Raw genomic sequence first — 115,343 nt, 5'->3', positions numbered from 1 at the left:
ATCGCGGCGATCGAGGCACATTGCGTCGTGCACGAGATGGTCTCGCCGCGCGACTGGCGCCTGCGCGCGCTCAGCCAGGCCTCGGTGTACCTGGTGCCCCCGGGCGTCGAGGCCGAGCTTTCCCAGGCGCGGATCTTTTCCACGCAGGCGCAGGGCGACACGGTGGAAGGGGGCGACATCACCATCAACGGGCGCGACATTCCCGTGCGCAAGCGCGCCGACACCATCGTCTGGTTCGATTTTGCCGCCCTGTGCGAGGGCCCGCGCGCCGTCGCCGATTACATCGAACTGGCGAAGACGTATCCCACGGTCATCCTGTCCGGCGTGCCGCAGTTCACCGTGTTCACCGAGAACGAGGCCAAGCGTTTCGTGCTGCTGGTCGACGAGTTCTACGACCGCCACGTCAAGCTGGTGATCTCGGCCGCTGCGCCGATCACCGAGATCTACGATGGCGCGAAGCTGCGTGCGGAATTCGGGCGTACCGAGTCACGGCTGATCGAGATGCAGAGCGAGGACTACCTTGGGCGTGACCATAAGCCCTGATACGCCGTGGACAGCGACGGCTGGAAGGCCGCATGCTTGCAGCTTCATGCTTTACGGGCGGGCATCCCGCGCCACCTGACGAGGAACGCCATGGACCATTGCGAACTGATTCCGGGTCGCGGCATTCGCCGCGGCGACACCGATATTTTCTTCGGCATGCCACGCAAGAAGCTCCGCGAGGCCCTCGGCTGGAAGGCCGGCGGCGAGTCCCTCTGGGACGACGAGGACGAATACACCGATACCGGCGGCACGGAATGGGTCCGCCTGCGTTTCCTCGACGACAAGCTGTGCGACATCGAGGTCATCGGCGGCACGCTCACCCATGAGGGCATCACGCTTTTCCCCTCCGACATGCCTACGCTGCGCGCCGCCCTGAAGGACGCACACATGGACCTGGAGAAGACCGAATGGCTTTCCGAGGGCCACGATTGCGTCGACCTGCACATCGTCGTCGCCTCGAAGAACGACGTGGGCGACGTGGGCGACGAAATCGAGTGGGTCATCACCAGCAGCGATTTCCGCACCGAATGATCCACCGCACCCGTCTCGCCAGGCACGCCCGCACCGTAGCGGGCGTTTTGCTTGCCGTGCTGCTCACGGCCTGCGCCGGGGCACCGACCGTCGCACCGCAACGCAGTGCGCTCGCGCACTGGACGCCTTCGCCGAACTTCAACGCGCGCAAGGCGCAGCTCATCGTCCTGCACCACACGTCCATCGGCGATGCCGGTGCGGCGTTGCGTGTGCTGCGCACCCGCAACAGCGAGGGTCCGGTCAGCGCCCACTACCTGGTGGAGATGGACGGGCGCATCGACCAGCTCGTCGACGAGAGCCAGCGTGCCTGGCATGCCGGCGCGGCCCACTGGGCCGACATGACGGACATCAACTCGTCATCCATCGGCATCGAGATCGACAACGATGGCGTGTCGGCTTTCACGCCCGCCCAGATCCAGGCGTTGATCGCCCTGCTGGGCGACGTCACGTCGCGGCTGGGTATCCCGCGGCAGGCCGTGGTCGGTCACGGCGATATCGCGCCGGGCCGCAAGAACGATCCCAGCGCCCTCTTCCCATGGGCGACGCTGGCGCGCTACGGCTTCGGCCTGTGGCCCGATGCCACGCTCGTGCCCGCACCCACCGGCTTCGACAGCCTCGCCGCCATCCGGCTCGTGGGCTACGACGTGTCCAATCCCCGCAACGCCATCATCGCCTTCCACCGCCACTACCGCGGCATGGAATCGCCCACGCTGGATGCCACCGACGCGGCCATCCTCTACTCGTTGCAACGCAAGCTGATGGCGCCGCGTCAGTAGGCGAAGTCTGCAAACGCGGCGATGGTCCGCTCGACGCCTTCGTCGTCGATGTCCCGATGGGTCACCAGCCGGACCGACGGCAGGTAGCCAATGCTCAGGCGTATACCCGCCTGGGCCATGTGCGCGGCGAGATCCTTCAGCCGATCCGCCGGAACGTCGACGAACACCATGTTGGTATGGCAACCCGTGACGACAAGACCGTCGACGGCGCGCAGCCCGGCGGCCAGACGACCGGCACGCGCGTGATCCTCCGCCAGGCGCTCCACATGGTGATCCAGCGCATACATGGCCGCCGCAGCCAGCATGCCGGCCTGGCGCCAGCCGCCGCCTGCCACCTTGCGCCAGCGCCTGGCGCGTTCGATCAACGCCGTGTCGCCGAGCAGCACGGAGCCCACCGGCGCCCCCAGCCCCTTGGACAGGCAGACGGACACGCTGTCGAAGCCCGCCGTGACCTCACGGGCGGGCCGGCCGTAGGCAATGGCAGCGTTGTAGAGGCGTGCACCGTCGAGGTGCAGGCCGAGATGTCGGCGAGTCGCCAGCTCACGCGCCTGCGCCAGGTAATCGAAGGGGAGCACGCGGCCATGCCAGGTGTTTTCCAGTGCAAGCAGCCGCGAGCGGGCGAAGTGCGGATCGACCGGCTTGATCGCGGCCTCGACCCGGTCCAATGGCAGCGTGCCGTCGGCGGCCTGGGGAATGGGCTGGGGCTGGATCGATCCCAGCACCGCCGCGCCGCCGCCTTCGAAGCGATACGTATGGGCGTCCGCGCCGACGATGTATTCATCGCCGCGCTCGCAGTGGCTCATCAGCGCGAGCAGGTTGCTCTGCGTGCCGGTCGGCACGAACAGCGCGGCGGCAAACCCCAGTTCGCCGGCGAGGCGTTCCTGCAGCGCATTCACCGTCGGGTCCTCGCCATAGACGTCGTCACCGACCGGTGCGCGCCACATGGCCTCACGCATGGCCTCGGAGGGCTGGGTGACGGTATCGCTACGCAGGTCGACGGTTTTCATGAGCGCGGCACGCAAGGACATATCGGGTGACCGATGGTACGCGAGCCGTTCACGAATCCGTAGCCGGCACCGCGGCATCATGGCCGCATGATCACCATCGTCATGGGCGTCTCCGGCAGCGGCAAGAGCACGATCGGCGAGGGCCTGGCCATGCGGCTGGGCCAGCCGTTCGTCGATGCCGACGCGCTTCACCCGCAGGCCAATCGCGACAAGATGGCGCGCGGCATTCCCCTCGACGATGCCGACCGCAAGCCGTGGCTGGAAGCGATCGTCGCCACGATGGACCAGCACCGGGCCAGCGGCGAGTCGATGGTGCTGGCGTGCTCGGCCCTGAAGCATCGCTATCGCGACGTCCTTCGCGGGACGCATGGCGATGTGCGCTTCGTCTACCTGCACGCATCCCGCGCCCTGCTGGCCGAGCGCCTCGGCCACCGCAGTGGCCACTTCTTCGATCCGACCCTGCTGGACAGCCAGCTGGCGACGTTGGAAGAACCATCGCGGGAAGAAGCCCTGTGGGTCGACGTGGGCCTGCCGCCCGCCGAAGCCATCGAAGGCGTGATCCGGCCGGGATGCGACAGCGGCGCGGGCGCCATCGGCCGATGAGCCGGCCCGGCCTTCAGGCGCGGTAGAAGGTCGGCGGCCTGCCGAGCGCACGGCGGAACATCGTCGAGAAACTCGCCGGACTTTCGTAGCCCAGGTCCAGCGCCACGGCGGTCACGGCCTCGCCTGCGCCGAGCCGGGGCAGCGCGGCCAGCAGGCACGCCTGCTGTCGCCACTGCGCGAAACTCATCCCCGTCTCGCGACGGAACAGCCGGGTGAAGCTGCGCCGATGCATGCCGAGCCCGGCGGCCCAGTGGTCGATGCTCTCCGTCATGCGCGGCTGCTCCAGGAAGTGCGCGCAACGTGCGGCGAGTCGCCGGTCGGTCGGCAAGGGCAGCGCCAGCGGGATGGTCGCGGCGCGCGCCACCTCGGCCACCAGCAGTGCCATCAGCATGCCATCCCGACCGTCGAAGTCGTACGCCGGGGGAACGTCCACCGCGGCGACCAGCAGCGCGCGCAACAACGGCGATACAGCAATCACGCGGCACGTATCACCCAGCGGCTCGGCGACCACGCGGTCGACATACACGCTGCGCGTGCTGACCGTACCGATCATCCGGACGGCATGGGGCGTAGTCGCCGGAATCCACACGGCACGCTCCGAGGGGGCCAGCCACGAGCCCTGCGGCGTGGTGACAGCCAGCGTGCCCGTGGAGGCATAGAGCAGCTGGCCGCGCCGATGGCGATGCGCCTGCAGCTCATACGACGACGGGTAGTCGTGGCCCCGGGACAGGACGGGGCGCGATGCCTCGTCGTGGAAGTCCCGATAGGGAATGTGCGGATTGTCCCGATCTCCACTATCCATGACCCATATCCTAGCGCGGGCCACAGGGATGGCGTGTTCTCATGGCGTTTCCCCGTTCCCAGGACCGCCCATGCAAGCGCCTGCCCGTGCCGCGTCGACCTCGCCGCGCACCGATCCGACCGTCTACGGCGTCATCTTCGCCATCAGCTTCTGCCACCTGCTCAACGACATGATGCAGTCGCTGCTGCCCGCCATCTATCCGGGCCTGAAGGCCGGTTTCCACCTGGACTTCGGCCAGATCGGCCTGATCACCCTCACCTACCAGATCACCGCCTCGATCCTGCAGCCGCTGGTGGGCCTCTATGCCGACCGCCGGCCGACACCCATGGCACTGCCGGGTGGCACGCTGTTCTCCCTCGCCGGGCTGCTGGTGTTGTCCGCGGCGCACACGTACCCGATGCTGCTCGTCGGTGCCGGGTTGCTCGGCATGGGTTCATCGGTGTTCCACCCGGAGTCGTCGCGGGTGGCCCGGATGGCCTCGGGCGGACGCCATGGGCTGGCGCAGTCGCTGTTCCAGGTGGGCGGCAACGCGGGACAGGCGCTGGGGCCCCTGGCAGCGGCGATCGTCGTGGTGCGCTGGGGTCAGTCGAGCCTGGCCTTCTTCGCGCTGCTGGCCCTGCTTTCAGGTGTCGTATTGTGGAATGTCGGGCAGTGGTACCGGCACCACGGACTGTCGCGCCTGACGGCCGGCGGGCGCACGCCCACATCGATCGCCGCGAGTAGCGCGGATGCGCGGCGGGGTATCGCCGTGCTGCTGGCACTCATCTTTTCCAAGTACGTTTACCTGGCCAGCCTGACCAGCTACTTCACCTTCTACCTGATCCACCGTTTCAACGTGTCCGTGCAGAACGCGCAGCTGCACCTCTTCGTGTTCCTGGCTGCAGTGGCGGCGGGCACGTTGCTGGGCGGCCCGTTGGGCGATCGCTTCGGGCGCAAGCGGGTCATCTGGTTCTCCATCCTGGGCACCCTGCCCTTCACGCTGCTGCTGCCACACGCCAGCCTGTTCTGGACCGCGCCGCTCACCGTGGCGATCGGGCTGATCCTGGCGTCGGCGTTTCCGGCGATCGTGGTGTTCGCGCAGGAACTGGTACCGGGCAAGGTCGGCATGATCTCCGGCCTGTTCTTCGGCTTTTCGTTCGGGATGGGTGGCCTCGGCGCGGCCGGGCTGGGCGAACTGGCCGACCATGTCGGCATCGAGGCGGTCTACCGGATCTGCGCGTTCCTGCCGCTGATCGGCCTGCTGGCGGCCTTCCTGCCGGACCCGCGGAAAGCGAGCGCCACCACGGCGTGAGGCGATGCATCGGTCGCTATCGAACAGATAGCGGCCGATGCATCGACACGGGGTTACTTGGGCAGCGCGTAGGCGATGACCCAATCGCCCTGCTTCGTACCGAGCGAACCGTGACCGCCGGCGACCACCAGCAGGTACTGGCGACCGCTGCTGTCGGCATAGGTCATCGGCGTGGCCTGGCCACCGGCGGGCAGGCGCGACTCCCACAGCTTCTTGCCGGTGCGCACGTCGTAGCCGCGCACGTAGTAATCCAGCGTGCCGCTGAGGAAGGTGACGCCACCGGCGGTGGTCACCATGCCGCCCAGGCTGGGCACGCCCAGCGGCATGGGGATCGGCAGCGGCGCGCTGTCGACGATGGTGCCGTTCTTGTGCCGCCACATCATCTTGCCGCTACGCAGGTCCACGCCCGCGACATAGCCCCACGGCGGCGCCTGGCAGGGGATGCCCAGCGGCGAGAGGAACGGCGACAGTTCGATGCCATACGGAATGCCCTTCGCCTGCTTGACGCCCTCGGTCTCGCTCTTGGCGGGACCTACTTCCATCTTGGCCAGTTCTTCCTTGGGAATCAGCTTGGACTGGAACGCCATGTAGCTGGGATTGATCAACATCAGCTGTCGCGTCGGGTCGACGGACACGCCACCCCAGTCGAACACGCCGAAGTTGCCCGGGAACACCAGCGAGCCCTGCAACGACGGCGGCGTGAACATGCCCTCGTAGCGCAGCGAGCGGAAGCGCACGCGGCACCAGAGCTGGTCCAGCGGGGTGGTACCCCACATGTCCTGCTCGCGCACCTGCGGTGGGGCGAAGTTGAGGTCGGACAGCGGCTGGGTCGGCGCGGTGTGGTCGCCCGGCACCGCACCCTGCGGACGCGGCACTTCCTGGATCGGCACGATCGGCGTGCCGTCGCGGCGGTCGAGCACGTAGATGCTGCCCTGCTTGGTCGAGGCGACCACGGCCGGCTTCATGCCATCGGCCGTCTGCAGGTCGACGAGGGTCGGCTGGCCGCCGACGTCCATGTCCCAGAGGTCGTGGTGAGTGAACTGGTAGTTCCACTTCACCTTGCCCGTGGCGACATCGAGGGCGACAAGCCCCGCACCGTATTTTTCCGACGTAGGCGTACGACCGCCACCGAACTGGTCGGGCGTCTGGTTGCCCATCGGCAGGTACACGATGCCCAGGGCTTCATCGACGCTGAAGAGCGACCAGACGTTGGGCGAGTTACGTGTGTAGACGCCATCCGGACCGATCGGCGTGGTGTCGTCCGGCTTGCCCGGGTCCCAGTTCCAGACCAGGTGGCCATCATGCACGTCGAAGGCACGGATCACCCCGGACGGCTCGTTGGTCGATTCGTTATCGGTGACATGGCCACCGATGATGACCAGGTCCTTCGTGACCGCCGGCGGCGACGTGGAGTAATAGCCACCCGGGGTGAACGGGCCAACGTTGGCGCGCAGGTTGACCGTGCCACCCTGGCCGAAGTCGCCGCAGGGCTGGCCGTTGTCCGCATTCAGCGCGATAAGGCGGGCATCGGCGGTGGGCAGGAACAGGCGGCGGGGGCAGGTGGCGGTGGCGATGGCCGACGGGGGCAGCGGCGCCGTCGACGCAACCGCCGGGACGCCGGCCGCCGTGGTGGCCGGGGCCGGGATCACGGCCGCCGCATAGCGGGCGTCGTCGTGGTAGGACACGCCACGGCAGGTCATGTGTTCCCAGTGCTTGAAGCCGACCGGGCTCTGGATCTTCGGATCGAATTCCCAGCGTTTTTCACCGGTGGCGGCGTTCACCGCGATCACCTTGCTGTGCGGCGTGCACAGGTACACGGTGTCGCCGATCTTCAGCGGGGTGTTCTCGGAGGTCGTCTCGGTCGGATCGTCCGGGCCCGGACGATCGCCGGTCTGGATTTTCCAGGCGACCTGCAGCTGGCCGACATTGTCGGGGGTGATCTGGGTCAGCGGCGAATAGCGCTGGCCGTAGGGCGAGCCGCCGTAATCGGTCCAGTCGCCGTCCGGCCGCGCGGCACGGTCGCCCTGCGGTCCGGACACATCGGCCATGGGCAGTTCGCCCGGCATGTCGTTCGATACATGCACCGCGCCGACGATGCCGACGACGGTCGCGATAAGCAGCGATACGAAGAGGAAGCCGCCGCCGGTGCCGCGCGAACGGCCGTCGAAGCGCTCACGGCCCAGCCCGCGACGCGGCCAGGGCAGCAGCAGCCAGAGGCCGAGCGCGAACCAGACATCCAGGCGGGGCAGCAGCTGCCAGAAGTCCCAGCGCACTTCCCACACGGCCCAGCCCGTGGTCGCGATCAGCACCAGCGCGTAGATCGGCACGGCGAGGCGCACGCGGAAAAGTAGCAGGGCCGCCACGAGCAGAGTGACCGCACCGGATGCGAGGTAATAGACAGAGCCGCCCTCACCGAAGAGTCGGATGCCGCCCAACAGCATGACGGTGCCCCAGAGGGCAAAGACCAGCGCGCTGAACAGCGTCGCCGGGTGGTATCTCCTGACTCGATTCATCCGAACTCACTCAATTGGCGTGGGTCCTCCCCCAACCCCTAGGGTCGTGCAGCGGCCGTGAATCCAAGGTGGAGGCAGGACGGGCTGCGGGCCGCCCGAACTAGGTGCTCGCCGCCAGTTCGGCGATCATGGCCTCTCGCATGAGGTATTTCTGAACCTTGCCGGTCACCGTCATGGGGAAGGCATCGACGAAGCGCACGTGGTGCGGCACCTTGAAGTACGCCAGGTGCTTGCGGCAGAAATCCTGCACCGAGGCGGCCGTGGCCGGCGAGCCGTCGCGCAGGCGAATCCAGGCGCACACCTGTTCGCCCAGCCGCGCGTCGGGCACGCCGAACACCTGCACATCCTGGATGTCGGGGTGGCCGTAGAGGAATTCCTCGATCTCGCGCGGGTAGATGTTCTCCCCACCGCGGATGATCATGTCCTTCAGCCGCCCGACGATGGTGCAGTAGCCCTCCTCGTCCAGCATCGCCAGGTCGCCGGTGTGCATCCAGCGCGCGTCGTCGAGGGCCGCCCGGCTGGCGCCGTCGTCGCCCCAGTAGCCGCGCATCACCGAATAGCCGCGCGTCAGCAGCTCGCCGGTGGTGCCTCGGGGCACCACCCCGCCCTGTTCGTCGACGATCTTCACTTCCACATGCGGATGCACGCGACCCACGGTCGCCACGCGTACGTCCAGCGGGTCGTCGGGCGTCGTCTGGAAGCTGACCGGACTGGTCTCGGTCATGCCGTAGGCGATGGTCACCTCGCTCATGTGCATCTCGCGCACCACGCGGCGCATCACCTCGATGGGACACGGCGAACCGGCCATGATGCCGGTGCGCAGCGTGCCCAGGTCGAACTCGTGGAAACGCGGGTGTTCCAGTTCGGCGATGAACATCGTGGGCACGCCGTGCAGGCCGGTGCAGCGCTCCTCGGCCACCGTCTGCAAGGTGACCAGCGCATCGAAGCCCTCGCCCGGTATGACCATGCAGGCACCGTGGGTCACGCAGGCCAGGTTGCCCAGCACCATGCCGAAGCAGTGGTAGAAGGGCACCGGGATGCACAGGCGGTCCGCCTCGGTAAGGCGCATGGCCTCGCCGATGAAGAAGCCGTTGTTGACGATGTTGTGGTGGGTCAGCGTGGCGCCCTTGGGCGCCCCCGTGGTGCCCGAGGTGAACTGGATGTTCACCGGGTCGTCGAAACCGAGCACCGGCTCGATCGCCGCCAGCCGTGCGCGCGCCGCGTCGTCGGCGCACAGGTCCGCCCAGCGCAGCGCCCCAGGCGCGGCCTCGTCGTCCAGCAGGATCACGTGGCGCAGGTCGGGCAGTGCCGCGGCACGCAGCCCGCCGGGTATCGCCGTGGCCATCTCCGGCGCCAGCCCGGAAAGGATCTCCAGGTAATGCGAACTGCGGAACGCCCGGGGCAGGATCAGCGCGCGGCAACCCACCTTGTTGAGGGAATAGGCCAGTTCGTGCGAACGGTAGGCGGGGTTGATGTTCACCAGGACCAGGCCCGCCTTGGGCGCGGCGAACTGGGCGACCACCCACTCCGCGCGGTTGGGCGCCCAGATGCCGACGCGCTCGCCCGGCTCCAGGCCCAGCGCCAACAGGCCGGCGGCCACACGGGTCACCTCGTCATGGAACTCGCGGTAGCTCCAGCGCACGCCTTGCTGGCGGACCACCAGCGCGGGTCGCTCCGGCCAGCGTGCGGTGACGCGATCGAGCAACGCGCCCACCGTTTCGCCCAGCAGGGGCGTGGCGCTGGCACCGTGGACGTAGCTGGGGGTGGATGCCATAAGGGTCTCCCAATCGATACATGGGCAGCAGCATAAGCCACCCACACACCGACGCACCCCGACGGATCAGGCGAACGCCGTCCAGGCATCGCCGCGGGGCGCAGCCACCTCGCCGAACCGTGCATCGTAGGTGGCGCGTTCCCCGGTACGCGCGGACGCATCGCGGCGTTCGCCGGTATCGACGGTGAAAAATGCGACCTGGTCGCGCAGCGCCTGCGCCTGGTCCTGCATGGATTTGGCGGCGGCCGCGGCTTCCTCGACCAGGGCGGCATTTTCCTGCGTTACCTGGTCGATCTGGGCAATGGCTACGTTGACCTGGTCGACGCCCGACGATTGCTCGGCGCTGGCCGCTGCGATCTCGGCGACGATGTCGGTAACCTTCTTCACGCCGTCCACGATGTCACGCAGCGCCAGCGACGACTGCTCGACCAGCGCGGCGCCGGCGTCCACGCGCTCCCCGCTCTCCACGATCAGTCTTCTGATCTCGCGTGCGGCCGAGGCACTGGACTGCGCCAGGCGACGAACCTCCGCGGCGACCACGGCGAAGCCGCGTCCCTGCTCACCCGCACGCGCTGCTTCGACCGCCGCGTTGAGCGCCAGCAGGTTGGTCTGGAAGGCGATCTCGTCGATCAGGCCGACGATGTCACCGATGCGGCGGCTGGAATCGCCGATGCGTGACATCGCCTCCTTCGTCTGGGCGACCACGTCACCACCGCGTTCCGCTTCGCCGCGTGCCTGACGGGAAAGGCGATCGGCCGCCGCCGCATTCTCGGCGTTCTGCTTCACGGTCGCGGTCATCTGTTCCATGGACGCTGCCGTTTCCTCAAGGCTGGACGCCTGCTCCTGCGTGCGCTGCGACAGGTCGTCGTTGCCACGTGCTATCTCGCCCGAGGTGATGGAGACCACGTGCGCACCCTGCTGGACCTCGGTCACGATGGAGGCCAGGGTGCCGCGCATGCGCTCCAGCGCGCCCAGCAGGCTGGTGGGCGCGAAGGCGACGGCGTTCGCGCGCAGGTCGCCGCCGGCGATGCGCCCGGCGATCGTTACCGCGTCTCGCGGTTCCCCACCCACGGTGGTACGGATGCTGCTCATGGACAACCAGACGACCAGCAGGGCCAGCATCGCGATCACACCGGACGTCAACAGGCCGCGCTTCAGCTGCGCGGCGAAGGCCGCGTCGATATCGTCGAAATACGCGCCGGAAATGAAATGCAGGTCCCACGGTTTGTACCAGGACGAGAAGCTGATCTTGTCGCGGAGCGCACCGGTCTTCGGCATGACCTGCGTGTAGCGCGTCACCCCGTGGCCCGTCGCCGTATCCGCCTTGAGCATGGCTTCGTAATGGTGGAACCCTTTGCCGTCGACGTCGTCGCGGATGTTCTTGCCGACGTCGTCGGAGCGCAGCGGGTGCATACGCATCGCCAGTGTGGAGTCGAACGCGAAGATATATCCCTTGCCGTCGTCCCAGCGCATCGAGGCGACATCCTGCAATGCGGCGACCCGTGCCTCGAGATCGCTCATCTCGCCCTTCTCGGCACGCGCGTGGTACGCATCGACCAACGAGATCGCTGCGGCCACGTGCTGTTCCAGCGTCTGCTGGAGCTCGCGCATCTGTACCTGCCGACTTGCGACACACGCCATGATCGACTGGGCCAGCAACCCCAGCACCACGACGGCCATGACCATCCACACGCGCGTCGTCAGACGCGTACAGCTGAACCAGCTACTTACGACGGACATCCCCGACTACCTCCCCTGTTCCCCTTACGCTTTATCGGCAGGGATCGGGCAAGCCTTTACCACGCAGACGTGAAGACGCCTTGCCGCGCAGCTCGGTCAGGGCGCAACGACGCGATGCCGTCCCGAACCGAGCACCACGTCCGGACGCCCGGGCAAGGCCACCACGGCTTCGGCACCGACGGGCACGCGCACGTCCACGATCAGCGTGCCGCCTTCCTTGCGCCAGGCTACCGAAGCCTCGCCGTAGGGGGTCATGACCGACGCCGAGGCGTGCGGCAGCCACGCCGTGAGCGCCGGCCGCACACCGATGCGGCGCCAGCCGGGGGCCAGCGGGCGCAGGCCGGCCACGTCGCCGAATAGCCAGTCGTCTACGGTGCCCAGGAAATAGTGGCCGCGTGAGCGCGACGCCGGCTTCCAGTGTTCCCACAGGCTCGTGGCTCCGTTGGCGCGCCAGAAACCCCAGCTCGGGAAGGTGGTCTGGGTAGCGATCCGCCAGGCCTCGTCGGCGTGCCCGCTGGCCGTCAGCACGGGGAGGATCGCCTTGGTCGCCAATGCCCCGGTGTCGAGGTGGTCGCCGCGCGCTTTCGCGTCGCCCGCGATGCCCGCCGCGACGCGATCGCGCAGGTCGTCCGGGACCAGGTCGAACCACAGCGCAAGCAGGTTGTGGGCCTGGCGATAGCCACGATCGCCCTCGCCACGGTACCGGCCGGCAGCCCGATCGAGGAAGCGGGTGTTGAACGCTTCACGCACTCGCGTCGCCCTGGTCTCGAACGCCTCGGCCGCGACCGGCTCGTCCAGCAGGCGATACATCCGGGCCACGGTTCGCTCCATGCCGTACAGGTACGCGGTGGCGGCGATGCGCTTGTCCTCCGGCGCGTTTTCGCCGCCGGGGTCGGTGTCGGGGCTGACCCAGTCGCCCAGTTCCGTATCGGCTATGCCGCCGGGGGAGCGCGCGTCCTCCATGGCCACGTAGCGCGCCATACCGTCAAGGTGCTCGTCGATCGGGCGGCGATCGCCCGCATACATCCACAAAGACCAGGGCACGAACACATAGGCCGCGTGCCAGGTGGGCGCGCGCACATGGCCCCATCCCGGATTGGGCGCGATCAGCCACGGCGCGCCGTCCGCGCCGCGCGTGTCGGCGATGTCACGCACCCATTTGGCCAGCAGGCGGTCGATATCGAGGTTGCGTAGGAACATGTCCGCACCGAGCATGCCATCGCCGGTCCAGCCGTTCTTCTCGTACATCGGCGTATCGGTGGGAATGCCGTGCAGGTTGTTGAGCAGGGTGTCCACGACTGCGCGATGGATCCAGTCGAGCAGGGCATCGCTGCTGTCGAAACGACTCGTCTCGGCGACGTCGGTGTGAACGACCTGTGCCGTGACCGCATCGACCGATGGCCTGGCGTCCGGCCATCCATCCACCTGCACGTAGCGGAAGCCCTTGTATGAGAAGCGCGGATGCCAGCGGGTCCGCGTACCCGCCAGCACCAGCCGGTCGGTCTGGAACCCCCGTTGGAAATAGTGGTGCTCGTCGCGCGCGTCCACGGTGCCGTCGGGCATCAGCTTCTCGCCATAATGCGCGACTATCGTGGTGCCCGCGGGCCCACTGACATCGAACGTGGCCCACCCGGCGATGACGCGGGGAAAGGCGAACACGTACGTGCCCGGTCGCGGCTCGGTCACGGCGGTTGCCTTCAGCGTGGCAGCCGCACGGATCGGTTGCTCCGTCTGCGCGACCAGCCGGCCTTTCGGTGCAGGCAGTTCGCTTGCCGCTTGCCAAGTCGCCGGCGTCGCGGCACGCGCATCGAACGTCTCGCCGCCGTACAGGTCGTCGAGCCGCGTGGGCCCGTCCGCCAACCGCCAGCCACGATCGCTGACGATGTCCTGCCGCCGGCCGTCGGCATAGCGGATACGCAGCAGCGCGCGGAGACGAGGCTGGCCGTGCCAGGGCGCCTTTTCCCAATGCCACACGTTCGGGTTGGTCATGCCGTAGAAGCCCCGGCCAAGCTCGGCGCCCAGCACGTGGTCGCCCGGTGCCAGCGGCACATCGGTGGCCACCACTTCCACCCGCTTGTCGTAATCGGTGAAACCCGGCGACAGCACGGCGTCGCTCACGGGGCGGCCGTCGATGGAAAGATCGGCGTAACCGCCCGCGGCGACATACAGCGTGGCACGTGCCACCTCGGCGTCCACATGGAACGCGCGCCGCAACAGCGGCGCGGGCAGGCTGTCCGCATCGGCCTTGCCGATCCAACGGGCACCGTGCCATCCGCGTGCGTCCAGCGCCGTGTCGAAATGCGAGGCCACGCGACCGTCGCCGTCCGTGGTGTGGACCTCGGCATGCCACTCGTAGCGCTCGCCCGGCACCAGCGTCGGACCGGCGTAATCGATGTCGAACGAGACCGGCGAATGCACCAGGCCGCTGTCCCACACCACCCCGCTCGCGTGGCTCACCACGAGACGATAGCCTGTCTGCACGGTGCCCTGCCGGTCGCTGTCGATGATCCAGCCGAAGCGCGGCTTGGGCACGTCCACGTAAGCGGGTGTGTCGGCGCGCTCGACCCGTGGCGTGTGCACCGTGATCGCCGCCCTGACGATCGGCGCGACGCAGGACAGGGCGAGGGCGAGGACGAGCCGGCGAAGTGCGTGCAAGGGACAGGCCTCGGTGGCGACGACCGGTGAGCATATCGCGGAAAGGGAAAAGCGAACTGACACCCCGTGGACGGCACATGGACGTTTCGGTCCGTAAACCTCGTGGTCTCCCTACGCCCCACGAGGACACCACCATGGCCGATGCCGTGAACGATCCCTATGCCATGCGCGACCCGCGCACGCAGTACCCGCAGCCGGAATTTTCCCGGCAGCCGCAGCCGGCACCGGGCCTGGCCGCCGAGATGTCGCCCAAGCCGGACCATGGCGAAACCGGCTACCGCGGCAACGGCCGCCTGAAGGGCCGCAAGGCGCTGGTGACAGGCGGCGACTCGGGGATCGGCCGTGCCGCCGCCATCGCCTTCGCGCGCGAAGGCGCCAGCGTGGTCATCAACTACCTGCCGTCCGAGCAGAAGGATGCGGATGAAGTGGTCGCCCTGCTCACGGGCGAGGGCCACACGGTCGTCGCGATACCGGGCGACCTCGCCGACGAGGCGTTCTGCAAGGAACTGGTCCAGCGGAGCGTGAAGGAACTGGGCGGCCTGGATATCCTGGCCAATGTCGCGGGCCGCCAGCAGTTCAGCCCGTCCATCGACGAGCTGGATAGCGCATCGTTCGAAGCCACCTTCCGCACCAACGTGTTCGCCTTGTTCTGGCTGACCAAGGCCGCGGTGCCGCACATGCCGCCGGGTGCCGCGATCGTCAACACGGCCTCGATCCAGGCCTACCAGCCCTCCGACATCCTGCTCGACTATGCCTCCACCAAGGCCGCCATCGTCGCCTTCACCAAGGCCCTGGCGAAGCAGCTGGCCGAGAAGGGCATCCGTGTGAACTCGGTGGCGCCCGGCCCCGTGTGGACGCCGCTGCAACCCAGTGGCGGCCAGCCACAGGAGAAGGTGGTGGAATTCGGCAAGAGCGTCCCGCTGGGCCGCCCCGGCCAACCGGTGGAATGCGCGCCGCTGTACGTCCTGCTTGCCAGCCAGGAAGCCAGCTTCATCACCGGGGAAACCTACGGCGTTACCGGCGGCAACATGCTGCCCTGATGCCGAAAGCGCGTCCGACCGTCGACAAGCGTGTCGCGCGGGCTCCTGTCGACGGGATGAGGATCACGCGCGCGCGATGCGCCCCAGCGCGTCCATCAGGTCGGCCACGCCATACGGCTTGATGATGATCGTCGTGTGGTCGTCACGTGTGACGCCGTTGGCCATGTGGTCGCCCGTGGCATAGATGACGGGAAGGTTGGGCTGTGTCTCGCGCAAGCGCTCCGCCACGTCCACCCCACTCATCCCCGGCAGGCCGACATCGGCCAGCAGCACGTCGATGGCCTCGGCGCCGTGCAGGCGAATGGCTTCGTTGCCGTCGCCTGCCTCGAAGGCCGTGTGCCCACGGCTTTCCAGCATCTCGGTGATGGACATGCGGATGAGTGCGTCGTCTTCCAGTACCAGAACACGTAACGGTTCCGCCACGGGCGTGACCGGTGCCGGCGCCGACGGGGCCGTGGCCACTTCGGCGATGGTACGCGGCACGCGCGAGCCCAGCACCTGCCGGACACGACGGGCCAGTTGCTCGCGCGTGTACGGCTTGCTGAGCAGTTCGACCCCTTCGTCCAGGCGACCGCCATGCACGATGGCGTTTTCCGTGTAGCCGGAGGTGAACAGCACGGCGATGCCGGGCTGGCGCTCGGCCGCCTTGCGCGCCAGTTCGGGGCTGCGCAATGGGCCCGGCATCACCACATCGGTGAACAGCAGATCGATGGCGATGCCGCTTTCGACGATCGACAGCGCGCTTTCGGCGTCACGTGCCTTGAGCACGCGGTAGCCGAGTTCGGCGAGCATGCCCACCACCGTTTCGCGCACGGCTTCATCGTCCTCGGCCACGAGGATGGTCTCGTCACCGCCACGGATGGCTTCTTCTTCAATCGCCACGATGCGATCCTCGCTCTGCATCGACCGGGGCAGGTAGATCTTCACCGTGGTGCCCTCGCCCGGTTCGCTGTACATCTTGATATGACCACCGGACTGCTTGACGAAGCCGTAGACCATCGACAGTCCCAGTCCCGTGCCGCGACCTTCCGGCTTGGTGGTGAAGAAAGGATCGAACACCTTGTCGAGGATGTGGGCCGGCATGCCGCTGCCGGTATCGGTCACCGCAAGCATCACGTATTGCCCCGGACGAAGGTCGCCGTGGGTCTTGGCGTAGCTGTCGTCCAGCAACGCGTTGCCGGCCTCGACCGTGAGCTTGCCCTGGCCGTCCATCGCGTCGCGCGCATTGATCGCCAGGTTGAGCAGCGCGTTCTCGACGTTGGACGGATCGACCAGCGTGTTCCACAGGCCCCCGGCGATCACGGTCTCCACCTCGATCGCCTCGCCCAGCGCCCGGCGCAGCAGTTCGTCCATGTCGCGCACGAAGCGGCCGATGTTGACGACCTTGGGCGCCAGCGGCTGGCGACGACCGAAGGCGAGCAGCTGGGCGGCCAGCTTCGAGCCGCGGGTGACGCCCGCCATGGCATTGGCCACGCGTCGCTCGGCGCGTTCATTGCCCGACACGTCGGTGCCGAGCAATTGAAGGTTGCCGCTGATCACCTGCAGCAGGTTGTTGAAATCGTGGGCGACGCCACCGGTGAGGTTGCCGATCGCATCCATCTTCTGCGCCTGGCGCAGTTGCTCCTGGGCGGCATCCAGTTCCGCGTCGCGCGCGCGCTCGGTCGTGACGTCGCGGGCCACGGCGAAGATCATGCCGTCGCTGGGCACCGCCCGCCACGACAGCTGGCGAAAGCCGCCGTCGGCCGTGCGATAGCGATTCTCGAAGCGCAGCGTGGCCACGCCGTCGGCCAGTTGCCCGGTTTCCTCGCCCGTGCGTTCGGTATCCTCCGGATGCACGAAATCCAGGTACGAACGGCCCAGGGTCTCGCGCTCGCTCCAGCCGAGGATCGCGGTCCACGCCGGGTTGACCGACAGCAGGCGCGTGTCCGCATCGGCAACCAGCAGGATGTCGCTGGACAGGCGCCAGATACGGTCGCGCTCGGAAGTACGCTCCGCCACCTGCCGTTCCAGGCTCAGGGCCAGCTGCTGCAGCTCCCCCTCGGCACGGCGCCGCTCGACGGCGACGCGGGTGCGGTTGCCTACCTCGCGGACGAAGGCGATCTCTTCCTCCAGCCACTCACGCGGGTCGGCGTGGTTGAGGTACAGCAACGCCACCACCCCACCGCGCTCGGTCACCGGCATGTTGATGAAGGCGACGGCGCTGATGCCTGCCAGGGCATCCGCGGTATTCACGGTACGCGGGTCCTGGTAGGCATCGGTAACCAGGGCGGTGCGCCCGGCCTTGATGTCGTCGATGTACGAGCCGTAATCGCGGAAGTTCAGCACGCCGGCGATCGTCTGGATGCCCGGGGCGTTCCAGTCGCGTTCGACGGTGATGGTTTCCGCCACCGTATCGACCGTGCCGTAACCGGCACGGCTGACCCGTAGCGTGCGGCCGAGCACCTCGGCCACCCGATAGGCGATGTCCGTCGGGTCTTCCAGGTCGCGCAGCAGGTTGCTGACCTCGATCAGGGCCAGGCGGCGCTCTTCGGCACCGCCGGCATCCCCCGGCGTCTCCACGGTCGGGTAGACGCCGACCATGAACACGGGCTCGCCGTCCACCGGGCGCCGCCATGGCTCGACGGACACCCGCCACGCCGTGCCGTCCGCGGCCGTCAGCCCGATATCGCGGACCCCCTCGATACCGCCAGCCGCCAGCAGGGCGGTCAGGCGGGACCGGCTGTCGTCCGTCCACCAGTTCAGGAAGCCCTGCCCCGCCCCGTCACGAAGCCGTGCGGTCATCCAGGCATTGGCGTAAAGGAGTTCCCCTGTCGCCGACACGGCCGTGAAGCCGAACGGCAGTGCGTCGAACGCATGGGTGACCAGGGCGTGTTCCTGCAACGCGAACGTAGATGGCATCGAGCGAGCGGTCATGGGGCAGATCGCAGATGTTAAAGGTTCGAAGCCCTGCACTTTGTGTAGGCCATCTTCACGAAACGGTCATGTCGCGCTGCGGAAATCGGCACGCTGGGGGTTGCAAAAAAATGACTCCCGGCGGATCAAGCACATAGCGCATTTACCCTACATCTTGTGTTGACGGTACCGGGGACCAGCTATATGGTGTGTCCCGTTGGTGTCCGAAGAGGCGCGACTGCCCGTCGGACTTAATAGGGAATCCGGTGTAAATCCGGAACTGCCCCGCAGCGGTAAGTGGAAACGAACCCGTCACACGCACTGGTCCCCCTGGGATTGGGAAGCGACGGCTAGGCCGGACCCGAAAGGCGTCCCCGTCCACGAAGTCCGAAGACCTGCCAACAGCTGTCGCCCCGCCAGGCGTCGGTTTTTGTGGTGACGGCTTCCGCGGGGAGGCACGTCGCGGTCCGGAGCCCCCGATGGCGTGCTCCGACGCGACCCTTTTCCGCCGGCCCACCGCTTCGAGCCCCGTCCGAGGGAACGGGAGTTTGAACCGAGCCCTGGGGCACGCCTGACATGACCACGATGGAATCCGCCGCGCGCGAGCGCACCGAAGCAGCCGATACGGCCGTTACCTCCCCCGCCCCGGCGGACAAGGCACCCGCTGCCGGTTACCGCAACGAGCCGCCGCCGGCGTTCGCGCTGACGCCGCCGCACAGCCCCGGCCAGATGCGCGTCACCAAGCGCAACGGTGGCCAGGAAGCCGTCGACGTGAACAAGATCGTGCGCGCGGTGACCCGCAGCGCCGATGGCCTGTTCGCGGTCGACCCGATGCGCGTGGCGCTGAAGACCATCGGCGGCCTGTACGACGGCGCCACCACGCAGGAGCTGGACCAGCTGTCGATCCGCACCTCCGCGGCGCTCACCGCCGAGGAACCGGAATACGGCCAGCTGGCCGCGCGCCTCCTGGCCGCCTTCGTCGACAAGGAGGTGTCCGGCCAGGACATCCAGTCGTTCTCGCAGTCGATCAGCACCGGCTTCGAGCTGGGCATCCTCAACGAGCGCCTGCGTGACTTCGTGCTGGTCAACGCGCGCAAGCTCAACGATGCCATCGACACCGCCGGCTCGCGCCGCTTCGAATACTTCGGCCTGCGCACGGTCTACGACCGCTACCTGCTGCGCCACCCGACCCGCCGCTTCGTCATCGAGACGCCGCAGTACTTCTTCATGCGCATCGCCTGCGCCCTCGGCGGCAACGACGTGGCCGAGACGCTCGAGCTGTATCGCATGCTGTCGTCGCTGGAATACCTGGCCAGCTCGCCCACCCTGTTCAACGCCGGCACCGCGCACGAGCAGCTGTCGTCGTGCTTCCTGCTGGATTCGCCTCAGGACGCGCTGGAGTCCATCTACGCCAAGTACGGCGACGTGGCCCAGCTGTCGAAGTTCGCCGGCGGCATCGGCCTGGCCTATTCACGTATCCGCTCGCGCGGCTCGCTGATCAAGGGCACCAACGGTCATTCGAACGGCCTGGTACCGTGGCTGAAGACCCTCGATGCGTCGGTGGCCGCGGTGAACCAGGGCGGCAAGCGCAAGGGCGCCGCCTGCGTGTACCTGGAAAGCTGGCATGCGGATATCGAGGAATTCCTCGAGCTGCGTGAGAACACCGGCGACGACGCGCGCCGCACGCACAACCTCAACCTGGCCAACTGGGTGCCGGACCTGTTCATGCGCCGCGTCGAGACCGACGGCGACTGGTCGCTGTTCGACCCGAAGATCGTGCCGCACTTCGTCGACACCTGGGGCGCCACCTTCGAGGCCGCCTACGAGAAGGCCGAGGCCGAGGGCCTGGCCGTCAAGTCGATCAAGGCGCGAGAGCTGTACGCCCGCATGCTGCGCTCGCTCGCGCAGACCGGCAACGGCTGGATGACTTTCAAGGATCGTTCCAACGCCACCAGCAACCAGACCGCCCGTCCGGAAAACGTCATCCACCTGTCCAACCTGTGCACCGAGATCCTGGAAGTGACCTCGGAAGGCGAGACCGCCGTGTGCAACCTCGGCTCGGTGAACCTGGCCCGCCACGTGGTCGACGGCCAGTTCGATTACGACAAGCTCGCCACCACGGTGCGCACCGCCGTGCGCCAGCTGAACCGCGTGATCGACCTCAACTTCTACCCGATCGCCACGGCGAAGACGGCAAACATGAAGTGGCGTCCGGTCGGGCTTGGCGTCATGGGCCTGCAGGACGTCTTCTTCAAGCTCCGCCTGCCCTTCGACTCCGCGGAAGCGCTGAAGCTGTCCTCGCGCATCCAGGAAGAGATCTACTTCCACGCGCTGTCGATGTCCAACGAGATCGCCGAGCGTGACGGCGCCCATCCCGGCTTCGAGGAAACCCGCGCGGCCAACGGCGAGCTGCAGTTCGACTACTGGCCGGCCGCCACGCCGACCGACGTCGACGGTCGCTGGGCCGAGCTGCGCGAGAAGATCAAGGCGAAGGGCCTGCGCAACTCGCTGGTCATCGCCATCGCGCCGACCGCCACCATCGCCTCGATCGCCGGCTGCTACGAGTGCATCGAGCCGCAGGTGTCCAACCTGTTCAAGCGCGAGACGCTGTCGGGCGACTTCCTGGTGGTGAACCGTTACCTGGTGGACGAGCTGAAGACGCTGGGCCTGTGGACCGCCGAAGTGCGCGACCAGATCAAGCTCGCCGAAGGCTCCGTCCAGGGCATCACGTCCATCCCGGCCGCACTGCGCGAGGTGTATCGCACCACGTGGGAACTGCCGCAGAAGGCCCTGATCGACCTGGCCGCCTCCCGCGGCGCCTACATCGACCAGAGCCAGTCGCTGAACCTGTTCATGGAAAACCCGAACATCGGCCAGCTGTCGTCCATGTACATGTACGCCTGGAAGTCCGGCATCAAGACGACGTACTACCTGCGTTCGCGTCCCGCCACCCGCATCACCAAGACCACGGTCAGCTCGTCGTCGGCCGCGCTGCCCACGGCCGGTGCGCCGGCGGTAGCCGATGCGCAGGAACAGGCCGAAGCCGCGGTGTTCTGCTCGCTCGAGAACCCCGAATACTGCGAAGCCTGCCAGTAACCGACCACGCACGACGACCCATGTAGGAGCGCACGCTGTGCGCGAAAACCAACAACGCGACGACGCGGCAACGCTGCGGATCGCGCTGCATCTCCGCTTCGTTGGCTTTTCGCGCACAGCGTGCGCTCCTACACGTGCCACGCTACACGCGCCACGGTGCCGCCGTGCCTGGCGCCATCCTTTCTGAGGTAGCCCCGATGTCCGCTTTGCCCGTCGCCCGCGACACCCATATCCTCGATCCCGGTTTCGAGCTCACCCTGCGGCCGATGAAGTACCCGCAGTTCTATGAGATGTACCGCTCGGCCATCCGCAACACGTGGACGGTGGAGGAAGTGGACTTCTCGCTCGATACCAGCGACCTGAAGTCGAAGATGTCAGACGCCGACCGGCACCTGATCCATCGCCTGGTGGCGTTCTTCGCCACCGGCGACACCATCGTGTCGAACAACCTGGTGCTCAACCTGTACCAGCACGTGAACTCGCCCGAGGCGCGCATGTACCTCTCGCGCCAGCTGTACGAGGAAGCGCTGCACGTGCAGTTCTACCTTACGCTGCTGGACACGTACATTCCGGAGCCGAGCGAGCGCAACAAGGCCTTCGACGCGATCGAGAGCATTCCCTCGATCCGCCAGAAGGGTGAGTTCTGCTTCAAGTGGATCGACTCGATCCAGAACCTCAACCGCCTGGAAACGCGCGAGCACCGCCGCCAGTTCCTGCTCAACCTGATCTGCTTCGCGGCCTGCATCGAGGGCCTGTTCTTCTTCGCCGCCTTCGCCTACGTCTACTACCTGCGTTCGCGCGGCCTGCTGCACGGCCTGGCCTCGGGTACCAACTGGGTGTTCCGCGACGAGTCGGGCCACATGGCCTTCGCCTTCGAGGTGGTGCGCACCGTGCGCGAGCAGGAGCCGGACCTCTTCGACGACCAGATGCGCCAGGAAGTGGAAGCCATGCTGGAAGACGCCATCGCTTGCGAGACCCAATTCGCGGCGGACGTGCTCTCCGGCGGCGTGGCCGGCCTTTCGGTCACCGACATGCGCCAGTACCTCGAATACTGCGCCGACCAGCGCCTGGTCCAGCTGGACATGCCGAAGAAATACGGCGCGAAGAACCCGTTCGACTTCATGGACCTGCAGGACGTCCAGGAACTGACCAACTTCTTCGAGCGCCGCGTCTCCTCGTACCAGGTGGGCGTGCAGGGCGAGGTCGCCTTCGACCAGTCGTTCTGAAACAAGAACCCTCGTTCTAAAAACGAGGGTGTAGGAGCGCACGCACGTGCGCGAACCCTCTCCACGGCAAGGGCGACCGATGCCATACCGCTCCAGGCGAGCGAGCGTTTCCGTGAGCCTGGTACGCGATACCGGATGCACGGAAACGCTCGCTGGTTTAGACGGTCGGCTTCTTTCGCCTCAGTTAGAGGCTGAGGGTTCGCGCACGTGCGTGCGCTCCTACCCCCCGCCCAAACGATCCGGTAAGTGCGGCACCCGCGTCCCGTACGTGCGGACGTCCTGTAAGATGCATGCTGCATTGCAACAGGAAGCGTCCCCATGACCGAGATCGACCGTCCCATCGAGGCCCGCGTCCTCGAAATCGTCTTCCCCGACCATACCAATCACCTCGGCACGCTGTTCGGCGGGCAGGCGCTGGCGTGGATGGACAAGGCGGCCTTCCTTGCCGCTTCGCGTTACTCCCGACAGATCGTCGTCACCGCCCGCTCCGAGCAGGTGGATTTCCACGTGCCGGTGCGCAAGGGCCAGATGGTGGAACTGATCGCCACCGTGGTGTCGGTCGGCCGCACCTCGATGAAGATCGACGTGGCGATGTACACCGAGGACCTGATCACGGGCGCCCGTGAGCTGTGCACCCGCGGCACCTTCACCATGATCGCGCTGGACGCGGAGCATAAGCCGACACCGGTCGCGCCACTGCCGGTCGCCACCGCCGACCACTGACACCACGGACACCGCACGCGCCGCTGGCGGTTTCCCGAGTAGATGAAAGCAGGCCGGCGCAGCCTGCAGCATCGTTCGCAAGCTGGCCGGCGCAGCTTGCTGTGTCGCTTGCGAGCAGGCCGGCGTGGCTCGCGTCGTCGCTCACCCGCCGCCCCTACCCAACGGACCGCAGCTCAGTCGAGCTTGTAATCGAAGGTCAGGAACACTTCCCGTCCGTTGTACTCGGAGGCCGTCTGCCCCGTGGTGACGAACTCGAAGCCGCCGGCGTAGTAGGGAATCGCGCCGACCTTGTTGAAGATGTTCGATACCGTGAGCTTCAGGCGCGTGTCGGGATTGATCTGCACGGCGGCGGAGCCGTTCCAGGTGATCCAGACGGGGGTGTGGCCCTTGTAGGTCGTATCGGCCACGGTGACCTGGTTGCCGTCCTGGGTGACCTGGCACACGCCGGTGGCCAGCTGCTGCCCGCCGTTGGGCACCGTGACCATGCCCGGCTGGATGCCGTTCGGCAGCGTGTCGCAACCGTCGTAGTTCGGCGCGCGCATGCTGCCGGCGCGCGTGCCGGAGATCGACACGTTCCATGCGCCCCTGTTCCATTCGCCGATCCACGTGACCCGGCTGGCGACGTTCTGGTAACGGGTGTTCTGCAACTCGTCGGAGGCCAGCACGCGCTGCTTGTACGACAGGTTATCGGTGTAATTGATGCCCGCGCGGAAGTCGCCGTAGCCGTCCGTATGGAACTTGTAATCCAGCGACGCGTCGATGCCGCCGACATACAGCGAGGCCTCGTTGATCGGGCCGGACTGCACGGTAAGGATCTGCCCGGTGGCATCGCGCTTCACCATCTGCGTGACCATCTGGCAGTAGGCCGAACCCGCTACGTGCGCCGTATAGGGCGACAGACCGGACGTGCCGTTGGGCTTGGTGCCGGTCAGGCAGCCGGCTTCGTCGTTGAGCACGGTGCCCTGGTCGAGGTACTGGATGGCGTTGTCCACGCCCATGTGCCAGTAGTCCGCCGACACGGACAAGCCCTGCACGCCCGGCACCTGCCACACGAAACCGTAGGTCCACGAGTGGCCGGTCTGCGGCAGCAGCAGGCGGCTGCCGTTGGTGAACAGCGTGTAGTACTGCGAGGTGGGCCGCTGGACCTGGTTGCACCATGTGCTGTTGTTCTGGCCCGCCTTGATCGCATTCACGCACTGCAGCGGGTCGATGTAGTCGCCCACCGGCGAGGTGGAGCCGGTCAGGTAGATGGCCTGCATGTCCGGCGCCTTGAAATTGGTGCCGTAACTGCCACGCAGCAGGAGCCCGTCGTACGGGCGCCATTCGATACCCGAACCCCAGGTGCGGGCGACGTCGGCACTGCTGGCGTCGTTGTACTTGTCCAGGCGGCCGGAGAGCGTCCAGGTCACCGAATCCAGCAGCGGCACGCGGAACTCCGTGCCCAGCGAATACCGCTGACGCGTGCCGCCACCGGTGAGGTAGGCCCCGAACGGGTTCTGGAACGTGGCCGGGTCCTGGGCACGCGCATCGGGCGAGAGCTTGAAGGTGTTGTGCGCCGCTTCCAGCACCGCCGCCCAGCCCACCGCCTCGTCTACCCACGGAAACTTGAACAGGTCGCCGTTGAGGCGCAGTTGCGCCTGGTCGAGCGACGACGACGAGGTGTTCTCGCCGTTCACCGCGAACTGGCTGTACTGCTGCGGCGTGATGGGATTCCAGAACTGCTGCCAGTTCATCGCGTAGATGGGCAACCCGTCGGCCGTGGTGCCCTGCTGCTGGCCGAGGAAGAAGCGGCTCATGGCCTGTGCGTTGTAGCCGGTGAAGTCTTCGCGCACGATGTACTTCTGGCTATTGAGGTTCAGGTCCCAGTTGAACCTGCCGTCGAAGACGGTGCCCCGCACGCCGGTCTGCAGGTTCCAGTTCTGCTCGCGGTCGTGCGTGTTGGCCGAGGTGCCGATTTCCTGCGCGGTCAGCTGGCGGATGGCCTGGTGGATGACCTGTCCGGTCGTCTGGTCGTAGAACGGCCCGGAGCCGAACACGTTCAACTGGGTGTTGGAGATACCGACGGTGCGGTACAGGGCCGCCGAGCCGTACAGCTGCATGCCGTTGCTGAAATCGTATTCGCCCGACACGTAGCCGTTGTTGCTGCGGCTGCCCGGCGTCAGTACCCAGTTCTGGAACAGCGCCGGCTGCGCGCAGTACGAACCGTTGTCCGTCACGCCGGTGATCTGCGTGCCGTTCGTGGACACGGTATGCGACTGGGCCAGGCGCGAGTTGGTGAACTTCTCGCACGTGCCCGCAGGCGGCGCGATGTACTGGCCGCCGCCGTTCATGACGGACAGGGCGATGGACCCGGCGGCGTCGTACTGGTAGCCGAACATGCGCGACGCCGGGCTCCATGAGCCGTAGCCCGCATCGGCGACGGAATCCTGGTAAGGCCGGTCCATGCCCCACAGGGCCGTGCGGTTCGACTTCTCCAGGTTGTAGACGACGCGCCAGTTTTCGCCCGACCGGCCGCCGAAGAAATTGATGTCGCCGTAGGCGCGTCCGCCCCGCGTGGCGCCACCGCCGGTCACCTGAAGCTCGTCACCCTTGTAGTTCTTCTTCAGGATCACGTTGACCACGCCCGCCACCGCGTCCGAGCCGTAGATGGACGAGGCGCCGGAGGCGAGTACCTCGACATGGTCGATCATGCCGGTGGGCAGGTTGTTGTAGTTCTGGAAGTTGCTCTGCTTGTTCAGCGGCTGCGGGTAGTCGACGATACGGTGGCCGTCGATCAGCAGCAGGCTGAAGCCCGGGCCGAGGCCACGAAGATTCACCGAGCGCGCATTCACCGAGCTGGAACCCCAGGCTGCGGAGTCGGATATCTGCTGGCCGACCTGCGGCAACGAGTCGAGGAATTCCCACAGCGTGGTGTAGCCCTGCTGCTTGATCTGCTCGCCCGTGATGGTGACCACCGGCGCCGGCCCTTCCACCTCCACGCGGGGAATCATCGAGCCGGTCACCGTCACGGCCTTCAGTTCGACGGCCTTGTCGGGCTTATCGGTGGTGCCGGTCGGCGGCGTGGCCGACTGCGCAAAAATGGCTGGCGCCCAAAGCGCGAGCGCGATGGAACTGGCGACGATGCTGCGCCGCAAACCGACTGTGTTCATCCCTTGTTTTCCCCGTGCGAGCGTTTGGTCAGGTGGATACCGACCGGCGCCAACCCCCATTGGCGCACGACGGTTTATATACGCATCAACGATTCATATATGCCCGAATAGCCTTATAAGCTGAAATTCCCTCGATGCAAGTTGCGGCGCAGCAAGCCAGCGCTTCGGCTTTTGTCTTGGCTGCCCGAACGCTTGACCTCGAGTGCACTCGAAGGCGTAGGCTTTCGGCATGACCACGACCCTGACCATCGCCGAGGCAGCCCTCGCCACCGGCCTGACCGTGCACACGCTGCGCTACTACGAGCAGATCGGCCTGATCGATCCCGTACCCCGACGCAGCGGCCAGCGGATCTACGGTGAGAACGAACTCGCCATGCTGCGTTTCGTCGTCCACATGCGCGCCACCGGCATGTCGATGCGGACGCTGCAGGAGTATTCCGAACTGCGCCGCGAAGGCGAGACCCCGGAAAGCATCCGCCGCCGCGGCGACCTGCTGGCCCGCCACGCCGCGTTCCTGCGCGGTGAACTGGTGACCCTGACCGAGACGATCGCGCGGCTGGACACGAAGATCGCCATGTATCGCTTGGCCTATGGTGAGTCCGGCGCCGCGTTCCCCGACGACATCCCCTCCCCCTCCGCAAGGAAACACGCATGAAGACACGCAAGCTTGGCAAACACGGTCCCGACGTTTCGGCCCAGGGCCTGGGCTGCATGGGCATGAGCGAGTTCTACGGCCAGGGCGACGAGAAGGAATCCGTGGCCACCCTGGAGCGTGCGCTGGACCTGGGCATCACCTTCTGGGATACCTCCGACGCCTATGGCCCGCACACCAACGAGGAACTGATCGGCCGCGTGCTCACGGGGCGCCGCGATGCCGTATTCCTGGCGACCAAGTTCGGCATCGTGCGCGACCCGAACGATCCCGCCAAGCGGGGCATCAGCGGCCGGCCGGACTACGTGCGCGAGTCGGTGGAAGGCAGCCTGCGCCGCCTGAACACCGATCACATCGACCTCTACTACCAGCACCGCGTGGACACGAGCGTCCCCATCGAGGAGACGGTCGGCGCCATGGCGCGGCTGGTCGAGGAAGGCAAGGTGCGTTACCTGGGCCTGTCGGAGGCCTCGGCCGAGTCGATCCGCAAGGCCGCCGCCGTGCACCCGATCGCCGCGCTGCAGAGCGAATACTCGCTGTGGACGCGTGACCCGGAAACCACCGGCACCCTGGCCGCCTGCCGTGAGCACGGCATCGCACTGGTCGCCTACAGCCCGCTGGGCCGGGGCTTCCTCACCGGAGCGATTACCCGCCCCGACGACTTCGCCCAGGACGACTACCGGCGCCAGAGTCCGCGGTTCATGGGCGAGAACTTCGACAAGAACCTCGCCATCGTCGAGAAGGTGCGCCGTTTCGCCGCTGACAAGGGCTGCACGCCCGGCCAGCTGGCCCTGGCGTGGGTGCTGGCCAAGGGCGAGGACATCGTGCCGATCCCCGGAACCAAGCGCGTGAAGTACCTCGAGGAAAACGCCGCCGCCGACGCGGTGGCCCTGTCCGCGGCCGAGGTGACCGAGATCGATGCGGTGTTCCCGGCCGACGCGGCGGTCGGCGACCGCTACCAGACCAGCATGATGGCGTTCGTCAACGCCTGAATGGCGGGACAGCCGCGCCGCGGGCCGGCACGGGCCGGGCGCGGCTGTCCTTTATAATGGCGACCTGTTTCCTGCCGTGGTCGCCATGTCGTCCCCCGAACACTCGCCCCTGGGCAAGTCCACCGTGTACGCAGACCGCTACGACGCGGGCCTGCTCTTTCCCATTCCCCGCCAGGGCAAGCGCGACGAGATCGGCATCGCCGCTGGCGCGTTGCCATTCCACGGGGTGGATGTATGGAACGGCTACGAGCTGTCCTGGCTGGATACGCGGGGCAAGCCGGTCGTGGCCGTCGCGGAATTCCGCTTCCCGGCAAGCACGCCCCACATCGTCGAGTCCAAGTCGTTCAAGCTGTACCTCAACAGCTTCGCCCAGGAACGCCTGGCTGACGCAGGCGCCGTACAGGCCATCCTGCAGCGCGACCTGTCGGCGGCGTCCGGTGGCGTGGCCGACGTGATCCTGCGCGCGCCCGGCGACCTGGACGGCACCGCGCTGTCCGAGCCGGAAGGCACCCTGCTGGATAGCCTGGACATCGCCATCGACTGCTACGGCCCGCCGCGCGCGGATTTCCTCGCCACCACCGGCGAGGGCACCGTGGACGAGGTGCTCGTCTCCCACCTGCTGCGTTCCAATTGCCCGGTCACGGGTCAGCCGGACTGGGGCAGCGTGCAGATCGCCTACCGCGGCCCTCGCATCGACCAGGCCGGCCTGCTGCGCTACCTCGTGTCGTTCCGCAATCACACGGAATTCCACGAGCAATGCGTCGAGCGCATCTTCATGGACATGACGGCGCGTTGCGCCCCGGAAGCCTTGTCCGTCTACGCGCGATACACCCGCCGCGGCGGCCTGGACATCAACCCCTTCCGCAGCACCGATCGAAACGCCGTGCCCGGCAATCCGCGCGGCGCGCGACAATAATGAATGCAGCATTCATGCATTCTTCATTGGTCTTGCCTTTAGTTGTGTAGCCTGTACTCTGCGGCGGCCATGGGGATCGGCCCCGACGCCGCCCCCGTTCGAACCTGACTCGTCATTCTCGGAACCCAGACATGAAGCTTTCCTTCCGTTCGTCCGCCCTCTGCACGGCTACCGTCGCCGGCCTGCTGATCCTCACCGCCTGCGGCAAGAAGGAAGACCAGCAGAACGCACCTGCCGCTGCCGCCACCGCCCCGGCTCCGGCTGCCACCGCGCCGGCAACGGCTCCGGCCGCCTCGGGCACCGCCGCTGCCGCTCCGGCCGCCGCACCCGCCGCCCAGCCGGCCGCCACCCCGGCCGCTCCCGTCGCCGCCAGCGAATCGCTGAAGGTCGGCACGGTCACCCTGGGTAGCGCCGTCGGCGCCGACAAGAAGGTCGCCAAGGCGAAGACGGCCTTCGCGCCGAACGACAAGACCATCTACGCCTCGGTCGCCACCGAAGGCACCACCTCCGGTGCCACGCTGAACGCCAAGTGGACCTTCCAGGACGGCGAGACCGCCACCACGGTGAGCGACATCAGCCAGTCGATCAGCACCGATGGTCCGGCCGTCACCACGTTCAAGATCCAGAATCCGAACGAGTGGCCGGAAGGCAAGTACAAGGTCACCATCGCGCTCAACGGCCAGACCGTGGGCAACGAGGCGTTCGAGGTCAAGAAGAAGTAATTCTTCCCCTCCCGGCACCCGTCGAAAAAAGAGAGCCGCGCAAGCGGCTCTCTTTTTTTGCGTGTACGCCATGCATAGACGCGGTGAGCCGCTGACTCACCTGTCGAAGACATCGGTTTCAGGAACGCGGTGGTCGAATACACCCCGACTCGACGCGGCGATGGACGCCCGGCGGGGCGCCTTATCGAAACCCGCATCCAGGAGAATCATCATGCTGCATTGGGCCGTCATCTTCTTCGTCGTCGCGATCATCGCCGCGATCTTCGGTTTCACCGGCATCGCCGCGGGTGCCGCCAGCATCGCGAAGATCCTGTTCGTGGTATTCCTGATCCTGTTCATCCTGTCGCTGCTGTTCGGCGGCCTGCGTCGCGGGCCGCGCATATAAGCCGCGACATATCCAGGTAAGAGGAACGACGCCCCGGCCCCAAACCGGGGCGTCGTTCTTTGTGTCGTCGACCGAAGCATCCGTCTTCCCCTCAGAGGCAACCCGCTCATGACCCGAATCCTTACGGCACTGCTGTCGCTGGTCCTCGCGGGTACGGCCGCGGCACAGGCGGTCAAGACCACGACCGCGGACACCGATTTCGTGCGACGCGCCAGCAGCGCCAGCCTGACGCAGATCGCGCTCGGCAAGCTGGCGGCGGAGCAGGCGTCGTCCAAGGACGTGAAAACCTATGCGGCGAGCATGGTCGCCGACCACACCCAGGCCAACGACGCGCTGGCCAGGCTGGCCGGGAGCAAGGGCGTGCAGATCGCCGTCGCCCCGGAGCCGGCCCAGCAGCAGGAGATCGACCGGATCAAGGCGCTGGACGGCGCCGCGTTCGACCGTGCGTACTCGGATGCGGTGGTGCGCGACCACAAGCAGACCACCGGCCTCTACCAACTGGAAGCCGAAAAGGGCGATGACGTGGAGGTTCGCGACTATGCGCGCTCACAACTGCCGCTGCTGAAGGAACATGAAAAATCAGCGGGAAGCTTGCCGCCGTTCTGACGGGAGATGGTGCGCCTGGAGGGATTCGAACCCCCGACCAATGGCTTCGGAAGCCACTACTCTATCCGGCTGAGCTACAGGCGCTGATGCTGCGGTCGGGCATTGTAGCGGGAATCGCCGGAGTGGCCTAGCCTTGCGATACGGCCCGCGCCGCCAGCGGTTCGGTGCCGCCGGCGGCGGCCCGCACACCTTCCCGGTAACGACGGCTGCACGGCAGCACGGTGCCGTCGGCCATGTGCAGCCGGGCCTCACCGGCCTCCAGCGGCTCGATCGAGGTCACCTGCCCCAGTTGCACGACGTAACTGCGGTGCACGCGTATGAACACGGTCGGATCCAGCTTTGCCTCCAGGGCCGCCAGCGTGGAACGCAGCGGGTAGTCGCGACCGCGCACGCGCAGGTTGACGTAGTTGCCCGAAGCCTGCGCCCATTCGATATCCGCCGTGGCAACCAGGAAGTCGCGGCCCAGCTTGCGGACGAGGAAACGCTCCGGCCGGTCGACCGGCTCGACTGCCGCCCCTTCGTCGGGGGCATCCAGCAGGCTGGCCTCGCCCTTGAGGTGCCGGCCGAACCACTCCACGAGGTGACATACCGCCACGATCAGGAAGAACGTGCGGACATCCTTGAGGTATTCGTAGATCGCCTCTTGCCACAACGCGCCCGGGCTGTAGTCCGCCCCGCCCATGGCGTACCCGAGCCAGCGCAGCAGATCCATGCCGGTGATGTGCCCGGCGCACCACACGAAGCTACCCGCGACATACAGCGGCAGGTAGCGGCGCCAGGTGTCGGCGTGCAGAGGCCAGCGATCGCAAGCGCGCAACAGCAGGGGCAGCATGGCCAGCGAGACGAGCATGCTGCTGAACTCGTTGACCGCGATCTGCCAGGTCGCGACAGGGACGCCATAGCGCTCCGCGTCGATCCGGCCGGTCAGGAGATTGCCAACGGCGCCGCTGCCGAACGCCAGCAACCAGAAGGCGGTCATGAAGACGCGCCGGCGGCGGTGGGCGAGGTCGAGTGCCTGGCCGGGCGGTGTGGGGCGTGTATCCATCGGACGGATGATAGCGTCCGCGCAGGCCCGAGGAGCTCGAGAGGGACGGTCGTTCGTCCCACAGGGCCCACCGTTCGTCCCTCATCGCCCCTGCTACGACCCATCATGCTGGCCCCGCGGTGCCCCCGCGACCCAATCTGGCTGTACATCGCCACGGACGCCATGCCATGACAACCCGCCGCCACGACATCGACGCCCTGCGCGTCATCGCCTTCGGGCTCCTGATCCTCTACCACACCGGCATGGCCTACGTGGCCGACTGGGGTTTCCACATCAAGAGCGCTCACACCGCCGAGTGGCTGCAGTGGCCCATGCTTTTCATGAACCGCTGGCGGATGTGCCTGCTCTTCATGATCTCGGGCATCGCGATCGCCCTGGCCGCACCCGAGGGTCGGCTGTTGCGCTTCGCGGGTCAGCGAACCTGGCGGCTGATGCTGCCGCTGGTCTTCGGCATGTTCGTGGTCGTGCCGATCCAGCCGTACTGCGAAGGCGTGGCCAGCGGGCACGTCGTGCCGGGGTTCGGCGAATTCCTGCTTCGGTACTGGCAGGTGCGCCCGTGGCCGCCGCACAGCTTCACCGGCTGGGAGCATGGCATCACGTGGAATCATCTCTGGTACCTGCCCTATCTGTGGGCATATACGCTGATCCTTGCCGCATCGATGCCGCTGCTGTCGCTGCCGTGGGTGCGCAGTGCGTTGGCGGCCTTCTGCCGGGCGCCAGCCGTCCTGTTCATCGGCGCGCCCACGGCCGTCCTTACCGGCTTCCTGTTGTGCCTGCATCCGCTCTACCCGGACAGCGGTGCGTTCTTTGGGGACTTGTACCAGCATGCCAAGTACGGCTTCGTCTTCCTCGCCGGCTACCTGCTGGCCCGTGAGGGCGCCTTCTGGGATCGCGTGGTGTCGATGCGGAAAGGCATGTTGGCCACGGCGATGATCGCCGTAACCGTGTGGCTAGGCTTGCGCCTCGCAGGTCAGTTGTTGCCGCCGGACGCCATCGCGTATCGCATTCCGGACAGCTTCTGGCACCCCTTCGCCGCTTCCATGGAGACGCTCTACCTGTGGACCATGCTGCTGGCGATCCTGGGCTGGGGCAAGGTGTTGCTCGACCGTCCGTTCCGCTGGCTGCCCTACGCCACCGAGGCGGTGTACCCGTGGTACATGCTGCACCAGAGCCTGATCGTGCTGCTGGTGTTCGTGCTCAAGCCGATGGGCCTGGGTGCCTGGCTGGAACCCACGTTGGTGATCGGCGGCACGGTGGTGGGGTGCGCGCTGTTGCACGAGCTGGTGATTCGGCGCGTGGCGTTCATCCGGCCGCTGTTCGGGCTGAAGGCAAGGCCGGGGGAGGTTTCGAGGGGCAGCTTTGGCACAGGAGTGGCAACGCGTTGAAAACCCGGAAGATGTAATCATCGACGAGGGTCTGTCCGCCTGGGTAGAAACGAGCGGCTCGCTCTATGCTGGGGATGCGCTATCCGGTGCTGATGATTACGACATGGAGATGCAGGCATGAGCGGCGAAAAGACCCCCATCGACCCGAATGATGAGAACTACGCAAAGCTTGTGAAATGCGTTGTCGATAAAGTTTCTTCTGAAAGCGACGGTTCACGGAAAGTGGTCTCGGCGAAGCTGATCTCCGGGACGTCGCAAGTGATCACGGGCATTGCGTACGACCTGAAACTGGAAATCACTTTTGACGATGGAGCGGTATATGAATATATCGCTAGATTGCACGACATTCCCTGGCTCGGAAGCATCACAGTAGACAGGCTTTACGTTGACAATATGGCGTGAGACGACCACGCGGCCTTTAGTTTCGTGGCGGGCCTGGCAAGCGATTTCGCGCACATCGTGCGCTCCTACCCCGAAGGGGCGGGAGTCATAAGCGTCGAAGGAGATGGTTGCTGCGAGCACCAAAGGAGAAGGGCCCCTTGCGGGGCCCTTCGGTGGTTCACTTGGTCTTGTAGAGTTCGCTCAGCCAGTCGGGCTTGCTCTTGTCGCGCTCCAGGTGGGGATACATCAGGCCACCGTGGTAGTCGATCTTGATCGTCTTGTAGGTGTCGAAGTTCTTCACCAGCAGCTCGATCGGGGCGGACGTACCCTTGGCGGCGGTGACGGCATCCTTCAGCGCATCGCCGTCGAATTCCTTGCCGTTGACCGCAACGATATGCATGCCCGGCGAGAGGCCGGCATTGAACGCGGGACCGTCCCAGCGCACGTCGGAGATATCGCCCTTGGACGACACGGCGAAGCCGGCCGAATAGGTCATGTCGGTAAAGTGGCGACGTGACTCGTACGCCTTGACCGCTTCGGAGGGCTTGTCGTTGTAGACCAGCTTCCAGCCGCCCCGCTCGATGCCTTCCAGGTCGTTGCGGTTGCCGTCGATGCGCTCGTGCAGGTAGCTGGCCCAGTCCATCGGCGCGATGCCGTTGAGGGTGGAGACCACATCCTCGAAGGTGTACGGGTTGACCTTCCAGTCGCCGTCCTTCATGCCGAAGAACGCCTTGGCGAAATCATCCAGGTTGCGCTTGTTCTTGGTCAGCTCACGCAGCTTGGTGTCCACGTCCAGCCACACCATCTGGCCACCCGAGTAATAGTCTTCGCTCATCTGGTAGTTGCGGTACGAGAGCGGACGACGCTGGGCGATGGTCGGATCGTTGGTGGTGTCGCCGATGCTGCGCCAGGACAGGCCCGGACGGTTCTTGTCGTAGGTGGCCGCGACCATGGCGAGCAGGTCGCGCGCCTGGTCCTGCGAGACCAGGCCGGAACGGGCGGCCACGACATTGCCCCAGAACTGGGTCTGGCCTTCATAGACCCACAGCAGGCTGTCGCCCATGGGCACGTTGAAGCTGGCGGTGGACAGATCGGCACCGCGACGGTACTTGCCGTCCCACGAGTGGTTGTACTCGTGCGAAAGCAGGTCGCGGCCAAGCCAGCTCTTGTCCCACTCGGTGAAGTAGTTGGGATCGGCGCTGTTCTCGGAGGAGCGGTGATGTTCCAGGCCGATGCCGCCCAGCTTGTCGCTCAGCGCCAGAAGGAAGTCGTAGTGGTTGTAGTGGCGCGCGCCGTACAGCTTGTCCATCTGCTGGACGAGCTTGCGGTGCGCCTCGAGCCCCTGGGGCGTGATTTCCAGCGCCTTGGCGCTGTCGGCCACGATGTTCAGGTGCACCGGCGAGCGACCGTTGGGATCCAGGTCCACGCGCTTGAAGTAGCGGCCCGCGAACACCGGCGAATCGACCAGGTCGTCGTAGTCGATCGTCTTGAAGGTGACCGTGTCGCCGCTCTTGCTCGCCTGCTCCAGTGCGGAACCGTACTGGAAGCCGGCGGGGAGCTTCACCGAGGCATCGACCGGGATGCGATCCGCGCGATAGCCCGCCGGATACAGCGACACCTGGTTCCACTGCACGTTGACGATGTCGGGGGTCATGACGATCCGACCCTGGCGCGTGTCCTGCGGGGTGAGCGTCTGGAACTCGACATCCACCGACGACGCACCGGCCGGCACATCCACGCGGAACGCGTAGACGTTGAATTCGTCGCGCTTCCACGCCAGGCGCTTGCCGCCGGCGGTGACGACGAGACCGGCGAACTGGTCGATCGGGCCCGTGGGCGAGTGATGGCCCGGGATCCACTCGGGGAACAGCAGGGTCAGCGGACCGGCCTTGGCCGGAATCGATTCTTTGACCCGGAAGATACGGTGGTCGGTGTCGGTGGCGTCGACGACAAGCTTGAGCGTGCCGTCGAACGCAACGTCGGCCGGCGGCGGCACATCGTCTGCGCGGACGGCGGTGGCGCCGACGCTGGCCAGGGCGGCCAGCAGCGCGGAGGCGAGGATCGTGGATTTCAATGCATTCTCCCGTGGAGCGTGTGGGTCGCCCTGCCATCCCTGCGAGCGGGTCGGCGCGGTCCCCTGGGGTCCGCGCAAGCCCTCGATGCTAAACGGCATCCCCGGGAGCGCCCTATGCCAGAGGTCACGGTTGCCGGGCGGGGATCTTCAAACCGCGCTCCACCCCGGGGCGCGACATGCCGCGTTCCAGCCAGGCGATAACGTGCTGGAAATCGTCGAAACCGACCAGTTCGCGCGCGCCGTAGAAGGTCACCAGGTTGTTGACCCAGCCGAGCGTCGCGATATCGGCGATGGTGTATTCGTCACCGACGATCCATGCCTTGCCGTCGAGCTGGCGATCGAGCACGCCGAGCAGGCGCTTCGCTTCGGCGACGTAGCGCTCCAGCGGGCGCTTGTCCTCGTACTCGCGGCCGGCGAACTTATGGAAGAAGCCCACCTGGCCGAACATCGGGCCGATGCCGCCCATCTGGAAGAACAACCACTGGATCGTCTCCCAGCGCTTCGCAGGATCCTGCGGCAGGAAGCGGCCGGTCTTCTCGGCCAGGTAAAGCAGCATGGCACCGGATTCGGACAGGGCCAGCGGAATGCCGCCGGGGCCGTCCGGGTCGATCATGGCCGGGATCTTGCCGTTCGGGTTGAGCGACTCGAACTCGGGCAGCTTGCTCTCGTTCTTCATGATGTCGACGAGATGCACTTCGTACGGCAGGCCCAGCTCCTCCAGCATGATCGACACCTTGACGCCGTTGGGCGTGGGCAGCGAATACAGCTGGATGCGATCGGGATGCTGCGCCGGCCAACGGGTGGTGATCGGAAACGCGGACAGATCGGACATGGGGCTTCCTTCAGGCGGGATGCCCTGAAGGTAGGGGGTGGCAACGGCCGATTTCAATGCCGGCCGCGCCACCCCCTGTGGATCAGAACGTGTAACGGGCCGTCAGCTGCAGCGACCAGCGCGACTGCGCGCGATCGTCCTCGCGGACGAAGGCGCCGGGGTTGTAATTACCCCTGGCATCGACCGGCAGCGCGTAGACGTACTTGCCGCTCACCGGATCGACACCCGCGAAGTTGGCCAGGCTGCGGTTGTACGGGTAGGCGATGTCACGCACCTGGCCCCACCGCTTGTTGATCATGTTGGTGAGGTTGAACACGTCCAGCCGCAGCTCGCCCTTGTTGCCCTTGAACAGGCCCGGGATCTCCTGCCGGATGGCAAGGTCCACCTCGTTGACCCACGGCGAATGCGCGCCGTTGCGCTCGGCCACGCTGCCCTCGCGCCCCTTCAGGTAGTTGTTGTTGCCCATGTACGCGTAGAACTGGTCGATCGTGGCCTGGCGGGTGCCGGCCTGGAACAGCACGTCGCCGGGCTTGGGAATGTAGGCCAGGCCCAGCGGCGCCGACGTGCCCGTGGCGGCGATACCGCTGACATCGTTGCCGAACACCCAGCTGTACGGCTGGCCGGTGTGTCCGTCGTAGAACGCCGAGACCGAGGTGGTGTAATCGCCGAAGAAGCGATGCTGCCAGCTCAGCGACGCGATGATGCGGCGGCTGACCTCGAAGTTGCTGTGGCCCGTGGCGTCGGCATTGGGGTTGAACACGGCGTCGTTGGCCCAGGTGCTGGCCGCCACCTTCTCGTTACCCGAGCTGACGTCCTTCGAGCTGCCGAAGACGAAGCCCACCGAACCCGACCAGTCGGAGTCGGCGGTGAACGGCTTGGACAACTGCAGTGTGCCGTAGCTCGCCTGGCCCTTGCTGGTGTTGCTGAGGTAGATGACGTTGCCGAAGCGCGGATCGCGGTTGGCGCGCGGCGCCGCACACACGCCGTTGGCGGTGGCACAGATGTTCTGGCCGCTCGCCGTCTTGCCGACGCTGCGGAACGCACGCGGGTCGGTGGTGGTCCAGTAGCTGGCGCGCCCATCCGGAAGCTGGCCGGTCACGGCACCGAGGTTCAGGTCCTGGAAGCGCACCGCATCCTTGGTTTCCAGGTGCTCGACCTCAGCCGTCAACACCAGGTTGGACCAGGGCAACTGGTGGTCGAAGCCCAGGCTGGCCTTCCACACCGTGGGCATCCTGAAGCCGCCATCGGTGACATCCACCTCCGGTGAGCCGCCACGGCGCGCACCAGCGGGAATCAGCGGGTTGTTGGGGTCGGCGGTGAAGCCCGTACCGTTGGACGCCGAGTAACTGGTCAGCGAGCGGCCGTTGTTGGTGTACGGATTGGACAGCCACACGCCCGGGGGTGCGCCTTCCGAGAGGCCGATACCGCCGCGCAGCTGCGTGGCCCGCTCGGTATCGAAGGCGTAGTTGAACGACGCGCGCGGCTCGAGCACGCCATTGCCGTCGATGGTCGCGTTGTTGGGATAGCCCGGATACGCCGCGTTGAACGTGGGGTTGGCCAGCGGCGCGCTGCTGACCTTGGGCAGGTCGTAGCGCAGGCCGTACTGCAGCGACAGGTTGCCGAGCTGCCAGGTGTCCTGGGCGAAGAAACCCCACTGGGTGAGATCCCATTTCGCGGCGATGCTGTCGAGGTTGCCGTCGGTGGGACGATAGACCGAGTAGCTGAAGTAGTTGCGGTTGGCGAACGCGTCGATGCTGGGGAACACGTACGCACCGAACTCGGTACGACCGAACAGGTTGTAGAACTCGTCGCGCTGGTAATCCACGCCGGCCTTCACCGAATGATCGCCGACGTTCCACGTGCCGGCGAAGAAGCCGTTGTACGAGCGGATACCGAGGATGTTGTAGTGGCGGAATTCCTCTTCGCCCAGGTTGACGAAAGGTCCGGTGATCGTGCTACCGGTAACCACGCCGTTGGTGTACACCTTCACCTGCGGCTGCTGCGTCTGCACCGAAGGCGTGGCGTCGTACTTCGAATACGAGAACGATGCCTCGGTGGAGAACGTGTCGGTCCAGTCGTCGTACCCGTTGAGCACCCACTGCGAGTTCTCGCGGTGCTTGTCGAACCAGTAGCTCGACAGGCTGAGGCTGGGCGAGGTGGACGACGTGCTGTAGCCGTTGAGGTTGGGCTGTTCGCTCGTGGTCTTGTCGTAGCGCAGGCTGACGCGATGGCCATCGGCGATGTTCCAGTCCAGCTTGAACAGGCCGCGCTTCTCCTGCTGGTCCGCGCCGGCGGCGGTGGTGCTGCCGGGCGTCATGCCCAGGCCCGAGGCGATATTAGTGATGCGATCCAGGTCGGTCTGGCTGATCGGGATGATGTTGCCCTTGCCCGAGCCGATGGCACCGAAATCCGGCGCCGGCGCTACGGTCTTGGATTTTTCCAGGCTGACGAAGAAGAACAGCTTGTCCTTGACGATCGGGCCGCTGAAGGTCGCGCCGCCCGTCCACTGGCGCGTGTAGCCCTTGAAGGCGTTGCCCGCGCGATCGTCGCCCACCATGTCGGAGGCGTTGCGATAGACGTAGTACGTTGAACCGTGGAAGTCGTTGGTGCCGCTCTTGGTCACGATGTTGATGTTGGCGCCGACCGCACGCTTGTTGGCCACATCGTAGTTGGCCGTCGAGATGTTGTACGCCTCGATGGCGTCCAGCGACACCGGCTGGTTCAGCGCGGGCAGGCCGTTGTCCTCCAGCCCGAACGAATCGTTGGTGGGCACCGAATCGATCGTGATGTTGTTGTAGCGGCTGTTCTGGCCAAGCGCCGAGATTTCACCCTTGCTTTTGTTGGTGATGGTGATCGCGGGATTGAGGCGAGCGATGTCCTGGATCGAGCGGTTCGGCACCGGCAGCACCTTCAACTGCTGCTGCGACACCTGCGTTCCCATGCCCTTGTTGTCCGGCTGGAAGATCTGCGCCATGGCCACGTCGGAAGCGTTGGCGTGCACCTGCACGCCCTCCATCTGCGTGGCGGCGGCACCGGACGATGCGGCCACGGCCAGGTCCAGGCTGGTGTCCTGCGCCAGTTGCAGGAACACGCCATCGCGCTCCGCCGTGCCGACGGCCGTGGTGGCGGTGACGTCGAACGGACCGCCGACGCGCAGGCCCTGCGCCTTGTAACGGCCGTCCGCATCGGTGGTAACCACGCGCGTGGTACCCGAGGGCACGTGCACGATCTGCACCGTGACGCCCGCGGCGGGTGCGCCGTCGGCAGTCAACACCCTGCCGCTCATGGACGACGACGTGTTCTGCGCATAGGCCGTGCTGGCCGCGAGCAGCGAAGCGATGGCGACGCACAGCCAGCGCCGTGCGATAGGTCCCTGCATGTCATTCCCCTTGATCTGGCATCAATGCCGTGTTCCGGTCCCGGAACGGACTGCGCACCTTAGCTAGCGAGGATGACGAAAAAACGACAAGGGAACTGTGCGCTGGCGAGCAGTCCGGGCCGCCCGTACAGCGTTCGCTGATGCCGCCACCCGACGACCTCGGCGACGCCGGGTTCCGCAGACGCCCGGGAACGAGGCGCGATTCCTAGGAATCGGCCTCGCAAATAAATAGCAATGCGGACGTCTAAACCTCTATACATCGCTTTTCGTTTTCCGTATAACCGATAGCAAGTGCTGCGCCGCAGCACCCTGTTCGACAGAACGGAAGCACCGCGCCCGCGCGTGTAACAAGCGGAGCGCCATGTCCCCCGGCACCTGCAGATGCCGGCCGGCAGGGCGTTATCCAGGGGTTTTGCCTTCATCACCGAATCCAGGTTTCGCCACCGCGAAGCCCGTGCATGCCTGTGGCGCGAACCACGGCCAAGGAGACGTTCCATCATGCCCAGCACCAAGCCGTTGACCCGAACCGCCCTTGCGCTTGCCCTCGGCCTTGCCGTGTGCCCCGCCGCGTTCGCCCAGTCGACCACCGGCGGCGTCTTCGGCCAGGCACCGGCCACGCCCGGCCAGTCCGTGGTGATCACCAGCGACACCGGTCTCAGCCGCGAGGTACCCGTGGACGAGCGGGGTCGTTACTCCGCCGGGCAGCTGCCGCTGGGCACCTACACGGTGACGCTCAAGGCCAACGGACAGGCCGTGGACACCCGCCAGAACGTCGTGCTCAAGGTGGGCGCAGGCACCGAGGTGTCATTCGCAGCGGCGGCGGGCACGGCCACGGCCGCCCAGGACATGAGCGGGGTGTCCGTCTCCGCGTCGGCGCTGGCAAAGATCGACGTATCCACCATCGACTCCCGCACGGTGGTGACCTCCGAGCAACTGGCCCGCCTTCCGCTGGGCCGCAACGCCGAGGCCATCGCGCTGCTGGCCCCCGGCGTGGTGAACAACGGCGGCAGCTTCAAGGGCCCCACCGGCAAATCGTTGGTGAGCTTCGGCGGTTCGGCGGCCAGCGAGAATGCCTACTACGTCAACGGATTCTCCACCACGGATGCCCTGCTCGGCTTCGGCGGGCTGTCGCTGCCCTACGGCGCGATCGAACAGCAGGAGGTCTATACCGGCGGCTACAGCGCGCAATACGGCCGCTCCGACGGCGGCGTCATCAACGTCGTGGGCAAGCGCGGCACCAACGAATGGCACTTCGGCACGCAGGTGCTGTGGGAGCCGGCGTTCGCCCGGGCCAACCAGCGCAACCGTTACTACGAGAGCGGCCTGCCGTCGTCGCCGCGTGCCGGCAACCTCTACGCGCCGGACGGGCAGAACGGCACCGACAGCACCACGGTCAGCGCGTATGCCGGCGGCCCGCTGATCAAGGACAAGCTGTTCATCTTCATCGCCGGTGAATACCAGCGGCAGCAGGGCAACACGGTCAACCCGGTCAGCGGCTACACCAGCACCAAGCCTTACGTGGATTACACCTATAACTCGCCGCGCTGGTACGGCAAGGTGGACTGGAACATCACCGATAACCACATCCTCGAGCTGACCGGTGCCTCGGACAAGTACGAGACATCGGGCAGCATCTACAACTACGACTACGTGGGACGCACACGCCAGGCGCGCATCGGCCAGGACGACGACATCAAGACCGGCGGCGACCTCTGGTCGGCCAAGTACACCGGCTATATCACCGACAACCTGACCATCAGCGCCCTGTACGGCAAGCAGCACACCACGGCCTACGACGCACCGGGCGGCTACGATCCGACGCTGACCTACGTCAACAACCAGGTGAACCAGAACCCCGCCCTCAACGGCGGCACCGCACGCGGCAACAGCCAGACCGTGGCCAGCCTGACACCCGCCGGCCGCGGCGGTCGCACCACGAATACGCGTTTCGACATCACCTACAAGATCGGCGACCACACGATCACCGCCGGCATCGACAACCAGACCGGCACGGCGATCGATCAGGGCAACGTCACCTCCGGGCCGGGCTATTCGTGGGAATACGGCGTGGCCGACCCGAACACACCGATCTCCACCGGCCTGGGCGTGCCCGCCACGGCGGGTTTCCCCAATGGCGCCGGCGGCTACTACGTGATCCGCAACATCAACAGCAGCCTGGCCACCGTGCGCTCCGCGCAGCGCGCTCAGTACATCGAGGACAAATGGCAGATCAACGACCAGTGGCTGCTGTCGGCGGGTATCCGCAACGACCAGTTCCAGAATTTCAATGCCAACGGCGATGCCTTCATCACCCAGCACAAGCCGCAGTGGGCCCCTCGGCTGGGTGCCAGCTGGGACGTATTCGGAGACGCGACGTTCAAGGTCTACGCGAACGCGGGACGCTACTACCTCGGCCTGCCGCTGAACCCCGCGCTGAACGCGGCCGGCGGGGCGCTGACCACATCGCAATACTTCACCTACGGCGGCATTGCGGCTGACGGCACGCCCACGGCGCTCACCGCCATCTCGCCTCCCGTGGCCGCCAACAACACCTTTGGCCAGTTGCCCGATCCGAAGACGGTGACCACCCAGGGCCTCAAGTCCGAATACCAGGACGAGTTCATCCTCGGCTTCACCAAGACGCTGGGCACGGACTGGGTCTATGGCGCCAAGGCCACCCAACGCGTCCTGCGCAACGCGATCGACGATTACTGCGACATCGACGTGGTCCTGGCCAAGGCGACATCGCTGGGCTACGACGTCACCGACCAGAGCAACCCGGTCAGCTGCTGGTTGTTCAACCCCGGCAAGGCCAACACGTTCAACCTGGTGGACACCAGCGGCAACTACGTGAAGGTACCGCTCTCCAACGCGGAATTCGGCTTCGATCGCCTAAAGCGGCGCTACTACGCCCTGGAAACCTTCCTGGAGCATCCGTTCGCCGATGGCTGGTACGGCAAGGTCAGCTACACGTTCTCACGCAGCTACGGCAACACCGAAGGCCAGCTGCGTTCCGATCTCTACCGCGAGTCCCGCGGTACCGGCCAGACCGCGGTATCGACCACGCAGGACTGGGACAACTCCTACATCATGGTCAACACCAACGGCGTACAGAACAACGACCACAAGCACCAGCTGAAGCTGTTCGGGTATTACCAGCTCAACCCCGAGTGGCTGGTCAGCGGCAACCTCAGCATGATCTCCGGCGCACCGAAGCCTTGCCTCGGCTACTTTGGCGCAGATCGTACCGACCCGGCGGGTTACGGCAACAGCTACCACTTCTGCAACGGCCTGCCCTCGCCTCCGGGCAGCCACGGCCGCCTGCCGTGGGTGCGCCAGGTGGACCTGGGCGTGACCTACCGCCCGGCCTTCGCCGATGCGAAGCTGGCGTTCAACGCCAACGTGTTCAACGTGCTGAACGAACAGCGCACGATCGGCATCTTCCCGAACTCGGAACAGAGCCCGAACCTGGCCAACCCGCTGTACGGCACGCCGACGTCGGTGCAGCAGCCGCGTTACGTGCGGCTGAGCGTCAATTACGACTACTGACCGGAAGTGGGGGCGTTGTTCGTCGCCCACTGCGCCGCGAAGGCTCGCTGGTACGCGGGCCTGGCCTCGCCCCGTGCCACATAGGCGGCCAGGTTCGGGAACTCGTCCAGCAGGCCCGAAGCACGCAGCCTCAGCAGCACCGATACCAGCATGAGATCGCCGGCGCTGAACGCGCCGTCGATCCATTCGACATCGGCAAGTCGCGTCGAGAGTGCTTGCAAGCGATGACGGATACGATCCTGTACGAGGGGCAGCCGCTCGGCGGCCCAGGGTTTGTCGCCCTCCACCAGCCGGACGGTGACCAACTCGAGGATCACCGGCTCCACTGTGTTGACCGCCGCAAACATCCAGGCGATGGCCCGTGCACGCGCATCGACGTCATCCGGCAGCAGGCCCGGACCCTTGCCGGCCACATGCAGGACGATGGCGCCGGTCTCGAAGAGGCAGAGACTCCCTTCTTCATAGGTGGGAATCTGGCCGAACGGATGAATCGCGACATGCGCCGGCTCCTTCATCGCCTGGAACGACACGGTGCGCACGCTGTACGGCAACCCCGCTTCCTCCAGCGCCCAGCGGACGCGGGTATCCCGCGCCAGGCCCTTGCCTCCGTCGGGAGAACGCTCGAACGCGGTGATGACGATGCTCATGCGAACGCACTCCTGACGGACGAGGGAATGGCGAGGATGCTCAATCGCGATTGAGCTTGCTGTGCTTTATGCCATAGGTGAAGTAGACGATCAGGCCCAGGGCCATCCAGATGGCGAAGCGCTCGAAGGTGATGGCCGGCAGGCCCCAGATCAGCGCGAGCGAGAACAGGATGCCCAGCGGCGCGACGAACCACACCGCCGGGGTGCGGAACTTGCGCTCCAGGTCCGGCTTGCGCACGCGCAGCACCAGCACCGATGCGCAGATGAGGATGAAGGCGCTGAGCGTGCCGATATTGACCAGCTCGGCGACCTCGCCGATGGGCAGCAGGCCGGCGACCACGGCGGTGAAGATGCCCAGGATCATGGTCGGCCGGGCCGGCGTGCCGTAGCGCGGGTGCACGCGGGCGAACCAGGCCGGTAGCAGGCCGTCGCGTGCCAGCGCGAACCAGATGCGTGCCGCGCCCAGCATGAAGGCGAACAGCACGCTGATCACGCCGATGACGGCGGCCACGGCGATGACGTTGCTGAGCCACGGCAGGCCGATGGCGTTGAACGCATCGGACACGGAGGCCTCGCCGTCGAGCGTGCCGTAGGGCACGATGCCGGTGAGCACCAGCGATACCGCGATATACAGCACCATGGCCACGGCAAGCGACAACAGCACCGCGCGCGGCAGGTCGCGCTGCGGATCACGCGCTTCCTCGGCCGCGGTGGTCAGGGTGTCGTAGCCGAACACGGCGAAGAACACCACGCTGGCACCGGTGAGCACGCCCTGCCAGCCGAAGTGGCCGATGCCCTTGGCGTCGACGATGCGCTCGGGGATGAAAGGGTGCCAGTTCGCCGTGTTGATGAAAAATGCGCCCACGCCGATGACCAGCGCCACGCCGATCACCTTGATGCCGACGATGAACGTGTTCAGGCGCGCACCCCACTCGGTCTTGACCGAGAGCAGGACGGCGACAAACAGCGAGATGCCAGCGGCGATGATGTTGAAGCGATGCCCGTCCGTCGGACCCGGCAGGGGCTGGCTGACCGACAGGCCCATGCCCAGCTTCGCCTGCTGCCAGTAGTAGGCCATGGTGTCGGCGCTCATGCTCTTCTGCGCCCACTCCGGCAGGTGTACGCCGGCCGAGGCCAGCAATACCTGCACGTACCCGGACCAGCCGATGGCGACCACCGCCACCACCAGGGCATATTCCAGCAGCAGGTCCCAGCCGATGATCCAGGCCGCGCCCTCGCCGAGCACGGCGTAGCCATAGGTATAGGCGCTGCCGGTGACCGGGATCAGGCCGGCGAATTCCGCGTAGCACAGCGCGGCGCACGCGCTGCCAAAGCCCGCGATGATGAAGCTCAGGGCCACGGCCGGGCCCGCGTTGAGCGCCGCTTGCTGGCCGGCCAGTACGAAAATGCCCACGCCGATGATGCCGCCGATACCGATGGCGGTGAGCTGCCACAACCCCAGCACGCGCCTGAAGTCCTTGCGCAGGCCCACTTCGGCCTGCAATTGCTCGACGGACTTATGCCGGAGAAACCTGGCTAATGACATCGGATAATCCCTTATGACTGGCTGAGCCGGGATCATAGCGGGGCAATCCACCGATGTCTGTCAGGCAAACGGCCTCAGTGAGCGTCCAGTGCCTTGCGTCCCAGCGCCGGATCGTCGGTGAAGAACGCATCGATGCCGGTGGCCAGGTAGGCGCGGATTTCCGCCACCGACCCGGCTTCGTTGCGCGCCGCGTCGTCGCCAGCGTCGCGGAAATCGGCCGCCAGGAAGTGGTTTTCCGGCCGGAAGGTGTACGGGTGCACTTCCAGTCCGGCCGCGTGCGCGTCGTGGACCAGCGGTGCGACCGGTGCCAGCCGGCCGTCCTTCGTCAGCGGGATGATGCTGCGGGTGGACGGCCCGATGGCATCCGCATACGCGGCCACCGTCTTGAGCCCCGCCGGCGTCATCATGGCGCCGTAGGTCAGCGAGGCATCGTCGGCGGGGTGCTTGTCCGGCGCGTCCATCAGCTGCAGCAGGCGGATGTTCGGATGGGTCTTGCCCAGCTTGCCGCGCAGGTAGCGGAGGTTGCCCACCTCGAACGACTGGATCTCCACGGGCGCCGTGCGCGTGTAGGCATGGGCGGCCAGCATCGCCAGCAGCTTGTCCTCCATCGGCAGGCCGATGCCGTGGAAATAGGTGGCGTGCTTGATCTCCGGGATCAGGCCGATCACGCGGTGCCGGGCCGAGGCTTCGGCGGCGACGAACTCGATCATCTCCTCGAAGGTGGGCACGGTGAACTGGCCGTCGTACACCGTGTTCGCCTTGCGGATGTCCGTCAGGCGCTCACGCGCCCGCAGCGTCTTCAGCTCGGCCAGGGTGAAATCCTCCGTGAACCAGCCGGTGATCGTCTCGCCGTCGACCACCTTGGTGGTGCGGCGCGCCGCGAATTCCGGATGGGACGCCACGTCGGTGGTGCCGCCGATCTCGTTCTCGTGCCGCACCACCAGCACGCCATCCTTCGTGGACACCAGGTCGGGCTCGACGAAGTCGGCCCCGTCCGCGATGGCCACGGCATAGGAGGCCAGCGTGTGCTCGGGGCGCAGCGCGCTGGCCCCGCGATGGCCGATGACGAGCACCTTGGCGGCGATCGGCGCGGTCGGGGCGACGGCAGGGACCGGGGCGGCGGGCGTGGACATCGGCAGCGCTCCAAGCAACAGGACCAGGGCGCACGAGGATAGAACAAGCGCCTTCATCAGAAATCCGCCGAGAGGGTGACGAAGGTCTGCCGCGGTGCACTGGCGTGGAAGGCGAGCGAGCGGCCTTGCGCGTCGGTCGCCCCGAACGCGGACAGGTTGCTGGCGTAGCGATGGTCGGTGAGGTTGGTGACATTGAGCGCCAGGGTCAGCGCCTTCAGGCTGCCCATCGCGCCGAACGCGTAGGCCGCGCCGAAGTCGAACGCCGTGGCGCCGGCCACGCTCTGGTCGTTGGTGTACGTGTAGTAGCGCTTGCCGGTGTACTTGCCACGCAGGCTGGCCGACCACGGGCCATAGGTGTAGCTGACTTCGCTGGCGAACATGCGCTTGGGCGTATCCACCGTGGTCTTGTCCTTCACTGGCACGACCACGCCATTGGCTACGTAGTTGTCGTCGTATTTCGAGGTGTTGAACGAGGCTGAGTTGTACCACTCGAAACCGCGGATCGGTTTCCAGATGAAGGTGAACTCCGCGCCGCGGCTGGACACCGAACCCACGTTGACGAACGCGGTATTGCAGCCCGGCCGCGTGCCCTGCTCGATGCTTGAGCACGGGTTGAGCGACAGCAGGCGGTTGTCGAACTTCACGTCGTACAGCGCCACGGACGCCTCGTACGCCTGGCCGACACTGCGGAAGCCGCCGTCGATCGAGCGCGACTGCTCGGGCTTGAGGTCGGACTTCGAGCCGTCGAACGCGGTCTGCCCCACCGCCAGCGGACCACCGGCACCGCCGCCCTGGAACGCGGCGATGTTCTTCGCGTACGACAGGAACAGCTCCTGGCCCGGCGCCAGCTGGAAGGCCAGGCCCGCCTGCGGCAGCAGCGCCTTGTCCGCCTTCAGGGTGCCGTTGGCATAGGGACTTTCCACGCCCGGGCCTTCCACCGCCTTCATCGTGGTGTGCGGGCTCTTGACGCCGAAGTCGACGGTCAGCCGATCGTCCATCGCCTTGAAGCTGTCCTGCAGGTAGGCCTGCCGGGTGGTGATCGTATAGTCCTGGGAGAACAGGCGGCGATCCGGGTCCGACAGGTAGTAGTTGTCGCTGACCGGCCCGTCGATGTAATAGAAATTACGCTCGACATGGTGGTCGTTCTTCTCGTACCACACGCCGCCTTCCACATGGTGGCCGCCCAGGTCCCACGCCAGCGAGGCGATGGCGCCGTTGCGGTTGATCGTGTAGTTGGTGCTGCGGATGGAGATCGGCAGTTCCTCGGCCGTGCCGGGGTTGGAGCGCTGGCCCGGCGACCACCAGTGGCCCTGGCCGGCGTTCTCGTGATGGTATACCTGCGTGTGCAGCGTGGCGCCGTCCGCCACGGCGAAATCGCCGGCCAGGTAGTAAAGATCATCACGGCGCAGGGCACGGCTCTGGTAGTACGCGTCGTCGATGTTGTCCACACCGCCGGAGAAACCGCAGCGCGGGTCCTTCACGCCGCCCTTGGTGTAGATCGGCGCGCAGTACGCCGCAGCCAGAGCGCGGTTCCAGTCCGGCGCATACAGGTTCCAGTCCCAGCCCAGGCCACGCTGCAACCCGCTCTTGGACAGGTAGGCGTAATCGGCCTGCGAGGTGCGCGAGGTGTCGGCGAAGCCGGTGATGCGATTGCCGTCGCCGAACTCGTACACGGCCTTGCCGTTGAACTGCTTGGTGTCCGTCTTCGAGCCGGGCTGCGCCCACATGTCCGCATCGGCCCTGGCGCCGGACAGGTACATGGAGAAACCCTTGTAGTCACCGGAATCCAGGCGGACATACGTGCGGCGGTTGTGGTCGCTGCCGAAGGTCTGTGCCACCTTGCCGCCGAAGGTTTTCGACGGGTCGGCCGAGAAATACTGGATGGCGCCGCCCAGGTTGCTGGTGGACGCGGTGCCCAGCGCGCCGATGCCCTCGGACAATTCCACCGTGGCCATGTTCTCGGCGATCAGGGCGCGCGAGATGTTCAGGCCGTTGTAGTTGCCATAGGCGTTGTCGCCCAAGGGCAGGCCGTCCAGCGTGTAGCCCAGGCGCGTGGCGTTGAAACCGCGCAGGGTGATCGTCTGCGACTCCTCGTTGGCACCGAACGCGTCGTTGGACTGCACGGACACGCCGGGGAGGCGATTGAGGATCTTCTGCGGGCTGGTACCGGGCGGCAGCACCTTCTGGTCGTCGGGCACGATGCGCTGCACCTGGCGCGTCTCGCCCTGGCCGATCACGGATACCGCGTCCAGGTCCTGGGTTTTCGGCGGCGGCGTATCGTCCGCGTGGGCCTGCATGGCAAAGGCGGAAGCGAGGGCGAGGAACAGGGCGCTGCGGCAGGGCTTCATCGATGGTGGCTCGTCGAACGGAGGAAGCCGCCAAGCGTGACCGCGCACTGTGTACATTTTCTTACGAAACCAAGACGGTGCCGTACACGGTGACGATCGTCACGCGGTGGCGCGGTACCGATATTGCAACACGCACGCCTCACCATGGCCCGTTTTACCCTCACGCGGAACCGATCCATGCATCCTCTCGCCCGACTCGTCGCCCTTCCCCTGGCCGTACTGGCCATGCAGGCCCACGCGGCGCATCGTGTCATCGTGTTCGTCTGGGACGGCATGCGGCCGGATGCCATCAGCGAGGACGACACGCCGCACCTCGCGGCACTCGCGAAGCAGGGCACGTTCTTCGCGGACAACCACGCCACGTACCCGACCTTCACCATGGTCAACGCGTCCAGCTTCGCCACCGGCTCCTTCCCCGGGACCATCGGCTTCTTCGGCAACCGCTTCTGGGCGCCCGGCGCGAACGGTGCCGATGCCAAGGGCGCGCCGGTAGACTTCAGCGTGCCGATCTTCACCGAGGACTACGCGATCCTGCGCGACCTGGACGACCACTGGCACCACGACCTCCTGCAGGCACCGACCCTGCTGGAACGGGCGCGCAAGGCCGGGCTGAAAACGGCTGTGGTCGGCAAGTCGGGCCCGGCCTTCCTCCAGGACATCCACGAGGGCGGCCTGATCCTCGACGAGAACGTGGCACTGCCGCTCGCCTTCGCGCAGAAGCTGCAGCGCGCCGGGTTCGCGTTGCCCGCCAACACGGTGCATGCGTACGATCCCGACCACTTCCACCTGGAGCCGGACAACGGCACGCCCACCGCGCAGTTGCCGCTGGTCACGCTGAAGGACGGCGTCACCTCGGATGCCTCCGACGGAGCCGGCGCGCCGCCGACGCCCTCCAACGCGTTCCTGATGAAGGCCTTCCTGGACTACGTGCTGCCGGTCGAAAAACCCGATGTGAGCTTCGTCTGGCTACGCAACCCGGATGCGACGCAGCATGCCTACGGCGTGGGCTCGCCGAACTTCCACCTGGCGCTGCGTGCGCAGGACGAACTGCTGGGGCAGTTGCAGGACCGGCTAAAAGCGCTCGGCATGGCCGCCGACACCGACCTGGTGATCGTCTCCGATCACGCCCACAGCAACGTCGCCGGCCCGGCGGATCTTTTCCCGCTGCGGCAGATCGCCGACGGACGGGTCGGACGCATCGATCCGGAATGGGGTTTCTCCAGCGCAGGCGGGATTCGTCTGGCTGACGAAATGACGCGTGCCGGGCTGCCCGCCTTCGACGGCATGGGCTGCATCTACGCACCGGTGATGGCCGGCGTGAAGGCCGACGGCACGCCGCTTAGACCCACCCGCTTCGACGACGACGGTCGTGTCTGCGGCAAGCCGGGCCCCTACACCACCCCGTCATACAAGCTGCCCGCCGACGGCGCGGGGAAGGCGTTCGTCCTCGCACCCAACGGCGGCAGCGAATACCTCTACCTGCCCTCGCACGATCGCAACCGCATCGTGGACGCCGTGCGTTTCCTGCAGGGCCACGAGATGTTCGGTGCGATCTTCGTCGACGCGCGTTACGGGAAGATTCCCGGCACGCTGCCGCTGGCCACCGTACACCTGGAAAACACCCGCTCGCCCGACATCGTGGTCAGCTACGACTTCGATACGGAAGCGACGGTGCAGGGATTCAAGGGCACCGAGTACACCAGCATGTCCAACGAGCGCGGCATGCACGGCAGCTTCAGCCCCATCGACGTGCACAACCTGCTGTTGGCCAGCGGGCCGGATTTCCACAAGGGCCTGCGCAGCGAACTGCCCAGCGGCAACGTCGACCTCGCACCCACGCTGGCCGCCGTGCTGGGCGTGAAGCTGGGCAGTCCGGACGGGCGCGTCCTGCGCGAGGCGCTCGAAGGGCATGAGGCCAGTCAGCTGAGTGTGCGCCCGGTGGATGTCACCACCGACACCGCGCATGGCCTGGACGTACGCCGCGTGGACGGTAGCGCGATGCAGCGCTCGGCCTATCGCTTCGTGCTGAAGACCAAGCAGCTGGACGACAATGGCAAGGTCTACACGTATTTCGACCAGGCCAAGGCCGAGCACCTGCCCTGACCGCCCGGGTTTCTGCTAGCGTGCCGACCGCACTCCCGATTCCACACGGACCTTTCCGATGCTCAAGTCCCTCGCACTGGCCACGCTCTCGGCCGCCCTGCTCGCCGGCTGCACCACGGCGCAGAAAGCCGATACCGTCACGCCCCGTTCCGGCAGCGTCGCGAACGGTTCGACGCTGGATCTGGCGATCCTCGAAACCACCGACATCCATTCGAACATCCTTTCGTACGACTACTACAAGCAGAAGAACGACCCCAGCTTCGGCTACGAGCGCCTGGCCACGTTGATCCGGCAGGCGCGCAAGGAGTTCCCGAACACCGTGCTGTTCGACAGCGGCGATACCATCCAGGGCTCGGTGCTGGCCGACTACCAGGCGATGGTCAAGCCGGTGGGCTGCGACACGGAGCTGGGCATCTACGCGGCCATGGACGCGATCGGCTACGACGGCGGAACGGCCGGCAACCACGAATTCAACTACGGCCTGCCCTTCCTCGCGCAGGTGACCAACACGCCGATGAACGTGGATGGGGTGAAGCCCGCGGCGTGCGCCGGCCCGAAATTTCCGCTGGTGCTGTCCAACGTCTACAGCGCTCGCGACAAGCAGCCGATCTTCAAGCCGTGGACGATCGTGAGCAAGACGGTCGAGGTGAAAACCGCCGACGGCAAGACCGTGCCAACCACGTTGCGCATCGGCATCATCGGTTTCACCCCGCCGCCCATCCTCGACTGGGACAAGCGCAACCTGCAGGGCAAGGTCACCGTCGACGGCGTGGTGGAAGCCGCGCAGCGGTACATGCCAGAGGTGCTCGCACAGAAGCCCGACCTGGTCGTCGCCATCCTGCATGGCGGCCTCAACACCGCGCCGTACACGCCGCAGATGGAGAACGGCGGCTGGTACCTCGCCGGCGTTCCCGGTATCGACGCGTTGCTGCTCGGCCATTCGCATACCGAATTCCCGGGGCCGCGCTACATGGGCATGAAGGACGTGGACGCGAAGCGCGGCATCGTGCGCGGTGTGCCCGCCGTCATGGGTGGCTTCTTCGGCAAGGACCTGGGCATCATCAACATGACGCTCACACGCGAGAACGGCCGCTGGGTGGTGCAGAAGGACAAGAGTCACAGCCAGGTCCGGCCGATCTGCCCGAAGAAGAACGAGTGCGTGCCCGTCGATCCCACCATCGCACCCATCGTGACGCCGGCTCACTTGGCCGCGGTGGCTTACGTCAACACGCCGATCGGCGCCACCGACCACGACCTGACCAGCTACTTCGCCGACGAAGGCAACATGAGCGCGCTGGCGGTGGTCAACGCCGCGCAGGCCGACTACGCCCGTGACGAGATCGCCCGCGCGCATCCGGAACTGAAGGACATACCGGTGATCTCGGCGGCCTCCGCCTTCCGCACCGGCTTCGGTGGCCCCGACGACTACACGGACGTGCCTAAGGGCCCGATGACGATCCGCAACGCGGCCGATCTGTACTTCTATCCGAACACGCTGGCGGCGGTGAAGATCGACGGCGCGGCGGTGAAGGCGTGGCTGGAAAAATCGGCCACGCGTTTCAACCGCATCGATCCGACGAAGGAAGACGAGCAGACGCTCACGGGCAAGCTGGTGCCGTACAACTTCGACCAGATGCAGGGTGGCATCACTTACACCATCGACATCACCCAGCCGGAAGGGCAACGCATCGGCGACCTGCGCTACAAGGGCAAGCCGATCCGCGCCGACCAGTCCTTCATCGTCGTGACCAACAGCTATCGCGCCAACGGTGGCGGCGAGTTCCCGGGCATGAACGGCGAGTCCGTGGTGCTGAACGCGCCCGACGGCAACCGCGAGGTGGTGATCCGCTGGATCCAGGCGAAGAAGACGATCACCGGCAAGGAAGTCGACCCGCGCTCGTGGCACTTCGTGCGCGTCAAGACGAAGGGTCCGGTGACCTTCACCGCCGCGTCCGGCAAGCAGGACATCGCGGCGGCACAGGGCCTGGCGATCACGCAGGTGCACGACAACGGCGACGGCACGGCCGTGTACGCGCTGGACCTGTCGAAGCGCTGAAGGTGCGTGCCTCGGTTTCCACCCGCCATCATGGCGGGTGGAAACCCGATTCAAACCGCTTGACAGCCGCTATCACGCGGGCATAACGTCGGGCTCATGTCTTCCCTTGCGCCCGCGCTGCGTTTCCTTACGGCCTCCACGGCCGGCACGCGTGCGTCCGTGACCACCACCGCGACTACCATCACTACGACCATTACCATGGTCGGAGGATCGGAGTTCGCGCGCGCCTAGTTCTTGTCGCTGCCGGCCCCGACCTCCCGCAGGACGGGACCGGCGCCGGAACTTCCAGCCGACACCCTCCCTCCTGATGTGACCAAGGGCCTCTTACCGGAGGCTTCGATCGTGTCCATCGCTGTCGCGTTACCCCGCTCACCTTTACGTGCCGCGCCCGTACGCGCCGCCGTCCAGCCCCTCGTCGTGCATGTGGGCGTCGTCGGACCCGGCAAGGTCGGCAGCGCACTGCTGAACCAGCTGCGCGGCGCCGCACCGCGCCTGCGTCGCGACTTCAACCTGGAGCTCAGCCTGCGCGGCGTCAGCGACAGCCGCCACATGTGGCTGGATTGCGACGACGACGCCCTCAACGCGCGGCAGCACGGCGCCCAGACCTGGCGCCCGGTGGAACTGGACGAATTCGCGGCCTATGTCGCCGGCGACGGCAGCCATGTGGCCATCCTGGCGGACTGTAGTGCCAGCGACCGGGTGGCGGATCACTACGCCGGCTGGCTGGGTGCCGGCATCCATGTGGTCACGCCCAACAAGCGCGCGGCCAGTGGCCCGCTGGAACGCTGGCGACAGATCGGCGCCGCGGCCGAGGCCAGTGGCGCCCACCTGTATTACGAGGGCACGGTGGGTGCCGGCCTGCCGGTGGTGCAGACGCTGCGCGACATGATCGACACGGGCGACGAGCTGACCGCCGTAGAGGGCATGCTATCCGGCACGCTGGCCTGGCTGTTCAACCGGTTCGACGGCTCCGTGCCGTTCTCGGCGCTGGTGCGCGAGGCGCATGCCATGGGCTATACGGAGCCCGATCCGCGCGACGACCTGTCCGGCATGGACGTGGCACGCAAGGTCGTCATCCTCGCTCGCGAGGCCGGCCTGGCGCTGTCGCTGGAGGATGTGGCCGTGCGAAGCCTGATTCCCGCGGAGCTGGCCGAGGCCTCCCGCGAGGCCTTCATGGACCAACTGGCCCTGATGGATGCCCCGATGGCCACGCTGCTGGCCGATGCGCGGTCGGCAGGCGGCGTGCTGCGCCATGTCGCCCGGCTGGACGGCGGTCGCGCCAGCGTCGGCGTGCAGGTGGTCGAGGCCGACCACGCCTTCGCCCATTCGAAGCTGACCGACAACGTGCTGCGTTTCGCCACGCGCCGTTACTGCGACAATGCGCTGGTCGTCCAGGGACCGGGTGCCGGTCCCGAAGTCACGGCCGCCGCGGTATTCACGGACCTGCTGCGCGTGGCCGGCGCCATGGGAGTAAAACGGTGCGCATGTTGAACGAAGATTCCTTGCCCCTGGCCCGCGCGGATGTCGCGGTGGCGGAGGCCTATGCCAGTGTCGGCAATGTCGGCATCGGCTTCGATATCCTGGGCCACAGCGTAGCCGGCGCGGGCGATCGCGCCGAGGTGCGCCGCATCGCCGAGCGCGAGGTGCGCATCGCCGCCATCCATGGCGTGGTCACCGACCTGCCGCTGGCCGCCGCGGACAACACCGCCGGCGCCGCGTTGCTGTCCATGATGCACGCCCTTTCCCTGCCCTTCGGTTTCGAGCTCACGCTGCACAAGGGCATTGCGCTGGGCTCGGGTATGGGCGGATCGGCCGCATCGTGTGTCGCCGCGTTGGTCGCCGCGAACGCCCTGCTGGACGAGCCGCTGCCGCGCGAGGCGCTCTATCCGTTCGCGCTGGACGGCGAGGTGGTGGCCAGCGGCAGCCGACACGGCGACAACCTGGGGCCGATGCTACTGGGCGGCCTGGTGCTGTCCACCGACACACGCCTGGTGCGCATTCCCGTGCCGGCGGCATGGCACTGCGCGCTGGTGCATCCACACGTGGTACTGGAAACGCGCCGGGCGCGCGCCGCGCTGGCCGGGCACTACGCCCTGGGCGAGTTCGTCGCGCAGAGCGCCCACCTGGCCCTGGTATTGGCAGGCTGCTATCGCGGCGATGCCGCCCTCGTCCGCGAAGGGCTGTCCGATGTGCTGGTCGAGCCGCGCCGCGCGCCCCTGATTCCTGGTTTTGCGCAGGTCAAGCAGGCTGCCCTGGACCACGGCGCCCTCGGCGCCAGCATCTCCGGCGCCGGCCCCAGCGTGTTCGGCTGGTTCGAGGATCGCGCCTCGGCGCAGGCCGCGGCGCAGTCCATGCACGCGGCTTTCGCCGCCGCCGGCCACGACAGCGATCTGCTGGTGGCGCCGGTGGACGGCCCCGCGGCGAGGGTGCTGTGACCATGCGCTACGTCAGCACGCGCGGCGGTGCCGCGCCCGTCAGCCTAAGCGATGCGATCGCGGCAGGCATCGCACCGGATGGCGGACTGTACGTCCCGGAAGCCATGCCCACGGTGTCGCCGCCACCTCGCGGGGGCACGCTGGCCGATACCGCGTCGTGGATGCTGCGACCGTTCTTCGCGGGCGATCCGCTGGAAGCAGCGCTACCCGCCATTTGCGCCGATGCCTTCGCCTCTCCTGCGCCACGCCGGGCGTTGCCGATCGACGGCGCACACGTGCTGGAGCTGTTCCATGGACCGACTGCCGCCTTCAAGGATTTCGGCGCACGGTTCCTTGCCGCCTGCCTCAGTCGCCTGCGTCGCGAGGGCGACCGCCCCCTGACCATCCTGGTCGCCACGTCGGGCGATACCGGCGCGGCCGTGGGTGCCGCATTCCACAACCTGCCGGGCGTGCGCGTCGCCATCCTCTATCCGGACAACCGCGTCTCGCCGCGCCAGGCCCATCAGCTGGGCAGCTTCGGCGGCAACGTGCGCGCGCTGCGTGTCGAAGGCAGTTTCGACGATTGCCAGCGACTGGTGAAAGCCGCGCTGGGCGATCCCACCCTGCAGGCGGACGTGCCGATGTCCTCCGCCAACAGCATCAGCCTGGGCCGGTTACTGCCGCAGATGGCGTACTTCGGCCATGCGGCCATCCACGCGGACGGGCCGATGAACACCATCGTGCCCACGGGCAACCTCGGCAACGCCGTGGCCGCGTTGTGGGCTCGCCGGATCGGGCTGCCCCTGGGCGATGTGGTGTTCGCCTGCAACGCCAACGACACCCTGCCGGCCTTCTTCGGCGGCCAGCCGTATCGTCCGCGCGATGCCGTGCCGACCATCGCCAATGCCATGGACGTGGGCGCGCCCAGCAACTTCGAGCGCCTGGTCCACCTGTTCGGCGGCGAAGACGCGGCGCGGGTCCAGGGCCATGCCGAGGGCGTCGACGATGCCCAGATCCGCGACGTGATCCGCCGGCATGCCGCCAACGACGGCGAGGTGTTCTGTCCGCACACGGCCACCGCCATGCGCGTGTTCGAACGCCTGCGCCTGGCGGGCGATGGTCGCGCATGGACCCTGGCCGCCACCGCGCACCCCGCCAAATTCGAGAGCGTGGTCGAACCCCTGATCGGTCGTCTCGTCGCCGTGCCCGAGGCCCTGGACGCCATGCTGGCGCGGGAAGCCCACGCCGACCCGCTGGTTGCAGACAGCCGCCTGTTCGCCGACTGGCTGCGCCAATGGGCGCACGGGTAACGCAGGGCACACCCGTAACCCAGGCGCGGCGAGGCACCGCGGCACCGAGGGTAGGAGCGCACGCACGTGCGCGAACCCTCAGCCTTACACTGAGGCGAATGAAGCCACCCGCCAGACCATGCGAGCGCTTCCGTGTATCCGGTATTCGCTTTTCGGACGCACGGAAACGCTCGCATGGTTGTGGGCGGCATCGATCGCCTTTGCCGTGGTGAGGGTTCGCGCACGTGCGTGCGCTCCTACGCCCTTACCGTGCGGATCCGTCACCCCTACGGATCCGCACCGTAGATATCCGCCCACCCGTACCTGTCAGGGTGCGGGGTTGTCCAGCAGCGCCCTGATCGATTCGCCGGCACGGGTCACGGCGCCCAGTGCGCCGGTGGACGACGACGCCGGCAGGGTCTGGGTCGCGCGACGAAGAAGCGAATCCAGTCGCCCCTCGGGGTCGTAACGGCCCTGGCGATCGATCGAGGTGCCATCGGCTCCACGCGCCGCCTGGAGCGTGCCGTCCGCGGCGTAGACCAGCGTCACCGCATCGTCGAGTATGACCACCCGGTCGTCGCTGACCACGAAACTGGACGTACCGAGGGTGGACATCGCCCGCACATGCCGGCCGTCCGCTTCCGGGGTGACGGTCCAACGGACCGTTTGCTCGCCCTCGGTCACCTCGCGCACGGCCAGTTCGCCCTTGTCGAAGGTGTCGACGATGGCCAGCCGGGGAGCGCGGGCGGACGGATACCCGCCCGCCTGGCAATACACGGGAAATGGACCACCCAGATCGATGCTGCGGTTGGCGTAAGGGCCCAGCGGCATGCCGAACGCGATCTGGTAGAGGGAAAAGCCCGCAGGGCAGGAGTACACGCCGGGGCCACCGTCTTCGAAGCGCATCCACTCGGCGTCGCCCCCAGGACGATCGTGCAGGTACTGGTAGATGTAGTCGTAGCCCGAGTCGGTGGTACGAACCACCAGCAACTGGCATTGCAGGTAGCCGCTGTTGTCGCAGTCCTGCCACATGGCGCGCATCGAGGCTTCGGCCGGGTCGCGGTAATACTGGCCTGCGGCGCGGTACTCGGCGAAAGGCGGCGGCGCGTCGTCCGCCTGGGCCAGGGGAGAGATCGCGAGGAAAGTGCATGCCGTGAGCCGCGCCATGCTGCGCGCTCCGACCGTCCGTTGCTTGGTCATGGAATCATCCTTTGGGGAGACATCGTAGGAACGTGGCCATTCTGGTAGGCGGAAATCCGCACGGTCAATGCGGCCCATGCGATGCCCGTCACACTCCGAAAAGTTGTCCGTTTTTCTCATTTTCGAGGGCATACCACTTCGTCTCAGGCCGCAGTCCCACGGGCCTGGACGCAACGGACCACAGCCACGGGCGTCTAGCCGTCCAAACATCCGCGCAAGAATGTTTCATCCGAAAGTGTTGACAGGGCGATCCGAACTGGCATACGTTCGATCGCATGACGCAGCGCACCACCCATGGCCGCTTTGACCTGTCCCGCCTCCCGGCGGTAGACGGCAAGCTGCGTCTCGGTGGCGGCCTCCTTCTCCTTAGCCTTGTACTTATTACCTGCGGAGGTGCGGGCTGAGGGCAAGTGTCCAGGTGAACTAAGCAAAACAACCTGAAGACTCCTGAAGAACCCCGCACCCGGCAACGGATGCGGGGTTTTTTATTGCCCCCGACCCGCCTCTTCCACGAGCGGAGCCAGACATGAATTCAGCAACCCAGGGCAGCAACGACACCGTCGAGAGCGACGTAGGCGACCGCGTGCGCATCTTCGACACCACCCTGCGCGACGGCGAGCAAGCCCCCGGCTTCTCGATGGATCGGCGCGCGAAGCTGCGCATGGCGCATGCCCTGGAAGAGCTTGGCGTGGACATCGTCGAGGCCGGTTTCCCCCAGGCCTCACCCGACGATTTCGCCGCCGTGGCCGAGATCGCCCGCGCACTGAAGGCAACCACCGTGGCCGCGCTGGCGCGATGCCAGGCGGGCGATATCGACAGCGCGGGCCGCGCCCTGGAAGGCGCGAACCATGGCCGCATCCACCTGTTCCTGTCGACCAGCCCGCTGCACCGCGAATACAAGCTGGGCAAGAGCAAGCAGGAGGTGATCGATATCGCCGCCGCGGCGATTCATCGGGCGAAGGCGATGGCCCACGAGGTGGAGTTCTCAGCCGAGGATGCCTTGCGCACCGAACCGGAATACCTGGCAGAGATCTTTTCGGTGGCTGCCGAGGCAGGCGCCACCATCCTCAACGCACCGGACACCGTGGGCTATGTGACGCCGGACGAGATCACCCGGATGTTCACCTACCTGCGCCAGAACGTGAGAAACGCAGACAAAGTGGTGTTTTCGACGCACTGCCACGACGACCTCGGCCTGGCCGTCGCCAACTCGCTGGCCGCCGTCGCCGCCGGTGCCCGGCAGGTGGAATGCACCATCAACGGCATCGGCGAGCGCGCAGGCAACGCGGCCATGGAAGAGATCGTCATGGCACTGCACACGCGCCGGCCGCTGTTCCAGGTCGACACCGGCATTGTCACCCGTCACTTCTATCCCACCTCGCGGCTGCTGGCCGAAGTCACCGGCCAGGCGGTTCCCCGCAACAAGGCCATCGTCGGCGACAACGCCTTCGCGCATGAATCGGGCATCCACCAGCACGGCATGATCCGGCACCGCGGCACCTACGAAATCATGCGGCCGCAGGATGTCGGCGCGAAGACGTCGCTGGTGCTGGGCAAGCACTCCGGCCGCCACGCGCTGCGCCAGCGCCTGGAAGAGCTGGATTACCGCATGGACGAAGCGACGCTCGATGCCGTCTTCGACAGGTTCAAGGTGCTGGCGGATCGCCAGCGCTCCGTGACCAACGACGACCTCACCACCCTGATGACCACTCCCCCCGCACCCACCCCCACCCAGGCCGCGTGTGTCGCGGTCGAGTCCTGAGGAGGACCCATGGAAGCCCCGAAACATCTCTGGCACAACGGCCGTATCGCATCCTGGCAGGACGCCACGGTGCACGTCGGTGCCCACGCACTGCACTACGGCTCCTCCGTGTTCGAAGGTATCCGTGTGTATGCCACGCCAGAGGGTCCACGCTACTTCCGCCTGGAAGAACACACCGAGCGCCTGTTCCACTCGGCACGCGTGTACGACCTGATCGTTCCCTACGATGCCGCCACCATCAATCAGGCCTGTCGCGAGGTCATTACCGCCAATGGGCTGGAATCGGCCTACGTGCGTCCCATCGTGTTCCGTAGCGGCTTCACCTTCAGCCTGGCGCCGTCGCTGGATACCAAGGTGGACGTCTCGATCATCGCGCTGCCCTGGGGTGCCTACCATGGCACCGACGCACTGGAAAAAGGCGTGGACGTCTGTGTTTCCTCGTGGAACCGGGCCGCGCCGAACACCTACCCCAGTGGCGCGAAAGCCGGTGGCAATTACCTCAACAGCCAGCTGATCGCGCGCGAGGCGATCAACGGCGGCTTCGCCGAAGGCATCGCCCTGGGCACGGACGGCTTGCTGAGCGAAGGCGCCGGGGAAAACCTGTTCATCGTGCGCAAGGGCGTGATCTACACGCCGCCGGCGGCGTCCTCCATCCTGTGCGGGATCACGCGCGATTCCGTCCTGACGCTGGCCCGCGAGCGTGGCTTCGACGTGGTCGAGCAGTCGCTGCCACGCGAGATGCTCTACTTCGCCGACGAAGTGTTCATGACCGGCACCGCCGCGGAAATCACCGCCGTGCGCTCCGTCGATCGCAAACCGGTCGGCAGCGGTCATCCCGGTCCGGTCACCCGCCAGTTGCAGGCCGATTTCTTCGGCCTGTTCGATGGCCGCACCGACGATCGCTGGGGATGGTTGTCGGCCGTGACCGAAACCGAGCACGGGAGGGTCGCCGCATGAGCGCCCGCACCCTGTTCGACAAGCTGTGGGACAGCCATCAGGTAAAAGCCGAGACGGCCAGCACGCCCGGCGTGCTCTACATCGACCTGCACCTGGTGCACGAGGTGACCTCGCCGCAGGCCTTCGACGAACTGCGCTCGCGCGGGCTGAAGGTGCGTCGCCCCGATCGCACGCTGGCCACGCTGGACCATTCCACGCCGACGCTGCCGGCCGATGCCGACGGCAAACGTCCTTACTACACCAAGGAGGCCGAAGCGCAGGTCGCGAAGCTGGAGTCCAACGTACGCGAGTTCGGTATCGACCTGATGGGCTGGGACAGTCCCCAGCGCGGCATCGTCCATGTGGCGGGGCCCGAGGTGGGGGCGACCCAGCCGGGCATGACCATCGTCTGCGGCGACAGCCACACCGCCACGCATGGTGCCTTCGGCGCGCTGGCCTTCGGCATCGGTACCACCGAGGTGGGCCATGTGCTGGCTACGCAGTGCTTGCTGCAGCGCAAGCCGAAGTCGTTCGCCATCCGTGTGGACGGCGCCCTGCAGCGCGGCGTCACCGCGAAGGACCTGATCCTGCACGTGATCGGCACGATCGGCATCGGCGGCGGCACCGGCTACGTGCTGGAGTACACCGGCGAGGCGATCCGCGCTCTGTCGATGGAAGAGCGCATGACGGTGTGCAACATGTCGATCGAGGCAGGCGCCCGCGCCGGCCTGATCGCCCCTGACGAGACCACGTTCGCCTGGCTGAAGGGCCGCGAGCGCGTGCCGAAGGGCGACGCCTGGGACCGCGCGGTTGCCGCGTGGCGCGACCTGCCCACCGACGAAGGCGCCACCTACGATCGCGAAGTGCGTATCGACGCCTCGGCCATCCAGCCGTCTGTCACCTACGGTACGCACCCGGGCATGGTGGTGCCGATCCACGGCAATGTTCCCGCTGCCGCGGATGCGATGGAACAGCGCGCGCTCGACTACATGCAGGTGATCGCCGGCAAGCCGATGTGGGGCGAGAAGGTCGACGTGGTGTTCGTAGGCAGCTGCACCAATGGCCGCCTGTCCGACCTGCGCGCGGCAGCGGGACTGCTGCGCGGTCGCAAGGTCGCGGAAGGCGTGCGCATGCTGGTCGTGCCCGGTTCCGAGCAGGTACGTCGGGATGCCGAGCGCGAGGGACTGGACGAGGTGTTCCGTGCCGCCGGCGCCGAGTGGCGCGAATCCGGTTGCTCGATGTGCATCGCCATGAACGGCGACCTCGCCCAGCCGGGCCAGCTCGTCGTCGCCACCAGCAACCGTAACTTCGAGGGACGCCAGGGCAAGGGCGCCCGCACTGTCCTCGCCAGCCCCCTGGTCGCGGCCGCCTCCGCCATCGCCGGCCATGTGGCCGATCCCCGCGATTACATGACCCAGGAAGTTGCCGCATGAGCCAGACCAGCCGACCGCTCGCCTACGTGCATTCGCGCACGGCGGTGTTGCGCAACGAAAACATCGATACGGACCGGATCATTCCGGCGCGCTTCCTCACCACGACCGAACGCACTGGACTGGGCAAGCACTGCTTCCAGGACTGGCGTTACGCCGCCGACGGCAGCGACGACCCGGCGTTCCCGCTGAACCAGCCCGAAGCACGCGGCTGCGCGATCCTGGTCGCCGGCCACAACTTCGGCTGCGGCTCGTCGCGCGAGCACGCCCCCTGGGCGCTGCTGGACTACGGCATCCAGGCGGTGATCTCCAGCGAGATCGCGGACATCTTCCGTGGCAACTCGCTGAAGAACGGCCTGCTGGCCATCGTCGTCGGTACCGCCGAGCACCGCTGGCTGCTGGACAACCCCGGGGTCGAACTGCGGATCGATATCGCCGAGGGCACCATCGCGCTGCCCGACGGCGGCATCACCCGTTTCGACCTGGACGCCTTCTCGCGTCACTGCCTGCTCAACGGCGTCGACCAGATGGGCTTCCTGCTGCAGCACGAGGCGGATATCGCCACCTTCGAAACCCACCGGGAGAAAGCCGCATGAAGGCGTCCATCGTCGTACTGCCGGGCGACGGCATCGGCCCGGAAGTGGCCGCCGCCGGTGTCGCCGTGCTGACCGCCATCGCCGATCGTTTCGGCCATGCATTCACCTTTGCCGAGCATGCCATCGGCGGCGATGCGATCGATCGCTTCGGCGATCCGTTGCCGCCCGCCACGCGCGAGGCGCTGCTGGCGGCCGATGCGATCCTGCTGGGCGCCGTGGGCGGCCCGAAGTGGTCGGACCCGAACGCGGCCGTGCGCCCGGAGCAGGGCCTGCTGGCCATGCGCAAGCTGCTGGGCGTGTTCGCCAACGTGCGTCCGCTGAAGCTGCATCCGCGCACCGCCGCGCTGTCGCCGCTGAAACCGGAGCGCACCAAGGGCGTGGACCTGGTGTTCATCCGCGAACTCACCGGCGGCATCTATTTCGGTGCGAAGACGCGCAGCGAGACGGACGCCACGGACGAATGCCGCTACAGCGTGGTGGAGATCGAACGCGTGGTGCGCCATGCATTCGAGCTGGCCCGCACCCGGCGTCGCAAGGTCACCTCGGTGGACAAGGCCAACGTGCTGGAAACCTCGCGGCTGTGGCGTTCGGTGACCACCCGCGTGGCCGCCGAGTACCCCGACGTGGCGCTGGAACACCAGCTGGTGGATTCGATGGCCATGCACCTGCTGACCCGGCCCGCCGACTACGACGTGATCGTGACCGAGAACATGTTCGGCGACATCCTGACCGACGAGGCCTCGGTGCTGGCCGGCTCGCTGGGCCTGTCGCCGTCGGCGTCGCTGGGTGGCCCGGGTGCCGGCGTCTACGAGCCGATCCACGGTTCCGCGCCCGACATCGCCGGGCAGTCGCTGGCCAATCCCCTGGGCACCATCCTCTCCACCGCGATGCTGTTGCGCCACTCGCTCGGCCTGCCTGCCGAGGCCGCCGTGGTGGAAGCCGCGGTGGACCACGTGCTCGAGCACGCCAACCTCACCCGCGACCTGGGCGGCAGCGCAAGCACGCACGACGTGACCCGCGCTGTCCTGGATGCCTGTCATACCGAAGCGGAGGCCCTGTGAACACCAAGAAGATCCCCATCCGCACGCTGCGCAGCGATGCGATAAAGACCGGTCCGGACCGGGCCCCGGCGCGTGCCATGCTGCGCGCCACCGGCCTGGACGACGAGGCCATCGCACGGCCGATGGTGGCCATCGTGCACAGCTGGTCCAACGTCTCTCCGTGCAACCTCAACCTGCGCGACCTCGCCGAGGCGGCTGCGGACGGCGTGCGCGCGGCGGGCGGCACGCCGGTGGAGTTCAACACCATCGCGGTCACGGACGGCATCGCCATGGGCACGAGCGGCATGCGCTCGTCGCTGGTCAGCCGCGAGATCATCACCGACTCCATCGAGCTGGCGGTGGACGGCCATTGCCTGGATGCCATGGTGGTGCTGTGCGGCTGCGACAAGACGATCCCCGCCGCGGCCATGGCCCTGGCGCGGCTCAACATACCCGGCGTGGCGCTGTACGGCGGCAGCATCGACCACGGCACGCACAACGGCTGCCCGATCACCGTGCAGCAGGTGTTCGAGGCGGTGGGCGCGCACGGCGCGGGCAAGATCGACGACGCGGAACTGGATGAGGTGGAACGCCACGCCTGTCCCGGTGCCGGTGCGTGCGGTGGCCAGTACACCGCCAACACGATGGCGATGGTGCTCACCACGCTCGGGCTGTCGCCGGTGGGCCTGAACGACATTCCGGCGACGCACCCGGCCAAGCGCGACGCCGCGTTCCGTTGCGGCGAACTGGCTATGGCCTGCCTGGAAGCCGACCGCAAGCCGCGCGACATCATGACCCGCGCCGCCTTCGATAACGCCGCGCGCATGGTTGCCGGCACGGCGGGCTCCACCAATGCCGTGCTGCACCTGCTGGCCATGGCCAACGAAGCGCGCGTGCCGCTGTCCATCGAGGACTTCGAGCCCGCCTCGGTGCACACCCCGGTGATCGCCGACCTCATGCCCGGCGGCCGGTTCAGTGCGGTGGAACTCACCGCGGCCGGCGGCACCACCATCGTCGCCCGCGAACTGCGCAAGGGCGGCATGCTGGTCGATACGCCCACCGTCACCGGACGCAGCCTGTTCACCGAACTGGACGCCGCGCCCGCGGCGACGGAAGGACAGCAGGTGGTGCGCCCCGTCGATGCGCCGTTCAAACCGCGCGGCGGTTACAGCATCCTCTACGGCAACCTGTCGCCGGAGGGCTGCATCCTCAAGCTGGCCGGCCATGGTCGCACCAGCCACGCCGGCCCGGCACGTGTCTTCGAAAGCGAGGAAGACGCTTTCGCAGCCGTCAAGGCAGGCCGTATCCGCGCCGGCGATGTCATGGTCATCCGCAACGAAGGTCCGGCCGGCGGCCCGGGCATGCGGGAGATGCTCGCGGTCACCGCCGCACTGATCGGCCGCGGCCTGGGTAACGACGTGGCGCTGATCACCGACGGCCGCTTCAGCGGCGCCACCCACGGCTTCATGGTCGGTCACATCGCGCCCGAAGCCGCACGCGGCGGCCCCATCGGCCTGATCCGCGAGGGCGATGCCATCTTCATCGACGCCGCCAGTCGCGAACTGCGTACCGACGCGGACCTGGCCTCCCGCCGTGCCACGTGGCGACCGGGACCGCCGAAGGTCGCGCGCGGCGTGCTCGCCAAATACGCGCGCCTGGTCGGCTCCGCCGCCGAAGGCGCCGTGACGCAGGCCTTCGACGATGCGCCCGCCACGGCGGCCGCCGAACCCGCGCGCCGTGAATTCGCCGAAGCGGACTGCACGCAGGAACTGATCGGCAACTGATCCACCTTTTTCCCTTTCTTTCGAACATCCACCTGGAGACACCCCGTGACCGACAAGCAAGCCACCACCGCCCCGCTGCAGAATGCCCGTATCGCCGTGCTCGGCTACGGTAGCCAGGGCCGTGCGCACGCGCTCAACCTGAAGGACTCCGGCCTCGACGTCGTGGTCGGCCTGCGTCCGGGTGGCCCGTCGTGGAACCGTGCGTATACCGATGGCTTTGCTGTCGCCGAGCCCGCCGAGGCCGTGCGCGACGCCGACCTGGTCGCCGTGCTCACCCCGGACATGACCCAGCCGGGCATCTACAAGGACGCGATCGAGGCCAACATGAAACCCGGCGCGGCGCTGCTGTTCGCCCACGGCTTCAACATCCACTTCGGCCAGATCCAGCCGCGCAAGGACATCGATGTGGTGCTGGTCGCGCCCAAGGGCCCCGGCGCGCTGGTCCGTCGCGAATACGAAATCGGCCGCGGCGTGCCTTGCCTGTACGCCGTGCACCAGGACGCCACCGGCCATGCCACGGAACGTGCCACGGCCTACGCCGCCGGTATCGGTGGTGCGCGCGCCATGCTGATCGAAACCGACTTCAAGGAAGAGACCGAGACCGACCTGTTCGGTGAGCAGGCCGTGCTGTGCGGCGGCGCCTCCGAGCTGGTGCTCAAGGGCTTCGAAACGCTGACCGAGGCGGGTTACCGGCCGGAGATCGCCTACTACGAGGTGATGCACGAACTGAAGCTGATCGTCGACCTGTTCTACGAGGGCGGCATCGCCCGCATGCTCGAATTCGTTTCCGAGACCGCGCAGTACGGCGACTACACCCGCGGCCCGCGCGTGATCGACGACAGCACCAAGCAGCGCATGAAGGAGGTGCTTAAGGATATCCAGGACGGCACGTTCGCCCGCGAATGGACGGCCGAATATCAGGCCGGCCTGCCCAACTACAAGGCGTTCAAGCAGCGCGACCTGGACCACCCGATCGAGAAGGTCGGCGCGCAGCTGCGTGCCCGCATGCCCTGGCTGCAGGCCAACCAGCCGCAGCCGGCCAAGGCCGCGGAATGACCCCTATCCCCACATGATCCCTTTCCTCCACACGATCCCTTTCCCCCACATGTAGGAGCGCACGATGTGCGCTCCTACCATCACCTCATTAAAGGAATCTCCGACACCGTGAACGCGCAACTGGATACCGTCGGCGCACCGCGCCGCGTCACCTCGAACCACCCGCTGGCCGGCCAGACCATGACCGGCGCCGATATCGTCGTGCAGGTACTTGCCGACGAGGGTCTCGACGTACTCTTCGGTTACTCCGGCGGCGCCATCCTTCCCGTTTACGACGCCGTGTTCCGCTACAACGCGCTGCATACCCGCGACGACGGCAACGAACCGATGCCGCTGATCGTTCCCGCCAACGAGCAGGGTGCGTGTTTCATGGCCGCCGGCTACGCAAGGGCCTCTGGCCGTGTCGGTGTCGCGCTGGTGACTTCCGGTCCCGGCGCCACCAACGCGGTGACGCCCGTGCGTGACTGCATGGCCGATTCCGTTCCCGTCGTGGTCGTCTGCGGCCAGGTACCCACCGCGGCCATCGGCACCGATGCCTTCCAGGAAGCCCCCATCAGCACCATCATGGGTGCCTGCGCCAAACACGTGTTTCTCGTGACCGACCCCTCCACACTGGAGGCCACACTTCGCACGGCGTTTCACATCGCCCGCAGCGGCCGCCCCGGCCCCGTGGTGGTCGATATCCCCAAGGATGTCCAGAACGCACCATTGACGTTCGAGGGAAGCCGCGAACTGGCTGTGCGCGGTTACCGGTCGCGCCTGCACGCCGTGGAATCCGCGACCATCGAAGATGCCCACTGCGCCGCCTTCTTCGATCGCCTGGCCCGCGCGAAGCGTCCCTTGATCTACGCCGGTGGCGGTGTCGTCGCCGCCAGCGCCTCGGCGGTGCTCCGCGAGTTCGCACACGCCTTCGGCATCCCCGTCGTGACAACGCTGATGGGTATCGGCGGTTTCGACACCACCGATCCGCTGGCGCTGCACATGCTGGGCATGCACGGCACGGCCTATGCCAACTATGCGATGGACGACAGCGATTTCGTCTTCGCGCTGGGCGCACGCTTCGACGACCGCGTGGTCGGCGTGCCGGCCCGCTTCGCGCCGAGTGCACGCACCATCGCGCAGATCGACATCGACCCGGCCGAGATCGGCAAGGTGAAAGCCGTGGACTGGCACCACGTCGGTACGCTGGATGCATCGCTGCAACGCTTGCTGGATTACGGCAAACGCATTGGCTTCACGTCGGACCTCACCGACTGGCACGCTCATGTTGCTGCACTGAAGACCACCCACGCCATGGACTTCTGCCGCGACAGCGACCACATCCAGCCGTGCGCCGTCATACAGGCGATCAACCGCATCACCGATGGCCGCGCGATCATCAGCACCGGCGTCGGACAGCACCAGATGTGGGCCGCGCAGTATTTCGATTTCCGCGAGCCCCGCCGCTGGCTGACCTCCGGCTCCATGGGCACGATGGGCTTCGGCCTGCCCGCCGCCATTGGCGCCCAGTTCGCACGACGCGACCTCACCGTGATCGACATCGACGGCGATGCCAGCATCCGCATGAATATCGGCGAGATGGAAACCGTCACCACGTACGGGCTGCCGGTGAAAGTGGTGGTACTGAACAACAGCGGTGATGGCATGGTCCGGCAATGGCAGAAGCTGTTCTTCAAGGGGCGGTTCTCCGCGTCGGACAAGAGCCTGCACAAGAAGGACTTCGTGCGCGCCGCGCAGGCCGACGGTTTCGAATGGGCGCAGCGCCTCGACGACCCCACCGCCGTCGACGCCACCATCGCCGACTTCCTCGCGTTCGACGGCCCAGCCTTCCTTGAGGTGGTGATCGATGCGGATGCGGGTGTCTACCCGATGGTCGGCCCGGGAGCCACCTATGCCGAGATGATCACCGGCGACTGGATCGCCAGCCGTACGGCACCGACGATCACCACCGCCGAACCCACAGGGATGTTCTGACCATGCGCCACCTGATCTCCATGCTGCTGCAGAACGAAGCCGGCGCCCTGGCGCGCGTAGCGGGGCTGTTCGCATCGCGTGGCTACAACATCGAATCGCTCACCGTGGCCGCCACGCACGACGTGGATGCCTCGCGACTCACCCTGGTGATCTTCGGCGACGACGAGGTGATCGAGCAGATCATCAAGCAATCGGCCAAGCTGATCGACGTGCTCGAGATTGCTGAACTGACCCGACGCGACTATGTGGAACGGGAGCTGCTGGTGGCGCGCGTCGAGGCAGACGATGCCGCCACCGACCTCTGCCTGGCCCGATTTGGCGGGCGCCTGCTGCAGCGTGCGGCGGGGCAGTCGGTGGTGGAATACACCGGCCGCGCCGAGGAAGTGGACGTGTTCCTCGATGCCCTGCGCCAGGCCGGCGAGATCGTCGACCACGCACGCAGCGGCATCGCGGCGCTGGAGCGGCCGGTGGCGCTGGCTTGACACGCCATCGGCACTACCAGACCTTGTAAACCCGCCCCGTCTCGCGACCTTCCACCGAACGCGAAAACGCACGTGCGGCACTGGCGGCGCTGACCGGCTCGAAGCCACGGAAGAAGGGGCCGTACGCTTCCATGGCTTCCGTCAGCACGCTCGGGCTCACCGCGTTGATCCGGATACCGCGGGGCAGTTCGATCGCCGCGCCACGCACGTAGCCTTCCACCGCGCCGTTGACCACGCTGGCACAGGCACCGGCGAGGATCGGTTGCTCGGTCAGGATGCCGGTGATGAGCGTGAACGACCCGCCGTCGCCGAGCGAGGCGACTCCGGAGCGGACCAGGCGCACCTGGCCCATCAGCTTGTCATTCAGACCTTCGAGGTACTTCGCCTCGGTCAGTTCGTCGAGCGGTGCGAAAGGCACCTTTCCGGCCGCGCAGACCACCGCGTCGAGTGGACCGGCTTCGCGGTACATCGCCTCCACGCTCGCGCCGTCACGCAGGTCCACGCGCAGGTCGCCGCTGGTGCGGCCAGCCGTCACGATATCGTGGCGGACGCCCAGCTCCGCCACGACGGCCCGGCCCAGGGTGCCGCCGGCACCGACGATGAGGATCTTCATGGTTTGCTCCTTGGAGGTTGCAGACCGCGCAGGGTACTCTCGGCGCCATGAATCGTCGCGCCGCCCTTTCGCTGCCGCCGCCCATGGCCGATACCTCGGCGCTCGGTCGTGAGCAGGACCTACTCGGCCTGTCGGACGAGCCGTCCATCCATTACCTGGAACACGGTTCGCGCAGCCGGCTGATCCGCTGGCATTACCATCCCGCTTACGAACTGCACCTCATCGTCTCGACGGAAGGCACGGCCTATGTCGGCGATTACGAGGGCCGGTTCTCGCCCTATACGCTGATGCTCACCGGCCCCAACGTGCCGCACAACTGGGTGACGGACGCGGACTGCGAGCCCACCGCACTGCGCGACCGCGTAATCCTTTTCTCAGAGGCGTTCGTGCGCCGGTTCACCGAGTTTTTCCCGTCGGCACGTCACGTGAAGTCGTTGCTTCTGGAAGAAGCCCGCTACGGCATACGTTTCTCGCCCGAGCTGGGGCGGCAACTGGAACCGTTGTTCCGCCGCGTGTCCGATCATCCGGGCCTGCGCCGCGTGGCCAGCTTCTTCGAGATGGTAGAGGCGCTGTCCGAGGATGCGACGCGCTGCCCGCTCAGCAGTCGTCCGTTCCAGGCGTCGGCGGACCCCGGGCAGTCGATGAAGCTGCACCGCGCCGTCGCCTTCATCGACCGGCACTACGCCGGCGATGTATCGCTCAAGGCCGTGGCCGGTCGGCTGGACATGTCGGAGTCGGCCTTCTCGCGATTCTTCCACCAGCACACGGGGTACCGCTTCATCGACTACGTGAACCAGACGCGCGTGCAGCACGCGTGCGAGAAGTTGTCGGGCTCCGCCGTGTCGATCACCGACATCTGCTACGAGGTCGGTTTCAGCAACCTCTCCAATTTCAATCGCCGTTTCCTCGCCCTGACCGGCATGACGCCGCGTGACTATCGCATGCGACATCGCGAGGCGAGCGCCGAGGCGTGATGTGGCGGCGCGTCATGTGCAGGCCCAGGCACGTAGGCCCGCACCCTGCATTTGCGTACTTTATTGACCCTTACAGCGCATGCTGCAATGCGTCATTACTGCGCTTCCTGCCGACATTCTCGGCCGCTGGAACCGGCGATATGCGCAAGAAAGTATGTATTTTCATCGGAAACCGACACCTGACGTATTGGTGAGCCGCACGCCATAGAACCTATAAACGCACATCCGTTTCGTACGCGCCGCCCTACGACGTCGCGCCGGGACATGCCACCCAGGGAGGCACGATGAGCGATTACCGGAACCGGCTCGGCACCCTCGCCGTCTCGGCGCTGTTCGCGGCGGCAGCGGCACCTGTCGCCCTCGCGGACACCACGCTGACCATCGGCACCGTCAACAACGCCGACATGGTGCGCATGCAGGCGCTGTCGCCGGAGTACGAGCGCCAGCATCCCGGCGTGCACCTCAACTGGGTGGTGCTGGAAGAGAACACCCTGCGCCAGCGGCTTACCACCGACATCGCTACCCACGGTGGCCAGTTCGACGTGATCACCATCGGCGCGTACGAGGCGCCGCTGTGGGGCAAGCAGCAGTGGCTGAAGCCGCTGGACAACCTGCCCGCCGATTACGACGGCAACGACCTGATGAAGAACGTGCGCGAACAGCTGACGGTGGACAACCACCTGTACGCGGTGCCGTTCTACGCCGAGGCCAGCATCACCTACTTCCGCACCGACCTGTTCGCCAAGGCCAACCTGACCATGCCGGCCGAGCCGACCTGGGCGCAGGTGAAGGGGTTTGCGCAGAAGCTGCACGATCCGGCCAACGGCGTTTATGGCATCTGCCTGCGCGGCAAGGCCGGCTGGGGCGAGAACATGGCCCTGCTGGGCACCATCGTCAACAGCTATGGCGGACGTTGGTTCGACGAGCAGTGGCACCCGCAGATCGACACACCGGAATGGCACCAGGCCGTTAACTTCTATGTCGACCTGCTGAAGAACTACGGGCCGCCCGGCCCGTCCGACAACGGATTCAACGAGAACCTGGCCCTGTTCGCCGCGGGCAAGTGCGCCATGTGGGTCGATGCCAGCGTCGGCGGCGGCACCGTTACCGATCCGAAGGAAAGCAAGGTGGTCGGCAAGGTCGGCTTCGCGCGCTCGCCGCACCAACTCACCGATCGCGGCTCGTCGTGGTTGTGGGTGTGGTCGCTGGCCATCCCGGCCAGCTCGCGCCAGACCGACGCCGCACGTGACTTCATCCTCTGGGCCACGTCCAGGCCCTACCTGAAGATGGTCGCCGACAAGTATGGCGAGCAGGCCACGCCACCCGGCACGCGTGAATCGACCTACGCCAACGCCGCCTACATCGCGGCCGCGCCCTTCGCGAAAGTGACCTACGACTCGCTCAAGGCCGTCGACCCGGCGCATCCGACGCTCAAGCCCGTGCCTTACAAGGGCATCCAGATCGTGTCGATCCCCGAGTTCCAGGCCGTCGCCACCCTGGTCGGCCGGCAGATCGCCGGCGCGCTGGCCGGCCGAGGGAACGTGGACGACCTGCTGCACACGGCGCAGGACGCGGTAAGCCGCACCATGAAACGCGCCGGCTACTACGACAACAAGCCCGTCATCCAGAAGGAGTCGCCGTAATGAGCGCGCGTATCCGCAAACGTCCGGAGCGACTGCTCGCGCAGCCCGCCATCATCATGCTGCTGGCCTGGATGATCGTGCCGCTGGCGATGACGCTGTATTTCTCCACGCAGTACTACAACCTGCTTTACCCGGGAAAGTCCGCCTTCGTGGGCCTGGAGAATTTCGCCTACTTCTTCGCCTATCCCAGCTTCTGGACGTCGATCCTCAACACGATCCTGCTGGTGGGCAGCGTGCTGGTGGTGACTGTGGTCGGCGGCGTGCTGATATCCGTACTGGTGGACGAGACGTTCCCCGGCCAGGGCATCGTGCGCATGCTGCTGATCTCGCCGTTCTTCATCATGCCGACCGTGGCCGCGCTGGTCTGGAAGAACCTGATGATGAACCCGGTGTCCGGCTTCCTCGCCTGGGTATGGAAGCTGTTCGGTGCCACGCCGGTGAACTGGTTCGCCGACTGGCCGTTGCTGTCGGTCATCGTCGTGGTGTCGTGGGAATGGCTGCCGTTCGCCATCCTGATCTTCGTCACCGCGCTGCAATCGCTGGACCGTGAACAGATGGAAGCGGCCCGGATGGACGGCGCGCGTGGCCTGGCCATCTTCCGCTACCTCACCCTGCCCCATCTCGCCCGCCCCATCGCCGTGGTGGTGATGGTGGAGGCCATCTTCCTGCTCAACATCTTCGCCGAGATCTTCGTCACCACCAACGGTGGCCCAGGCGATGCGACCACCAACATCCCGTACCTGGTCTACACGCAGGCCTTGCTGGAGTTCGACGTGGGTGCGGCGTCCGCTGGCGGCCTGGTCGCGGTGGTGCTGGCCAACATCATGGCGGTGGTGCTGATCCGCCTGATCGGCAAATCGTTGACCGAGAAGGCGTGAGGAGACAGCCATGGCCAAGACCCACCGTAACCCGCTCGCCCGCACGCTGCGCATCGTCGCCTCGTGGATCGTCGCCCTCATCGTGTTCTTTCCCATCCTGTGGATGGTGCTGACCAGCTTCAAGTCCGAGCTGGATGCCTTCAGCATGCCGCCGCACTTCCTGTTCGCGCCCACGCTGGAAAACTACGAACAGATCCTCGCACGCGCCAACTACCTGCACTACGCGTGGAACTCCATCGTCACCGCCGGCGGGGCCACGCTGCTGGGCATGATCGTGGCCGTGCCGGCCGCCTATGCCTTCGCCTACCACCCGACGGCGAAGACCAAGAGCGTGCTGCTGTGGATGCTCTCGACCAAGATGCTGCCGAGCGTGGGCGTGCTGGTGCCGATCTACCTGATCTGCCGCGACCTGAACATGCTCGACTCCAAGGCCGCGCTGATCGTCATCTTCGCGCTGATCAACCTGCCGATCATGGTGTGGATGATCTACACGTACTTCCGTGACATTCCCTACGACATCCTGGAAGCCGCGCGCATGGACGGCGCCAGCACGACGCAGACGATGTTCCGGGTGCTGATTCCCGTGAGCCGCGGCGGCCTGGCCTCCACGGCGCTGCTGTGCCTGATCCTCTCGTGGAACGAGGCGTTCTGGTCGCTCAACCTCACTACCACCAGCGCCGCACCACTGACGGCACTGGTGGCCTCGTTCTCCAGTCCCGAGGGGCTGTTCTGGGCAAAGTTGTCCGCCGTGTCCACCCTGGCCTGCGCACCCATCCTGGTGCTGGGCTGGCTGTCGCAGCGCCAGCTCGTCCGCGGTCTCACCTTCGGCGCAGTCAAATAGGAGTCGCCCATGTCCCGTCTGGAAATCCGTCAGCTGCGCAAGTCGTTCGAAGGCGTCGATGTCATCAAGGGTATCGACCTGGTGGTGGAGGATCGCGAGTTCTGCGTGTTCCTCGGGCCTTCCGGTTGCGGCAAGTCCACCACGTTGCGCCTCATCGCCGGGCTGGAAGAGGCCGACGACGGGCAGATCCTGCTCGACAGCGACGACATCACCGATAAGCCAGTGGACAAGCGCGACCTCGCCATGGTGTTCCAGAGTTACGCGCTGTATCCGCACATGAGTGTGCGCGAGAACATGTCGTTCGCGCTGAAGCTGGCGAAGATGGACCAGCGCGCCATCGACGAGAAAGTGGCACGGGCGACGAAGATCCTTGCGCTGGAGCCCTATCTCGATCGCAAGCCCTCCGCGTTGTCCGGCGGGCAGCGCCAGCGCGTCGCCATCGGCCGGGCGATCACCCGCGAGCCCCGCGTGTTCTTGTTCGACGAGCCGTTGTCCAATCTCGATGCGGCCCTGCGCGCGGCGACGCGCCTGGAAATCGCACGCCTGCATACCGAGCTCAACGCGACCATGGTCTACGTCACCCACGATCAGGTGGAAGCGATGACGCTGGCCGATCGCATCGCGATCTTCAACGAAGGCCGTATCGAACAAATCGGCAAGCCGATGGCGCTCTACCACAAGCCCGTGAATCTCTTCGTCGCCGGCTTCCTCGGCATGCCGCAGATGAACTTCTTCCGTGCCACCGCGCAAGGCGGCACGTTCCGCCTGCCCGGCGGCAACGCGCTGACTGTGCCCGGCGCCGAGGCGACCGGCGAGGTCACCCTCGGCATCCGCCCGGAACACCTGCGCGTGTGCGACGACGACGGCGCTGGCGACACCGTGAAAGGCATCGTGTCGGTGGTCGAACGGCTGGGCAGCGAGACCTACGCCTATGTCGATGTGCCAAACATCGGTTCGGTCACGGTGCGCGCCGAAGGCGATTTCGAGCGCCGTGCGGGACGCGAGATCTGCATCCGGCTGGACCCGACCCACGCGCATGTGTTCGACGCCACCGGCGTCGCCATCCATCATCCGGCAAGAAACTGACCATGGCCGTCTCCCTCCACCCCGCTTCGCTCGACAGCCTTCCCCAGGGCGTCGATGCACCGTCTTACGATCGCGCGGGGATCACCGCCGGCATCGCGCACATCGGCGTCGGCGCGTTTCACCGCGCGCACTTGGCGATGTACACCCATCACACGCTGTCCGATCCGGCCATGCATGCATGGGGCATCCTCGGCATCAACCTGCTGGAACACGATCGTCCGCTCGCCGAGGCACTCAAGGCGCAACAGGGCCTCTACTCCGTCAGTGAGTTCGATCCACGTGGCGAGCGCCGCACCCACGTGGTCGGCGCCATGGTCGAGTACCTCTATGCGCCCGACGACGGCGCCCGGGTGCTCGAACGCCTGGCCGACCCGGCCATCCGTATCGTCTCGCTGACGATCACCGAAGGCGGTTACCTGATCGACGAGCACGGCACGTTCCGCCTCGACGACGACACGGTCGCCCACGATCTCGCCCATCCGGACACGCCCCGCGGCGTGTTCGGCTTCCTCGTCGGCGCCCTGGCAAAACGCCGCGCGGCCGGCGTAGCCGCCTTCACCGTCATGTCCTGCGACAACCTGCGCCACAACGGTGCACAGGCGAAGAAAGCCGTGCTCGCCTTCGCGCGGGCCCGCTCACCGGAACTGGCGGCGTGGATCGACCGCGAGGTGGATTTTCCCAACGGCATGGTCGATCGCATCACTCCCGCGACCACCCCGTCGGTGCGTGACGAGCTCAATGCGGCCACCGGCCTCGACGACCGCGCGCCGGTGGTCTGCGAGGATTTCATCCAGTGGGTGCTGGAAGACCGCTTCCGCCAGGGGCGCCCGGCGTGGGAAAACCACGGGGTGCAGATCGTGGATGACGTGTCCGCGTACGAAGACGCGAAGATCCGCCTGCTCAACGGCTCGCACCAGATGCTGTCGTACCCGGCCTTCCTCTCGGGGCATCGCCGCGTCGACGTGGCCGTCAAGGACCCGCTGTTCAATGCCTACCTCACCGATTTCCTCGACGAGGACGCCGGCACCTGGCTGACATCACTGCCCGGCATGGACCTGGGACCCTACAAGAAGAAACTGCTGGACCGTTTCAGCAACGCGTCCATCGCCGACCAGCTCGACCGCCTGTGCCTGGACGGCGGATCGAAGATCCCCGGCTTCCTCGGCCCCACCATCACGGCCTGCCTGGAGAACGGCAAGGACGCGCGCCGCCTGGCCTTCGCGCTGGCGGCGTTCGACCGGTATGTCCGCGTCGGCAAGGACGATAACGGCGAGGGCTACCCCCTTCGCGAGCCCAACGCCATGCGCCTGGTGCAGCCGATGATCGACAGCGGCTCGAAGGACACCCTGATCGAGAGCGTCGAACTGGTGGGGCCGCTGCCCGCGCGGGATGAGCGTTTCCGTCGCCAATACGACATCTACGTGGACGCGCTGGCGCAGCAAGGGGTGCGCCGTACCCTGGAGCAGCTGGACGCCCTCGTCGACTGAGGGTTCATGGCGCACTCTCGGTGGCTTCACTTCGCCGAACCTACGGTGGCTAGCCTTATCCGTAGCGAAGTGGAGTCCACCATGCCCTACAACCCGACCAACCCGCAGCCGCCGTTCGCCGAGCCGGGCAAGAACCGTCCCGAGGACGAGATCCGCCAGCCGGGCAGCTACAAGCCCGAGCGCGATGCGGACCCGGAGCCGCCGGTGAACGACGATCCCATCGAACCGCTGGAACGTTGACGATACCGAGGCGCCGTGAGGCGCCTTTTTTTTGGCTCTTCGCGAATGACCGGGGCGTGTGCCGAAGCAGAAGCAGAAGCAGAAGCAGAAGCTAGAGCTGCGGTCGCTCGTATGGTGCGGCGATGAGGAGCTGGGTGGTCACACTCTGCGCTCGGGCAGCGGCCACAAGTGGCCGAACTCGCTCAGAGCGTAACCACCCAGCTCCTCTGCGACCACAGAGGCAACCGGGATTGGAAAAGCAAAGCGTTGGCGACCTCGTGCGGCCCGCCTGGAGATGCCACTCCGTCCGACGCCGCAAGCTTTGCTCTCCCGACCAGTCAACTCAGTCGTCAGGGAGGTGTCGGGTGATTATCCTCTGAGCGAGTTCGGCCGCTTGCGGCCGCTGCCCGAGCGCAGAGGGTGATCACCCGACGCCTCCTCCCCGATATCGCACGAGCAGCGGCTTTAAACCCAATTACCACGCCACCCTCCCGCGGTTAGGCGTGAACAGCCTTTTTCCGTTTGTGATCGCTAGACTTCTCTTATGAGCCCTTCCTCCAAGAAACCCACGGCGCGACGCAAGGCATCGCCTGGCATGCGGCCCACGGTCAGCCCCGCGCCCACGCCCGCCGCGCGCCCCGCGGATGCCTCCACCACGGCCGAGCGCGTGCTGGCGTTCCTGCTCAAGGGCCTGCCCCCCGCGCGACGCGAGAAAGTCCACGCCTACCTCGTGCTCACTCGCATGGATCGCCCCATCGGCGCGCTGCTGCTGCTGTGGCCGACCTGGTGGGCGCTGTGGCTGGCGGCCCGCGATTTCCCGCCAATCGGCCCACTGGTGATCTTCACGCTGGGCGTGTTTGCCATGCGCTCCGCCGGTTGCGCCATCAACGACTATGCCGATCGCAAGCTCGATCCGCAGGTGGCCCGTACGGCCGGGCGCCCCATCGCCAGTGGACGCGTCGCGCCTCGCGAGGCGCTTTACGTGTTCGCCGGGCTGCTGGCGTTTTCGTTCGTGCTGGTGCTGTTCACCAACACGCTGACGATCCTGCTGTCGTTCGGCGGTGCCGCCCTCGCGGCGCTCTATCCCTTCACCAAGCGCTACACCAACCTGCCGCAGGTGGTGCTCGGCGCGGCGTTCGGCTGGTCTATCCCGATGGCGTTCGCCGCCGTGACGCATAGCGTGCCGCCCGTGGCCTGGCTGCTGTTCATCGGCAACATCCTCTGGTCGGTGATCTACGACACCGAGTACGCCATGGTGGATCGCGAGGAAGACATCAAGGCGGGGGCGAAGTCCACGGCGATCCTGTTCGCCGACGCGGACCTCGTCATCATCGGCATCCTCATGGGCACGTTCCTGCTGGCCATGCTGCTGGTCGGCACGCGATCGGGGCTGGGCTGGCCGTACTGGCTGGGCCTGGCGGTGACCACCGGCCTGTTCGCCTGGCAGCAGTGGACCATGCGCCATCGCGAGCGGCAGGCCTGCCTTACCGCGTTCCGCCAGAACAACTGGGTCGGCCTCGCGCTGTGGGTGGGCATCGTGCTGGCGCTGGCCCTACGCGGGTAAGGGCGTTCGCGCCAGCGCCCAGACATCCACCCGGGCCACACCGGCGTCGGTCAATGTGCGCACGCATTCGCCAAGGGTGGCGCCGGTGGTCATGACATCGTCGACCAGGGCGACATGGCGCTGGGACGGCACGCGCCTTACATGGAACGCACCGCGGATGTTCGCCGCACGCGCGGCCGCATCGAGGTCGGTCTGCGGCCGGGTCTTCTTCACCCGTTGCAGGACGTCATGTCGTACGGGTATGGAAAGCCGTCGACCCAGATGACGCGCCAGCTCCATCGCCTGGTTATAGCCGCGCGAGCGCAGGCGTGAACGATGCAGCGGCATGGGCAACAGCAGATCGGGCGTCGTCGGCGGGCATCCGGTGTCGAGCCAGCATTGCGACAGGACGCGTCCGGCGACGAGGCTGCCTGCGAACTTGAAGCGGCGCTCCAGTTCGTCCAGCGGCCAGGTGTAGACGAAGGGCACCCACAGGTCCGCCCAGGGGCGATCGCCCTGCAGGCACGTGGCGCAGGCCGGAACGGAGGTGGGGAGGGGCTGTGCGCAGCGCCCGCAGCAACTGTCGTTGCGCACCAGGCCGGCATGACAGGCCCGGCAGAGCGCGCGCCCGGTCTCGCTTGGCGCCTCGCAGACCAAGCAGCGCGGCGCCAGCAGGAAGCGGGGCGCCGCGCTCAGCCAAGGTAGGAAACGGGACGCGTCCATGCGTCGGCGGGCGGGTCAGTCGCGACGGCGGAACATGGCCGCGTCGACGATGGACCACAGGTGGATGATCCAGCCGAGCCAGATGATCCAGAGGACCGCGGCCAGCACGAACATGATCAACGCCTTGAAGACGCGGCCCTGGACGAGCTGGCCCAGGCCGGGAATGAAGAAACTGCAGATAGCGGCAAGGACGTTGCCGCCGCTGCCTTGACCGGTGCTCATGGGAAGGCCTCCTGTAGGAATGACACCATGGTAGGCGGGTTGCGTGAGGTTGGGTTGAAAGCGCCACCCCGCCGTTAAGCTGCGGCTTGGCCCGGGCCACCGTCAACTTTACACAGGCCACCCTGGTTGACAGTAGGGGCAGGCCTTTCCACACTGCGCGCCTTCGCCCCTGGAAGCCACGCCATGACCGCAGCCCTTCGCCACGACTGGTCCCGCGACGAGGTCGAGCACCTCTTCGCCCTGCCCTTCAACGACCTGTTGTTCCAGGCCCAGGGCGTACACCGCCAGTATCACGATCCCAACGCGGTGCAGGTGTCCACCCTGCTGTCGATCAAGACCGGCGGCTGCCCGGAGGATTGCGCCTACTGCCCCCAGGCCGCCCGCTATGCCACGGGGGTGAAGGCCGAGAAGCTGATGAGCGTCGAGGCCGTGGTTGCCCGGGCGCAGGCCGCCAAGGATGCCGGCGCCAGCCGCTTCTGCATGGGCGCCGCCTGGCGCTCACCGAAAGACCGCGATGTGGCCAAGGTGGCCGAGATCGTCGGCGCGGTGAAGGCGCTGGGGCTGCAGACCTGCGCCACGCTGGGCATGCTCAGCCAGCCGCAGGCGCAGACGCTGAAGGCCGCCGGGCTGGATTTCTACAACCACAACCTGGATACCTCCCCGGACTATTACGGCGAGATCATCCACACGCGTGAGTACCAGGATCGCCTGGACACCCTGGAGAACGTGCGCCATGCCGGCATGAAGACCTGCTGCGGCGGCATCGTGGGCATGGGCGAATCGCGCGCACAGCGGGCCGGCCTGCTGATGACGCTGGCCAACCTGCCCGAGCATCCGGAGTCGGTGCCCATCAACCGCCTGGTCCAGGTGCCCGGCACGCCGCTGGCCGGCACCGAGGCGCTGGACCCGTTCGAGTTCGTGCGCAGCATCGCCGTGGCGCGCATCCTCATGCCCGCATCGGTGGTGCGCCTGTCGGCAGGGCGCGAGTCGATGGACGACGCGCTCCAGGCACTGTGCTTTGCCGCCGGCGCCAACTCGATCTTCTACGGCGAAAAACTGCTGACCACAGGCAATCCGGACGTGGAACACGACCGCCGCCTGTTCGAGCGCCTCGGCCTGAAGCCTATGGAGGTGGACATCGAGCCCGGCACGGTACACGCGGACATCGTCGAACGCGCCGACGCGGCGTGAGCCAGCCGCAGCTCCTCGTTCGCCTGGAAGCCGCCCGCGCGGCGCGCGAGCAGGCGGGCCTGCTGCGGCGCACGCGCACCTGCGAGGTGCGCGGCGGCTCGCGACGGCTCGTCGACGGACGCGTGCTGGACGACTTCTGCGGCAACGATTACCTCGGCCTGGCCGGGCACCGCGATTTGGTCACCGCCATGCACCGCAGTGCCCTCGCCGAGGGCGTCGGCACCGGAGCCGCCCATCTGGTCTCGGGCCATCGGGGCGAGCACGCGGCGTTGGAGGAAGAGCTGGCCGACTGGACCGGCCGCGAACGCGCCGCGCTGTTTTCCACCGGGGTCATGGCCAACCTGGGGGCATTACAGGCGCTGCTCGGCGCGGGAGGGATGCCTTCGCCCGGCAAGCCCACCGCCCTCTGCGTGCAGGACCGGCTCAACCACGCCAGCCTGCTGGATGGCGCCCTCCTCGCCGGGGCGGACCTGCGGCGATACGCGCACGGTGATGCGGCATCCGCCGGACGTCAGCTCGACGCCTGTCCCGGGCTGCCGGCATTGCTGGCGACCGATGGCGTGTTCAGCATGGATGGCGACGTCGCGCCGCTGGCGGACCTGGCGCAGGCCTGCAGGGAGCGTGGCGCCACGCTGTATGTCGACGACGCGCACGGCCTGGGCGTGCTCGGTCCCGAGGGTGCCGGCTCCGTTGCCGCCGCGGGCCTGGACGCCAACGACGTGCCGGTGCTGATGGGCACGCTGGGCAAGGCCCTGGGCAGCGCCGGGGCGTTCGTGGCCGGCAAGGCCGAGATCGTCGAGGGCATCGTGCAGTTCGCCCGCTCCTACATCTACACGACGGCCATGCCGGCGGCGCTGGCAGCGTCCACGCGTGCCGCCCTGCGCCTGGTACGACAGGACCCCGAAGGCCGACGGGCGCGACTGGAAGACAACGTCGCCCGGTTTCGTGAGGGGGCCCGCCAGTTGGGCTTGCCGGTGATGTCGTCGCGCACCGCGATCCAGCCCCTGCTGATCGGCGGCGCCGGCGACGCCATGGCCGCCGCGGCCGCGCTGGAAGCCGCGGGCTTCCTGGTGGTGGCGATCCGTCCGCCGACCGTAGCCGCGGGTGCCGCCCGCCTGCGTATCACGCTGTCGGCAACCCATACGCCTTCCCGCATCGACGCCCTGCTGGATGCCCTGGCGGCGCTACCCCGCGCGCGGGAAGACGTGGCCGTATAATGGACGGCCGCACGTCCCCTGCCATGCCCATGTCGATCCTCAATATCTCCGCCTACAAGTTCGTCGCCCTCGACGATACGGCGGCGTTGCGCGCGCGCTTCGTCGAACGCTGCGACGCGCTCGCGCTGAAGGGAACGATCCTGCTGGCGCCGGAAGGCATCAACCTGTTCCTGGCCGCGCCGCGCGACGCCATCGACCGCTTCCTCGCCTGGTTGCGCGAGGACACCCGCTTCGCGGACATCGTGCCGAAGGAAAGCCTTTCCGATGCCCTGCCTTTCAGCCGCATGCGCGTGCGCCTGAAGAAGGAAATCATCACCATGCGCGCGCCGGCTATACGCCCCGAAGCCGGGCGGGCGCCGCACGTCATGCCCGCCGACCTGCGCCGCTGGCTCGACCAGGGCCATGACGACGACGGACGTGACGTGCTGCTGCTGGACACGCGCAACGATTACGAAGTGGCGGCGGGCACGTTCGAGAACACGATCGACTACGGTATTGCCAGCTTCACCGCCTTCCCCGCGGCCGTGGCCGCGGATCGCGCCCGCTTCGAAGGCAAGACGGTGGTGTCCTTCTGCACCGGCGGCATCCGCTGCGAGAAAGCCGCGATCCACATGGCCGGCATCGGCATCGAGCATGTCTACCAGTTGGAAGGCGGCATCCTGAATTATTTCGAGAAGGTCGGTGGCGCCCACTGGCGTGGCGACTGCTTCGTGTTCGACGACCGCGGCGCGGTGGACCCGACCCTGGCACCGAGCACACCGGCGTGACCGGCCTGCATATCGAGACCCGCGGCAGCGGCCCCGCGCCCCTGGTGATGATCCACGGCTGGGCCATGCACGGCGGCATCATGGCGCCTCTCGCCGAGGCACTGGAAGATCGCTTCACGATGTATATCGTGGACCTTCCCGGCCATGGCTACTCCCGCGACGCCGACATCCCACTGCAACCGCTGGCGTGCGCACGTGCCATTGCCGAGGCCACGCCGCCGGCCACCTGGCTGGGCTGGTCGCTGGGCGGCCTGATCGCCGTCACCGCGGCCCTGGAGTTGCCGGCACACGTACGCACCGTGGTGCCGATGTGCTCGGCACCGTGTTTCGTGCGCAGCGACGACTGGCCCTACGGCAACGATGCCGGCATGGTCCGGAAACTCGCCACGGACCTGGATGCCGACTACCGCGCGACGGTCGAACGCTTCATCGCCCTGGAAGCCATGGGCAGTCCGGACCCGAAGGCGGAAGCACGGCGCCTCAAGGACGAAGCCTTCTCGCGGGGCGAACCCGACCCACGCGTCCTCGGCGAAGGCCTGCGCGTGCTCGAGGCCACCGACCTGCGAGCACGCTTGCCCGACATGCTGCCGCCCAGCCTGTGGATCGCGGGTCGCCGCGATCGCATCGTCCATCCCGAGGCGATGCGCTGGTGCGCGGAAGCCGCCGGCGGCCAGTTCATCGAGATCGCCCACGCGGGGCATGCCCCCTTCATTGGTCATGCCGCCGCCGTGGCGGAGGCCCTCACGCACTTCACCGACGCGAATCCATGAGCGACTTCCACTTCGATCGACGCCAGGTGCGCCGCAACTTCGGCCGCGCCGCGGGCACCTACGAAAAACACGATGCCCTGCAGCGCGAAGTGCAGGCCACCCTGGTCGACCGGTTGGAGATGTACGAAGCGACGCCGAACATCGTGCTCGATGTCGGCGCGGGCACCGGCCGCGGCAGCGCCGCCCTGAAGAAGCGCTATCCGAAGGCCCAGGTGATCGCGATCGACCTGGCGCTGCCGATGCTGAAACAGGCGCGCCAGCATACGGGCTGGCTGAAGCCCTTCGGCCGCGTGGTTGCCGACGCGTATACCCTGCCCGTGCCTGACCACAGTGTCGATATCCTGTTTTCCAACCTCTGCTTCCAGTGGTGCGAGGACCTGACGCGACTGTTCGCCGAGTGCGCGCGCGTGCTGAAGCCCGGCGGCCTGCTCACCTTCTCCACCTTCGGGCCGGACACCCTCGGCGAGTTGCGCGCCGCATGGGCGGCGGCGGACGAGCATGCCCATGTCGCCCGCTTCCTCGACATGCACGATGTCGGCGATGCGATGCTGGCGCAGGGCCTGAAGGACCCGGTGCTGTTCGCCGAGCGTTACACGCTGACCTATCCGACGCCGCGTGCGGTCCTCGACGAACTCAAGGGACTGGGCGCGAACAACGCCGACGCCGACCGCGTGCGCGGCCTCACCGGCAAGCAGCATTACCGGCGCATGATCGATGCATACGAGGGCATGCGCAGCGACGGCCTTATTCCATCTACCTGGGAAGTGGTGACCGCCCATGCCTGGGGCCCGCCCGCCGGCCAGTCGCGGCGCGAAGGCAGCGGCGAGATCGCCAGCTTCCCCATCGACAATCTTCGCGGCTCCCGGCGCAAGACGCCGTTCTGAACGGCAGGGACGTCGCACAAAGCGGCATCGCGCCGGATCAACGATAGCGCGGGCAGTCGACCAGATGATCGTTGACCAGGCCGGCGGACTGCATGAGCGCGTAGCAGATCGCCGTGCCGGCAAAGCGGAAACCGCGCTCGCGCAATGCGGCGCTCATCCGGTCAGATACCTCGCTGCGCACCGGCACGTCGTGAAAACGATGCCACGCATTGACGCAGGGCACGCCGCCGACGAAGGCCCAGAGGTAGGCGCACAGTGAGCCGCTTTCCTCGATGATCCGCACGCTGGCGCGCGCATTGCCGCGAACCGAGGCCAGCTTGAGGCGGTGCCGAATGACACCGCGATCTGCCGCGACGGCTGCCATCTCGGTATCGTTCATCGCAGCGACGCGGGCAATGTCGAAGCCATGGAACACGCGCCGATAGTGCTCGCGCTTGCTCAGCACCAGTCGAAGGCCCAGCCCCGCCTGCGCACCGTGCAGGGTCAACCGCTCGAAAAGGCGACTGTCGTCATGCACCGGGACTCCCCACTCGGTGTCGTGATACTCCCGCTCGACATCGCTTCGCTCGGCCCAGTCGCACCGCATGGCCCCACCTCACGCTTCTCCGGACGAAGCGCCAGCATACGGAGACGAGCGGGCCGGCCGATGTCCGCGCCGCCTGTCACCCGCTGTGCGAAAGACAGCGGCATGACTTCCGTCGGCTGCCTATAGAAGCACGGGGCGTTTCCGTCAGTGTGTCGGTGTCACAGGCGGATACGCGGGTCTACCAGGGCAACGCATCCAGGTCGACATTGCCGCCGCTGAGCACCACGCCGATGTGGCGTCCGACGAAACGCTGGCGATGGCGCAGCATCGCGGCGAGTACTGTGGCGCTGGACACTTCGATCACCAGGCGCAACTCCGCCCACAGCAGTTTCATCGCCTCCACCGCCTCGGCATCGCTGACGCGCAGCACGCCGACATCGTGCGTGCGCAGTACCTCGAGATTGGGCTCGCCGACGAGCGTGCGCAGTCCGTCGCAGACGGTGTCCGCCGTGAACGGCTCGGCCCGGCGCCCCGTTTCCAGCGAACGTGCCGTGTCGTCCGCGCCTTCGGGCTCGGCACCGAAGAGCACGATGCGCGGATCGATCGCGTGCGCGGCGACGGAGCACCCGGCGGCAAGCCCACCGCCACCGACAGGGAAGATCAAGGTATCCACACCCGGTGCCTGGCGAAGCAGCTCGGGCACAAGCGTGCCCTGCCCGGCCATGACGCGCACATCGGCATAGGGGTGGACCAGGGTCGCGCCGGTCTCCGCTTGCAGGTCGGCCGTCATCCGTTCCCGCGCGGCGGTGCTGGGTGCGCATCGATGGAGGGTGGCGCCCGCCATGCGAATGGCCTCGACCTTCGCCTTCACCGCGCCCTCGGGGACGACGACATGGGCCGCGATACCGCGCGTACGCGCTGCCATGGCCAGCGCGTTGCCGTGGTTGCCCGACGAATGCGTCACCACGCCGCGCGCCGCTTCCTCGTCGGTCAGGGACCACACGGCGTTGGTCGCACCGCGAAACTTGAACGCACCGCCGCGTTGCAGGTTCTCGCATTTGAAGACCACGGATGCGCCGAGCAGGGCGTCCAGCCGGTCGCTGCGTAGCACGGGGGTGACCAGCGCATGCGGCGCGATGCGTGCGGCCGCGTCGCGCACATCGGCGAACGATGGCGGTCTCACGCCACGAACTCCACGCCACAGGCGAAGCGGCGTTCTTCGCCCGGCGCCAGCGTGATCAGTGGCGTGCAATCGTCGCGGTTGAACGCGTTGGGCATGCATTCCATCGGCTCGAGCGCCACGGACTTGCGTGCGTCGCGTTCGGCCGTGTCGGCCGTGAAAACCAGCATGACGCCACGCTCCTGCCACACCGCGATGCAGGCGCCCGTCGCGGGATCGCGCAGGCGTGTACGTGAACGGCCATCGGTATCCCGTTGCAGGTCGGCATACGTGTGGTTCAACTCGGCGTGGCCGATCGGGCGCGCCTGGCGAAAATCCAGACTGCGATCGGCCTTGTCCATGGCCTGCCAGGCCCGTGTCCCCGGCAGCGGGATGAAACCCGCGTCGGTGGCGATGATCTGCTCGGCCGGGACATGCAGCTCCCACGTCTCGATGGGGTTGTCCGACAACCGGAAGTACGGATGCCAGCCGAAGAAGGTGGGCGCGGTGGCGTCGCCGACATTTCGCGTGTGCGCGTCGACACGGAGGCCATGCTCGTCGAGCGTGAAGGTCACGGCGACATCCAGCGAGAACGGATAACCGGGTTGCAGGCCCGGGCGAATGACCTGCGTGCCCAGGGTGACCGAGGCGTGGTCGTCGTCGCCACCTTCCCGCTGTACGTCGAACAGCACGCCGCGAAGGAAGCCGTGGCGGGCGGCGCGGTCTGCCCCGGTCACGCCCGGCTGCAGGTCGTAGGGCGTGCCCTCGAACGTGTAACGCGAGTCGTCGATGCGGTTGGCGAACGGCGTCATGATCGCGAAGCGCGACCCCTTGTGACCGACCAGTTCGGCTTCGTCGCGGAAACCATCGGCGATGTTGCGGTGCGCGTTGCCGGCACGCGTGTCGATCGAGAGCACGGTCGCACCACGGCGCGCGATGCGGACCTCGCGATCCGCGTCGGCATCGACCAGCACGATCAGTTCCTGGGCGCCGAGGGTGGAGCGCGTCACGGTGAAACGGGGCATGGCAGGCTTCCTTTTGGGGGATCTGGCCGCATGTTAGCCTGCCTGTCTGACCAGAATATGTGTGTGCCCTGCCATGAGCGATCGCCTGGACGCCCCCACCGCCCCCATCCGCCTCGCCGATTACCGGCCCCCTGCCTGGTCGGTCGAACACACCGCACTTTGTTTCGACCTGGGCATCGACCGCAGTGAAGTGACGGCTACGCTCGTGCTGCGCCGCCGTGCCGCCGAGCCCGTGCGGCTGGATGGCGAGGGCGTGGAACTCCTGGAAGTGTCGGTGGACGGCCGTGTGCTCCACGAGGGTGAGTACACGCTGGCCCACGGCGTGCTCGAAGTGCCCGTCCAGGCAGACCAGTGCACGATCGGCACGCGCGTGGCCGTGCGCCCGGCGGAGAATACGGCGTTCGAAGGGTTGTACCTCTCGGGCAGTCGCGAGAAGGGCTTCCTGCTGACCCAGTGCGAGGCCGAAGGGTTCCGGCATATCACCTTCTTCCCCGATCGCCCCGACGTCCTGTCCACCTTCACGGTGGAATTGCGTGCCGACAAGGCGCGGTTCCCGGTGCTCCTCGCCGGCGGCAACCCCGACGGCTCGGGCGACCTGCCCGACGGCCGCCACTGGGCGCGTTTCGTCGACCCGCACCCGAAGCCGAGCTACCTGTTCGCCCTGGTCGCGGGCCACCTGGAACGCATCAGCCACGACTACACCACGGCGGAAGGCCGTGCGGTGGCGCTGCACATCTGGGCGGAGGCCGATGTCATCGATCGCTGCGACTACGCCATGGATTCTTTGATCCGCTGCATGCAGTGGGACGAGCGGACCTACGGGCGCAACTACGACCTTGACGTCTTCCACGTCGTCGCCACGCACGACTTCAACATGGGTGCGATGGAGAACAAGGGACTCAACATCTTCAACGCGAAATACCTGCTGGCCGACGCCGACTCGAGCACGGACGACGAATATCGCCATGTCGAGGCCGTGGTGGCCCACGAATATTTCCACAACTGGAGTGGCAACCGGGTCACCTGCCGCGACTGGTTCCAGCTCAGCCTCAAGGAAGGCCTGACCGTCTTCCGCGAGCAGGGCTTCTCGGCCGACATGAACTCCGCGCCGCTCAAGCGCATCGAGGACGTATCGTTGCTCCGCCGGGCCCAGTTCCCGGAAGATGCCGGCCCGTTGTCGCACCCGGTGCGGCCCTCGCAGTACAGCGAAATCAACAACTTCTACACCGCCACGGTGTACGAGAAAGGCTCGGAGCTGGTCCGCATGCTGGCCGGCCACCTCGGCGCCGACGGCTTCCGTCGCGGCATGGACCTCTACTTCGACCGCCACGACGGCCAGGCCGCCACGATCGAGGATTTCCTCACGGCGCTGGGCGAAGCCAACCACACCGACCTTTCGCCTTACCTGGCCTGGTACGGCCAGGCGGGCACACCACGACTGACCGCCGAAGGGCAGCACGACGCGTCACGGCGGCGCTACCGGCTGACCTTGCGCCAGCGCACACCGGCAGGCCCCGGCCAGCCGACCAAGCAGCCGCTCCCCATACCGGTGCGGCTATCGCTGTTCGCGCGGGACGGCAAGGCGCTGCCGTTGCGCCTCGACGGCGAGCCGGCGGCGGCCGGCATCGAGCGCACGATGGTGCTGGATGGTCCGGAACAGGTCTTCGTCTTCGAGGACATCGACGCACCTCCCGTGCCCTCGTTGCTGCGTGGTTTTTCGGCGCCGGTGATCCTGGAATGCGACTACGCGCCCGACGAGCTGGCGCTGTTGCTGCGCCACGACGCCGACGGCTTCAATCGGTGGGAAGCCGGCCAGCAGCTTGCGGGGCTGGCGTATGACGACGTCCGCGACAGCCGGCCAGGCGCTGCGGCGCTCGACGCCTGGACGACGGCGCTTGCCGACCTGTTCCACGACGCGTCGGTGGATGACGCCCTGCTCGCCGAGCTGCTGACGCCGCCGGGCGAGATCGAACTGGTGGAGCGCCAGCCCGAACGCGACCCCGACCGTATCCGCGCGGTGCGCCAAGCCATGTTGCACGCGCTGGCTACCCGCATCGGGCACGACGCGTTGCACGATCGCTACCGGTCGCTGCATGCCGCCACCACGGCGGCGCTGGATGCATCCGCGCAAGCCGGCCGGCAGCTGAAGCGTCGCGTGCTCGATCTGTTGGGGCTGGTCGATCCAGGCACCGCCACGGGGCTGGCCCGCGCGCAGTACGACGCGGCGCCGGGCATGACCGATCGCCTGGCCGCGCTGACCACGCTGGCAACCCTCGATCCGATGGCTGCAGCACCCGCCCTTGCTCACTTCCGTCAGCGCTACGCGGGCAATGCGCTGGCGCTGGACAAGTGGTTTGCCGCGCAGGCCCAGCTCCCCGGGGACGGCGCGTTCGCCCTCGTGCAATCCATCGAGCACGATGCGGCGTTCACGCTGAAGAACCCGAACCGGGTGCAGTCGTTGATCGGCACGTTCGCGCGGGCCAACCCCACCGGCTTCCATCGCGCCGATGGCGCGGCCTATCGCTGGCTGGGCGACCGCCTGGTAGCGATCGATGCGCTGAACCCGCAGGTGGCGGCACGGGTGGCCACGGCTTTCAACGGCTGGAAGCGACTCGAGCCGGTGCGGCAAGAGGCTGCCCACGCCGTGATTGCCGGCCTGGCCGCACGCAAGGACCTGTCGAGGGACCTGACTGACATCCTGGCCCGCATCGCGATGGGTTAGGCGGCGGTGGAAGCGTGACCTGCGTCACAACCTGCGACAGTGAGGGTACAAGACTGACGCACTGCGTCACTCATTGCCGAAATAGAGCGCAAGTTTGACAAAAAAATCACACTCGGGGGATGTGAACGGTGTAGATTCGCCTACAACGAAGAAAGCCGCAGCTGTCAGCTACGGCCTTCGTGCCAGTCACTCGGTTTCTGGCGCCCGGCAGCACGGTCATCCTGGATTCCCCCTGTTCCTGAGACCGCCGGGCGCCAGATCTCATTCGAACCGAATGAGGCATCCTTGCCCACATCCCGCTTCCTTCTACCAGCACGCGACCAAACCCCTGCGTTCGGTCTCGGCGCGCGTATGATCGCGCAGCGTCTGCCTGGTTGAAGTGCACCAGGAAGGAAGCACGAGGCGTGCCAAAGCCACCGAAGGCGACTGACGCTCCGGCCGGCGCAGGGGCTCCACTCGGCGTAAAATCACGGCACGTTCTGTCCGAAACCTTCCCATGCTGCATTCAGAAACCTATGACGTCATCGTGGTCGGTGGCGGACACGCCGGTACCGAGGCCGCGCTGGCTGCCGCGCGCGCCGGCGCGCGCACGCTCCTGCTCAGCCACTCGATCGAAACCATCGGCCAGATGAGCTGCAACCCGGCGATCGGCGGCATCGGCAAGGGCCACCTGGTCAAGGAAATCGACGCCCTGGGTGGCGCCATGGGCCGTGCCGCGGATCGCGCCGGTATCCAGTGGCGCACCCTCAATGCATCGAAGGGCCCCGCGGTCCGCGCCACGCGCTGCCAGGCCGATCGCGCGCTTTATCGCGCCGCGATCCGCTCGATGGTCGAAACGCAGCCCAACCTGTCGCTGTTCCAGCAGGCGGTGGACGACCTGATCCTCGTCGACGGTCGCGTGGCCGGCGTGCGCACGCAGATGGGCCTGGACTTCCATGCGCCCGCCGTCGTGCTCACGGCAGGCACCTTCCTCGCCGGCAAGATCCACATCGGCAGCGCGCAGTACGCGGGCGGGCGCGCAGGCGATCCGCCGGCCTCCACGCTGGCCGCGAAACTACGCGAACTGCCCGTCGCCGCCGACCGGCTTAAAACGGGTACGCCACCGCGCATCGACAGCCGAAGCATCGATTTCTCGCGGCTGGCGGAACAACCCGGCGACCAACCCATGCCACACTTTTCCTACATGGGCTCGGCCGCGGAGCACCCACGTCAGGTTAGCTGCTGGATCACGCACACCACCGAAGCGACGCACGACCTGATTCGCGGATCGCTGGATCGTTCGCCGCTGTACAGCGGCCAGATCGAAGGGGTGGGCCCACGCTATTGCCCGTCGATCGAGGACAAGGTGGTTCGCTTCGCCGACAAGACCTCCCACCAGATCTTCGTCGAGCCGGAAGGACTGGATACCTACGAAATCTATCCCAACGGCATTTCCACCTCCCTGCCGTTCGATGTGCAGTACGCCCTGGTGCGTTCGATCCCCGGCTTCGCCAACGCGCATATCACGCGCCCCGGCTACGCCATCGAATACGACTACTTCGATCCGCGCGGCCTGCATCCCTGGCTGGAAACCAAGGCCATTCCCGGCCTGTGGTTCGCCGGGCAGATCAACGGCACCACCGGTTACGAGGAAGCAGGCGCCCAGGGCCTGATCGCCGGCATGAACGCCGCGCTGGTCGTGCGGGGCGAGGCGCCCTGGTACCCGCGTCGCGACGAAGCCTACATGGGCGTGCTGATCGACGACCTGACCACCAACGGCACCATCGAGCCCTATCGCATGTTCACCTCACGGGCCGAGTACCGCCTGCACCTGCGCGAGGACAACGCCGACCTGCGCCTCACCGCGCACGGCTACGCCAAGGGCGTGGTGGCGGAGGATCGGTTCCGCCGCTTAGAGGCCAAACGCGACGCGGCCGAGCGCGAGACCGCTCGCCTGCGCGGCCTCTGGGCGGCGCCCGCCAACACACTCGGTGCCGCCGTACAGCGTTCGCTGGGCATTGCCGTCAGCCGCGAGACCCATGCGCTGGATCTGCTGCGCCGTCCCGAGCTGGACTACGCGTCGCTGACCGGCGTGCCCGAACTGGGTCCGCCCGTGGACGATGCCGAAGTGGCGCTGCAAGTCGAGGTGCAGGCGAAATACGCCGGCTACCTGGAGCGCCAGCGTGAGGACATCCAACGCCAGCGCCGGCAGGAATCCACCAGCATTCCCGAGAGCTTCGATTACGACCGCGTCCGGGGCCTGTCGGCCGAAGTGCTGCTCAAGCTGAAGCGTGCGCTTCCCACCACCATCGGCCAGGCCTCACGCATCAGCGGCGTGACACCCGCGGCCATTTCGCTGCTGCTGGTTCACCTCAAACGCCGCGCGGCCTGACCTGCCAGGGCATCCATCTGGCATCATCGTCCCGTCAGCAAAGGCGGGATGAGCACAGCATGCAAGTGTGGATCGGACGTAACGGCGAGCGGTTCGGACCTTATACGGACGACGAAGTCCGACAGTGGCTGAGGGACGGCACCTGCCGCCCCGACGAACTCGGCTGGCACGAGGGCATGACCGACTGGCGCGCGCTCAGCGAACTCTTCCCCGATGAGCGCCCCGCCGTCGCGCCGGGCGCGGTGCCGCCTCCACCGCCGCCCTTCTTCGGCATCCACGATGCCACCGTGGAGCCCGAGCACGCCGGTTTCTGGCTGCGCCTGGGCGCCTGGGTGATCGACTACATCGTGCTCATGGTGCCGTTCACCTTCATCAGCCTCATGATGGGCATGGGCGACGTCATCACCAGCACGTTCGCCCGGATGGAGCACGACCAGGCGGCGGCCGTTGCCGCGTATGCCGAAGCCATGCGGCCGATCTCCTACGTGGTGCTGCTGGTGGGTTTTGCCTACTACGTCCTGTTCGAGAGCTCCAAGTGGCAGGCCACGCCCGGCAAGATGGCCTGCGGTATCCGCGTCACCGACACCGCCGGGCAACGGCTGACCCTGGGCCGCGCCGCCGCGCGCAACGCCGTGCGTTTGTTGAACGCGGTGACCCTGCTGGTGCCGATGGTGTTCTACGTCACCGCGGCCTTTACCCAGCGCAAGCAGGGTGTTCATGACCTGCTCGCCAGCACCTACGTGGTCATGGGCCGCGTAGGCAGGCAGCCCCGGCCGGCCCCGCAAGGCGGCGTCGGCGGCAGCTTCGACGCCTGACCCGGATGCGCCGCCCGGCCCGTCGGCCGGGTGGTTCCCTGTGCTTGCTATCATCGGCGGCCCGGCCCGACGTTCCGGCCGGCTGAGCAAAGCACAGGAAAACCATGCAGAGCATCGAACAACGTATTGCCCAGGACATCGCCGCCAAGCCCGAGCAGGTGCGCGCGGCGGTGGAACTCCTCGACGGCGGCGCCACGGTGCCGTTCATCGCCCGCTACCGCAAGGAAATCACCGGCGGGCTCGACGACATCCAGCTGCGCCTCCTCGAAGAGCGCCTGCGCTACCTGCGCGAGCTGGAAGACCGCCGTGCGGCGATCCTGGACAGCATCGTCGAGCAGGGCAAGATGACCGACGCCCTGAAGGCGGACATCCTGGGCGCCGACACCAAGGCGCGCCTGGAAGATCTCTACCTGCCGTACAAGCCCAAGCGACGCACCAAGGCCCAGATCGCGCGCGAAGCCGGGCTGGAACCGCTGGCGCTCGGCCTGCGCGACGATCCCACGCAGCAGCCCGAAACCCTCGCCGCCGGCTTCGTCGATGCCGACAAGGGCGTCGCCGACGTCAAGGCCGCGCTCGACGGTGCGCGTGCCATCCTGATGGAAAGCATTGCCGAAGACGCCACCCTCGTCGGCGAACTCCGCGACTGGCTGTGGGAAAAAGGCCAGATCCGTGCCGTCGTGGTAGCCGGCAAGGAAAACGAGGGTGCCAAGTTCCGCGACTACTTCGACCACACCGAAGCCGTCTCGCGCATTCCGTCGCATCGCCTGCTCGCCCTGATGCGCGCACGCAACGAAGGCGTGCTGGAGATCGACCTCCAGCCGGGCATCGATGCCGACCAGGGCCATGCCGAGGGCGAAGGCCGCGTGGCGGCACGCGCGGGCATCGTCAACAAGGGCCGCGCCGCCGATGCCTGGCTGCGCGAGACCGTGCGCCTCACCTGGCGCGTGAAGCTGCACCTGCACCTGACGCTGGACCTGTTCGGCCGCGTGCGCGAAGGCGCCGAGGACGAAGCGATCCGCGTGTTCGGCGACAACCTGAAAGACCTGCTGCTTGCGGCGCCGGCCGGCGCGAAGACGGTCATGGGCCTGGACCCGGGCATCCGCACCGGCTGCAAGCTGGCCATCGTGGACGCCACGGGCAAGCTGGTGGCCTACGACACCATCTACCCGCACGAGCCGCGCAACCAGTGGGACCAGTCCATCGCCCGCATCGCACAGCTGAGCAAGCAGCACGGCGTCAACCTGATCGCCATCGGCAACGGCACCGCCTCGCGCGAGACCGACAAGCTGGCCGGCGAGGTGATGCGCAAGCACGCCGACCTCAACCTGTCCAAGGTGGTGGTCAGCGAAGCGGGGGCCTCGGTGTACTCGGCGTCCGAGCTCGCGTCGAAGGAATTCCCGGACGTGGACGTCTCCATCCGCGGCGCCGTGTCCATCGCGCGCCGCCTGCAGGATCCCCTGGCCGAACTGGTGAAGATCGAGCCCAAGGCCATCGGCGTGGGCCAGTACCAGCACGACGTGAACCAGGTGAAGCTGGCCCGCGCCCTGGACGCGCGCGTGGAGGACTGCGTGAACGCCGTGGGCGTGGACGTGAACACGGCATCCGCGCCGCTGCTGGCACGCGTGGCGGGCCTGTCCGGCAGCGTGGCCGAGAACGTGGTCAAGCACCGCGACGCGAACGGCCCATTCCCCAGCCGCAAGGATCTGCTCAAGGTGCCGCGTCTGGGCGACAAGGCATTCGAGCAATGTGCCGGCTTCCTGCGTATCAGTGGCGGCAGCAACCCGCTGGATGCCAGCTCGGTGCATCCCGAGGCCTACCCCGTCGTCGAGCGCATCCTCAAGCAGTGCGGCCGCGAGGTGAAGCAGGTCATCGGTGACACGTCGTTCCTGCGCAACCTCAAGGCGGAAGATTTCACCGACGCAACCTTCGGCGTGCCCACGGTGCGCGACATCCTGAAAGAGCTGGAAAAACCCGGTCGCGATCCGCGTCCCGAGTTCGTCGCGCCCAGCTTCGCCGAGGGCGTCGAAGACCTGAAAGACCTGACCGTCGGCATGGTGCTCGAGGGGCGCGTCACCAACGTGGCGGCCTTCGGTGCGTTCGTGGACATCGGCGTGCACCAGGACGGCCTGGTCCACGTGTCCGCCCTGTCGCACACCTTCGTCAAGGACCCGCGCGATGCCGTGAAGGCCGGCGACGTGGTCAAGGTGAAGGTGATGGAAGTAGACCTGCCGCGTAAACGTATCGCGCTGAGCATGCGCCTGGACGACGTACCGGGCGAAGCCCGCGGCGGCCGCCCGGGGTCACGCGACGACACGGCCGGCACCGGCGGCAACCGCCGTGGCGGACAAGGCGGCGGCAACCGCAACGCGGCACCGCCCAAGCCGGCGGCCGCGCCCGCCAACAGCATCTTTGCCGATGCGTTGTCGCGCGCCCTTAAGAAATAACGCAACATACGCGCGCGCCTCTTCGGGGGCGCGCGACTCAGGGACAACCCGTACGCAAGCCCCTACCGCGGCGCAGCATGCGCTCGCGTATGGCTTCGATTACCGTAACGTTTCTCTAACGCCCCACACACGGAGTGATTCCACATGCGTATTCGTCATCTCGCCGGCGCCATCGGCGCTGCCCTCCTCGCCAGTGCCGGGGCACACGCCGACGGTTTTACGCAGGTGGTGTCCTTCGGCGACTCGCTCAGCGACAGCGGTAACGTCTCCACGCTGCTTCGCTCGCCGGTCGCGCTGCGCTTCACCACCAACCCGGGTACCGTGGCCGTGGAGAACATCGCGGCCAACTACGGCCTGACGCTCACGCCGTCGCTCAAGGGCGGCACCGACTACGCCTACGGCAATGCGCGCGCCGCCACGGTGAACCCGGTTACCGGCACGCCGCTGACCGTGCCGCCGACCTCGACGCAGATCCAGACCTACCTCGCCTCCACCGGTGGCAAGGCCGACCCGAACGCGCTCTACACGATGTGGATCGGCGCGAACGACCTGCTCGCCGCCACGGCCAACCCGGCCACGGCCCAGGTCGTCGTCGCCACCGCGGCCACCAACGAAGTCGGCCAGATCAAGGCCCTGCAGGCCGCCGGCGCGAAGACCATCGTTGTCTTCAACCTGCCCGATGTGGGCAAGACCCCGGCTGCCCTCTCCCAGGGTGCCACGGCCGCCGGCCAGATCTCGCAGCTGGCCCAGGTCTACAACGGCGTGCTGTCCGGTGGCCTGACCCAGGCCGGTCGCGGCATCGTGCCGGTCAACGCCTACGCGATCCTCAACGAAGTCATCGCCAACCCCAGCGCCTACGGCTTCACCAACGTCACCGTGCCGGCCTGCACCACCGCCTCGTCGCTGACCTGCACGCCCGCCACGCTGCGCGACCCGAATGCGGCGTCCACGTACCTGTTCGCCGACGGCATCCATCCGACCACGGCCGCCCATGCGATCCTCGGCCAGTACGCCGTGTCGATCATCAGCGCGCCGCAGAAGATCTCGCTGCTCGGTGAAGCCGGTCTCGCGTCCAACGCGGCCCATGTCCGCGCCCTGCGTGGCCAGATGATGGCCGACAACTTCGGCGCGGAATCGCGCGTGTTCGCCGCGGTGGATTACGGCCAGCAGAAGTTCAAGTCGACCGACACCTCGCCCAAGACCGACAGCGACAACGTCAACCTGACCGTGGGCGCGGACGCCCGCGTCAACGACAACGTGTCGGTCGGTGTCGCGCTGGGCCTGTCGCAGAACAACGCCGACTTCCAGGGCGGCGGTGGCTACAAGATGCAGGACGTGGCCGGTTCCGGCTATGCGTTCTACCACCAGGGCGGCGGCTACGGCGGCGCGTTCGTCAGCTTCGGCCAGCTCAGCTTTACCGACATCGATCGTCGCATCGACCTCGGCGCCGCACGCCGCACCGAAACCGGCAAGACCGACGGCTCCCACGTCGGCGCAGGCCTGCAGGGCGGCTGGTGGTTCGGCAGCGACACGCTGAAGACCGGCCCGTTCGTCAGCGTGGAATGGGAACAGCTGCGCGTGTTCGGCTACACCGAGCGTAGCGACAGCAGCACGGCGATGACCTTCGGTCGCCAGACCCGCAACGCCCGCATCGAAACCGCCGGCTGGCGCCTGCAGGGTTCCTGGCAGGCTGGCAGCACGATGCTGCACCCGTTTGCCGAAGTGGGCTACAACCACGACGGCCGCGCCGACGATCGCTTCGTGTCGGCCGGGCTCAACAGCATGGCCGGTCGATTCGACGTCCAGGGCTTCACCCCGGACAAGACCTGGGTCACCGCCGATCTGGGTGTCAGCGCCGACTTCAGCCAGCGCTGGAGCGGCTGGGCCAGCTACAGCGGTCGCTTTGCTGACGATACGCAGCGTTACAACAGCCTCAATCTTGGGCTGAAGATGGCGTTCTGATCGGCCTTGTAAAAAACGCCGGCTCATTCGAGCCGGCGTTTTTTATAAATGCGTCAATTCCCAGAAGCCATTCAGGGATTGACCCATGTCCAACCCTTATCGTTAAGCATTTCGGGCTCAGCAGCGTCCGCAGGACTACATTCCGCAATACCACACGCCGTACTTATGGAAAGAAATCCGGGCAATGTATAGTGAGTGATGATGGTGCCCGGAACGATGTAACGCAGGCCTGGATTGGTCCCGCAATTTACTTCTTCGGTGATTAAGTAAGCAGTGTGAGTGTTGCCAGCGTGATACGTCAGGGCATTGCAAAGACGGATGTCCTGGCCGACAAGTGCGCCATTTTCGTCAAAGAATTTGCGGGACGTAGCGTTAGGCGAAAGTGCGTTGGCTGAGCCTGCGCAGCCCAGCAAAAGTGCGGCTGTCAAAGCAATTTTTGACCATGTATACATCGTGCGTTCTTCCCTTAGGTAGAAGATTTGATTGGGGGAGGGGCTTCGCAGGCCTGGCAATCAATTCAGCACCGAATAGTTCCGTCAAATGCGGACTGTTGGCCGTTACGACTGAGCTATTCCGCTGCCCGCCCTGCACTTTCAACTTTCCCACCTTATTGCCCTAATGTCTGTCAGGGAAACCTTACATAGCACTTTTTTGTGCGTGAGAGAGTGGTATCGGGGTGACGTGTACACATATCGCTGCTGCGGCGACAGCTATGAATGCCATCACGAGCAAATGAAGGCGATTCAAATAAAAACGCCGGCCAATGGCCGGCGTTATCTTTAAGACTCAAGAAAACCTTACTTCTTGCCGCCAGCCTTCGAATACATTGCCTCAGCCTGCTTCTTCAGGTCGTTGGCAGCGTCGTCGCTGAGCACGTCGACCTTGCCGCCGGCCTCGTTCTGCTTGAGCACCAGCTCGCCGGCATCGTTCCAGCCCGCGCGCTCGGTGGAGGTCGGCTTGCCATCCTTGCTGGGCTTCTTCTCCTGGACGATCACCCAGGGCTTGCCATCCTTGTAGGCATAGTTGGTCGAGGTAAAGCCCTTGTCGCCGTAGTCGACCAGTTCGATGACGAACTGCACGTCGTTACCCTTCTTGAAGATCTGCCAGCCGCGCGACTCGCCTTCCTTCAGCGCGGTGCCCTGGGTCATCTTCAGGCCACCGATGTTCTTCTTCAGGCTGTTGAAGCCGTTGAGCTCCTTCTCGCCCGGAGTGGCTTCACCCACCATCTGGATGTTGGCAACGTTCTTGGCGCCCTTGGTCAGCACCGGGGTCTTCAACGGCGACGAATAGTGACGCTCACCGTCCTGAAGCGACGCTTCGACGATGTAGATGTCGTTCGGGTTGAGATCAGACGCGTTGAAGTCGAGCTGGAACGACTGCGGCAGCGTCACCGGCTGGATGGTCTTGGTGGCCAGGGGCTGCGAGCCCTCGGCACTGACGTCCACCAGCTTCAGGTCGAGCTTGGCATCCGGCGACAGCTGGGCGCCCGCATCACGCAGCGTGACGCTACCCGTGACGGCATTGGCGGGAGCGGCATTGTCGCTGCCACCGGCGGCGGCCTGCTGGCCGTTGTTGTCAGAGCCGCCACCGCAGCCGGCAAGCGCCAGGGCAGTCACGGAAGCGAGCGACAAGAAGATCCTGCGCATGGTCGAACCTCATAGGAAACGAAACGGATTTGGGTCGCGGACGATACGCGCGCGCATGGCACGGCAACACGTCCCGGGGGAACCTTGGAGCATACCGGCAAAATCTCCCCTGTAAAAGTCAAGAGACGAATTACCTGCATTTTCGTAAAAGGAGACCTTGTTGGCATGTTTAAAGGCAGGTTTGCCGGAAACGGCCAGGCTTCCAGCAGAACAGCGGCCCGGTCATCGCTATCCCATGCAAAAAAAACGCCACCCGGATGGGTGGCGCTTTCTCGAGTGGATAGCCGAGATGGAACGGCTATCCACGTTCGACGGAACGACAATCAATAGTCGTACGTGACACCGAAGCGGAAGTACCGCGGGGTCTGGAACGCGATCGGCACGTTGTAGGTCGGCTCCTTCGCATCCGTGGTTGCGTAGTACGGATCGGACTGGGTCTTCTTCTGCTCGTTGAGCAGGTTGAAGACTTCCGCCGTGAACGCCAGCTTGCCTTCGGCAAACGCCGGACGGTAAGCGAGGGCCGCCGAGACAGTGTGCGTAATCGGGTTGCGACCCGCCTCGCCCGGGGGCGACGGCTGGCCACCGCACCAGTGGTACGACTCGGTGCCGTAACCGGCGTCGATCTGGCCGGGGCCGAAACCGCCGTAGCAGTTACGCGGCGCACCGGAGATGATCGCGATGTTGCCCGAGAGCTGCCATTCCGGCGTGATCTCGTAGGCACCGTACATCTTGAACGCGTGGGTGTGATCGTTGGCGAGCTTGCCATTCGAATACACCATCAGCGGGGCGTTGTCCCATGCCTGGGTAACCGACGGATCGCTGCGCGTACCGGCATCGGAATCGGTCTGGCCTTCGCTGTTGCCGTAGAGCTTCGAGTAGACATAGCTCACGTTACCCCACCACTTGCCATCGCCCTTCTCGTGCTGCAGATGCAGTTCGAGCGCGTAGTAATGACGCTTCAGGTGCGGGAAGCCGAGATCGGCGTTGGTCGCATCGACACTGTCGAAGCCGCCGGTGGCATTGGGCGCCAGGAACGTGTTGGCGCGACCCGGGTTGAACAGGTAGCAGCTGACGCCAGCCTGCTTCAGGTCGACCGCGGAACCGCTTGCCGTGAACAGCTGCTGCAGGCGGCCCGCCGGATCGTCGCCCGTATCGCAATAATCGTCGATCGCGTTGCCGAGCTTGCGGTAGGTCGCCTTGGCGCCATAAACCCAGTTGTCGCCCAGGGTCTTGTCGAAACCGAGGATGAACTCATCCTGGTACTCGGACTTCAGGCCCTTCGCCGTGACGATGCGGGGATCCTTCGCCTGGCCGTATTCGTTGTTCGTCGAGTACGGTTGGCCCGGGCCGTTGACCGTGTTGAGCGGCGTCAGACCCGTCGGGTAACCGTTGGTCGGATCGATACCGGTGTAGGAGTAATAGACATTGGTCTGCGTGGAGCCCGAGGCACCGCGAAGTGCCGGTGCCAGCGGCAGGGCGAGGTAATAACGACCCGCGTTGCCATAGACCTTGAAAGTGCTATCACCGAACACGTCCCAAGTACCGCCGAGACGCGGAGCCCACTGAGGCTTGGTCTGGGTGATGTACGGCTCGTTGCTGCCGTTGTAGTTGGTGAACTGGTCGTTGCGCAGGCCGAGCGACAGCTTCACGGTATCCGTGACCTGCCATTCGTCCTGGACGTACTGCGCGCGCTGGCGGACACGCACCGAAGCGGCCGTCTGCTGGCGGTACTGGCTCACGTAGTAAGGCGTACCAACCGGGGAGTCGACGGCGCCGTTGGCGATGCCGCTACCCGCTGCCACCGTACCGTAGCTCCACATGTAACCGGCATCGGCGTACACCGACGCACCATCGTTCAGATCCTGCGAGTTCTGGTTGTCGATACCCACCGTGATGGTGTGATCGCCCAGCACATAGGCAAGATCGACGCGATAGTTCGACACCTTGCTCTCGTGCCTGGAGTCAGGCACCGTCGTCAGGTTCTGGGCATTGGTGATGCCCTGCGGGAAGCCGGCGGTGTAAGCCGGGTTCTGCTGCTGCGGCGAGATAATGTGGATGAGCGACGGATCGGCGCTGCCCGGCTTCGTGTAGAGCTTCGTGTCCTGCTTGCCGTACTGCGCGGTCAGGGTCAGGGCATCGGTGATGTAGCTCGTGTACTTCGCGATCCACATCCGCTGCTTGGTGTTCTCAGTCGTATCCTGCGACTGGAACGCGCCCGTGCGACGGGTATCGTTGTCAAAAGCGTAGACATCGCCGCTGTAATTGTTCTGGTAGCTGGCGCCCGTCAGCTCGAGCAGGTTGTTGTCGTTGATGTTCCAATCGAACTTGGCATACAGCTTCGGGCTTTTGTACGTGTACTGTGTGTTGCGGTTCGACGAGCTGATCGCGACATTGTCGCCCTCACGCTTCTCACCCTCGACAGCGATGAAGCCGAACAGGGTGTCCTTAATCAGAGGGCCGCCGGCGTAAGCCGAATAGACCGCGTCCCAATCCTTGTTGAGGTTACGGTAACGGTAGGTCTGGCCGTCGTTGACCGAGCTGCCCGGATACTTGGCGTTGATCGGGTCGGCCTTGGCGAAGGCCGGGGTCCAGAGGATCTGGCCACCCGCATGGAAGTCATTCGTGCCGCGACGGCCGACCACGCTGATCACACCACCGTCGGAGCGACCGTACTGGGCGCCGTAACCGCCGGTCAGGATTTCCTGCTGGTCAACGGCACCGTACGGCAGGGTCATGCCGCCATAGCCCGCCACCGGATCGGTGGTGTTCATACCGTTGATGTAATACGCGTTCTCGGTGACTGCCGAGCCGCCGAACGAGACGAGAGCCTGGCCGGTGGGGCTGGCGAATCCGGTACCCGACGCACCCGGCGAGACGCCCGGAGCCAGCAGCGCGATCGCTTCGGCGGAACGGCCGAGCGGCAGCTGCTTGAGCTGGGTCTGGGTGATAACGGTGCGCGAGTCGACCGACGACACGTCGATCGGCGGCGTGGAGGTGCCGACCACGGTGACGCCTTCGAGGTTCGAAGCATTCGCCGCGCTGGCTGCCGCGCCAGCGTTGAAGGACACGTCGGTACCGGCGTTGACGCGGAGTTCCACGTTATCGCGCGAATCGACCGTAGCGCCACCCTTCATCAGGCTGACCTTGTACGTGCCCAGCGGCAGGTTGCTGAAGCCGTAACGCCCGTTCTGACCGACCGTGGCGGTACGCGTCACGCCGGAGCCGCTGGTGATCTGAACGGTGTCGCCGGCTTCGGCCGAACCGAAGAGGCTACCGGTGGTGGCCTGGGCGAACGCGCTGCCCGTAAGGCCCATGCCCATGGCCAGCGCAAGCGCCAGCGACGAACGACGCAGGACGGAAGCCTGCCGGATGCTGCGAGAACTCATTGCAAATCTCCCCAGATCGACCCTAACAGGGCCCAAAAAAACGAGCAAAACCGACCAAAGGCCGGAAAAAAATGGCCTTGTCCGTCGCTCGGATCCGAGGGGTGGTACCAGCGCCCTACTCCTCCCAGAGAGGACGCCAACCCCTGACCAGCTTCTGACAAGCCCTGACGAGGAACCCACCCTTCGCCTTTCGTGGTTCACGAAAGGGTCAGTCAGGTATCGCCGATGCCGAACATAGGCGTGACCCGACTGCCGTGTCAACAAATTATTTACACGGGCTAGGTGTTTTTCCTAGTGCGGAACTCGTTCAGGTATAGCTGCCAACTCGCGGAAATCAGGGGATTTTTGCTTGAGAAATAAACAGTTCCGAAAAAAAAAGCCCTCGTCCGGGAGGCGGAAGAAGGCGATCTGGGGAGCACGTTTCCTTACCGTCGGGGGGCAAAGCCTTGCCCCCCGCGGTCTTTTTCTTGTTGTGCGATACGCGGCGCGTTATCAGAAGTCGTAGCTGATGCCGAAGCGAGCGTAACGCGGCGTGGTCTGGTAGATGGGAACGCCGTACCGCGGGTTCAGCTGCTGCGTGGTGCCGTGCAGCGGGTACACCTGCGTTTCCTTGCGCTGGTTCAGCAGGTTGAACACCGTGACATTGAAGGCCAGCTTCTTGTCGGCCCATTCCGGACGGTATTCCAGGCTACCCGTGACGATGTAGGTCCAGGGATTGTGGCCCGCTTCACCCGGGGGCGACGGCTGACCGTCGCACCAGTGGTAGTAGGAACCGTAGCCGAGGTTCGGGTTCGTCTGGTTCGGACCGTAGAAGCCGAGGCAGCTCTTCGGTGCGCCCGAGGCGATGTTGATGTTGGCGGCAACCAGCCATTCCGGCGCCAGCTGGTACGAACCGTAGGCCTTGAACTGGTGCTTGCGGCTATTGGCCAGTTCGCCGTTGGCGTACTGCATGACTTCGGCGTAATCCCAATCGACCGTCGCCGAGACCGTGTCCTGACGGATGTCCGAACGGACCTGGCCTTCCGAGTTGCCGTAGCTCTTCGAGTAGACGTAGTCGAAGCGGACCTGGTACTTGCCGTCCCAGGCGTGATCCAGGTACAGCTCGAGGCCGTAGTAGCTGCGCTTGTTGTGCGGGAAGCCGAAGTCCTGGTTGTTCATGTCGACGCTGTAGAAGCCGCCGTTGGTGTTCGGCACCAGGAACGTATTGGCACGACCCGGGTTGAACAGGTAGCTGCCCTGGATGGCGCCGATGGTGTTCGGATCGATACCCGAACGGATCATCTTGGCCTCGATCGCGCCGCTGTCGCCGACATCGTCGATCGAGTTACGCAGCTTGCGCACGGTGGCCTTGGCACCGTAGGTCCACTTGTCCGTCAGCGCGGCGTCGAAGCCGAGGATGAACTCGTCCTGGTACTGCGACTTGATGTTGGTGGCGGCAGCGGTGGCCGGGTCACGCGGGATGCCGTACTCGCGGTTGGCCGAGATCGGGCCGCCCGTGCTGCTGGCGATCGGCGTCAGGCCCGACGGGATGCCGTTGGCGTCGATGCCGGTGTAGTTGAAGTACTCGCGTGTGTAGAGCGAGGCACCGGCGGAACGCAGCGCGACGGTCGCCGGCAGCGCGAGGTAGTAGCGACCCGCGTTGGCGTAGATCTTCAGGCTGGAGTCGCCATTGACGTCCCAGGTAGCGCCCAGGCGCGGGGCCCACTGCGGCGTGGTCAGGCGCAGGTACGGCTGGCCGTTCTGGTTGTAGTTGGTGAACTGGTCGTTACGCAGGCCCAGCTTCAGCATCCAGCGGTCGTTGACCTGCCAGGTGTCCTCGATGTACTGCGCGCGCTGCGTGGTGCGCACCGATGCGGAGGTGCTGTAGACATAACGCGCGACGTAGTAACCACGACCACCCGGGGGGGCGACATAGGCGGCGTCGGTCGGCAGCGTGCCGATGATGGGCGTGCCCGCGTCGGTGTTCAGGTACTCCCAGGCGTAACCCGGACCCGTCGTGCTCTGGCCGTCATCGTTATCGGCCACTTTCTGGTTATCGAGACCGGCCACGATAGTGTGGTCGCCGATGTGATAGCTCAGGTCGACACGGAAGTTCGTGTTGGTCGAGGTGTGCTGCGGATTGTTGGTCTGCGCCGCCGGGTTGGCGTTGCTGATAGCGGCACCGCCGGTGATCAGCGGATCCTGGTTGGTCGCCGTGATGATCGACGGCAGGGACTGATCGCCGCCCTCGGCGGTGTAGTACGTGCCCTTCATCTTGCCGTACAGCGCGGTGAGGGTCAGGTCATCGGTGATGTAGCTGGTGAACTTGGCCGTGTACAGATTCGCACCCGACTTGTTCAGCGGCGCGCCGGCGGTGTCCTTGCCGGTGTACGCACCCTTCTGCTGGGTCGCGTAGCTATAGCTGTAGATCGACGCGTCGTAATCCTGCTTGTTGGACGCACCAGTCACTTCGAGGATGTTGCTGTCGTTGATGTTCCAGTCGATCTTGCCGTAGATCTTCGGGTTACGGTAGGACTGCTGGTACACGAACGGGGAAGCGATGCTCGTGGTCTGGTTGCCCTGGCGACGCTCCTGCTCGGCGGCAAGGAAGATGTACAGCTTGTCCTTGATCAGCGGGCCACCGGCGTACGCGGAGTACGTCGTGCGCCAGTTCTTGTCGTTGCGGTTGTCGTCGTACAGCGCGCCGGCCTGCGCACCGACCTGGCGGTAGTAGTTGATCTGGTCGGCCTTGGTGCCCTTCGGCTCCCAGAGCACCTGGCCACCGAAGTGCCATTCGTTGGTGCCGCGCTTGCCGACCTGGCTGATCACGCCGCCGGACGAACGACCATACGCCGCGCCGTAACCGCCGGCGAGGATTTCCTGCTGGTCGATGGCGCCGTACGGCAGGGTGATACCGCCGAAGCCGCTGAGCGGGTCGGTGGTGTTGAAACCGTTGATGTAGTACGCGTTCTCGGTGACGGCGCTGCCGGCGATCGAGACGAGGGCGTTACCGGTCGGGCCGACGAAGAACGAGCTGCCGCTCACGGCGCCCGGCGCCAGCAGCGCGATGGCTTCGGCGGTACGCGCCAGCGGCAGCTTGTTCAGCTGCTCGGAGGTGATAACAGTGCGCGAGTCGACCGCGCTGACGTCGATCGACGGCAGGGCGTTGGCCGAGACGGTCACGCCTTCCAGGCTGGTCGAGGCCGAGCTGCCGGAAGCGGCGGCGGCGTCGAAGGCCACTTCGGTACCGGCGCCGACGCGCAGGGAGACGTTGGAACGCGAATCGACGGCGGCACCGTCCTTGTTCAGCGTCACCTTGTAGCTACCCAGGGGCAGCGACGTGATGGTGTAGCGACCGGCGGCATCCACGGCGACGGTGCGGGTGACGCCCGTCTCGTTGGTGGCGGTCACGGTCTGGCCCGCACCTGCCGGCACCTGGCCGAAGATGGAACCGGTGGTGGACTGTGCGAAGGCGGCACCGGACACGGTACCCAGGCCGATGGCGAGGGCCAGTGCGGTGCGACGTCCCATCATGGCGGCGCGGTTGTGGCGCGAATTCATCTTGCATCTCCCCGATTAAAAATTCCGTCAGCGCGATAGGTCGCGTCGAGCGGCAAGCCGACCCCGGCCCGGCTCGCGCCAGGCTTCTGAGAGATCGGAGGCTGAAAAAAAATCCCCTTTCAACAGCAGAACCCCCTGCTAAGGACCCTGCACCCCGAAGCGCCACTGTCGTGGCTTGCAGTAGGTATATCCAAAGCTGTCATCGCTACGCAATACGAAAATCTCACGGAAAATTTACGCAGCTAGACAGTTATTCCCATGGCAAGTGATGCATAACGCAAAAAACTGCGCTCTTACAATCAGTTACATATGTGACCTTTGGGCCTTGCAAGCGAGATCTTCCTTTTTCCTAGGAATCATTCCTAGAGAAAAGTCCGGAATTGCCGGGTGTTCGCGTAGGGTTTTGCGCTTCCGGGTGCCGCGAGAACGGGGCCGACTGAGCCGATTCGCCCTATAACCCATGAAATACCGATTGCAACGTTCCGGGGATCGGGGCGCACTCACTTGCGCCCTCGTGCCGACAGGTAAAGATTTCCAGAAGCGACCGATGGTTAGACGCGGCAACGAACCGACCGGCGAGGCCAGGGACAGCCGGCGGCGTCACCTAAGAAACTTCTCAGCAGAAAGGCTTTCGAAGGGAAGTTGCTGTACACCGAATACACGGTCCGCGCGTTGGATCGCGGAAGGCCGGGGGCCGATCCACTCAGACACGAGGTTCCAAGCGCATGAACTACAACTCAAGGGGCTCCGTCATGGCCGATGCGGCCGGTGAAAACGCAGAGTCCGCACGTATCGACGTCACGCCGGTCGGATCGTCGTTCGCCACGCGCGTGCGGGCAGTGATCAAGATGTCCGGCAGCGTCAGCGAGATCGCCCGACGCTGCGGCTTTTCCGAAGGCGTCGTGCGCAGCTGGCGCGACGGCAATACCGACCCCTCACGCGGGCGTTGCGTCACGATGGCCAAGACGCTGGGCCTTTCCCTCGTCTGGCTTGCCGCCGGCGAAGGCCCGATGATGCTGGACGGCTCGGGCGACGATCCGCTGGCCCGGACCGACACCACGGAAAACGTGCGCGGCCGTGACGGGCGCGAAGCGTCGGGCCCGGTGCCGTCCACGCTGGATGCCTCCCGCCTCGCGGCGGCGATGAAGCTCCTGCAGTCCGATATCGAGATGACCGGCAGCCGGTTTTCCCCCGTGCGCCATGCCGACCTGGTCGCCGAGATGTATTCCATCCTCGGTCGGTCGGGCGAAGCGGACTATGCGGATCGCATGATTGCCTTCCGTCATACGCTGATGTCGCGCGTGGCGGACGATCAGGCCACCGCTGCCGCGTAATAGGCGATTGCTGATCGGGACGATTCCCGCCGCCCAAGGCGACGGGAATCCTTGCGGCCCGCGGCCTACAGCCGCGAAATGTCCGCGATGGCGCCGAACGTAGCCTTGAGCTGCGCCAGCAGGGCGAGGCGGTTGCCACGCACCGCGGCGTTGTCGGCGTTGACCAGCACGTCGTCGAAGAACGTATCCACCGGCCCCTGCAACGCCGCCAGGCGTGCCAGCGTGCCCATGTAGTCACCCGACGCCAGCATGCCCTTCGTCTCGGCGCGGGCCGCGTCCAGTGCGGCATGCAACGCGCGCTCGGCGTCCAGCTCGAAATGCGCGGGGTCCACCGTACCGGGAATGGGCGCGGCGCCGGCCTCTTCCGCCTGCTTGCGCAGGATGTTGGCCACGCGCTTGTTGGCCGCCGCCAGACTGGCCGCTTCCGGTCGACGCGCGAACTCGCCCACCGCACGCAGGCGACGGTCGAAGTCCGGCAACGTGGACGGGGACACCGCGATCACCGCTTCGAACTGGTCGGCCGAGAAGCCCTGGTCGGCGTAATAGCCGCGCAGGCGCTCCAGCACGAACGCCTGCACCTCGTCGCCCAGTTCGCGACGTCGGGCACCGATGTCGACAGCCGGCGGCTTGCCGTCCTTGCCGGGCTTCACGCCAGCCACCAGGGCCGCTTCGGGAACCAGCTCGAAGGCTTCGCTGAGGGCGGCGCGCAGATCGATGTCGAGGCCGGCCTCGATCAGCGTGCGGGCGAGCCCGAGCGCCGCGCGGCGCAGGGCGAACGGGTCCTTGTTGCCGCTGGGCTTGAGACCGACGGCGAAGATGCCTGCCAGGGTGTCCAGGCGTTCGGCCACGGCCAGCACCTGGCCGACCTTGCCGGCGGCGATGGCATCGCCACCGAAGCGCGGCTGGTAGAAGCTGTCCAGCGCGTCGGCGACATCCGCGGGCAGGCCCTGGCGCGTGGCGTAATAACGACCCATCACGCCCTGCAATTCGGGGAACTCGCCGACCATGCGGGTCAGCAGGTCGCACTTGGCCAGCGCGGCCGCCTGCGTGGCCTGCCCCGCATCGACGCCGACGCGGTTGGCGATCACGCGGGCCAGTTCGGCCACGCGCACCGTCTTGTCCCACAGGCTGCCCAGCGACTGCTGGTAGGTGACCGACTTGAGGCCTTCCTGGTGGTCGGCCAGCGGGGTTTTCAGGTCGGCATCCCAAAAGAACTTGGCATCGGCGAAGCGCGGGCGGATGACACGCTCGAAACCCTTGCGGATCTCCGCGGGGTCGCGGCTGTCGATATTGGCGACGCCGATGAAGTGCTCGGTGAGGCGACCGTCCGCGGCAAACACCGGCACGAACTTCTGGTTGGTCTCCATGGTGGTGACCAGCGCCTCGGGCGGCACGTCCAGGAACTCGCGCTCGAACGTGCAGGCGATCGCCACCGGCCATTCGGTGAGGTTGGCGATCTCGGCCAGCAGGCCCTCGCCCAGACGCGGCACGCCGCCGGTGGCCACCCGGGCCACCTCGTCGACCACGCGCTGGCGGCGCTCGGCCGGATCGGCGATGACGTGCGCCTGGCGCAGCGTATCCAGCCAGCTGTCGGCATCGGCCACCGACACGGGCTCGGGATGGTGGAAGCGATGACCGCTGCTCAGCCGCCCGCTGGACAGGCCCAGGACCTGGCCATCGACGACATCGGCACCGTGCAGCATCAGCAACGTGTGGACCGGACGGACGAAGCTGTCCTCGCGGTTGCCCCAGCGCATGGCCTTGGGAATCGGCAGCGCCTTGAGCGATTCGACGACCACCTCCGGCAGGAGCGCGGCAGTGGCCTGGCCCGGCTTCACCGCACGGAAGACGAACCAGGCGCCCTTGTCGGTCTCCAGCTTTTCCAGCGCCGCCACGTCCACACCGCAGGACTGCGCGAAACCGACCAGCGCCTTGCTCGGCGTACCGTCCGCACCGAGGCTGGCGGCCACGGCCGGCCCACGGCGTTCCACGGTCTGTTCCGGCTGGGCGATGGCCACATCGGGAAGATAGACGGCGAGGCGGCGCGGGGAGGCGTAGGTTTTCGCGGCATCGTAGCCGGCGGCCACGCCGCGCTTGCGCAGGCCCTCGACGATGCCCTGCGCGAAGGCACCGGCAAGGTCGTCCAGGGCCTTGGGCGGCAGCTCTTCGGTGCCCAGCTCGATCAGGAGGGGCAGGCGCTTATCGGCCATGGACGGCCTCCTTGTCGTTCTTCTTCAAGCCGGGAAACCCGAGTTTTTCACGCTGGGCGACGTAGGCCTCGGCCACACTGCGGGCCAGCGTACGCACGCGCAGGATGTAGCGCTGGCGTTCCGTGACGCTGATGGCCCGACGTGCGTCGAGGAGGTTGAAGGCGTGGCTGGCCTTGCAGACCTGCTCGTAGGCCGGCAGAGGCAGGCCCGCCTCGATCAGCTTGGCGGCCTCGCCCTCGCACACGTCGAACCAATGAAACAGCTCGGCCACGTTGGCGTGCTCGAAGTTGTAGGTGCTCTGCTCCACTTCGTTCTGGTGGAACACATCGCCGTAGGTGACCACGCCATGCGGGGCGTTCGCCCAGACGATGTCGTAGATGCTGTCGACGTTCTGCAGGTACATCACCAGGCGCTCGAGGCCGTAGGTGATCTCACCCGTGACCGGCCGGCATTCCAGGCCACCGGCCTGCTGGAAATAAGTGAACTGGGTGACTTCCATGCCGTTGAGCCAGACCTCCCAGCCGAGCCCCCAGGCACCCAGGGTCGGTGACTCCCAGTTGTCCTCGACGAAGCGCAGGTCGTGCACCAGCGGATCGATGCCCAGCGCCTTCAGCGAGCCGATGTACAGGTCGAGGATGTTGTCGGGGTTCGGCTTGAGCATCACCTGGTACTGGTAGTAATGCTGCAGGCGATTCGGGTTGTCGCCGTAGCGACCGTCCGTGGGCCGTCGACACGGCTGCACGTAGGCGGCCGCCCAGGGCTCCGGTCCGAGCGAGCGAAGGAAGGTCATCGGGTGGAAGGTGCCCGCGCCGACTTCGGTGTCGAGCGGCTGCACCAGCACACAGCCCTGGTCCGCCCAATAGCGGTTGAGGGTCTGGATCACGTCTTGGAAAGTGGGCGCGGACATGGTTCCCGAGTCCTTGAGAAAGCGGGCTAGTATAGCGGCGTAGTATTGAACACGGGGTTGGACCTGATGGCAGTCAATCCGCAGCACGCCGCCCTCCTGGGCCGCCGTGGCCGGCTGGAGCTCGACGAGGTGCTCGCCTCGCTGATGGTGGACGGCTATGTCAGTGCCGACGACGCCAAGCGCGTGCGCACCGGCTCCCGCAGCGGCAGATCGGCCATCGAACTGCATCCCCTGGTCGTGGTCTCCAGCGCGAAGCTGGACAACGGCCGCGACCCCGGTCGGCCACTGAGCCTGGAAGCCCTGGTCGAATGGCTGGCCGGCAAGGCGGACCTGCCCTACCTGAAGATCGACCCGATGAAGGTCAACGTGGCGCAGGTCACGCAGGTGGTCAGCAACGCCTACGCGCAGCGCCATCGGATCCTCCCGGTCGCGGCCACCAGTGGCGAAGTGACCTTCGCCACCGCGGAGCCCTTCGACACCAGCTGGGCCAACGATCTCGGCCAGATGCTCCGGCGCGATATTCGCCGCGTGGTCGCCAACCCGATCGACATCAACCGCTACCTGCTCGAGTTCTACGGCGTGCAGCGCTCGATCCAGCTGGCGGTCGATGCGAAAGGCCAGGACTCCGCCTCGAAGATCATCAACTTCGAGCAGCTGGTGGAACTGGGCAAGGGCGGCGAGCTGGGTGCGGACGATCGCCATGTCGTGCATATCGTCGACTGGCTGTTGCAATACGCCTTCGAGCAACGCGCCTCGGACATCCACCTCGAGCCACGCCGCGATGCCGGCCAGATGCGCTTCCGCATCGACGGCGTGATGCAGAAGGTGTTCGAGTTGCCGCCCCCGGTCATGACGGCGGTCACCGCACGCGTCAAGATCCTCTCGCGCATGGACGTCGCCGAAAAGCGCCGGCCCCAGGACGGCCGCATCAAGACGCGTTCGGCCGGCGGCCGCGAGGTGGAACTGCGTATCTCGACCATGCCGACGGCCTTCGGCGAAAAGGTGGTGATGCGTATCTTCGATCCCGACCTGGTCATGAAGGACTTCTCGCAACTGGGCTTTTCGGCCGAGGAAGACCGGGTCTGGCGCAGCATGGTGGAGCGCCCGCACGGCATCGTGCTGGTCACCGGTCCCACCGGCTCGGGCAAGACCACCACGCTGTACTCCACGCTGAAACACCTGGCCAAGCCGGAGCTCAACGTCTGCACGGTGGAAGACCCCATCGAAATGGTCTCGCCCGACCTCAACCAGATGCAGGTGCAGGCCTCGATCGACCTGGACTTCGCGGCGGGCGTGCGTACCCTGCTGCGCCAGGACCCGGACATCATCATGGTGGGCGAGATCCGCGACCTGGAAACCGCACAGATGGCCGTCCAGGCCTCGCTGACGGGCCACCTCGTGCTGTCCACGCTGCACACCAACGACTCGCCCAGCGCGGTCACCCGCCTGCTAGACCTGGGCGTGCCGCACTACCTGATCCAGTCCACGCTCAGCGGCGTGGTGGCACAGCGCCTGGTCCGTACGCTGTGCCCGCACTGCAAGCAGCCGGCCGCCCAGGACCTGGACGAATGGCGCGTCGTCACGCGTGGCTGGGACATCCCCCTGCCGGAGCGCGTGTTTGCGCCCGTGGGTTGCCTGGAATGCCGCAAGACCGGCTTCCTGGGACGCACCGGCGTCTACGAGATGATGCCCATGACAGGGCGCCTGCGCAGCATGATTTCCGCGGAACTCGACCTGGGCCGTTTCGGCGCGGCCGCCCTGCGCGAGGGCATGAAGCCCCTGCGGATTTCCGCCGCGGCACAGGTCGCCGCCGGCATCACGACCGTGCGCGAAGTGCTCAACGTCCTCCCCCCCAGCGACATCGAAGATACCTCCACGTCATGAAGCCCTTGATCATCGTCCGCACCGGCCGCGCGCCCGACGTTATCAGCGCACGCCACGGTGACTTCCCCCGCTGGTTCCAGCTCGGCCTGCGCCTGCGCCCGGCCCATATCCGCGTCGTCGATGCGGAAAAGGGTGAAGCCTTGCCGGACCCTCGCGACATCGCGGGTGCGGTGCTGACCGGTTCCGCATCGATGGTGACGGAGAAGCTGCCGTGGAGCGAGCGCACGGCCGGCTGGATTCGCAATGCCATGGACGTGGAGTTGCCGTTGCTCGGCGTCTGCTACGGGCACCAGTTGATGTCGCATGCGCTGGGCGGGCGGGTCGACTACCTGCCCGGCGGGCGCGAGATGGGCACGATTCCCCTTACCTTGCGCGGCGAGGTGGGAAACGACCCGCTCGCCGCGGCGCTGCCCGAAACCTTCGCCGCCCATGCGACACACGAACAGAGCGTGCTGGAGCTACCGCGCGGCGCCGTCTCGTTGGCGGGATCCCAACGCGATCCGCACCATCTCGTCCGCTACGGCAGGCACGCCACCAGCATGCAGTTCCACCCTGAGTTTTCGGCCGAGGTCATGCGCGCCTATATCCGCCGACGCCACGATGTCCTCGACCAGGAAGGCCTTGCACCGGCGCAGATGCTGGCGGCCGTGGTGCCCACGCCGCATGCGACGCGATTGCTGCGCGGCTTCGTACGCGAACACCTGCACGCATCGCGAGCGGAAGAGGAATCCTCAGTTACGTAAGCGACGAACGATGGCACCGCGTGAGACGAACGCGAACACGATGCCGAAAAGGAAGCCGCCGATGTGGGTCCACCAGACCACCGCACCGTAGCTGGCGCCGGCATAGCTGAAAAGCAGCTGCACCAGCGCCCAGATGCCGATCAGTAGAAACGCGGGTACGCGGACGAACTCGAGGAACAGACCCAGCGGCAGCACCAGCCCTAGTTTGGCGCGAGGGAACAGCGTGACGTAGGCGCCGACCACGGCCGACACCGCACCGCTGCAGCCGATGATTGCCACGCGTGCGCCGGTAAGCGAGATGGCGCCGATCAGGTTCGCGACCACTCCGCCGAGCAGGAACAACAGCAGGAAGCGCGGCGAACCGAGGCTGCGCTCGGCGGGCAGGCTGAAAATCACCAGGAACAGCAGGTTGCTGACCAGGTGCAGCCAGCCGCCGTGGATGAATGTCGCCGTCAACAGCCGCAGCAGGGCGGGATCGCTGATCTGCTGCCACAGCGGCAAGCCCGTGCCGAACAGGTGTGCCGGGACCGTCCCCCAGTGCCGCATGATTAGCGTGCGTTCGTCCCGGCCGGCCAGTGCCAGGCCCACGAAGCTGACAACGCAGACCACGACGATCAGTATCGTCGCCCAGCACAGGCGCGACCGCCGACGTGTGTCCACGTGGACGAACATGGTCAAGGAATGCCGCGGGCGAGATGCGGACCTTCGGCTTCGAGCGACGACAGGGCGAACATCGTCTCCGGACCGACGACACCGTCGGCGGCGATGCCAAAGCGCTGCTGCACCGCGAGCACGCGTGCCTGCACGCCGCGATCGAACGTGGTGGGCGCCACCGTGCCCTCCGCCGGCAGGTGGCTCAACAGCCAACCCACGCCCGCGCCCGTGTCACCACGGGAAAGCTTTGCAGGCATGGACGGGTCGGTGCGGAAGACCGCATAGAAACGACCGTTCCACACGCGTTCGAAGACGTCTCGCGTCAGTTCGACGTATTTGCCTCCAAGATACAGGCGTACATCCTCATCGCCGGCGCCTACGAGAAGGACTTCCTGGCGCCCATGCGCTTCGTCAAGCTCGAGCAGCAGCGGGCGATCGAAACGGCGGAGCTGATCCAGTGAACCGCGTCCACTGACGCAGGCGAAACCGGGGAAGATCACGGCATCGCAGGCCATGGCGGTAGCGACCGAGGTCTCTTTCGAGGTGACCTGCCAGCGCGCCAGTAGCTCGCTCCATACACGCAGTTTGCCCACATCGGGTGCGGGCAAGGCATCACGGAATTTCTCCAGGGCCTGCTCGGGCGTGGCCGTCACTAGGTTCTTTGGGCGAGATGGGCTGCGGCCCGACAGGAACCAGGTAGTGACACCGCCCACGAACAGGACGGCGAGAACCGCGCACCCCACGAGGATGGCTTTGCGATAGCGGCGCAGCCAGTAGCGCGCGTGCTGTGGAAGAACCTCGCGGGCGACGAAGCCGAGCGCACGTTCGCCGATGGAGCGTTCGCCACGCTCGGCGGCCCGCTCGAGCGCGCGTTGGGCAAGGGCGCTGAGCCGCCGGGGATTACCTTTCCCGTCATCGCGCAGGCTGCGCAGGCCCAGTCGACTGAAAGGCATATGGGACGCGCCCGCCACGTGCAGACGATGGCGTACGTAGCGCTCGCTTTCTTCGGCCGTCAACGGCGCCAGTGTCAGCTGGCTGGTCACCCGCGCGGCGAGGGCCATCGCCGGTGAGTTGGGCCGTCGCTCGTCGGGGGCGGGAAAGCCCGCCAGCACGAGGTGGAACGGCGTGCCGGCCTGCTCGCAAGCGGCATGCAGGCGTTGGACGACGGCAAGCATACCTTCGGGCATCCGCTGGACATCGTCCAGGATCAGCAGGAAACGTCGGCTTACGTGCTGCAGCAATCGCCCCAGGCCGGCCGCCAGCCCGTCGACCAGATGGTCTTCTGTGTTGGCGTCTGCGCTGAGTGGAAGCGGCAGACCGAAGCCGGCATACAGGGAGCGAAGCCAGGCGGTGTTGCCCAACGCGTAGTCGTCGGCACCATGGCGTACGGCCTTTACGCCGTGATTGGGCGCATCGGCTTCGATCAGCAGGCAAAGCAGGCTCTTGCCCAGGCCAGCCTCCCCGGCGATCAGGGTCATGCTGGCGTCCGTGGACACCAGCTGGTATTCGACATGCGCGAGGGCGTCGCGTTCACGCGCAAACAGACACGCGAAACGCGCATCCGGTGCATCGCCGAACGGAGGCTCACGCAGCCCGAAGTTTTGTAGATACATGGTCCCTAATGTAGCCGATCGCCCGGCATGGATGATCGGGTCATGAGACATGATTTCAAAGGAAATTAAGCAAGAAAAAACCCGCCACGAGTGCCCGTGGCGGGTTTTTAGGATAAAGCCCCTGGCGGTGACCTGTTGCGGGTCGTGCCCTTTGGGGCACGCCAGCAACGGTTCGACAAAAAGAAAACCCGGTCTCAAATGAGACCGGGTTTCCGGGATAAAGCCCCTGGCGGTGACCTACTCTTGCATGGCTTGAGCCACACTACCAT

82 protein-coding genes, 1 tRNA gene, 2 pseudogenes and 1 riboswitch (1 of these 86 running past the window's edge) are annotated in these 115,343 nt (G+C 66.5%); of the genes and pseudogenes, 53 read left to right on the top strand and 32 right to left on the bottom strand.

Features of this window, described 5'->3' with window-relative positions:
* The 3 genes from zapE to ACVKN3_RS17915 form a co-directional block, all read left to right on the top strand.
* On the top strand, positions 1-543 hold the 3' portion of the coding sequence (gene zapE, locus ACVKN3_RS17925) for a cell division protein ZapE (RefSeq protein ID WP_354516995.1). The gene continues 573 nt to the left of window position 1, outside the view; the window shows 543 of its 1,116 coding nt (coding positions 574-1,116); its start codon lies off the left edge, out of view; it ends in the stop codon at positions 541-543.
* A 90-nt stretch (positions 544-633) separates the two neighbouring features.
* Entirely contained in the window at positions 634-1,074 is a 441-nt protein-coding gene (locus ACVKN3_RS17920) for a hypothetical protein (RefSeq protein ID WP_285402713.1), read from the top strand.
* Entirely contained in the window at positions 1,071-1,850 is a 780-nt protein-coding gene (locus tag ACVKN3_RS17915) for an N-acetylmuramoyl-L-alanine amidase (protein WP_285402711.1), read from the top strand. Before ACVKN3_RS17920 ends, ACVKN3_RS17915 begins: the two co-directional genes overlap by 4 nt.
* On the opposite strand, the gene ltaE is transcribed toward ACVKN3_RS17915, so the two are convergent.
* Positions 1,844-2,857 carry a low-specificity L-threonine aldolase gene (gene ltaE / locus ACVKN3_RS17910; protein WP_354516992.1) on the bottom strand — a complete coding sequence of 338 codons (1,014 nt, stop codon included), beginning with the start codon at positions 2,855-2,857 and terminating at the stop codon, positions 1,844-1,846. The genes ACVKN3_RS17915 and ltaE overlap by 7 nt on opposite strands.
* A gap of 87 nt (positions 2,858-2,944) precedes the next feature.
* Between ltaE and ACVKN3_RS17905 the strand changes: the two genes are divergently transcribed.
* Positions 2,945-3,460, top strand: coding sequence for a gluconokinase (locus tag ACVKN3_RS17905; RefSeq protein WP_354516990.1), 516 nt, complete (start codon positions 2,945-2,947; stop codon positions 3,458-3,460).
* Between the two features lie 13 nt (positions 3,461-3,473).
* On the opposite strand, the gene ACVKN3_RS17900 is transcribed toward ACVKN3_RS17905, so the two are convergent.
* Positions 3,474-4,262: an AraC family transcriptional regulator gene (locus ACVKN3_RS17900; RefSeq protein WP_285402708.1), complete on the bottom strand. Its 789-nt coding sequence runs from the start codon at positions 4,260-4,262 to the stop codon at positions 3,474-3,476.
* Positions 4,263-4,332: 70 nt separating this feature from the next.
* Between ACVKN3_RS17900 and ACVKN3_RS17895 the strand changes: the two genes are divergently transcribed.
* The gene (locus ACVKN3_RS17895; RefSeq protein WP_354516988.1) at positions 4,333-5,553 is read left to right on the top strand and encodes an MFS transporter; all 1,221 of its coding nucleotides are present in this window, start codon (positions 4,333-4,335) and stop codon (positions 5,551-5,553) included.
* Positions 5,554-5,606: 53 nt separating this feature from the next.
* On the opposite strand, the gene ACVKN3_RS17890 is transcribed toward ACVKN3_RS17895, so the two are convergent.
* The 4 genes from ACVKN3_RS17890 to ACVKN3_RS17875 form a co-directional block, all read right to left on the bottom strand.
* Positions 5,607-8,066 carry a membrane-bound PQQ-dependent dehydrogenase, glucose/quinate/shikimate family gene (locus ACVKN3_RS17890; RefSeq protein ID WP_354516986.1) on the bottom strand — a complete coding sequence of 820 codons (2,460 nt, stop codon included), beginning with the start codon at positions 8,064-8,066 and terminating at the stop codon, positions 5,607-5,609.
* Positions 8,067-8,166: 100 nt separating this feature from the next.
* Positions 8,167-9,840, bottom strand: coding sequence for an AMP-binding protein (locus ACVKN3_RS17885; RefSeq protein ID WP_354516984.1), 1,674 nt, complete (start codon positions 9,838-9,840; stop codon positions 8,167-8,169).
* Positions 9,841-9,906: 66 nt separating this feature from the next.
* Positions 9,907-11,580 carry a methyl-accepting chemotaxis protein gene (locus ACVKN3_RS17880; RefSeq protein WP_354516982.1) on the bottom strand — a complete coding sequence of 558 codons (1,674 nt, stop codon included), beginning with the start codon at positions 11,578-11,580 and terminating at the stop codon, positions 9,907-9,909.
* A gap of 96 nt (positions 11,581-11,676) precedes the next feature.
* The gene (locus ACVKN3_RS17875; RefSeq protein WP_285402700.1) at positions 11,677-14,235 is read right to left on the bottom strand and encodes an alpha-L-rhamnosidase; all 2,559 of its coding nucleotides are present in this window, start codon (positions 14,233-14,235) and stop codon (positions 11,677-11,679) included.
* Positions 14,236-14,369: 134 nt separating this feature from the next.
* Here ACVKN3_RS17875 and ACVKN3_RS17870 point away from each other — a divergent pair, with 134 nt between their 5' ends.
* Positions 14,370-15,275, top strand: a complete 906-nt coding sequence (locus tag ACVKN3_RS17870; protein WP_354516980.1) for an SDR family oxidoreductase — start codon at positions 14,370-14,372, stop codon at positions 15,273-15,275.
* A gap of 63 nt (positions 15,276-15,338) precedes the next feature.
* Here ACVKN3_RS17870 and ACVKN3_RS17865 read toward each other — a convergent pair whose 3' ends face one another.
* On the bottom strand, positions 15,339-18,188 hold the full coding sequence (locus tag ACVKN3_RS17865) for a hybrid sensor histidine kinase/response regulator (protein ID WP_354516978.1): 2,850 nt from the start codon (positions 18,186-18,188) through the stop codon (positions 15,339-15,341).
* A 180-nt stretch (positions 18,189-18,368) separates the two neighbouring features.
* A riboswitch (cobalamin riboswitch) is annotated at positions 18,369-18,584 on the top strand.
* Between the two features lie 159 nt (positions 18,585-18,743).
* Between ACVKN3_RS17865 and ACVKN3_RS17860 the strand changes: the two genes are divergently transcribed.
* The 3 genes from ACVKN3_RS17860 (at position 18,744) to ACVKN3_RS17850 (ending at position 23,212) form a co-directional block, all read left to right on the top strand.
* A complete protein-coding gene (locus ACVKN3_RS17860; protein ID WP_354516976.1) occupies positions 18,744-21,263 on the top strand; it encodes a ribonucleoside-diphosphate reductase subunit alpha in 2,520 nt (839 codons plus the stop codon).
* Between the two features lie 197 nt (positions 21,264-21,460).
* The gene (locus tag ACVKN3_RS17855; protein ID WP_036139192.1) at positions 21,461-22,489 is read left to right on the top strand and encodes a ribonucleotide-diphosphate reductase subunit beta; all 1,029 of its coding nucleotides are present in this window, start codon (positions 21,461-21,463) and stop codon (positions 22,487-22,489) included.
* 318 nt (positions 22,490-22,807) lie between these two features.
* Complete coding sequence (locus ACVKN3_RS17850; RefSeq protein WP_036139190.1) at positions 22,808-23,212, top strand: acyl-CoA thioesterase; 405 nt, start codon at positions 22,808-22,810, stop codon at positions 23,210-23,212.
* 173 nt (positions 23,213-23,385) lie between these two features.
* Here the strand turns inward: ACVKN3_RS17850 and ACVKN3_RS17845 are convergent, their stop codons facing one another.
* Positions 23,386-26,361 carry a TonB-dependent receptor plug domain-containing protein gene (locus ACVKN3_RS17845; protein ID WP_354516973.1) on the bottom strand — a complete coding sequence of 992 codons (2,976 nt, stop codon included), beginning with the start codon at positions 26,359-26,361 and terminating at the stop codon, positions 23,386-23,388.
* Between the two features lie 229 nt (positions 26,362-26,590).
* Here ACVKN3_RS17845 and ACVKN3_RS17840 point away from each other — a divergent pair, with 229 nt between their 5' ends.
* The 6 genes from ACVKN3_RS17840 (at position 26,591) to ACVKN3_RS17815 (ending at position 30,634) form a co-directional block, all read left to right on the top strand.
* Complete coding sequence (locus tag ACVKN3_RS17840) at positions 26,591-27,016, top strand: MerR family transcriptional regulator (RefSeq protein WP_354516971.1); 426 nt, start codon at positions 26,591-26,593, stop codon at positions 27,014-27,016.
* The gene (locus ACVKN3_RS17835) at positions 27,013-28,005 is read left to right on the top strand and encodes an aldo/keto reductase (RefSeq protein ID WP_285402687.1); all 993 of its coding nucleotides are present in this window, start codon (positions 27,013-27,015) and stop codon (positions 28,003-28,005) included. Before ACVKN3_RS17840 ends, ACVKN3_RS17835 begins: the two co-directional genes overlap by 4 nt.
* An 85-nt stretch (positions 28,006-28,090) precedes the next feature.
* Positions 28,091-28,921 carry an NADPH-dependent 7-cyano-7-deazaguanine reductase QueF gene (gene queF, locus ACVKN3_RS17830; RefSeq protein WP_354516969.1) on the top strand — a complete coding sequence of 277 codons (831 nt, stop codon included), beginning with the start codon at positions 28,091-28,093 and terminating at the stop codon, positions 28,919-28,921.
* A 131-nt stretch (positions 28,922-29,052) separates the two neighbouring features.
* On the top strand, positions 29,053-29,643 hold the full coding sequence (locus ACVKN3_RS17825) for a hypothetical protein (RefSeq protein ID WP_285402683.1): 591 nt from the start codon (positions 29,053-29,055) through the stop codon (positions 29,641-29,643).
* Positions 29,644-29,854: 211 nt separating this feature from the next.
* Complete coding sequence (locus ACVKN3_RS17820) at positions 29,855-30,028, top strand: DUF1328 domain-containing protein (protein WP_036139180.1); 174 nt, start codon at positions 29,855-29,857, stop codon at positions 30,026-30,028.
* A 108-nt stretch (positions 30,029-30,136) separates the two neighbouring features.
* The gene (locus ACVKN3_RS17815; RefSeq protein ID WP_354516966.1) at positions 30,137-30,634 is read left to right on the top strand and encodes a DUF4142 domain-containing protein; all 498 of its coding nucleotides are present in this window, start codon (positions 30,137-30,139) and stop codon (positions 30,632-30,634) included.
* Between the two features lie 7 nt (positions 30,635-30,641).
* On the opposite strand, the gene ACVKN3_RS17810 is transcribed toward ACVKN3_RS17815, so the two are convergent.
* Positions 30,642-30,718, bottom strand: a tRNA-Arg gene (locus tag ACVKN3_RS17810).
* A gap of 43 nt (positions 30,719-30,761) precedes the next feature.
* Positions 30,762-31,679 carry a LytTR family DNA-binding domain-containing protein gene (locus ACVKN3_RS17805; RefSeq protein WP_354516964.1) on the bottom strand — a complete coding sequence of 306 codons (918 nt, stop codon included), beginning with the start codon at positions 31,677-31,679 and terminating at the stop codon, positions 30,762-30,764.
* A 167-nt stretch (positions 31,680-31,846) separates the two neighbouring features.
* On the opposite strand from ACVKN3_RS17805, the gene ACVKN3_RS17800 reads away from it, so the two are divergent.
* Together ACVKN3_RS17800 and ACVKN3_RS17795 are read left to right on the top strand one after the other, a co-directional pair.
* Entirely contained in the window at positions 31,847-33,064 is a 1,218-nt protein-coding gene (locus ACVKN3_RS17800; RefSeq protein WP_354516963.1) for an acyltransferase family protein, read from the top strand.
* Positions 33,065-33,181: 117 nt separating this feature from the next.
* Positions 33,182-33,466: a cystatin family protein gene (locus ACVKN3_RS17795; RefSeq protein WP_354516961.1), complete on the top strand. Its 285-nt coding sequence runs from the start codon at positions 33,182-33,184 to the stop codon at positions 33,464-33,466.
* Between the two features lie 157 nt (positions 33,467-33,623).
* Here the strand turns inward: ACVKN3_RS17795 and ACVKN3_RS17790 are convergent, their stop codons facing one another.
* From ACVKN3_RS17790 to ACVKN3_RS17780, 3 genes are all read right to left on the bottom strand, one after another.
* On the bottom strand, positions 33,624-35,519 hold the full coding sequence (locus tag ACVKN3_RS17790; protein ID WP_354516959.1) for a M61 family metallopeptidase: 1,896 nt from the start codon (positions 35,517-35,519) through the stop codon (positions 33,624-33,626).
* A 124-nt stretch (positions 35,520-35,643) separates the two neighbouring features.
* On the bottom strand, positions 35,644-36,351 hold the full coding sequence (locus ACVKN3_RS17785) for a glutathione S-transferase N-terminal domain-containing protein (protein WP_354516957.1): 708 nt from the start codon (positions 36,349-36,351) through the stop codon (positions 35,644-35,646).
* Positions 36,352-36,433: 82 nt separating this feature from the next.
* Positions 36,434-39,730, bottom strand: coding sequence for a TonB-dependent receptor (locus tag ACVKN3_RS17780; protein ID WP_354516955.1), 3,297 nt, complete (start codon positions 39,728-39,730; stop codon positions 36,434-36,436).
* Positions 39,731-40,228: 498 nt separating this feature from the next.
* Between ACVKN3_RS17780 and ACVKN3_RS17775 the strand changes: the two genes are divergently transcribed.
* The gene (locus ACVKN3_RS17775) at positions 40,229-43,279 is read left to right on the top strand and encodes a TonB-dependent receptor (protein WP_354516953.1); all 3,051 of its coding nucleotides are present in this window, start codon (positions 40,229-40,231) and stop codon (positions 43,277-43,279) included.
* Here the strand turns inward: ACVKN3_RS17775 and ACVKN3_RS17770 are convergent.
* From ACVKN3_RS17770 to ACVKN3_RS17755, 4 genes are all read right to left on the bottom strand, one after another.
* Complete coding sequence (locus ACVKN3_RS17770) at positions 43,273-43,926, bottom strand: glutathione S-transferase family protein (protein WP_354516951.1); 654 nt, start codon at positions 43,924-43,926, stop codon at positions 43,273-43,275. The two genes, ACVKN3_RS17775 and ACVKN3_RS17770, sit on opposite strands and share 7 nt — an antisense overlap.
* 40 nt (positions 43,927-43,966) lie before the next feature.
* Positions 43,967-45,472, bottom strand: coding sequence for an amino acid permease (locus ACVKN3_RS17765; RefSeq protein ID WP_354516949.1), 1,506 nt, complete (start codon positions 45,470-45,472; stop codon positions 43,967-43,969).
* Between the two features lie 74 nt (positions 45,473-45,546).
* Positions 45,547-46,662, bottom strand: coding sequence for a glycerophosphodiester phosphodiesterase (locus tag ACVKN3_RS17760; RefSeq protein ID WP_456992215.1), 1,116 nt, complete (start codon positions 46,660-46,662; stop codon positions 45,547-45,549).
* Positions 46,662-48,953 carry a TonB-dependent receptor gene (locus ACVKN3_RS17755; protein WP_456992213.1) on the bottom strand — a complete coding sequence of 764 codons (2,292 nt, stop codon included), beginning with the start codon at positions 48,951-48,953 and terminating at the stop codon, positions 46,662-46,664. The genes ACVKN3_RS17760 and ACVKN3_RS17755 overlap by 1 nt, the downstream gene beginning before the upstream one ends.
* A 177-nt stretch (positions 48,954-49,130) precedes the next feature.
* Between ACVKN3_RS17755 and ACVKN3_RS17750 the strand changes: the two genes are divergently transcribed.
* The 5 genes from ACVKN3_RS17750 to thrC all read left to right on the top strand — a co-directional run bounded on the left by ACVKN3_RS17750 (position 49,131) and on the right by thrC (position 56,836).
* Complete coding sequence (locus tag ACVKN3_RS17750) at positions 49,131-51,056, top strand: alkaline phosphatase family protein (protein WP_354516947.1); 1,926 nt, start codon at positions 49,131-49,133, stop codon at positions 51,054-51,056.
* 58 nt (positions 51,057-51,114) lie between these two features.
* A complete protein-coding gene (locus ACVKN3_RS17745) occupies positions 51,115-53,112 on the top strand; it encodes a bifunctional 2',3'-cyclic-nucleotide 2'-phosphodiesterase/3'-nucleotidase (protein WP_354516945.1) in 1,998 nt (665 codons plus the stop codon).
* A 342-nt stretch (positions 53,113-53,454) separates the two neighbouring features.
* Positions 53,455-54,603 carry a homoserine dehydrogenase family protein gene (locus ACVKN3_RS17740; protein WP_240003856.1) on the top strand — a complete coding sequence of 383 codons (1,149 nt, stop codon included), beginning with the start codon at positions 53,455-53,457 and terminating at the stop codon, positions 54,601-54,603.
* Positions 54,597-55,547, top strand: coding sequence for a homoserine kinase (locus ACVKN3_RS17735; protein WP_354516943.1), 951 nt, complete (start codon positions 54,597-54,599; stop codon positions 55,545-55,547). Before ACVKN3_RS17740 ends, ACVKN3_RS17735 begins: the two co-directional genes overlap by 7 nt.
* Positions 55,548-55,549: 2 nt before the next feature.
* Entirely contained in the window at positions 55,550-56,836 is a 1,287-nt protein-coding gene (thrC, locus tag ACVKN3_RS17730; RefSeq protein ID WP_354516941.1) for a threonine synthase, read from the top strand.
* A 306-nt stretch (positions 56,837-57,142) separates the two neighbouring features.
* Here the strand turns inward: thrC and ACVKN3_RS17725 are convergent, their stop codons facing one another.
* On the bottom strand, positions 57,143-58,015 hold the full coding sequence (locus tag ACVKN3_RS17725) for a hypothetical protein (protein WP_354516939.1): 873 nt from the start codon (positions 58,013-58,015) through the stop codon (positions 57,143-57,145).
* Positions 58,016-58,541: 526 nt separating this feature from the next.
* Here ACVKN3_RS17725 and ACVKN3_RS17720 point away from each other — a divergent pair.
* The 9 genes and pseudogenes from ACVKN3_RS17720 to ilvN form a co-directional block, all read left to right on the top strand.
* Positions 58,542-59,717, top strand: a pseudogene (locus ACVKN3_RS17720) (2-isopropylmalate synthase); the annotation flags it as partial.
* A gap of 69 nt (positions 59,718-59,786) precedes the next feature.
* On the top strand, positions 59,787-60,734 hold the full coding sequence (locus ACVKN3_RS17715) for a branched-chain amino acid transaminase (RefSeq protein WP_285402651.1): 948 nt from the start codon (positions 59,787-59,789) through the stop codon (positions 60,732-60,734).
* Positions 60,731-62,146 (top strand): 3-isopropylmalate dehydratase large subunit, encoded by a 1,416-nt coding sequence (gene leuC / locus ACVKN3_RS17710; protein ID WP_354516937.1) that lies wholly within the window; start codon positions 60,731-60,733, stop codon positions 62,144-62,146. Before ACVKN3_RS17715 ends, leuC begins: the two co-directional genes overlap by 4 nt.
* Positions 62,143-62,739, top strand: a complete 597-nt coding sequence (gene leuD / locus ACVKN3_RS17705) for a 3-isopropylmalate dehydratase small subunit (protein WP_354516935.1) — start codon at positions 62,143-62,145, stop codon at positions 62,737-62,739. The genes leuC and leuD overlap by 4 nt, the downstream gene beginning before the upstream one ends.
* Positions 62,736-63,800 (top strand): 3-isopropylmalate dehydrogenase, encoded by a 1,065-nt coding sequence (gene leuB / locus ACVKN3_RS17700; RefSeq protein WP_354516933.1) that lies wholly within the window; start codon positions 62,736-62,738, stop codon positions 63,798-63,800. Before leuD ends, leuB begins: the two co-directional genes overlap by 4 nt.
* A 26-nt stretch (positions 63,801-63,826) precedes the next feature.
* Positions 63,827-65,563, top strand: coding sequence for a dihydroxy-acid dehydratase (ilvD, locus tag ACVKN3_RS17695; protein ID WP_354517020.1), 1,737 nt, complete (start codon positions 63,827-63,829; stop codon positions 65,561-65,563).
* Positions 65,564-65,596: 33 nt separating this feature from the next.
* Positions 65,597-66,619: pseudogene (ilvC, locus tag ACVKN3_RS17690) on the top strand (ketol-acid reductoisomerase); the annotation flags it as partial.
* Positions 66,620-66,799: 180 nt separating this feature from the next.
* A complete protein-coding gene (gene ilvB, locus ACVKN3_RS17685; protein ID WP_354517018.1) occupies positions 66,800-68,593 on the top strand; it encodes a biosynthetic-type acetolactate synthase large subunit in 1,794 nt (597 codons plus the stop codon).
* 2 nt (positions 68,594-68,595) lie between these two features.
* Positions 68,596-69,075 carry an acetolactate synthase small subunit gene (ilvN, locus tag ACVKN3_RS17680; protein ID WP_285402641.1) on the top strand — a complete coding sequence of 160 codons (480 nt, stop codon included), beginning with the start codon at positions 68,596-68,598 and terminating at the stop codon, positions 69,073-69,075.
* A 13-nt stretch (positions 69,076-69,088) separates the two neighbouring features.
* Here the strand turns inward: ilvN and ACVKN3_RS17675 are convergent, their stop codons facing one another.
* Positions 69,089-69,688 (bottom strand): short chain dehydrogenase, encoded by a 600-nt coding sequence (locus ACVKN3_RS17675; RefSeq protein ID WP_354516931.1) that lies wholly within the window; start codon positions 69,686-69,688, stop codon positions 69,089-69,091.
* A 47-nt stretch (positions 69,689-69,735) separates the two neighbouring features.
* Between ACVKN3_RS17675 and ACVKN3_RS17670 the strand changes: the two genes are divergently transcribed.
* The 8 genes from ACVKN3_RS17670 to ubiA all read left to right on the top strand — a co-directional run bounded on the left by ACVKN3_RS17670 (position 69,736) and on the right by ubiA (position 78,380).
* Complete coding sequence (locus tag ACVKN3_RS17670; RefSeq protein WP_285402637.1) at positions 69,736-70,662, top strand: helix-turn-helix domain-containing protein; 927 nt, start codon at positions 69,736-69,738, stop codon at positions 70,660-70,662.
* A gap of 284 nt (positions 70,663-70,946) precedes the next feature.
* Entirely contained in the window at positions 70,947-72,305 is a 1,359-nt protein-coding gene (locus ACVKN3_RS17665; protein ID WP_285402635.1) for an ABC transporter substrate-binding protein, read from the top strand.
* On the top strand, positions 72,305-73,183 hold the full coding sequence (locus tag ACVKN3_RS17660; RefSeq protein ID WP_285402633.1) for a carbohydrate ABC transporter permease: 879 nt from the start codon (positions 72,305-72,307) through the stop codon (positions 73,181-73,183). Before ACVKN3_RS17665 ends, ACVKN3_RS17660 begins: the two co-directional genes overlap by 1 nt.
* A 10-nt stretch (positions 73,184-73,193) precedes the next feature.
* The gene (locus ACVKN3_RS17655) at positions 73,194-74,024 is read left to right on the top strand and encodes a carbohydrate ABC transporter permease (RefSeq protein ID WP_285402631.1); all 831 of its coding nucleotides are present in this window, start codon (positions 73,194-73,196) and stop codon (positions 74,022-74,024) included.
* A 9-nt stretch (positions 74,025-74,033) separates the two neighbouring features.
* Positions 74,034-75,110, top strand: coding sequence for an ABC transporter ATP-binding protein (locus tag ACVKN3_RS17650; protein WP_354516928.1), 1,077 nt, complete (start codon positions 74,034-74,036; stop codon positions 75,108-75,110).
* A 2-nt stretch (positions 75,111-75,112) separates the two neighbouring features.
* Positions 75,113-76,597: a mannitol dehydrogenase family protein gene (locus ACVKN3_RS17645; protein WP_354516926.1), complete on the top strand. Its 1,485-nt coding sequence runs from the start codon at positions 75,113-75,115 to the stop codon at positions 76,595-76,597.
* 45 nt (positions 76,598-76,642) lie between these two features.
* Positions 76,643-76,837 carry a hypothetical protein gene (locus ACVKN3_RS17640; RefSeq protein WP_354516924.1) on the top strand — a complete coding sequence of 65 codons (195 nt, stop codon included), beginning with the start codon at positions 76,643-76,645 and terminating at the stop codon, positions 76,835-76,837.
* A 646-nt stretch (positions 76,838-77,483) separates the two neighbouring features.
* Complete coding sequence (gene ubiA, locus ACVKN3_RS17635) at positions 77,484-78,380, top strand: 4-hydroxybenzoate octaprenyltransferase (protein WP_354517016.1); 897 nt, start codon at positions 77,484-77,486, stop codon at positions 78,378-78,380.
* On the opposite strand, the gene ACVKN3_RS17630 is transcribed toward ubiA, so the two are convergent.
* Together ACVKN3_RS17630 and ACVKN3_RS17625 are read right to left on the bottom strand one after the other, a co-directional pair.
* The gene (locus ACVKN3_RS17630; protein ID WP_354516922.1) at positions 78,369-79,082 is read right to left on the bottom strand and encodes a ComF family protein; all 714 of its coding nucleotides are present in this window, start codon (positions 79,080-79,082) and stop codon (positions 78,369-78,371) included. The two genes, ubiA and ACVKN3_RS17630, sit on opposite strands and share 12 nt — an antisense overlap.
* A gap of 15 nt (positions 79,083-79,097) precedes the next feature.
* Positions 79,098-79,304 carry a hypothetical protein gene (locus ACVKN3_RS17625; protein WP_036139110.1) on the bottom strand — a complete coding sequence of 69 codons (207 nt, stop codon included), beginning with the start codon at positions 79,302-79,304 and terminating at the stop codon, positions 79,098-79,100.
* 183 nt (positions 79,305-79,487) lie between these two features.
* Between ACVKN3_RS17625 and bioB the strand changes: the two genes are divergently transcribed.
* Genes bioB through bioC form a run of 5 tightly spaced genes read left to right on the top strand, consistent with a single transcriptional unit; the run spans position 79,488 to position 84,133 of the window.
* Positions 79,488-80,495 (top strand): biotin synthase BioB, encoded by a 1,008-nt coding sequence (gene bioB, locus ACVKN3_RS17620; RefSeq protein WP_285402618.1) that lies wholly within the window; start codon positions 79,488-79,490, stop codon positions 80,493-80,495.
* Positions 80,492-81,712 carry an aminotransferase class I/II-fold pyridoxal phosphate-dependent enzyme gene (locus tag ACVKN3_RS17615; RefSeq protein ID WP_354516919.1) on the top strand — a complete coding sequence of 407 codons (1,221 nt, stop codon included), beginning with the start codon at positions 80,492-80,494 and terminating at the stop codon, positions 81,710-81,712. The genes bioB and ACVKN3_RS17615 overlap by 4 nt, the downstream gene beginning before the upstream one ends.
* A 29-nt stretch (positions 81,713-81,741) precedes the next feature.
* A complete protein-coding gene (locus ACVKN3_RS17610) occupies positions 81,742-82,479 on the top strand; it encodes a sulfurtransferase (RefSeq protein WP_285403067.1) in 738 nt (245 codons plus the stop codon).
* Entirely contained in the window at positions 82,476-83,249 is a 774-nt protein-coding gene (bioH, locus tag ACVKN3_RS17605; RefSeq protein ID WP_354516917.1) for a pimeloyl-ACP methyl ester esterase BioH, read from the top strand. The genes ACVKN3_RS17610 and bioH overlap by 4 nt, the downstream gene beginning before the upstream one ends.
* Positions 83,246-84,133, top strand: coding sequence for a malonyl-ACP O-methyltransferase BioC (gene bioC, locus ACVKN3_RS17600; RefSeq protein ID WP_354516915.1), 888 nt, complete (start codon positions 83,246-83,248; stop codon positions 84,131-84,133). The genes bioH and bioC overlap by 4 nt, the downstream gene beginning before the upstream one ends.
* Before the next feature lie 37 nt (positions 84,134-84,170).
* Here the strand turns inward: bioC and ACVKN3_RS17595 are convergent, their stop codons facing one another.
* The 3 genes from ACVKN3_RS17595 to ACVKN3_RS17585 all read right to left on the bottom strand — a co-directional run bounded on the left by ACVKN3_RS17595 (position 84,171) and on the right by ACVKN3_RS17585 (position 86,843).
* Positions 84,171-84,719, bottom strand: a complete 549-nt coding sequence (locus ACVKN3_RS17595) for a DNA-3-methyladenine glycosylase I (RefSeq protein ID WP_354516913.1) — start codon at positions 84,717-84,719, stop codon at positions 84,171-84,173.
* 178 nt (positions 84,720-84,897) lie between these two features.
* A complete protein-coding gene (locus ACVKN3_RS17590; RefSeq protein WP_354516911.1) occupies positions 84,898-85,842 on the bottom strand; it encodes a threonine ammonia-lyase in 945 nt (314 codons plus the stop codon).
* Positions 85,839-86,843 carry an aldose 1-epimerase gene (locus ACVKN3_RS17585; RefSeq protein WP_354516909.1) on the bottom strand — a complete coding sequence of 335 codons (1,005 nt, stop codon included), beginning with the start codon at positions 86,841-86,843 and terminating at the stop codon, positions 85,839-85,841. The genes ACVKN3_RS17590 and ACVKN3_RS17585 overlap by 4 nt, the downstream gene beginning before the upstream one ends.
* 73 nt (positions 86,844-86,916) lie before the next feature.
* Between ACVKN3_RS17585 and pepN the strand changes: the two genes are divergently transcribed.
* The 5 genes from pepN (at position 86,917) to ACVKN3_RS17560 (ending at position 97,157) form a co-directional block, all read left to right on the top strand.
* Positions 86,917-89,565, top strand: coding sequence for an aminopeptidase N (gene pepN / locus ACVKN3_RS17580; protein WP_354516907.1), 2,649 nt, complete (start codon positions 86,917-86,919; stop codon positions 89,563-89,565).
* A gap of 496 nt (positions 89,566-90,061) precedes the next feature.
* The gene (mnmG, locus tag ACVKN3_RS17575) at positions 90,062-91,936 is read left to right on the top strand and encodes a tRNA uridine-5-carboxymethylaminomethyl(34) synthesis enzyme MnmG (protein ID WP_354516905.1); all 1,875 of its coding nucleotides are present in this window, start codon (positions 90,062-90,064) and stop codon (positions 91,934-91,936) included.
* A gap of 59 nt (positions 91,937-91,995) precedes the next feature.
* Positions 91,996-92,751 carry an RDD family protein gene (locus ACVKN3_RS17570; RefSeq protein WP_354516903.1) on the top strand — a complete coding sequence of 252 codons (756 nt, stop codon included), beginning with the start codon at positions 91,996-91,998 and terminating at the stop codon, positions 92,749-92,751.
* A 104-nt stretch (positions 92,752-92,855) separates the two neighbouring features.
* Positions 92,856-95,195 (top strand): Tex family protein, encoded by a 2,340-nt coding sequence (locus ACVKN3_RS17565; protein WP_354516901.1) that lies wholly within the window; start codon positions 92,856-92,858, stop codon positions 95,193-95,195.
* Between the two features lie 144 nt (positions 95,196-95,339).
* Complete coding sequence (locus ACVKN3_RS17560; RefSeq protein ID WP_354516899.1) at positions 95,340-97,157, top strand: autotransporter domain-containing protein; 1,818 nt, start codon at positions 95,340-95,342, stop codon at positions 97,155-97,157.
* Between the two features lie 71 nt (positions 97,158-97,228).
* On the opposite strand, the gene ACVKN3_RS17555 is transcribed toward ACVKN3_RS17560, so the two are convergent.
* The 4 genes from ACVKN3_RS17555 to ACVKN3_RS17540 all read right to left on the bottom strand — a co-directional run bounded on the left by ACVKN3_RS17555 (position 97,229) and on the right by ACVKN3_RS17540 (position 105,729).
* On the bottom strand, positions 97,229-97,609 hold the full coding sequence (locus ACVKN3_RS17555; protein WP_354516897.1) for a hypothetical protein: 381 nt from the start codon (positions 97,607-97,609) through the stop codon (positions 97,229-97,231).
* 345 nt (positions 97,610-97,954) lie between these two features.
* On the bottom strand, positions 97,955-98,803 hold the full coding sequence (locus ACVKN3_RS17550; RefSeq protein ID WP_354516895.1) for a DUF1481 domain-containing protein: 849 nt from the start codon (positions 98,801-98,803) through the stop codon (positions 97,955-97,957).
* A 323-nt stretch (positions 98,804-99,126) separates the two neighbouring features.
* Complete coding sequence (locus tag ACVKN3_RS17545; protein ID WP_354516893.1) at positions 99,127-102,189, bottom strand: TonB-dependent receptor; 3,063 nt, start codon at positions 102,187-102,189, stop codon at positions 99,127-99,129.
* A 492-nt stretch (positions 102,190-102,681) separates the two neighbouring features.
* Positions 102,682-105,729 (bottom strand): TonB-dependent receptor, encoded by a 3,048-nt coding sequence (locus ACVKN3_RS17540; protein WP_354516891.1) that lies wholly within the window; start codon positions 105,727-105,729, stop codon positions 102,682-102,684.
* Between the two features lie 725 nt (positions 105,730-106,454).
* Between ACVKN3_RS17540 and ACVKN3_RS17535 the strand changes: the two genes are divergently transcribed.
* A complete protein-coding gene (locus ACVKN3_RS17535) occupies positions 106,455-107,063 on the top strand; it encodes a helix-turn-helix domain-containing protein (RefSeq protein ID WP_285402591.1) in 609 nt (202 codons plus the stop codon).
* A 65-nt stretch (positions 107,064-107,128) separates the two neighbouring features.
* On the opposite strand, the gene glyS is transcribed toward ACVKN3_RS17535, so the two are convergent.
* Both glyS and glyQ read right to left on the bottom strand, forming a co-directional pair.
* A complete protein-coding gene (gene glyS / locus ACVKN3_RS17530; RefSeq protein ID WP_354516889.1) occupies positions 107,129-109,273 on the bottom strand; it encodes a glycine--tRNA ligase subunit beta in 2,145 nt (714 codons plus the stop codon).
* Entirely contained in the window at positions 109,263-110,180 is a 918-nt protein-coding gene (glyQ, locus tag ACVKN3_RS17525; RefSeq protein ID WP_036139073.1) for a glycine--tRNA ligase subunit alpha, read from the bottom strand. Before glyQ ends, glyS begins: the two co-directional genes overlap by 11 nt.
* A gap of 66 nt (positions 110,181-110,246) precedes the next feature.
* On the opposite strand from glyQ, the gene ACVKN3_RS17520 reads away from it, so the two are divergent.
* The gene (locus ACVKN3_RS17520) at positions 110,247-112,064 is read left to right on the top strand and encodes a GspE/PulE family protein (protein WP_354516888.1); all 1,818 of its coding nucleotides are present in this window, start codon (positions 110,247-110,249) and stop codon (positions 112,062-112,064) included.
* The gene (locus ACVKN3_RS17515) at positions 112,061-112,807 is read left to right on the top strand and encodes a glutamine amidotransferase (protein ID WP_354516886.1); all 747 of its coding nucleotides are present in this window, start codon (positions 112,061-112,063) and stop codon (positions 112,805-112,807) included. Before ACVKN3_RS17520 ends, ACVKN3_RS17515 begins: the two co-directional genes overlap by 4 nt.
* On the opposite strand, the gene ACVKN3_RS17510 is transcribed toward ACVKN3_RS17515, so the two are convergent.
* Positions 112,796-113,479 carry a rhomboid family intramembrane serine protease gene (locus ACVKN3_RS17510; RefSeq protein ID WP_036139067.1) on the bottom strand — a complete coding sequence of 228 codons (684 nt, stop codon included), beginning with the start codon at positions 113,477-113,479 and terminating at the stop codon, positions 112,796-112,798. The two genes, ACVKN3_RS17515 and ACVKN3_RS17510, sit on opposite strands and share 12 nt — an antisense overlap.
* A 2-nt stretch (positions 113,480-113,481) precedes the next feature.
* Positions 113,482-115,242 (bottom strand): AAA family ATPase, encoded by a 1,761-nt coding sequence (locus ACVKN3_RS17505; protein WP_456992198.1) that lies wholly within the window; start codon positions 115,240-115,242, stop codon positions 113,482-113,484.
* Between the last annotated feature and the right edge of the window lie 101 nt (positions 115,243-115,343).

This window comes from Luteibacter sp. PvP120 (assembly GCF_054055715.1).
Note: the sequence above shows the minus strand (reverse complement) of the source record. Positions and strands in the feature narration are given on the sequence as shown.

Coding starts and splice junctions, on each gene's coding strand:
- ACVKN3_RS17920 (WP_285402713.1), top strand. CDS start 634: ATGGACCATTGCGAACTGATTCCGGGTCGCGGCATTCGCCGCGGCGAC.
- ACVKN3_RS17915 (WP_285402711.1), top strand. CDS start 1,071: ATGATCCACCGCACCCGTCTCGCCAGGCACGCCCGCACCGTAGCGGGC.
- ltaE (WP_354516992.1), bottom strand. CDS start 2,857: ATGAAAACCGTCGACCTGCGTAGCGATACCGTCACCCAGCCCTCCGAG.
- ACVKN3_RS17905 (WP_354516990.1), top strand. CDS start 2,945: ATGATCACCATCGTCATGGGCGTCTCCGGCAGCGGCAAGAGCACGATC.
- ACVKN3_RS17900 (WP_285402708.1), bottom strand. CDS start 4,262: ATGGATAGTGGAGATCGGGACAATCCGCACATTCCCTATCGGGACTTC.
- ACVKN3_RS17895 (WP_354516988.1), top strand. CDS start 4,333: ATGCAAGCGCCTGCCCGTGCCGCGTCGACCTCGCCGCGCACCGATCCG.
- ACVKN3_RS17890 (WP_354516986.1), bottom strand. CDS start 8,066: ATGAATCGAGTCAGGAGATACCACCCGGCGACGCTGTTCAGCGCGCTG.
- ACVKN3_RS17885 (WP_354516984.1), bottom strand. CDS start 9,840: ATGGCATCCACCCCCAGCTACGTCCACGGTGCCAGCGCCACGCCCCTG.
- ACVKN3_RS17880 (WP_354516982.1), bottom strand. CDS start 11,580: ATGTCCGTCGTAAGTAGCTGGTTCAGCTGTACGCGTCTGACGACGCGC.
- ACVKN3_RS17870 (WP_354516980.1), top strand. CDS start 14,370: ATGGCCGATGCCGTGAACGATCCCTATGCCATGCGCGACCCGCGCACG.
- ACVKN3_RS17865 (WP_354516978.1), bottom strand. CDS start 18,188: ATGACCGCTCGCTCGATGCCATCTACGTTCGCGTTGCAGGAACACGCC.
- ACVKN3_RS17860 (WP_354516976.1), top strand. CDS start 18,744: ATGACCACGATGGAATCCGCCGCGCGCGAGCGCACCGAAGCAGCCGAT.
- ACVKN3_RS17855 (WP_036139192.1), top strand. CDS start 21,461: ATGTCCGCTTTGCCCGTCGCCCGCGACACCCATATCCTCGATCCCGGT.
- ACVKN3_RS17850 (WP_036139190.1), top strand. CDS start 22,808: ATGACCGAGATCGACCGTCCCATCGAGGCCCGCGTCCTCGAAATCGTC.
- ACVKN3_RS17845 (WP_354516973.1), bottom strand. CDS start 26,361: ATGAACACAGTCGGTTTGCGGCGCAGCATCGTCGCCAGTTCCATCGCG.
- ACVKN3_RS17840 (WP_354516971.1), top strand. CDS start 26,591: ATGACCACGACCCTGACCATCGCCGAGGCAGCCCTCGCCACCGGCCTG.
- ACVKN3_RS17835 (WP_285402687.1), top strand. CDS start 27,013: ATGAAGACACGCAAGCTTGGCAAACACGGTCCCGACGTTTCGGCCCAG.
- queF (WP_354516969.1), top strand. CDS start 28,091: ATGTCGTCCCCCGAACACTCGCCCCTGGGCAAGTCCACCGTGTACGCA.
- ACVKN3_RS17825 (WP_285402683.1), top strand. CDS start 29,053: ATGAAGCTTTCCTTCCGTTCGTCCGCCCTCTGCACGGCTACCGTCGCC.
- ACVKN3_RS17820 (WP_036139180.1), top strand. CDS start 29,855: ATGCTGCATTGGGCCGTCATCTTCTTCGTCGTCGCGATCATCGCCGCG.
- ACVKN3_RS17815 (WP_354516966.1), top strand. CDS start 30,137: ATGACCCGAATCCTTACGGCACTGCTGTCGCTGGTCCTCGCGGGTACG.
- ACVKN3_RS17805 (WP_354516964.1), bottom strand. CDS start 31,679: ATGGATACACGCCCCACACCGCCCGGCCAGGCACTCGACCTCGCCCAC.
- ACVKN3_RS17800 (WP_354516963.1), top strand. CDS start 31,847: ATGACAACCCGCCGCCACGACATCGACGCCCTGCGCGTCATCGCCTTC.
- ACVKN3_RS17795 (WP_354516961.1), top strand. CDS start 33,182: ATGAGCGGCGAAAAGACCCCCATCGACCCGAATGATGAGAACTACGCA.
- ACVKN3_RS17785 (WP_354516957.1), bottom strand. CDS start 36,351: ATGTCCGATCTGTCCGCGTTTCCGATCACCACCCGTTGGCCGGCGCAG.
- ACVKN3_RS17780 (WP_354516955.1), bottom strand. CDS start 39,730: ATGCAGGGACCTATCGCACGGCGCTGGCTGTGCGTCGCCATCGCTTCG.
- ACVKN3_RS17775 (WP_354516953.1), top strand. CDS start 40,229: ATGCCCAGCACCAAGCCGTTGACCCGAACCGCCCTTGCGCTTGCCCTC.
- ACVKN3_RS17770 (WP_354516951.1), bottom strand. CDS start 43,926: ATGAGCATCGTCATCACCGCGTTCGAGCGTTCTCCCGACGGAGGCAAG.
- ACVKN3_RS17765 (WP_354516949.1), bottom strand. CDS start 45,472: ATGTCATTAGCCAGGTTTCTCCGGCATAAGTCCGTCGAGCAATTGCAG.
- ACVKN3_RS17760 (WP_456992215.1), bottom strand. CDS start 46,662: ATGAAGGCGCTTGTTCTATCCTCGTGCGCCCTGGTCCTGTTGCTTGGA.
- ACVKN3_RS17755 (WP_456992213.1), bottom strand. CDS start 48,953: ATGAAGCCCTGCCGCAGCGCCCTGTTCCTCGCCCTCGCTTCCGCCTTT.
- ACVKN3_RS17750 (WP_354516947.1), top strand. CDS start 49,131: ATGCATCCTCTCGCCCGACTCGTCGCCCTTCCCCTGGCCGTACTGGCC.
- ACVKN3_RS17745 (WP_354516945.1), top strand. CDS start 51,115: ATGCTCAAGTCCCTCGCACTGGCCACGCTCTCGGCCGCCCTGCTCGCC.
- ACVKN3_RS17735 (WP_354516943.1), top strand. CDS start 54,597: ATGTTGAACGAAGATTCCTTGCCCCTGGCCCGCGCGGATGTCGCGGTG.
- thrC (WP_354516941.1), top strand. CDS start 55,550: ATGCGCTACGTCAGCACGCGCGGCGGTGCCGCGCCCGTCAGCCTAAGC.
- ACVKN3_RS17725 (WP_354516939.1), bottom strand. CDS start 58,015: ATGACCAAGCAACGGACGGTCGGAGCGCGCAGCATGGCGCGGCTCACG.
- ACVKN3_RS17715 (WP_285402651.1), top strand. CDS start 59,787: ATGGAAGCCCCGAAACATCTCTGGCACAACGGCCGTATCGCATCCTGG.
- leuC (WP_354516937.1), top strand. CDS start 60,731: ATGAGCGCCCGCACCCTGTTCGACAAGCTGTGGGACAGCCATCAGGTA.
- leuD (WP_354516935.1), top strand. CDS start 62,143: ATGAGCCAGACCAGCCGACCGCTCGCCTACGTGCATTCGCGCACGGCG.
- leuB (WP_354516933.1), top strand. CDS start 62,736: ATGAAGGCGTCCATCGTCGTACTGCCGGGCGACGGCATCGGCCCGGAA.
- ilvB (WP_354517018.1), top strand. CDS start 66,800: ATGACCGGCGCCGATATCGTCGTGCAGGTACTTGCCGACGAGGGTCTC.
- ilvN (WP_285402641.1), top strand. CDS start 68,596: ATGCGCCACCTGATCTCCATGCTGCTGCAGAACGAAGCCGGCGCCCTG.
- ACVKN3_RS17675 (WP_354516931.1), bottom strand. CDS start 69,688: ATGAAGATCCTCATCGTCGGTGCCGGCGGCACCCTGGGCCGGGCCGTC.
- ACVKN3_RS17670 (WP_285402637.1), top strand. CDS start 69,736: ATGAATCGTCGCGCCGCCCTTTCGCTGCCGCCGCCCATGGCCGATACC.
- ACVKN3_RS17665 (WP_285402635.1), top strand. CDS start 70,947: ATGAGCGATTACCGGAACCGGCTCGGCACCCTCGCCGTCTCGGCGCTG.
- ACVKN3_RS17660 (WP_285402633.1), top strand. CDS start 72,305: ATGAGCGCGCGTATCCGCAAACGTCCGGAGCGACTGCTCGCGCAGCCC.
- ACVKN3_RS17655 (WP_285402631.1), top strand. CDS start 73,194: ATGGCCAAGACCCACCGTAACCCGCTCGCCCGCACGCTGCGCATCGTC.
- ACVKN3_RS17650 (WP_354516928.1), top strand. CDS start 74,034: ATGTCCCGTCTGGAAATCCGTCAGCTGCGCAAGTCGTTCGAAGGCGTC.
- ACVKN3_RS17645 (WP_354516926.1), top strand. CDS start 75,113: ATGGCCGTCTCCCTCCACCCCGCTTCGCTCGACAGCCTTCCCCAGGGC.
- ACVKN3_RS17630 (WP_354516922.1), bottom strand. CDS start 79,082: ATGGACGCGTCCCGTTTCCTACCTTGGCTGAGCGCGGCGCCCCGCTTC.
- ACVKN3_RS17625 (WP_036139110.1), bottom strand. CDS start 79,304: ATGAGCACCGGTCAAGGCAGCGGCGGCAACGTCCTTGCCGCTATCTGC.
- bioB (WP_285402618.1), top strand. CDS start 79,488: ATGACCGCAGCCCTTCGCCACGACTGGTCCCGCGACGAGGTCGAGCAC.
- ACVKN3_RS17610 (WP_285403067.1), top strand. CDS start 81,742: ATGTCGATCCTCAATATCTCCGCCTACAAGTTCGTCGCCCTCGACGAT.
- bioC (WP_354516915.1), top strand. CDS start 83,246: ATGAGCGACTTCCACTTCGATCGACGCCAGGTGCGCCGCAACTTCGGC.
- ACVKN3_RS17595 (WP_354516913.1), bottom strand. CDS start 84,719: ATGCGGTGCGACTGGGCCGAGCGAAGCGATGTCGAGCGGGAGTATCAC.
- ACVKN3_RS17585 (WP_354516909.1), bottom strand. CDS start 86,843: ATGCCCCGTTTCACCGTGACGCGCTCCACCCTCGGCGCCCAGGAACTG.
- pepN (WP_354516907.1), top strand. CDS start 86,917: ATGAGCGATCGCCTGGACGCCCCCACCGCCCCCATCCGCCTCGCCGAT.
- mnmG (WP_354516905.1), top strand. CDS start 90,062: ATGCTGCATTCAGAAACCTATGACGTCATCGTGGTCGGTGGCGGACAC.
- ACVKN3_RS17570 (WP_354516903.1), top strand. CDS start 91,996: ATGCAAGTGTGGATCGGACGTAACGGCGAGCGGTTCGGACCTTATACG.
- ACVKN3_RS17565 (WP_354516901.1), top strand. CDS start 92,856: ATGCAGAGCATCGAACAACGTATTGCCCAGGACATCGCCGCCAAGCCC.
- ACVKN3_RS17560 (WP_354516899.1), top strand. CDS start 95,340: ATGCGTATTCGTCATCTCGCCGGCGCCATCGGCGCTGCCCTCCTCGCC.
- ACVKN3_RS17555 (WP_354516897.1), bottom strand. CDS start 97,609: ATGTATACATGGTCAAAAATTGCTTTGACAGCCGCACTTTTGCTGGGC.
- ACVKN3_RS17550 (WP_354516895.1), bottom strand. CDS start 98,803: ATGCGCAGGATCTTCTTGTCGCTCGCTTCCGTGACTGCCCTGGCGCTT.
- ACVKN3_RS17545 (WP_354516893.1), bottom strand. CDS start 102,189: ATGAGTTCTCGCAGCATCCGGCAGGCTTCCGTCCTGCGTCGTTCGTCG.
- ACVKN3_RS17540 (WP_354516891.1), bottom strand. CDS start 105,729: ATGAATTCGCGCCACAACCGCGCCGCCATGATGGGACGTCGCACCGCA.
- ACVKN3_RS17535 (WP_285402591.1), top strand. CDS start 106,455: ATGAACTACAACTCAAGGGGCTCCGTCATGGCCGATGCGGCCGGTGAA.
- glyS (WP_354516889.1), bottom strand. CDS start 109,273: ATGGCCGATAAGCGCCTGCCCCTCCTGATCGAGCTGGGCACCGAAGAG.
- glyQ (WP_036139073.1), bottom strand. CDS start 110,180: ATGTCCGCGCCCACTTTCCAAGACGTGATCCAGACCCTCAACCGCTAT.
- ACVKN3_RS17520 (WP_354516888.1), top strand. CDS start 110,247: ATGGCAGTCAATCCGCAGCACGCCGCCCTCCTGGGCCGCCGTGGCCGG.
- ACVKN3_RS17515 (WP_354516886.1), top strand. CDS start 112,061: ATGAAGCCCTTGATCATCGTCCGCACCGGCCGCGCGCCCGACGTTATC.
- ACVKN3_RS17510 (WP_036139067.1), bottom strand. CDS start 113,479: ATGTTCGTCCACGTGGACACACGTCGGCGGTCGCGCCTGTGCTGGGCG.